The sequence below is a fragment of the Serratia sp. X3 genome, from assembly GCF_014982455.1.
Classification (GTDB): Bacteria; Pseudomonadota; Gammaproteobacteria; order Enterobacterales; family Enterobacteriaceae; genus Serratia; species Serratia ureilytica.
This window is the reverse complement of sequence record NZ_JADCNB010000010.1, coordinates 1-114,599: the sequence shown is the minus strand read 5'-3', so window position 1 is coordinate 114,599 and position 114,599 is coordinate 1. Positions and strand designations below refer to the sequence as shown.

The 114,599-nt window shown below is 58.5% G+C and carries 105 protein-coding genes, 1 tRNA gene and 1 pseudogene; 69 read left to right on the top strand and 38 right to left on the bottom strand.

The window, feature by feature from the left end; genetic code table 11:
- Positions 1–2,779 precede the first annotated feature (2,779 nt).
- From IMX17_RS23710 to IMX17_RS23690, 5 genes are all read left to right on the top strand, one after another.
- Positions 2,780–3,184 (top strand): TIGR03757 family integrating conjugative element protein, encoded by a 405-nt coding sequence (locus tag IMX17_RS23710; protein WP_182265390.1) that lies wholly within the window; start codon positions 2,780–2,782, stop codon positions 3,182–3,184.
- A gap of 73 nt (positions 3,185–3,257) precedes the next feature.
- Positions 3,258–4,193, top strand: a complete 936-nt coding sequence (locus IMX17_RS23705) for a TIGR03756 family integrating conjugative element protein (protein ID WP_227414688.1) — start codon at positions 3,258–3,260, stop codon at positions 4,191–4,193.
- A gap of 10 nt (positions 4,194–4,203) precedes the next feature.
- Positions 4,204–5,685, top strand: coding sequence for an integrating conjugative element protein (locus tag IMX17_RS23700; protein WP_193550286.1), 1,482 nt, complete (start codon positions 4,204–4,206; stop codon positions 5,683–5,685).
- A gap of 16 nt (positions 5,686–5,701) precedes the next feature.
- A complete protein-coding gene (locus IMX17_RS23695) occupies positions 5,702–6,073 on the top strand; it encodes a hypothetical protein (RefSeq protein WP_182265388.1) in 372 nt (123 codons plus the stop codon).
- Complete coding sequence (locus IMX17_RS23690; protein ID WP_182265387.1) at positions 6,070–7,608, top strand: conjugal transfer protein TraG N-terminal domain-containing protein; 1,539 nt, start codon at positions 6,070–6,072, stop codon at positions 7,606–7,608. The genes IMX17_RS23695 and IMX17_RS23690 overlap by 4 nt, the downstream gene beginning before the upstream one ends.
- Before the next feature lie 29 nt (positions 7,609–7,637).
- Here IMX17_RS23690 and IMX17_RS23685 read toward each other — a convergent pair whose 3' ends face one another.
- On the bottom strand, positions 7,638–8,030 hold the full coding sequence (locus tag IMX17_RS23685; RefSeq protein WP_182265386.1) for a hypothetical protein: 393 nt from the start codon (positions 8,028–8,030) through the stop codon (positions 7,638–7,640).
- 474 nt (positions 8,031–8,504) lie between these two features.
- Complete coding sequence (locus IMX17_RS23680) at positions 8,505–9,119, bottom strand: hypothetical protein (RefSeq protein ID WP_193550281.1); 615 nt, start codon at positions 9,117–9,119, stop codon at positions 8,505–8,507.
- 1,140 nt (positions 9,120–10,259) lie between these two features.
- On the opposite strand from IMX17_RS23680, the gene IMX17_RS23675 reads away from it, so the two are divergent.
- The 11 genes from IMX17_RS23675 to IMX17_RS23625 all read left to right on the top strand — a co-directional run bounded on the left by IMX17_RS23675 (position 10,260) and on the right by IMX17_RS23625 (position 17,931).
- Positions 10,260–11,159 carry an integrase domain-containing protein gene (locus tag IMX17_RS23675; RefSeq protein WP_182265384.1) on the top strand — a complete coding sequence of 300 codons (900 nt, stop codon included), beginning with the start codon at positions 10,260–10,262 and terminating at the stop codon, positions 11,157–11,159.
- A 646-nt stretch (positions 11,160–11,805) separates the two neighbouring features.
- Positions 11,806–12,078: a hypothetical protein gene (locus IMX17_RS23670; protein ID WP_227414682.1), complete on the top strand. Its 273-nt coding sequence runs from the start codon at positions 11,806–11,808 to the stop codon at positions 12,076–12,078.
- A gap of 66 nt (positions 12,079–12,144) precedes the next feature.
- The gene (locus tag IMX17_RS23665) at positions 12,145–12,519 is read left to right on the top strand and encodes a hypothetical protein (protein WP_182265383.1); all 375 of its coding nucleotides are present in this window, start codon (positions 12,145–12,147) and stop codon (positions 12,517–12,519) included.
- A 95-nt stretch (positions 12,520–12,614) separates the two neighbouring features.
- On the top strand, positions 12,615–13,193 hold the full coding sequence (locus IMX17_RS23660; protein ID WP_182265382.1) for a hypothetical protein: 579 nt from the start codon (positions 12,615–12,617) through the stop codon (positions 13,191–13,193).
- Between the two features lie 60 nt (positions 13,194–13,253).
- A complete protein-coding gene (locus tag IMX17_RS23655) occupies positions 13,254–13,739 on the top strand; it encodes a hypothetical protein (protein ID WP_182265381.1) in 486 nt (161 codons plus the stop codon).
- An 86-nt stretch (positions 13,740–13,825) separates the two neighbouring features.
- On the top strand, positions 13,826–14,428 hold the full coding sequence (locus tag IMX17_RS23650; protein WP_182265380.1) for a DUF3085 domain-containing protein: 603 nt from the start codon (positions 13,826–13,828) through the stop codon (positions 14,426–14,428).
- Between the two features lie 75 nt (positions 14,429–14,503).
- Entirely contained in the window at positions 14,504–15,514 is a 1,011-nt protein-coding gene (locus IMX17_RS23645; protein WP_182265379.1) for an ArdC family protein, read from the top strand.
- Between the two features lie 11 nt (positions 15,515–15,525).
- On the top strand, positions 15,526–15,804 hold the full coding sequence (locus IMX17_RS23640; RefSeq protein WP_182265378.1) for a TA system toxin CbtA family protein: 279 nt from the start codon (positions 15,526–15,528) through the stop codon (positions 15,802–15,804).
- Positions 15,797–16,069 carry a hypothetical protein gene (locus tag IMX17_RS23635; RefSeq protein ID WP_182265377.1) on the top strand — a complete coding sequence of 91 codons (273 nt, stop codon included), beginning with the start codon at positions 15,797–15,799 and terminating at the stop codon, positions 16,067–16,069. Before IMX17_RS23640 ends, IMX17_RS23635 begins: the two co-directional genes overlap by 8 nt.
- 111 nt (positions 16,070–16,180) lie before the next feature.
- On the top strand, positions 16,181–17,104 hold the full coding sequence (locus IMX17_RS23630; protein WP_079451176.1) for a DUF1281 domain-containing protein: 924 nt from the start codon (positions 16,181–16,183) through the stop codon (positions 17,102–17,104).
- A gap of 188 nt (positions 17,105–17,292) precedes the next feature.
- Entirely contained in the window at positions 17,293–17,931 is a 639-nt protein-coding gene (locus tag IMX17_RS23625; protein WP_182265376.1) for an acyl-homoserine-lactone synthase, read from the top strand.
- Here IMX17_RS23625 and IMX17_RS23620 read toward each other — a convergent pair.
- Positions 17,903–18,652 (bottom strand): LuxR family transcriptional regulator, encoded by a 750-nt coding sequence (locus IMX17_RS23620; protein ID WP_182265375.1) that lies wholly within the window; start codon positions 18,650–18,652, stop codon positions 17,903–17,905. The two genes, IMX17_RS23625 and IMX17_RS23620, sit on opposite strands and share 29 nt — an antisense overlap.
- A 457-nt stretch (positions 18,653–19,109) precedes the next feature.
- Between IMX17_RS23620 and IMX17_RS23615 the strand changes: the two genes are divergently transcribed.
- The 3 genes from IMX17_RS23615 to IMX17_RS23605 all read left to right on the top strand — a co-directional run bounded on the left by IMX17_RS23615 (position 19,110) and on the right by IMX17_RS23605 (position 22,352).
- Positions 19,110–19,538 (top strand): hypothetical protein, encoded by a 429-nt coding sequence (locus tag IMX17_RS23615; protein WP_227414681.1) that lies wholly within the window; start codon positions 19,110–19,112, stop codon positions 19,536–19,538.
- The gene (locus tag IMX17_RS23610; protein ID WP_182265374.1) at positions 19,532–21,232 is read left to right on the top strand and encodes a TraI domain-containing protein; all 1,701 of its coding nucleotides are present in this window, start codon (positions 19,532–19,534) and stop codon (positions 21,230–21,232) included. The genes IMX17_RS23615 and IMX17_RS23610 overlap by 7 nt, the downstream gene beginning before the upstream one ends.
- Before the next feature lie 88 nt (positions 21,233–21,320).
- Positions 21,321–22,352 (top strand): site-specific integrase, encoded by a 1,032-nt coding sequence (locus IMX17_RS23605; RefSeq protein ID WP_182265373.1) that lies wholly within the window; start codon positions 21,321–21,323, stop codon positions 22,350–22,352.
- Positions 22,353–22,544: 192 nt separating this feature from the next.
- Here the strand turns inward: IMX17_RS23605 and IMX17_RS23600 are convergent.
- Positions 22,545–22,620: transfer RNA gene (locus tag IMX17_RS23600), tRNA-Phe, on the bottom strand.
- A 706-nt stretch (positions 22,621–23,326) separates the two neighbouring features.
- On the opposite strand from IMX17_RS23600, the gene speF reads away from it, so the two are divergent.
- On the top strand, positions 23,327–25,492 hold the full coding sequence (gene speF, locus IMX17_RS23595) for an ornithine decarboxylase SpeF (RefSeq protein WP_193550285.1): 2,166 nt from the start codon (positions 23,327–23,329) through the stop codon (positions 25,490–25,492).
- Between the two features lie 48 nt (positions 25,493–25,540).
- Here the strand turns inward: speF and mltC are convergent, their stop codons facing one another.
- From mltC to mutY, 3 genes are all read right to left on the bottom strand, one after another.
- Positions 25,541–26,617: a membrane-bound lytic murein transglycosylase MltC gene (gene mltC, locus IMX17_RS23590; protein ID WP_033644661.1), complete on the bottom strand. Its 1,077-nt coding sequence runs from the start codon at positions 26,615–26,617 to the stop codon at positions 25,541–25,543.
- A gap of 63 nt (positions 26,618–26,680) precedes the next feature.
- Positions 26,681–26,953: an oxidative damage protection protein gene (locus IMX17_RS23585; protein WP_004937404.1), complete on the bottom strand. Its 273-nt coding sequence runs from the start codon at positions 26,951–26,953 to the stop codon at positions 26,681–26,683.
- Positions 26,950–28,050, bottom strand: a complete 1,101-nt coding sequence (gene mutY, locus IMX17_RS23580; RefSeq protein ID WP_046897316.1) for an A/G-specific adenine glycosylase — start codon at positions 28,048–28,050, stop codon at positions 26,950–26,952. The genes IMX17_RS23585 and mutY overlap by 4 nt, the downstream gene beginning before the upstream one ends.
- Before the next feature lie 175 nt (positions 28,051–28,225).
- Here mutY and trmB point away from each other — a divergent pair, with 175 nt between their 5' ends.
- From trmB to IMX17_RS25300, 5 genes and pseudogenes are all read left to right on the top strand, one after another.
- Positions 28,226–28,945, top strand: a complete 720-nt coding sequence (gene trmB / locus IMX17_RS23575; RefSeq protein WP_004937410.1) for a tRNA (guanosine(46)-N7)-methyltransferase TrmB — start codon at positions 28,226–28,228, stop codon at positions 28,943–28,945.
- The gene (locus tag IMX17_RS23570) at positions 28,945–29,271 is read left to right on the top strand and encodes a YggL family protein (RefSeq protein ID WP_019456098.1); all 327 of its coding nucleotides are present in this window, start codon (positions 28,945–28,947) and stop codon (positions 29,269–29,271) included. Before trmB ends, IMX17_RS23570 begins: the two co-directional genes overlap by 1 nt.
- 95 nt (positions 29,272–29,366) lie before the next feature.
- Entirely contained in the window at positions 29,367–30,290 is a 924-nt protein-coding gene (gene glsB, locus IMX17_RS23565; protein ID WP_193550280.1) for a glutaminase B, read from the top strand.
- A 30-nt stretch (positions 30,291–30,320) separates the two neighbouring features.
- A complete protein-coding gene (locus IMX17_RS23560; protein WP_193550279.1) occupies positions 30,321–31,043 on the top strand; it encodes a DUF2884 domain-containing protein in 723 nt (240 codons plus the stop codon).
- Positions 31,044–31,161: 118 nt separating this feature from the next.
- Positions 31,162–31,245: pseudogene (locus IMX17_RS25300) on the top strand (DUF2442 domain-containing protein); the annotation flags it as partial.
- 37 nt (positions 31,246–31,282) lie between these two features.
- Here IMX17_RS25300 and hemW read toward each other — a convergent pair.
- From hemW to IMX17_RS23530, 6 genes are read right to left on the bottom strand one after another with little or no spacing between them, the layout of a single operon-like run.
- Positions 31,283–32,425: a radical SAM family heme chaperone HemW gene (hemW, locus tag IMX17_RS23555; protein WP_193550278.1), complete on the bottom strand. Its 1,143-nt coding sequence runs from the start codon at positions 32,423–32,425 to the stop codon at positions 31,283–31,285.
- Positions 32,418–33,011, bottom strand: a complete 594-nt coding sequence (locus IMX17_RS23550) for an XTP/dITP diphosphatase (RefSeq protein ID WP_193550277.1) — start codon at positions 33,009–33,011, stop codon at positions 32,418–32,420. The genes hemW and IMX17_RS23550 overlap by 8 nt, the downstream gene beginning before the upstream one ends.
- A gap of 17 nt (positions 33,012–33,028) precedes the next feature.
- Positions 33,029–33,319: a DUF167 family protein YggU gene (gene yggU, locus IMX17_RS23545; protein WP_004948014.1), complete on the bottom strand. Its 291-nt coding sequence runs from the start codon at positions 33,317–33,319 to the stop codon at positions 33,029–33,031.
- Positions 33,316–33,870 (bottom strand): YggT family protein, encoded by a 555-nt coding sequence (locus IMX17_RS23540; protein ID WP_042785370.1) that lies wholly within the window; start codon positions 33,868–33,870, stop codon positions 33,316–33,318. Before IMX17_RS23540 ends, yggU begins: the two co-directional genes overlap by 4 nt.
- A gap of 31 nt (positions 33,871–33,901) precedes the next feature.
- Entirely contained in the window at positions 33,902–34,723 is an 822-nt protein-coding gene (gene proC, locus IMX17_RS23535; RefSeq protein ID WP_046897320.1) for a pyrroline-5-carboxylate reductase, read from the bottom strand.
- Positions 34,724–34,742: 19 nt separating this feature from the next.
- A complete protein-coding gene (locus IMX17_RS23530; RefSeq protein WP_042785369.1) occupies positions 34,743–35,450 on the bottom strand; it encodes a YggS family pyridoxal phosphate-dependent enzyme in 708 nt (235 codons plus the stop codon).
- A 20-nt stretch (positions 35,451–35,470) separates the two neighbouring features.
- Here IMX17_RS23530 and IMX17_RS23525 point away from each other — a divergent pair, with 20 nt between their 5' ends.
- The gene (locus tag IMX17_RS23525) at positions 35,471–36,493 is read left to right on the top strand and encodes a type IV pilus twitching motility protein PilT (RefSeq protein WP_193550276.1); all 1,023 of its coding nucleotides are present in this window, start codon (positions 35,471–35,473) and stop codon (positions 36,491–36,493) included.
- Here IMX17_RS23525 and ruvX read toward each other — a convergent pair.
- From ruvX to IMX17_RS23495, 6 genes are all read right to left on the bottom strand, one after another.
- Entirely contained in the window at positions 36,490–36,912 is a 423-nt protein-coding gene (ruvX, locus tag IMX17_RS23520) for a Holliday junction resolvase RuvX (protein WP_015379046.1), read from the bottom strand. The genes IMX17_RS23525 and ruvX overlap by 4 nt on opposite strands.
- Positions 36,912–37,475 (bottom strand): YqgE/AlgH family protein, encoded by a 564-nt coding sequence (locus IMX17_RS23515; RefSeq protein ID WP_004937452.1) that lies wholly within the window; start codon positions 37,473–37,475, stop codon positions 36,912–36,914. The genes ruvX and IMX17_RS23515 overlap by 1 nt, the downstream gene beginning before the upstream one ends.
- Before the next feature lie 147 nt (positions 37,476–37,622).
- Entirely contained in the window at positions 37,623–38,573 is a 951-nt protein-coding gene (gshB, locus tag IMX17_RS23510; protein ID WP_046897322.1) for a glutathione synthase, read from the bottom strand.
- Positions 38,574–38,583: 10 nt separating this feature from the next.
- Positions 38,584–39,315, bottom strand: coding sequence for a 16S rRNA (uracil(1498)-N(3))-methyltransferase (gene rsmE / locus IMX17_RS23505; protein ID WP_025304244.1), 732 nt, complete (start codon positions 39,313–39,315; stop codon positions 38,584–38,586).
- A gap of 69 nt (positions 39,316–39,384) precedes the next feature.
- Positions 39,385–40,080 carry a deoxyribonuclease I gene (gene endA / locus IMX17_RS23500; protein WP_025304243.1) on the bottom strand — a complete coding sequence of 232 codons (696 nt, stop codon included), beginning with the start codon at positions 40,078–40,080 and terminating at the stop codon, positions 39,385–39,387.
- Between the two features lie 101 nt (positions 40,081–40,181).
- On the bottom strand, positions 40,182–40,694 hold the full coding sequence (locus IMX17_RS23495) for a SprT family zinc-dependent metalloprotease (RefSeq protein WP_094143168.1): 513 nt from the start codon (positions 40,692–40,694) through the stop codon (positions 40,182–40,184).
- A 349-nt stretch (positions 40,695–41,043) separates the two neighbouring features.
- Between IMX17_RS23495 and fumA the strand changes: the two genes are divergently transcribed.
- Together fumA and IMX17_RS23485 are read left to right on the top strand one after the other, a co-directional pair.
- On the top strand, positions 41,044–42,690 hold the full coding sequence (gene fumA / locus IMX17_RS23490; protein WP_094143170.1) for a class I fumarate hydratase FumA: 1,647 nt from the start codon (positions 41,044–41,046) through the stop codon (positions 42,688–42,690).
- A 151-nt stretch (positions 42,691–42,841) separates the two neighbouring features.
- Entirely contained in the window at positions 42,842–43,708 is an 867-nt protein-coding gene (locus IMX17_RS23485) for a helix-turn-helix domain-containing protein (RefSeq protein ID WP_046897324.1), read from the top strand.
- Here IMX17_RS23485 and IMX17_RS23480 read toward each other — a convergent pair.
- Positions 43,632–44,684 carry an XdhC family protein gene (locus IMX17_RS23480; protein WP_193550275.1) on the bottom strand — a complete coding sequence of 351 codons (1,053 nt, stop codon included), beginning with the start codon at positions 44,682–44,684 and terminating at the stop codon, positions 43,632–43,634. The genes IMX17_RS23485 and IMX17_RS23480 overlap by 77 nt on opposite strands.
- A gap of 8 nt (positions 44,685–44,692) precedes the next feature.
- Entirely contained in the window at positions 44,693–45,277 is a 585-nt protein-coding gene (locus IMX17_RS23475) for an NTP transferase domain-containing protein (protein ID WP_046687798.1), read from the bottom strand.
- Positions 45,278–45,485: 208 nt separating this feature from the next.
- Between IMX17_RS23475 and IMX17_RS23470 the strand changes: the two genes are divergently transcribed.
- The 3 genes from IMX17_RS23470 to IMX17_RS23460 are packed head-to-tail and all read left to right on the top strand — an operon-like array spanning position 45,486 to position 50,058.
- Entirely contained in the window at positions 45,486–48,275 is a 2,790-nt protein-coding gene (locus tag IMX17_RS23470; protein ID WP_046897326.1) for a xanthine dehydrogenase family protein molybdopterin-binding subunit, read from the top strand.
- Positions 48,272–48,826: a (2Fe-2S)-binding protein gene (locus IMX17_RS23465; protein WP_015379038.1), complete on the top strand. Its 555-nt coding sequence runs from the start codon at positions 48,272–48,274 to the stop codon at positions 48,824–48,826. Before IMX17_RS23470 ends, IMX17_RS23465 begins: the two co-directional genes overlap by 4 nt.
- Positions 48,823–50,058: a cytochrome c gene (locus IMX17_RS23460; RefSeq protein ID WP_193550274.1), complete on the top strand. Its 1,236-nt coding sequence runs from the start codon at positions 48,823–48,825 to the stop codon at positions 50,056–50,058. Before IMX17_RS23465 ends, IMX17_RS23460 begins: the two co-directional genes overlap by 4 nt.
- 63 nt (positions 50,059–50,121) lie before the next feature.
- Here the strand turns inward: IMX17_RS23460 and IMX17_RS23455 are convergent, their stop codons facing one another.
- The gene (locus tag IMX17_RS23455; RefSeq protein ID WP_004937488.1) at positions 50,122–51,498 is read right to left on the bottom strand and encodes an amino acid permease; all 1,377 of its coding nucleotides are present in this window, start codon (positions 51,496–51,498) and stop codon (positions 50,122–50,124) included.
- Positions 51,499–52,129: 631 nt separating this feature from the next.
- Between IMX17_RS23455 and pdhR the strand changes: the two genes are divergently transcribed.
- The 6 genes from pdhR (at position 52,130) to yacL (ending at position 62,892) form a co-directional block, all read left to right on the top strand.
- Complete coding sequence (gene pdhR / locus IMX17_RS23450) at positions 52,130–52,894, top strand: pyruvate dehydrogenase complex transcriptional repressor PdhR (protein ID WP_004937490.1); 765 nt, start codon at positions 52,130–52,132, stop codon at positions 52,892–52,894.
- 165 nt (positions 52,895–53,059) lie between these two features.
- Entirely contained in the window at positions 53,060–55,723 is a 2,664-nt protein-coding gene (aceE, locus tag IMX17_RS23445; RefSeq protein ID WP_046897328.1) for a pyruvate dehydrogenase (acetyl-transferring), homodimeric type, read from the top strand.
- Between the two features lie 13 nt (positions 55,724–55,736).
- On the top strand, positions 55,737–57,620 hold the full coding sequence (gene aceF, locus IMX17_RS23440) for a pyruvate dehydrogenase complex dihydrolipoyllysine-residue acetyltransferase (protein WP_033632105.1): 1,884 nt from the start codon (positions 55,737–55,739) through the stop codon (positions 57,618–57,620).
- 233 nt (positions 57,621–57,853) lie between these two features.
- A complete protein-coding gene (gene lpdA / locus IMX17_RS23435) occupies positions 57,854–59,278 on the top strand; it encodes a dihydrolipoyl dehydrogenase (protein WP_033644926.1) in 1,425 nt (474 codons plus the stop codon).
- 514 nt (positions 59,279–59,792) lie between these two features.
- A complete protein-coding gene (acnB, locus tag IMX17_RS23430) occupies positions 59,793–62,390 on the top strand; it encodes a bifunctional aconitate hydratase 2/2-methylisocitrate dehydratase (protein WP_182265361.1) in 2,598 nt (865 codons plus the stop codon).
- A 139-nt stretch (positions 62,391–62,529) separates the two neighbouring features.
- On the top strand, positions 62,530–62,892 hold the full coding sequence (gene yacL, locus IMX17_RS23425) for a protein YacL (protein WP_016930072.1): 363 nt from the start codon (positions 62,530–62,532) through the stop codon (positions 62,890–62,892).
- A gap of 32 nt (positions 62,893–62,924) precedes the next feature.
- Here the strand turns inward: yacL and speD are convergent, their stop codons facing one another.
- The 3 genes from speD to IMX17_RS23410 all read right to left on the bottom strand — a co-directional run bounded on the left by speD (position 62,925) and on the right by IMX17_RS23410 (position 65,081).
- On the bottom strand, positions 62,925–63,719 hold the full coding sequence (gene speD, locus IMX17_RS23420) for an adenosylmethionine decarboxylase (protein ID WP_004937510.1): 795 nt from the start codon (positions 63,717–63,719) through the stop codon (positions 62,925–62,927).
- A 27-nt stretch (positions 63,720–63,746) separates the two neighbouring features.
- A complete protein-coding gene (gene speE / locus IMX17_RS23415) occupies positions 63,747–64,610 on the bottom strand; it encodes a polyamine aminopropyltransferase (RefSeq protein ID WP_193550273.1) in 864 nt (287 codons plus the stop codon).
- Positions 64,611–64,733: 123 nt separating this feature from the next.
- Complete coding sequence (locus IMX17_RS23410; protein ID WP_004937515.1) at positions 64,734–65,081, bottom strand: YacC family pilotin-like protein; 348 nt, start codon at positions 65,079–65,081, stop codon at positions 64,734–64,736.
- A gap of 207 nt (positions 65,082–65,288) precedes the next feature.
- Here IMX17_RS23410 and cueO point away from each other — a divergent pair, with 207 nt between their 5' ends.
- A complete protein-coding gene (gene cueO / locus IMX17_RS23405) occupies positions 65,289–66,974 on the top strand; it encodes a multicopper oxidase CueO (RefSeq protein ID WP_193550272.1) in 1,686 nt (561 codons plus the stop codon).
- 98 nt (positions 66,975–67,072) lie between these two features.
- Positions 67,073–67,609, top strand: a complete 537-nt coding sequence (gene hpt, locus IMX17_RS23400) for a hypoxanthine phosphoribosyltransferase (protein ID WP_048234659.1) — start codon at positions 67,073–67,075, stop codon at positions 67,607–67,609.
- A 37-nt stretch (positions 67,610–67,646) separates the two neighbouring features.
- Here the strand turns inward: hpt and can are convergent, their stop codons facing one another.
- Positions 67,647–68,303, bottom strand: coding sequence for a carbonate dehydratase (can, locus tag IMX17_RS23395; RefSeq protein ID WP_015379031.1), 657 nt, complete (start codon positions 68,301–68,303; stop codon positions 67,647–67,649).
- A 211-nt stretch (positions 68,304–68,514) separates the two neighbouring features.
- Here can and IMX17_RS23390 point away from each other — a divergent pair, with 211 nt between their 5' ends.
- From IMX17_RS23390 to IMX17_RS23380, 3 genes are all read left to right on the top strand, one after another.
- Positions 68,515–69,438, top strand: a complete 924-nt coding sequence (locus IMX17_RS23390) for an ABC transporter ATP-binding protein (RefSeq protein ID WP_033644695.1) — start codon at positions 68,515–68,517, stop codon at positions 69,436–69,438.
- The gene (locus tag IMX17_RS23385; RefSeq protein WP_193550271.1) at positions 69,435–70,205 is read left to right on the top strand and encodes an ABC transporter permease; all 771 of its coding nucleotides are present in this window, start codon (positions 69,435–69,437) and stop codon (positions 70,203–70,205) included. Before IMX17_RS23390 ends, IMX17_RS23385 begins: the two co-directional genes overlap by 4 nt.
- 177 nt (positions 70,206–70,382) lie before the next feature.
- Positions 70,383–71,660 carry a polysaccharide deacetylase family protein gene (locus IMX17_RS23380; protein ID WP_193550270.1) on the top strand — a complete coding sequence of 426 codons (1,278 nt, stop codon included), beginning with the start codon at positions 70,383–70,385 and terminating at the stop codon, positions 71,658–71,660.
- A gap of 36 nt (positions 71,661–71,696) precedes the next feature.
- On the opposite strand, the gene panD is transcribed toward IMX17_RS23380, so the two are convergent.
- From panD to panB, 3 genes are all read right to left on the bottom strand, one after another.
- Entirely contained in the window at positions 71,697–72,077 is a 381-nt protein-coding gene (panD, locus tag IMX17_RS23375) for an aspartate 1-decarboxylase (RefSeq protein WP_004937544.1), read from the bottom strand.
- Positions 72,078–72,222: 145 nt separating this feature from the next.
- Entirely contained in the window at positions 72,223–73,077 is an 855-nt protein-coding gene (gene panC, locus IMX17_RS23370) for a pantoate--beta-alanine ligase (RefSeq protein ID WP_033644699.1), read from the bottom strand.
- Positions 73,078–73,100: 23 nt separating this feature from the next.
- Entirely contained in the window at positions 73,101–73,895 is a 795-nt protein-coding gene (panB, locus tag IMX17_RS23365; protein WP_046897332.1) for a 3-methyl-2-oxobutanoate hydroxymethyltransferase, read from the bottom strand.
- A gap of 166 nt (positions 73,896–74,061) precedes the next feature.
- Here panB and qseB point away from each other — a divergent pair, with 166 nt between their 5' ends.
- Positions 74,062–74,724, top strand: a complete 663-nt coding sequence (qseB, locus tag IMX17_RS23360) for a quorum sensing response regulator transcription factor QseB (RefSeq protein ID WP_033651337.1) — start codon at positions 74,062–74,064, stop codon at positions 74,722–74,724.
- Complete coding sequence (gene qseC, locus IMX17_RS23355) at positions 74,721–76,079, top strand: quorum sensing histidine kinase QseC (RefSeq protein WP_182265357.1); 1,359 nt, start codon at positions 74,721–74,723, stop codon at positions 76,077–76,079. Before qseB ends, qseC begins: the two co-directional genes overlap by 4 nt.
- Positions 76,080–76,084: 5 nt before the next feature.
- Here the strand turns inward: qseC and folK are convergent, their stop codons facing one another.
- From folK to thpR, 6 genes are all read right to left on the bottom strand, one after another.
- Positions 76,085–76,585: a 2-amino-4-hydroxy-6-hydroxymethyldihydropteridine diphosphokinase gene (folK, locus tag IMX17_RS23350; RefSeq protein ID WP_004937558.1), complete on the bottom strand. Its 501-nt coding sequence runs from the start codon at positions 76,583–76,585 to the stop codon at positions 76,085–76,087.
- Positions 76,585–78,132, bottom strand: a complete 1,548-nt coding sequence (pcnB, locus tag IMX17_RS23345) for a polynucleotide adenylyltransferase PcnB (RefSeq protein ID WP_071883579.1) — start codon at positions 78,130–78,132, stop codon at positions 76,585–76,587. Before pcnB ends, folK begins: the two co-directional genes overlap by 1 nt.
- A gap of 61 nt (positions 78,133–78,193) precedes the next feature.
- The gene (gluQRS, locus tag IMX17_RS23340; protein WP_004937564.1) at positions 78,194–79,105 is read right to left on the bottom strand and encodes a tRNA glutamyl-Q(34) synthetase GluQRS; all 912 of its coding nucleotides are present in this window, start codon (positions 79,103–79,105) and stop codon (positions 78,194–78,196) included.
- A 72-nt stretch (positions 79,106–79,177) separates the two neighbouring features.
- Entirely contained in the window at positions 79,178–79,633 is a 456-nt protein-coding gene (dksA, locus tag IMX17_RS23335) for an RNA polymerase-binding protein DksA (protein ID WP_004937569.1), read from the bottom strand.
- 183 nt (positions 79,634–79,816) lie between these two features.
- A complete protein-coding gene (gene sfsA, locus IMX17_RS23330; protein ID WP_004937572.1) occupies positions 79,817–80,524 on the bottom strand; it encodes a DNA/RNA nuclease SfsA in 708 nt (235 codons plus the stop codon).
- Positions 80,521–81,063: an RNA 2',3'-cyclic phosphodiesterase gene (gene thpR, locus IMX17_RS23325; protein ID WP_046897335.1), complete on the bottom strand. Its 543-nt coding sequence runs from the start codon at positions 81,061–81,063 to the stop codon at positions 80,521–80,523. Before thpR ends, sfsA begins: the two co-directional genes overlap by 4 nt.
- Positions 81,064–81,253: 190 nt before the next feature.
- Here thpR and hrpB point away from each other — a divergent pair, with 190 nt between their 5' ends.
- From hrpB to IMX17_RS23290, 7 genes are all read left to right on the top strand, one after another.
- Positions 81,254–83,692: an ATP-dependent helicase HrpB gene (gene hrpB, locus IMX17_RS23320; protein WP_193550269.1), complete on the top strand. Its 2,439-nt coding sequence runs from the start codon at positions 81,254–81,256 to the stop codon at positions 83,690–83,692.
- 118 nt (positions 83,693–83,810) lie between these two features.
- Complete coding sequence (gene mrcB / locus IMX17_RS23315) at positions 83,811–86,300, top strand: bifunctional glycosyl transferase/transpeptidase (RefSeq protein WP_193550268.1); 2,490 nt, start codon at positions 83,811–83,813, stop codon at positions 86,298–86,300.
- A gap of 251 nt (positions 86,301–86,551) precedes the next feature.
- Complete coding sequence (gene fhuA / locus IMX17_RS23310; RefSeq protein WP_193550267.1) at positions 86,552–88,744, top strand: ferrichrome porin FhuA; 2,193 nt, start codon at positions 86,552–86,554, stop codon at positions 88,742–88,744.
- Positions 88,745–88,791: 47 nt separating this feature from the next.
- The gene (fhuC, locus tag IMX17_RS23305) at positions 88,792–89,589 is read left to right on the top strand and encodes a Fe3+-hydroxamate ABC transporter ATP-binding protein FhuC (protein WP_046897338.1); all 798 of its coding nucleotides are present in this window, start codon (positions 88,792–88,794) and stop codon (positions 89,587–89,589) included.
- Positions 89,589–90,503, top strand: coding sequence for a Fe(3+)-hydroxamate ABC transporter substrate-binding protein FhuD (gene fhuD, locus IMX17_RS23300; protein ID WP_193550266.1), 915 nt, complete (start codon positions 89,589–89,591; stop codon positions 90,501–90,503). The genes fhuC and fhuD overlap by 1 nt, the downstream gene beginning before the upstream one ends.
- Entirely contained in the window at positions 90,500–92,488 is a 1,989-nt protein-coding gene (gene fhuB / locus IMX17_RS23295) for a Fe(3+)-hydroxamate ABC transporter permease FhuB (RefSeq protein ID WP_193550265.1), read from the top strand. The genes fhuD and fhuB overlap by 4 nt, the downstream gene beginning before the upstream one ends.
- A gap of 305 nt (positions 92,489–92,793) precedes the next feature.
- Positions 92,794–92,946 (top strand): Hok/Gef family protein, encoded by a 153-nt coding sequence (locus tag IMX17_RS23290; RefSeq protein WP_193550284.1) that lies wholly within the window; start codon positions 92,794–92,796, stop codon positions 92,944–92,946.
- Between the two features lie 124 nt (positions 92,947–93,070).
- Here the strand turns inward: IMX17_RS23290 and metK are convergent, their stop codons facing one another.
- Positions 93,071–94,225 carry a methionine adenosyltransferase gene (gene metK, locus IMX17_RS23285; RefSeq protein ID WP_046897341.1) on the bottom strand — a complete coding sequence of 385 codons (1,155 nt, stop codon included), beginning with the start codon at positions 94,223–94,225 and terminating at the stop codon, positions 93,071–93,073.
- A gap of 908 nt (positions 94,226–95,133) precedes the next feature.
- Between metK and speA the strand changes: the two genes are divergently transcribed.
- From speA to IMX17_RS23265, 3 genes are all read left to right on the top strand, one after another.
- A complete protein-coding gene (gene speA, locus IMX17_RS23275; RefSeq protein WP_004937600.1) occupies positions 95,134–97,110 on the top strand; it encodes a biosynthetic arginine decarboxylase in 1,977 nt (658 codons plus the stop codon).
- A gap of 194 nt (positions 97,111–97,304) precedes the next feature.
- Positions 97,305–98,225, top strand: coding sequence for an agmatinase (gene speB / locus IMX17_RS23270; RefSeq protein WP_004937606.1), 921 nt, complete (start codon positions 97,305–97,307; stop codon positions 98,223–98,225).
- A 336-nt stretch (positions 98,226–98,561) separates the two neighbouring features.
- Positions 98,562–98,714 carry a Hok/Gef family protein gene (locus tag IMX17_RS23265; RefSeq protein WP_004937610.1) on the top strand — a complete coding sequence of 51 codons (153 nt, stop codon included), beginning with the start codon at positions 98,562–98,564 and terminating at the stop codon, positions 98,712–98,714.
- Positions 98,715–98,824: 110 nt separating this feature from the next.
- Here IMX17_RS23265 and IMX17_RS23260 read toward each other — a convergent pair whose 3' ends face one another.
- Positions 98,825–100,066: an MFS transporter gene (locus IMX17_RS23260; RefSeq protein WP_193550264.1), complete on the bottom strand. Its 1,242-nt coding sequence runs from the start codon at positions 100,064–100,066 to the stop codon at positions 98,825–98,827.
- Positions 100,067–100,463: 397 nt separating this feature from the next.
- On the opposite strand from IMX17_RS23260, the gene IMX17_RS23255 reads away from it, so the two are divergent.
- The 14 genes from IMX17_RS23255 to IMX17_RS23190 all read left to right on the top strand — a co-directional run bounded on the left by IMX17_RS23255 (position 100,464) and on the right by IMX17_RS23190 (position 113,434).
- Positions 100,464–100,781: a non-heme iron oxygenase ferredoxin subunit gene (locus IMX17_RS23255; protein ID WP_004937614.1), complete on the top strand. Its 318-nt coding sequence runs from the start codon at positions 100,464–100,466 to the stop codon at positions 100,779–100,781.
- A 2-nt stretch (positions 100,782–100,783) separates the two neighbouring features.
- On the top strand, positions 100,784–101,092 hold the full coding sequence (locus IMX17_RS23250) for a recombinase-like helix-turn-helix domain-containing protein (RefSeq protein WP_019456046.1): 309 nt from the start codon (positions 100,784–100,786) through the stop codon (positions 101,090–101,092).
- 20 nt (positions 101,093–101,112) lie between these two features.
- Positions 101,113–102,156: an aromatic ring-hydroxylating dioxygenase subunit alpha gene (locus IMX17_RS23245; RefSeq protein ID WP_033652735.1), complete on the top strand. Its 1,044-nt coding sequence runs from the start codon at positions 101,113–101,115 to the stop codon at positions 102,154–102,156.
- On the top strand, positions 102,153–102,908 hold the full coding sequence (locus IMX17_RS23240; protein ID WP_193550263.1) for an SDR family oxidoreductase: 756 nt from the start codon (positions 102,153–102,155) through the stop codon (positions 102,906–102,908). Before IMX17_RS23245 ends, IMX17_RS23240 begins: the two co-directional genes overlap by 4 nt.
- 37 nt (positions 102,909–102,945) lie before the next feature.
- A complete protein-coding gene (locus IMX17_RS23235; RefSeq protein ID WP_004937625.1) occupies positions 102,946–103,740 on the top strand; it encodes an IclR family transcriptional regulator in 795 nt (264 codons plus the stop codon).
- 109 nt (positions 103,741–103,849) lie between these two features.
- Entirely contained in the window at positions 103,850–104,791 is a 942-nt protein-coding gene (locus IMX17_RS23230) for a VOC family protein (protein WP_193550262.1), read from the top strand.
- Positions 104,788–105,999, top strand: a complete 1,212-nt coding sequence (locus tag IMX17_RS23225) for an NAD(P)/FAD-dependent oxidoreductase (RefSeq protein WP_193550261.1) — start codon at positions 104,788–104,790, stop codon at positions 105,997–105,999. Before IMX17_RS23230 ends, IMX17_RS23225 begins: the two co-directional genes overlap by 4 nt.
- 23 nt (positions 106,000–106,022) lie before the next feature.
- Complete coding sequence (locus IMX17_RS23220) at positions 106,023–107,279, top strand: MFS transporter (protein WP_033652738.1); 1,257 nt, start codon at positions 106,023–106,025, stop codon at positions 107,277–107,279.
- Between the two features lie 32 nt (positions 107,280–107,311).
- Positions 107,312–107,836, top strand: coding sequence for a cupin domain-containing protein (locus tag IMX17_RS23215; RefSeq protein WP_004937634.1), 525 nt, complete (start codon positions 107,312–107,314; stop codon positions 107,834–107,836).
- Entirely contained in the window at positions 107,836–108,654 is an 819-nt protein-coding gene (locus tag IMX17_RS23210; RefSeq protein WP_193550260.1) for an alpha/beta fold hydrolase, read from the top strand. Before IMX17_RS23215 ends, IMX17_RS23210 begins: the two co-directional genes overlap by 1 nt.
- The gene (locus IMX17_RS23205; RefSeq protein WP_046897350.1) at positions 108,651–109,445 is read left to right on the top strand and encodes an SDR family oxidoreductase; all 795 of its coding nucleotides are present in this window, start codon (positions 108,651–108,653) and stop codon (positions 109,443–109,445) included. The genes IMX17_RS23210 and IMX17_RS23205 overlap by 4 nt, the downstream gene beginning before the upstream one ends.
- Before the next feature lie 15 nt (positions 109,446–109,460).
- Complete coding sequence (locus IMX17_RS23200) at positions 109,461–110,255, top strand: aspartate dehydrogenase (RefSeq protein ID WP_046897351.1); 795 nt, start codon at positions 109,461–109,463, stop codon at positions 110,253–110,255.
- Positions 110,256–110,271: 16 nt separating this feature from the next.
- Positions 110,272–111,741 (top strand): aldehyde dehydrogenase, encoded by a 1,470-nt coding sequence (locus IMX17_RS23195; RefSeq protein WP_033644724.1) that lies wholly within the window; start codon positions 110,272–110,274, stop codon positions 111,739–111,741.
- Positions 111,742–111,793: 52 nt separating this feature from the next.
- On the top strand, positions 111,794–113,434 hold the full coding sequence (locus IMX17_RS23190) for a thiamine pyrophosphate-binding protein (protein WP_033652742.1): 1,641 nt from the start codon (positions 111,794–111,796) through the stop codon (positions 113,432–113,434).
- 41 nt (positions 113,435–113,475) lie between these two features.
- Here IMX17_RS23190 and IMX17_RS23185 read toward each other — a convergent pair whose 3' ends face one another.
- Positions 113,476–114,228, bottom strand: a complete 753-nt coding sequence (locus IMX17_RS23185; protein ID WP_004937650.1) for a M48 family metallopeptidase — start codon at positions 114,226–114,228, stop codon at positions 113,476–113,478.
- Between the two features lie 238 nt (positions 114,229–114,466).
- On the opposite strand from IMX17_RS23185, the gene IMX17_RS23180 reads away from it, so the two are divergent.
- Positions 114,467–114,599 (top strand): hypothetical protein (locus tag IMX17_RS23180; protein ID WP_139159286.1); only part of this gene is annotated, 133 nt, incomplete at its 3' end.

Here is a 114,599-nt window from a genome sequence, read left to right as displayed (position 1 = left end):
AAAGTGATTATAAGGGCTGTAAGCTGCCTAGTCCTACGAGGGGTTCAAAAGGTGGTATGAAATTTAAATTTAATGAAGTTATAAACTTTTGCGATAAAGTCAACAATAAAACACTAGGGAGTTGATGTGATATATACATATATAAGCATATAAAAGTGTGATGACTAATTATGTTTTGTCATAATTGTATATGGTAGAGCGTAGTGGGTGTGGGATTTGATTTTTTGTCTGTGATATTCAAGTCGTTGTACGAATGGAAATATATAATAGCAGTTTTTTAGCATACGTTTATTTAGGCCTGCACGCATTTCTCTATTTCCCCTCCAACGTAATATACTTACTCTGACTATTTAGATGTTATGTATCGTTATGAGAATACATTTCTAATCGAGAGTGTTACTATTGCCCGTAAAATTAACTTTTAAAAAAATCATGTATGTTTCTTTAGAGAGTGTGTCAGCTATTGCTGATTGGATTTCTAAGAGGATACTCGAGAATTAGGATTGTAGAGTAATGCAGTAAAGATAAATTCATTTTAAAATTTCGAAAATCCTGGGTGTTTACTATTATAATAACCAAATCGATGTAATTCTATTGGAGAGATTAGTTAATGATGTGGCTAGATAAAGTGAAATTTCCAATAATTAAGTGATTTTTAAAATTAAAAATTAGATTTTTATTTAAATATAACTGGAGTAAATGAATTTGGTTTTTTTTATTAATTAAAGATAATAATTGGAGTGTCTTATTATCACTAAGTAATATGGTTTTATAAAATGCTTCATGCGACAAGTTGAGAGTTCCGAAAGAGACATCTGAGCCTATTAAAGAGAGCTTTTTTGATTTTGGAACTTGAAATGCTGTTTGATGTATGTCTGGAAAGGTTATTATATTTAGAGAGTGCTTAAATAATTAGATGGGTTATATTTGATTGTTGTAAATGGCATGCTGCATGTTAATTTTAGATGAAACTCAAACCCTCTTTAACTATGCTAGTAATAAAGTGCGTTTATAATATTAGCAAATCTAATTTACCTAATTAAAGGTACGTTGGTTTTTTTATCTTGATGGCACTGCATTTTCGAAATTTGATGCTGAATAATGAGTGCTGCCTGCCAATTAAATACGTGGCTGTGTTTTTTTTGGTATTATGTTTTTTTTGTCTATCTATTATCTATTTAATTTAAATAAATTTGCTGGCCGCATTAGAATTGTTTATTGATTCTTAATAGGGTTCTTGTATGGTCACCTTCTTAATATTGAATGTTTTCATCTGTTACGTTTCCTTTGCGTTTCACGTTAGTCTATTAAAATCTCGAAAAATATATAGAAGGAAAATATTCATATCAAGAAAGATGAAAGTCAAGAATAAATTTATTAAAACTAAGCGTTTTTTTATTAAAGTATGCAACGCATTGTTTTTCAGGCAAAGTTAACATTTATACTGAAAGCTATGATAAGTTTAAATGCAAAAAAAATTTTCAAATCCAGTTTTTATTTCTTAATGGTAATATATTGATTTTTTGTGTTGCGTTTTTATTGATTTGTTGGAGTAGCTATTTTTTAATGCGGTTTTTATCATTGCATATAAATTATAGTGATGGGTTGTTTATTGTTTTGTAATTTGGTTGTGATCTAAAAGCTATCGTTGATATTATTGGGTGTTGTCTCTATGTAAGCCATTTGAAGTCCTTGATGGGATAAAAATCTAAGCACATTCACATTGTTATAAAAGTTAACTCTATTATGGGGATGGTTATTTTTGACCTTCATCTATTCATTGGTTGAAGTAATAACTGAATATCATTACTGATTTTTTTTCGGTATAGGCTGTTATCCGAAACCACCACCAGATGTTAACACATTATTTACAAAACCATGATGAATATGAACTGCAGCCATGCTTCGTGCTATTGATATCTACGCTCTGAGTTGTGGGGCACGGTATCCTTCTTATCCTGCTGCTATCATCTAAGTGTGAACCTCAGCGTTATGCATTGGCGGCCTGACTGTTTATCACAAAAAAATCATAGGATTGAAAACCATGCTGTATACCTTATCGCTCCAGAGACAATAATACCGCAAGACGGCAAATATCCTTATAAGGCTTAAGATACAGTGAAACATAGTAACTTGGGTTTGCATGAATGGGGTTGTAAGTAAAACATTGTTAATTAAGTATGGTTTATGTACGAAACTCTAATTTTGACAGATGGAAATTCTAACAGGCACATAGTGTTGTGGTGAGAAATATGTTGATGTCAAGCTGATTGTAATTAATTATTCTTTATCAGATTTATCTCTATGGAGATGGGTATCATAGATATGTGTATGTTTCCTTGTCTCGTTTTTCGTTTGATGGGAGTGTCCTAGATGAGTTGGTGGATTTTTTACGAAAGTTCAAATGTTGCTAATTTTTACGTGGATTAAAAGAAAGAATTTTTGGGGTGCTGCCCCACGATTATTTTGTCGGGATGTTTTTACTGGAGGAACTCATTGTTTGGTGAGTTATTACGTTAAGTTTCTCATCCGGAAATCGGTTCCTTAATGCCGATAAGTTCACTGATACCTTTTCTCTATAGGGGAGGATATCAGTCTTGCGAGAGTTCATACGAAGAGAGAAAGGTTCTGGGCTGCTATTTTTTTTGATTTTTTAATAGAGATTATAAAGAGCTGGCTTTCGAAGAAAATTATCGCAATCCAATAAAGACTTCTTTGCTGTATTTCTGAGCACGTTATAGCACCTTGTGTGGATTCTATCCACGTAGGAGTGTACGCCATGAAAATCAGCACGTTGCTGACGTTGTTTCCTCTGTTGATACCGGCATCAGTGCTTGCCGGCACGGTGCTGTATACCGATTCCCTCCATCCCCCGACCAATAATGATGCCTCCGTGACCGTGATTTATCTTGACGGTCCTGAGCAGTTGCAGACGCAGCTCTTTGGTGCACTGTCGTCGAACCCGGATGAAGCGCAGCGCCAGGCGAAAGCCGTACTGCAGTCACCGCAGTGGCAGGCGCATGAACAGGAGCTGGCCACGGTTTACCGCGCGGTGGTGCGCGCCTGGGAACTGGGCGTCAAAAAAGTCCCCGCGGTCGTGTTTGATGAGCGGGATGTGGTGTATGGCACCGCTGATATCGCCCGGGCCACCGCGTTGCGCGCGAAGTCACTGGAGGGCCAGTGATATGCAACGATCTCCCTTGCAGTTGGCGTCTCCCGGACAACTCCGGCTGACCCTTAAATCCTCCGGTGTGGCCATGATGCTGTCTGCGGCCGGCGTGCCGGCGACGAATGCCACACTTAACAGCGCGCAGATTGTTGCCAGTGCGGTGTCGCAGTCCTGCACCAGCTGGCGCGTCAGCGGTATTTGCTACTGGTTGTTCTGCAGTTGGGGCGGCTGCACTGTCCGAACTTCGGTCAAAGTTAGCCATTTCATCCCGGAGGCGGTAGTGTCGGCGTATAACACCCCGGGAGGCAATCCGTGGCGTGAGATGTCGATGGTCAGTCAGGCCGCCGGCGGACTCGAGAGCAATATCACCAGCGCGCTGGGCGGCGTTGCAGCCGGCGGTGGCAACAATGAGCTGAAAACCCCCGGGCAGCGTAAAACCAACCTTCACTTCAAGTATGCCGATGCCATTGGTCATCCGGCGACGACTCTGATTGGCGGCAGCATTGCCGGCTATTCGTGCCGCAGTGCGGCGACCCCCTTCGTGCCGTATTTCCTCAGCACGCTGGACAGCCTGGCATGGCGTACTGATATGCCGGAATCCCTCTATCCCGAAGCATTGGTGCCTGGTCAGCGCGAGGTCGGCAGTCAGGCGGCCACGAATATGTGGGGCAATGTCTATCCCCGTTCGGGATTTGTGACTCAGGTCGATGACGACAAGGCGGGTGCTCTGGTGGCACAGCGGGTGGCGGACATCATCACTCGGTCTGGTCAGCCGCACGTCTACCAGCCCCTGAAGGGCCAGCGCTCGGAAGGGTACTGGCCACCAAGTGCGGTTCAGGAAAATACCGGAACCAGCAACCACAAATGGCAACGTCTGGCACCTCAACTGAGCCAGTCCTGTGCCGTGTTCCCGGACGGTGAGCATCCGCCGGCCGCGGATGCGAACGCTGCCTTCGCCTTGTGGCAACCATACAGCTGCTGCCAGCGCCGCGGGCAGCGTTTCCTCTACAGCACGGATTTTTGAGGCATAAATGATGAAAAAACCAATGAATAAATCTCTCTGGGGACGGCGCAGTCTGCTGTCTCTGTTGGTTGTCAGCAGTATGGCATTGGCCGGCGTAAATGCGTACGCTGACGACAATGACGATAACGGTACCCTGTTTGGTATTTCGTTGCCCCAGGTGAATGACAGCAATATCGGTTACGGAAAGAACGCCAGCGGCGCCATCTCGGACAAGCTGTTCTATTCCCTGGGCGGAGGCTCGGTGATATCGCAGCCGGCGACGCGTGGCAATATGCAGCGACTGGGGATGAACCTGGGCTGGAGCTCGGATTTGATGTGCGGCAACTACGACCTGAAGAGTACCATCGGTAACCAGCTCAATGGCGTGACGGACGGGTTCAAGAGCCTGATGGGTAACGTTATTCAGGGCGCTACCGGTGCGGTAGCCAGTCTGCCTGCGATGGCTATCCAGCGTGCTAACCCGGGCTTGTATGAAATGTTGACCAACGGGGTATTGCAGGCCAATGTGGCATTCGACAAAGCCCAGCTCAATTGCCAGAACCTCTCCAAACGGATGATGGATATGGCGGACTCCGGCGGATGGAGCCAGGCGGCGGTGATGGAGGAGGCCAAAAGCCTGATCAATAACGGGGATGCCGATGCAGTGCGGTCGATGAATGCCACCGAGAAAGTAACCGGGCAATCCGGCCAGACCTGGATCGGTGGACAGAAGCGCGGCGGCGCCGGTCAGCCGGCTATCAAGCCAACGCACGATCTGGCTGCAGCTGGCTACAACATGATGAATGCGCTGCCGGTCACCAGCACCTCCAGCGTATCCGGCAGCAGCTGTACCGGTGGTGCCTGTACCAAATATGCCAGCAGTGAAGAAGCGGCAGCAGCTGTAGTGAAGGTGTTGGGCGACACCTCGCTGCGCACCTGCAAGGACGCAGCGCAATGCACCAGTGGCGAAGGGACCGAACAGCCAGGCAGCACCGTAGCCGGTACGGGGTTTGCGCCGATGCTGGAAGAGGCGACGAAAACGAATAACGAGCAGTTGGCCAGGCTGGTCAATGGGGCAGCAAAACCCACCGCGGGCAACCTGGCCAAACTCAAGACGGGTAGCCTGGCGGTGACCGCCGGCGTTATCAAGGCACTGCAGCGCGATCCGGATAATGCCGCCCTGGTTGGGCGCCTGGCCAGTGAACTGGCGATGGCGGATACCATCGAAACGGCCTTTATCATGCGGCGCATGATCACCACTGGGATGTCTGAGCCGAACGCCTCTGCGCAAAAAGTCGCGATGGAAGAAGGCGATTGGCGTATCGAGGCGCTGGATCGTGAGATCACGGCGCTCAAGAACGAGATGGAGATGAAGCGTGAAATTGCGCGTAACGCGGTACTGACCATCATCGACAGGGAGAACAATCGGGCGGATACCAACCCGCAGCGTCAGTCGGTTGACAGTCCGGATACCAAGTTCAACCAGCTGGCCGTGCCGGAAAGCGACCAGTAATCGTGAGGATGAATCAATGACCGAAACAGAGAAAAAAGCGGTGACGCCCGCCAGGAGGCGCCGATTGGGTCTGCGGGCTAAGCGTGTTCTGCAGATGTTGGGCATGTTGGTGATAGCGATGATTGTCGCGCTGGGCATGGCTCACTGGGGTGTCAATCACCCGGGAGAGAGTGCCGCGCTGCGTGACTGGGTACACAGCACCCGTTATGGCTGGCTGAGCTGGCGCCTGGCGCTATACGCCGCGCTGGCCTGGGGATTCTGGAAAATCTGGCACGCGCCGGGTTGCAAACCGGAATACCAGCAGCCGCTCAAACGTATGGCCATCGCCTGCGCGGTATTTGCCCTGGCCTGTGAATACAGCCTCTTTGATGGAGGGCTGTCGTTATGATGACCAACAGCTATCTGGAGTATTTTCTGACGCTGCTCGGCTGGCTGATTAACAATGGCCTGTGGGAGTTGCTGGTCAGTACGGGGCTGTTTGTGCTGCCGCTGCTGTTCAAGGTGCCAGCCATCTGGCTGAAGGTACGCGAGGAAGGGGAGGATGAGGGCAACAAAGGGATGCTGTCTCTGCCACGCATCGAAAACCTGCTCTACGGGGCATTCTTTGTGATGCTGGCCTGCTGTCTGCCGCTGATGAATGTCAGCCTCGACACCATCAAGTACGACAGCAGCCGGGCGGCGACCTGTGGTACATGGGCACCGAAGAAGCCGGATGAAACGGGCTACGCCAACATCATGTCGAGTATGAACGGCCAGACGGCGAAGGTGCCGGTGTGGTGGTTGGTGGTGCATAAACTCTCAAAAGGCATCACGTCGGCGGCCGTTGCAACCATTCCGTGTCGGCCGGATCTGCGGCAGGTGCGTTTTGAGGTTCAGCACAGCCGGGTCAATAATCCTGCATTGGCGAAGGAGCTGCAGGACTTCACCAACGACTGCTACGCACTGGCGTTGTATACCTGGCAGAACCGTGACCAGGGGCAAACGACCGACAAGGCCACGCTACGTGATATCGAGTGGCTGGGGTCGAAAACCTTCCTGAACGGCGGCTACTACAACAACCTTCAGTCCAAAACGCCGCGCGCCAGCTTCCCGTGGAATGAGGCGAGGGACAGCGGCCGGCCAAACACCGGACGAGGCGGGTACCCGACCTGCAGCGAGTGGTGGTCAGCCGGCGAGACGGGGCTGGAGGCTCGCGTGGTGAAACAGGTCGATCCAGGCGTGATGTTGCGGATGTCTGCCGCGCTGAAGATGATGGGGCAACCGGATGCAGATTATAAGGAAGCCGTGGTACGGCGCCTGGTCAGCCCGGATAACCTGACGGTCTCCCAGAGCGGACGCGCTTATGCCGGCTACGGCGGCAATGCAGACTTTACCCTGGACAACTCGGTTAACCGTATTGCCTCTATGGGTGGCACTACACTGGGGAGCCTGGCGGCCTATCCGGCATTTGATGCCATGCGTCAGGCCTTGCCGATGGTGCAGGCGGTACTGCTGATGGCGGTCTATATCATGGTGCCGCTCATCTTGGCCTTTGCGGCCTACGCGTACAAGACGGTGATTACCGTGACGTTCGTGGTATTTGCGCTGAACTTCCTGACGTTCTGGTGGGAACTGGCGCGCTGGCTGGATAGCTGGTTACTGGAGGCATTGTACAGTTCTGACTCGCACAGCCGCTGGAATGTGGCAGGGTTCCAGAATAGTGCCGATGACCTGATTATGAACTTGGTGATGGGCTGTACGTTTATCGTGTTGCCGGCTGTGTGGTTGGGAGCATTGTCCTGGGCCGGTGTTAGTGTTGGGCATTCTATCGGTGCGGCAGTTAAAAGCGGTACTGACACGGCTCATAATACCGGGGGTAAATTGGGAGGCGCAGTTGAAGGGGCAATTGGGCAAAAAGCCGGGAAAAATTTGACTGGAGGGTAAACTATTTATGGCTGGGGGACATCCCCAGCCTAGTCATCATCTTTCCATTCATTATAACGATGAGGATGGTATTCTCTACCATTGAAACGGTCACGATTCCAATCGTGATAGATTTGCTTGTCATTATCATCGGATTGTCGAAAACTTGAGAGCTGCGTTTTTGACGGGAAAACTAAGAGAATAATCGCTCCCACCAATACTGCTGAAGCTGCAATAAACATCCCTCCGAATGCCAAAATTGCCAGCATGCTAATGGTGAACATGACGATTGGAATGTGTCCTATCCAACCCGGAAGCCTGTGCTTTCGTGCCTTAGCCACGCAGTGTCGATCCCATCTCATGATCGTGTCTTTCAGGCGTGTCCACTTGCGGGCTGCCCAAATGCCTCTTTGATAGGCCTGCTGATCTCTGGCTTGGCTCATAATGCCTCCATATGCCTGCTTAGCCGTTTGAGTACTATAGCTTAAATAACAATCAATGGCTATTTACTTGGCTCTTCGGCAAATGGGTGGGCACAGAAGCATTCGTCGTTCGTTTTTGATACGCTGGCAACCGCTTAATAGAAACAAGGCATAATCTGAAAATCTTTCATTTCCAGTCTGAAACTTCGGCCACCCTCAACAAAACTTGAAATATCGTCTGGCTTAATAGTATTAAAATCAACCATTACCTGTCTTTGCTCTGGTCCCAGGAAGATAACACTGGCATTTTTGTTCCTTAGGTTTAAACACAAGTTATTGTCATTGAAATCAAGCTGGTGAGCAAGGATGTATATTTTCTCACTCAGAGTGTCTTTATTAAAGTTATTACTTACCCAGCCCCAGGAAAAGTAGGTGAACACGAGTGTTAGCAAAATAAAGGTAATTGCCCCCCATGGAATCTCTCTATCAGTGTCATCATCCCATAATTTTTTTTAGATAATAGCATATTGGTAAAAGGTTAAATGCAGCTGCAGTCAACAGAACATAGACAAGCTGTGATGCGTGGGTGAAAAAGATATATGCAGTCATAAAACTCCTGGTGAATGGGAAGTGAGATGAGTCAATTCCGAAAATACCATTTATGGCAGATGATGCTGTTGCTGTAGAAAAAACAAGTAATGCAGTAAATGATAATGACACCATAAGTTTTGTTATGCCAAATTTCCAGAGTTCTCTGACTAAAAACAGTCTTTCAATGTTAACGCCTATCCAAATTGCCGTAAGGGAGACTGAAAAAAGATACGCATAAAATTTCCATTTACCAAGGTATTCAGAGTCGCTATCTCGGTTGATGGAGAATATCAGTATTAATATGGCTAAAATAGCCAGGCCGTTAAGGGCGTTTATGATTCCCCACTCTTTTCTCTTCCCTTCGTACTCTTTTTCATGTTTTAGATATGTTGCTGCATTTGCTATATCTTGTATCAGTTGTTTTGTCGATTTTATTTTGTTAAAGCGTGAGTGTTCATCAGTTTTAAACTCTGATGCCAGATATTTTATTGATTCATCTTTATTTCTATTATTGTTCATTAGCCCCTCAGCATGTTTTATCGAAATGTTCTTATTTGGGAGGTTCTGACTAGTAATACTGACGCTATGCCAAACCTAAAAACACAACCTCTTTTAGATAAGAAATATCGATCACTTTAACGGTACTTACTTTCTGAGAGAAAAGTTATCAAATAACTGAAAAATGTCTATTCCTTTGTTTGACGTGGTTTGTTAGGATTGCGACGTTGTACTGTCGTCCTCGGACGACCACCAATGCTCAGTGGGTCTGTGATGAGCGCCTTCGGGTGACCCTGCTGTCGATAGGCAGCCACCAATGATCTGGCCATCTGCGAGGATCGCCTTCGGGTGATGGCAAAAGAAAGCTTCCGTAGCCTGAGAGGGAGCACGCCATATATGGTGTGGTACATCTGCCCGCCTTTGGGAGCAGATATCGCCTGTATAACGTAGTATTCGGGGCGGTTAAGGCTGCTGAAAAGTCATCACAATGCCATGGCGCTATTAGCCTGGCACACATCTACATATGGCAATCCTTGCCTGAAGAATTCAGTCGCAACAGACTGATATCACTTACTTCTTTAAAGCTGTTAAGGCTTTTATGACGTGTTGCTGACGATGCGACTTTTGAACGCACGTATAAGGCCATTTGGTACATTTGGCCGCTTACGTGAGTCTCATTAGGAGCAGAGGAGCGCGCGTCACTTGTGAAGTGGCGAAGACACTACCAAGTGACGCGCGTAGCGCATAACGTCTCAATCCACGTACGACGTGGCTTTCAACGTTTAACTACCATCTGACCAACATGTAGTCTGTGTCAGTACGGTTTAGATACTCATTCACTTCAACGTAATTACGACGGAAAACACCGTTTTGAACGTTTCACTATCTAAAAGGAGGAAATCGACTCGGTATCGATGGCGACACTACGAACAGTAGTGTTGGAGGCAGCTTGACGAAAGTCAGCTCTGCATTAGCAGCAAACGGATCAGAGATCTGGGGTGCCTCGCAAGAACTCAACATTTCGCCGCCCCGATGCACAGATACCAGTCGAGACGCAGGAAGCGCAAAAGCAACCGTGTCGTCGGGGTTGAAATTACTGAGGTACAGATCCGTCTGCTTCTTTTAAAGCAGAAGGACGTGTATCCCATTGGAGATGTTAAGATGTCCAGATTCGGTAAACAGCTGGGAAAACAACTTGTCACGCTTGCTCGTCAGGGAAGAGGGAGTTTTAAAACCGTTGTTGACCGTTCCAGAATTGCAGACCGTTTTTCTGAACGTCTGGCAAAGTTAAATATTCAAATTCGGGATGTAAAACACATCAAGACCACCCATATCGAAAAATACATTCATAGCCGGCAGGCTGAAAATATATCGCTTCGCACATTGCAAAACGAGATGGCAGCTGTGCGCTCAATCATGTCAGCTGCGGGTCGGAATAAACTGGCTGATCCCAACCATGAGAAATTGAGTAACCAGGCTTTAGGGATTTCAGGTGCTAACCGTGATGGAAAAAAAGCCCCTATTTCGGATGAAAAGTTAACTGCTGTCATCAATCACGTCATAAAAAAAGATGCAGGGGTAGCATTGGGTGTTCAGTTGTCTCGCTATGTAGGTTTGCGAACGGAAGAAACGGTTCAGTCAGCAAAGTCATTAAAAACATGGCGACAGGCTTTAATTAATGGAGACGAGCGTGTTCGGGTTGTGTTTGGCACGAAAGGAGGTCGTCCTCGTGATACGACCATTTTTAATCGTGAGAAGGTTTTATCTATTTTAGAGGCGGCAATAAAACATTGTGATGAACACAATGGGAAACTGATTGATAAGCCTTCATTGCATACAGCAATAGAACGGTACAGAAATATTGTTCGTGAAGCTGGAATGACAGGGAAAGATGCTCCCCATAGTTTGCGATACGCGTATTCACGTGATGTGGTGACTTATCATGTTAAAAATGGAATGAGTCGCGTAGAAGCAGAGGCATTGGTATCGATGGATTTGGGCCATGGTGATGGCAGGGGGCGTTATATTAAGCAAGTCTATTTCAAAGGTGATGTAGAGTAACGGATTAATTGCATTTAGTATGCGGGGTTTTATTAATTTAAAATTTTATTAACTGTATGCGTGAATATGATGGTTCGTACATAACGGTCGCAGCTCTCACAGGGCTGCAACCTCAAAATCATAATGGGAGACGTTACGTTATTAGGATAATAGGACCTATTATTCCAAAACCAGGGGCTCATAGTCTCTTGACAGATCAGCGATTTGCTCGGAAAATAAACATGCTTACTCGTTGTCTTCGGACAACCACCAATGCTCAATGGGTCTGTGATGAGCGCCTTCGGGTGACCTGGCTGTCAGTCTACAGCCACCAATGATCTTGCCACTTGTGAGGATCGCCTTTCGGGTAGTGGCAAAAAACGCTTCCGTAGCTTGAAAGGAAGCACGCCGTTTACGGTGTAGTACATCTGCCCGCCTTTGAGAGTAGATGTCATCGTAGTTTTGATGAACAAGGCTTAACTTTCTTACCTATGATGATTGCGCGTGACGCAGTCAAATCCCAAGGGAAATACCTTTCCCTTGGGAGCGGTGTTTCCCTTTTTTACAGGAGAAACACCATGTCTGTTTTTACTTCTTCAGTTGTTCCTGATTTCTTCTCAACCCTGTGCACCGTGTCAAATCGGCTGTACAGCGAATACCTTTTCGCATGGCGCCGCCGCGTTTTACTGACTGGCACGTCAATGCAGCAGGTAATTTTGCCGTTCGCGCGCATGTTATCTGCAGTGATGATGGTTCGGTCAGCGCGTTACTGACGCTGCGCAAAGGTTGGTACAAAGGCGAATATACCTACGCAAGCACCCATGTTGTGCTGTCTTGCAAGCATACCGAGGCAGAAAAGCTTACCGACTCGCCAGTCAACATGCTGAGCATTTGGCCAGACTGCGTTACCGCTTTTAGAGCGGTCGGTTTACTCACTTAATACCCTGACGGGGATTTAAACCCGTTATGGGGATAAATCCCTCGGCATTTTATGGAGGATTTATCGATGCATACCCCGTTACCCAACGTACTTGACTTAAAAACCGCGCTTGATGCGTTTCATTTCCTTTGCCTGGTTGAAGGCAAGTTCATGAGTATCCGGGCTTGCCAGCGTCTGGGACTGGCTCTTGAACGTGAAGATCCCACTGAGCTGAATGATGTGGAAAATGCCGTTATCAATGCGGGAGAGGCCTTTGGTGGTTTCCTGCTGGTCATGCAGTACGGCTATATATCGACACTTTCCGCTAACGGGCAAGCGCTTATGGCTCGCCTGGATACACTGAGCAAAGATATTCACGCGTCTTATTGTGCGCAGGCCGTGGAGCAAGGCAAGCGCGATGTCGAAGCCGACATTGCGATTGGCGAGCTCGAGGTTTGGTGATCGGCACGGCAGCCTGACAGACACACGCCCTGACGGGGATTTATTCCCGTCCGGGGGATAAATCCCCCCAATTTTTTGTTACCGGAGGATTTATCGTGAGTATGAACGTTTATTTTGTCGCAACACCGTCCCAGGACGCATGGATTGATTTCACCCTGGCGGTGACCGAGGTGTTCTGGCTGTTGCCGGAAGAGGCCCGGCCAGAAGGTATCACGAAAGCCGGCCAGCTGTTTGATGGCATGATCTTCGAAACGGCCGGTTTACGTGTATCACCGGGAGCAGAGGAAAATATCCCGATGCAACCGGTGCCTTACGTCAAAGAACGTGTGGGGTTCTTTCAGCGCCCTGATTTTTTTCACCGACTGGTTCTGATACTGATTCATAACCTGTGCCCTGGCTCTGTACGGATAGAGCGGAACGACTCCAAACTTTCCAAAAATCCAGGATGGGAGTTGCCACTGCTCTGGTTGCGCCACCACCTTAAACGCCCGGAACTTCTTGCTCCGGGTGAAGTGGATGAGGCGGCACTGGCTGATGATTCCATTCTTTACCATTTGGAAGGGTATAGCAGTCATAACGATGATCCCGATGAATTGCTTTGTCGCTGGCGCGTTATTGTCGGCATGGATGAAGTGCTGGCGGTGCGTCTGAATCAGGCGCATTCGGCGGCATAGTCGCGATTTTTAATTCACCCGGCAGGGGAGCTCCTGTCCGTATACCGAGAGGAGTGACCCATGGGGCTTGATATCAACTTTTTCCGTCAGCGTAAGGCTGACTATCCGATGTTGCCGGTAAACGGCGACTGGACACCCGTCGGCGACTGGGTGCCGTGTTCACCAGCGTGGCTGGAGGACGGTGGTGATTGTGCGCAGGCGCCGCGAATATACAACCACAAAATGTGTAACCACTACCATCCGCCGCTGCTGGTTCACACCTGTCATTTTCGCGGGTTTACTGCGTTGATGCATTGGGTGGACAACAGTGTGGGGGACGTCACAAGCGGTGAGCTGATGGCGTTCGACCGTAACGACGTCCAGATGCTGGATTTGTGTCTGTCTCGGTTGAATGAAACGAACTGCTATGAGGAGTTTCCTTCGGAATCTCGTGACTACGGCAGTATTTACTGGACGCAGGTCGATTTACTGAAGGCGTACGTTAACAACGTTCTTGCCGGTTTTGATTTCAGTCGGGACCACCTTTACTTCCGGGCTTCGTGGTAACACCGTCCACTGGCCATAACGTTTCATTCCCCAGGAGGGGCTTTCCCTCCCGGGGAAGTCCGTCTCCGCAACTCAGGAGACTTATCATGTTGCATTTTAACCCTGCAGAACTGCGCGCCGTGGTGGCTGAAGTCCGCGCCAATCAGTGTGCGCTGGTGTTGGCCAAGGATAATGGCGTCTATCTGATGCCGGCCGTGGGCGAGCGAAACGCCACCGGCCGTATCAAACCCCTGGCGTATGCCGACGGGTGTCATCCTGACAAGGATGAGGCCTGGTATGAAACGTCCCGGCAGCTTGCCGGCGGCGACGACTTTGGCGAGGAGCTGGTGCTGAACGACAGTTGTATCGAGCGAATACTGTCGCAAGGCCATGAGCTCTGGATCCACCTGTTACCCGAAACGGTCTATATGCACGTAGCCACGGTTAACTGGGTGTGCGTCGCCGATTATCGCCGGGTGACCGCGCGCATGCTGCAGCTGGCCGAAGTGCATTACTCGGTTTGCGTCAGCCAGGATGAGTTTAAACACTGGCGTGAGCGGGCCATCAACCTGCTGGCCACGGCCTGTCATACCGATTGCAAACGGGCAAAGCCCGTCGATCGGGCTGATTACCTGGCCCTGTTCGAACGGCTGAAACAGCGTGTTGACACAGTGAATCCGAAAGGGGCGCTGCGTTACCTCGCTCTCTAATCACTTTTCCTGTCCCCTGGGGCGTATTCTTCGCCGCCAGGGGAGGAATGCGCCTTTTTCATTGAGGAGCATTCCATGAAGAAAACATCACCATCACGTCGGCCGGCAAAAGCCCGTCGCGAACGACCAGACCTGTACCAACAGGTCACGGACAACATCATCGGTGCCATTGAGCGTGGCACCTTACCCTGGCTCAAGCCCTGGCGGACTGACCGGAACCGGATTTATACCGGGTCTGTCATGCCGCAGAACGGCACGACGGGGTACCACTACAGCGGCGTGAATGTGCTGCTGTTGTGGATAGCCGCGGAAGAACGCGGTTTTCACTCCAATCGCTGGCTGACTTATAAGCAGGCGGAAGCCGTTGGTGGCCATGTACGTGCCGGCGAAACGGCAACCCTGGCTGTGGTATTCAAACCCTGGGATAAGCAAGTGGAGGATGCTGATGGCCGGCAGCTGTTTGATGAAGAGGGGAAACCGCTGAAAACGCGAATACCCATGCTGAAGCCGATGTACCTGTTTAACGTTGCCCAATGCGACAGCCTCCCCGAGGTCGTTGTCGGCGTTATGCCGGCAACCGAGACGGATGAGGGTGATGCGTCGGTTGATGCGAAAATGCAGGCTCAGGTTAACACCCTCGTTGAGGCCTGCGGTGTTCGGGTTGAACAGGCCTATCAGGACAGGGCGTTTTACTCCCCGCTCCGGGACCAGATTGTCCTGCCACAGGCTCAGCAATTTCGGACTGAGGCAGATTACTGGTCAACGTTATTGCATGAACTGGTGCACAGCACCGGCCATGCTAAACGGCTTAACCGGGAAGGGATCACGTCTTCTTCCCGGCGGTTCGGCGACTCAGTATACGCGTTTGAGGAACTGGTGGCCGAGCTGGGCAGTGCTTTTATGTGCGCGCAGCTTGGCGTCTTTGGTGACATCCAGCACGACAGCTACCTTGAGCACTGGCTCAAGGTATTGCGTGAAGATAAGCGCGCGCTGTTTCGTGCGGCCAAACAGGCCCGTGAGGCGTCAGAATTTTTGCTGAAGCCCCTGGCTAACCCGGTGACAACCGATCCAGCCGTTGCGGCATGAGGATTCTGGTGATGACGATTGAACAACGTTACTGGCAGACCATTGCCGGCAGGTTACTGGCCAAATATTTTGGCCTGGCGTTAAACGATACCGATCTGTGTGAAGCGGAGTGCGTGATGGCTTTACAGGAAGCGGGAGTACGGCCGTTTGAGGCGATCAACAACCTGGTGGATAAATACCACCTGGTACGCCTTGGCGCCAATCCCTTTACCTCATCATCACCGTATCTGTGCCAGGTGGAAGAGCTGGGTGTGATCGGTGAAACAAAACAGGAGATAACCGATGACTAAAGCCACCAACAAGGGGCTACAGATAACCGTTGACCCTGAGATTGCCAGCGAGCTGGCCTACATGCTGAAGCTTCAGCAGACCTGTTGCGCCGCTGTTGAGCTTGAGAATGTCGAGGGCCTGATCCATTACATTCTGGCGAGTATCGCCGATGGTAGCCGACGTCCGGACTCGTGGGCGTGCGGAATATTGGTACAGCTGGGATTGGTCGCTAATGGCAACGAACATCAGGTATACCGGGCTCACTATGGCAAGCAAGCCCACTAAGGACAGGAGCAGCGTCCTGGCCATCATGAGGTAACACCTAACCCAACGGGGGAGACTTTCCCCCGCTGTGGAAAGCTCCCTCTTTTTTCTTGTAAGAAGAGGAGAACGACCATGTCGAACTGGTGCAGTAACCGTTTAGTGATCACTGGCCAATCCGTTTTTGTTGATGAACTGCAGCAATGGGTCAATGGCCATGTTGTTCCTGACTACCGTCATGCTGTTCAACAAAGCTGCCGGTTGTTCCTGGCCGGGTGTGCCGGCATACTGAAGCCGGCGACGACAAAACCCGGTGTTTATGTGCCTTACCCGGCACTGTTAACGCAGCCGGGAATTGCATCGCCTCAGAATCTGGCCTTTGAACACTGGTTCGGGTTGCTGAAGGCAGATGTAACGTTAACGGGTGAGAACATTCGCCTGATAGAGCGACTCTACCGCCAGTCGGGTATCGATGCGGTGAAATGGGAGAACATCCCCAACGTCGCGAAGGCGCATATGGCGGATGTACTGTCGCGCCAGTATGCGGACTGGTTCGGACTGGTGGGGGTGAGCCCTGACATCGATGCCGGCATTTGCTGGGAACGTTTGGGCGTGATGCCTGAGTATACCGCGCCATGCGATATGCTGATGTTGCTCCCGACGCGACTGGCAACTGAACTGAATGGCTCAGGCGGGCTGCTGCGTGATGTGCCGACCACCACTGATCTCTATGGTCGGCAATACGGCGTCGAGTGGCCGGCCGGCCATAATGTCGGTTGCGTACGTGATGGCATCAATACGTTGACGGTACACTTCGATTCTCCGTGGTACCCGCCGGCCGGTGAGGTTATCGGGAGAGTGTCTGAGTTGTTTAGCTGCCAGGTGGAACATACCTGGTATATGCCTGATGCGGAACGCAGCGGCTACGATCGCTACGACCGCGGCGAGCATGTCGACGGTGGACGAATAGCGGCTAAGGTTGAGGAAGGTGAGGTGATCCACCTGACCTACGCCGACAAGGATTCTATTCCCTTGTCACCGAATGCAGCAGCCGGCTAATCACCGTTTTTTTGCTGAAGCACTAACCTATGGCCACCGGTGTTCTGGTGGCCTTTTTTATTTTAAAACAATTGTTTATAGCAATTAAATGGGTGGCGGTCGTTATCGATACGTTGAAACACTAGTGCTGTTAAATAATGTATACTCGCAGGCATTAGCTAAGGAAGATGTGTCTGAATGGGAAAAATATGTTCGAATTATTTGATGTTGGTTACAATGAGCTAAATGAAGTGCAATCTGATGAGCTTTATCGATTAAGGAAAACAACCTTCAGTGATCGGTTAAGATGGAATGTTGTGTGTAATCACGATATGGAGTTTGATGAATTTGATAATGCAAATACCCGCTATATTCTTGGCCTTTACCATGGACAATTGATCTGTAGTGTTCGTTTCATTTCTCTGAAGTACCCAAATATGATTACGCATACTTTTCGCTCCTGTTTTAAGGATGTAAACCTCCCTCCAATTGGCGTAGAGTCTAGTCGTTTTTTTGTTGATAAAAATCGAGCTAGATTATTGCTTGGAGAGCGTTACCCCATTAGTCAGATTTTATTTTTGTCCATGGTGAACTGGGCTATAAATCACCAGAAAAAAGGCATTCATACAATTGTAAGTCGGGCAATGTTGACCATTCTTAAACGCTCTGGTTGGCAGATAAAGGTTTTGAAAGAAGCACTCCTTAGCGAGCAAGAGCGAATCTACCTTGTTTGGTTACCGGTAGGGCAAGATGAACAAAGCAGAATCGCATCCAAACTTTATATAAGACTTGAACGCTCTCAAATGACATCGTCCCTTGTCACTTGGCCACTTTCGTTGCCGGTATGATTAACCCTAGCTCCGCGCCTAAACGGATGGCTTGCTTGGCATTACTAACACCAAATTTTAAGACGACATTACTCATATGAAATTTAACTGTACTTAACGAAACTCCAATGATAGTAGCCGTCTCGCCATAAGTTTTACCCATACTGGCCCAATAAAGGATCTCGTTTTCTCTAGGTGTCAGTAAAGTTTTTTCCGTTTCAGAAGGACGCAATGCTTTTCCTGCTGCATGAGAGTTAAGGAGTCGGTACATTTGCTCGTTTATATCTATTAATAACATCTGCATGCTGCCGCGTTCAGAAATAAGACGTGCTTCTAAATCGCTTTGTTTATTATCACCAATAAGAATCGACAATAAAGCAAGGTTGTTCATCGGGTCATGTAATACGAAGGTAAAACCATTGACTATATTATAACGCTTTGAAAAAGTGAAAATACGAGTAATCTTAAGATCGGACATCAATGTGATGTTTTCATCCCAAGAGAAGGGGGAGGCTCGTTTGAATGCTGTTAAGATCACTGGGTCCGTAAGTTGTAGGTTGTTGGCTCGATAGAATGAGACCCACTCGTTGGGATAGCTGGAAATGATAAGCACTTTGGAAGGATCTTTTTTCCTAACGACAGTGTATGCGTACTCTAACTCACTGAATGATGAAAGTTTTCTATTGATATAGTCTCTGAGTGTTTCCGTAAGAGGAGACTCCTCGTTGAAGATGGAAAACATAAAAGCTCCATGTGCTGCAGTCACTCCTTAAAGAGCCTGACTGTACTAAAGTATAGTGTTGCTGATACTTTAATACAACTTATGTTGGGATATGGCAAGACTTATAATGATTTCCGTTGGTCGAGAGAAAACTTGTTGTCGGATAATCGAATTATTCAGCCAGCACTTGGGAAAACATTCGCCCCAGATAATATGATGCAAGAAAAATAATATTGCAGGCCGAAGCTCTTAATATATAACGTCAGAATTTTAATTATATTCCAAACATATTGACTACAAGCAATTACTTGGCAGTAGCATGCTGTTGCTCACTGAAATAGGCAGCTAAAACAAAAAAATTGAACGTTGCCCATTTTCAGACATGAATCTTTTCTTTTTGAGAAAAGGTTTTCTTGTGGTGTATGTCGTCCAAACCTGCGCAGGATCGCGTTGGTAATGTGATTATGGAGTGTTGCTGATGTTTTATTGTGATTCGCCCGAACAGGCTCCCATCATTGATTGGGCCAGCCATCGCCTGGTGGACAGGGCGTTTGCCGACACCGGCAAAACGCCTACATTAATCCGTTTTACTCAGGCAAACCCGTACTGCGGGATGCTCTACCTGGCCCATAACTATGCAGCCAGAGATGAGGCCGAGCAAAAATCCCCCGTGTATATCGAATGTAAGGCGTCGCATGAGCTGGCCTGGCCTAACTTCGGGCGCCATTATCAACATCGGTTGACAGGTAATTTGTGGATCACTGACGCAACCCGTCAACTTAACACGCGCCACTGGCCGCTGGCTCGAGTAGCTATCACGACCCTCAGTGCCTTTCTCAGCAGTGGTGCTATTGAATTTGACCCACAGCATCTGCCCGTTGATATCGCTGGGGGCCTGGCATGTTGAAGGCTATCAAAGAACTGCTGGTTGGAACCCGGGCTATGTCGGCAAATCCCACGGCAAGTATTTCAGCCTCTCAATGTCCTTTTGGCTATTTTATGCCGGCATCCGCAGAGCAGCTTTTAAGCACGGTATCTCGTCAGCAGTGCCTCCAACAGCTGTGGGAGAACAGCGCGTTGCCCAAAGATCTCTATGAACATTTCTATCTGCAACCACTGAAGCAACTCGTCACTCTAATGCAGGTGCTGCCAGCCACGTCTCAGGGGGAATATGCCAGGGAAGGAGGGCTGGTTGATGTTACCCTGCAGACGGCAACGTATGCCGTCCGACTGGCTAAAGGGCACATGTTGCCTCCAGGGGCAGCGCCCGAAGAGCAATCGGCTCAGAATGTTCAGTGGAATGTCGTGGTATTTTATGCCGCACTTTGGCACTTCCTGCCGCTGTTGACTCAGCTCCAGGGTGAGCTTCGAAGTGGCCTGGCCTGGTTACCTGGTTTGACGGTGCCGGGTGAACCTTATCGTTTCCGCTTCAGAGCCACCCCGTTGGCCCCGACCCTAACCCGCAGTCAGAGCGCAATAATTGCGGCACGACTACTGCCTGAAGAGCTTATTGAATGGCTGTCAACACTACCGGCGGCGATACATTCGTTGATGATGATAGCGTCCAGGCAACCGAGCACATTACCCGCAATTGACGATATTACTCTGGAGGCGGTCAAACTGGCTCGTGGTGATGGTTTGGCCGTATCGCTTTTACCGATATCTAACCCCGACACATTGGCAATAGCCATAGCATCAGTGGCGCCGGCGACAGAAGATATCACCTTTTCAGTACCCGAGATTGATTTGCAAAGCGCAGTCAACAGTACCCATTTTCCTCTCGCTCAGGAGCAACTGCCGGTAGAGAAATTAGATCAGTCCAACGGAAATGCACCGTTAGTCAAGGAAGTGTTACTTAGCTCGGCTCTGGATGTGTCGGCCAAGGATAAGCCTTTGGCTGAGATGGTTTTGGCGCCAGAAACGATGGCTGGTGTGGAAGAAGATCTGCAGGCGCTGTTGTCATTAATGGCGGCAGAGGTGTCAGTACCGACTTGCCTGGATAACCAAGAAGAGGGAAACGCCCCTCAGAAAGAGAGCCTCCTTCCTGAAGAAAATCAGGGGTCGGTACATGACATAACTAGTGTAATTGATGATGACTGTGTTTTACCAGGCGTAATCGATCCTGAACTATTCAAGAGCACGGTCACAACAACTATTTTAGAAACTCAACATTTATCAAAGGATCCACGGTTAGAAGAGAATAACGTGGAAGATATTTTGGATTCGGAAAATCATGTTGGGAACGTCTTTCTACAGTGGTTGAGTCTTGGGATAAGAAAAGGGGACATATCCGTCAATACCGTAGGTTCCAGAGCGCATATCGTCAGTGGTTTCGTGTTTCTCTGTGTTCCAGACATTTTTCATCTGTATATCAAGGAAAATAAATTGGAGCGTACTGATAGGAGCTCAATCCAAAAGGCATTTGAAAAAATGGGAAGACATCGGATCCGAAAAGGACAGCGATTCTTTATTGGATATATTTATAAAAGGCCTGAGAGAGAGGGCACATATCGTCGTATCAATGGTTACCTGATTAAGGCAAATAGTTTATATGGCGGGGCACGCATACCAGAAGATAGTCAGCTACTCGTGATCCCGTAGTGTTTTGATACAGGGAGAATCTCATAAATAATGTTGGGTAAATCTGACGGATTGTGAGTGGATAAACTAACTCATTCGAGGTTGTGAAATGAAAAGTGAAGAAAAGATGCATGACGAGTGGGAGTTGTTACTCGAGGAATATTTTTTTACCAAACAACTCCGTTCAGCAACGGAATGGAGTTATAGGAAAGTAGCACTAACATTTACTCGTTTTATTGGCGAAGCTATAACACCAGGAATGGTGACGCAAAGGGATGTGTTGCTTTGGCGTAGGCATCTGTTAAAAGAGAAAAACCTTTCGGTACATACCTGGAACAATAAGGTAGCCCATCTGCGGGCAATATTTAATTTGGGGATTAAAAAAGCGTTGGTTCAGCACGGTGAGAACCCTTTTAATGGAACGGTAGTCCGATCTGATACTAAGAAAAAGCGAATATTGACGAAGTCTCAATTGACCCGTCTTTACCTCGTGATGCAACAGTATGAACAGCGGGAGAAGGAGAGAAAATCAGTAAAGGGTAGAAAGTGCGCACTCTATCCTACCTGGTTCTGGATGACGGTATTAGACTCATTTCGATATACCGGTATGCGTAACAATCAGATGATCCACATCCGCCTGAGAGATGTGAACATTGAGCAAGGCTGGATCGAGCTTAGGCTTGAAGGTAGCAAAACACATCGAGAGTGGAAAGTACCGGTGGTTCGTCAATTAAGGGAGCGAATAAAGCTACTCATAATGCGCGCCATCGAGCGAGGTGCTGGCCAGCATGACCTGCTTTTTGACGTCAAAAGGTTCATAAATCCACGAAATACTCATTACATCTATGACGAGAAGAACGTTCTGCAGTCATTTCGTAGCTTCTATCGTCGGTTGTCCAGGGAGAGTGGCTTCGATATTTCTTCCCACCGTTTCCGTCACACACTTGCCACGGAGTTGATGAAATCCCCGGACAGAAATCTAAAACTGGTGAAGGATCTGCTGGGTCACCGTAACGTCAGTACCACAATGGAGTATATCGAATTGGATATGGAAGTGGCGGGGAAAGCACTCGAACAGGAGCTTGTTTTACATACGGATATCACAGCTACGAGTAACTTACAAAGCTTGACACAGGTGTGATTTGCTGTGAATATCACCAGTGATCGAGAAAGGGACGCCTGTGGGCAAACACAGGCATGCTTCTTGAGGAATTCAACTTGCAACGTCGCGGTAGTAAACAGTTATTCTGTTATCTCTTTGACAAGTCGATTCCGTATTAATTACCCGTTAAAGTTCTCATTCTTTAACCAGTGTGCATTGATGCAGAATTAGTGGTGCCCGGACTCGGAATCGAACCAAGGACACGGGGATTTTCAATCCCCTGCTCTACCGACTGAGCTATCCGGGCAACGGGGCGCATTAAACCGTATTGGCCGGATGGCGTCAATCGCTTTCTGTCACAAAGCCGATCGGTTGCTCTATTTTCAGGCAGCGAACCCGAGGCGCTACAGCGTGTGGCGATATCGTCATCCAATAAATATGCATAAAAAACGTGTATTTATACCACTGTGTCAATATTATTTTTCATGTTTGTTGTTAAGTAACAACAAGTTACTATTGCATTAACGCAAGCTCAACCCAGATGATTCTCGCTTGAACCCTGCAACGAATCATGCAATCATTGCGCAAATTTTAGCACTCTCCGTTCCCTGACGGTGTTTCCGCTTCTTATAAGTCAGAGGGTTATTGGCATGACTGGTTTTGTCGCTCGAGCGCTGTCGCGCACCAGACCTTTGACGCCGCCACCGTTCCGTCTTTGCTTGCTCCGAACGCCATCCGTCCGAATACGCCTGCCGATCATGCGGTAAGGCCGCCTGATGCTCGCTGTTAGGCATGCGTAAAGCCAGCGCTGCGGCCCTGATTTTACTGATGCCTGTCGGACGCTGCCAAGACCAGTTCCCCCCGATAGCTGCCTGATGGTCCCCGATCATGAGGCGGTCACGCACGCCGCTTATGCTGCCGTGCCCGGGTATCGCTTTTACCGGGATAACCGCGTTATCTCATTACCGTGCCGGTGGCACACCCTCATCCTTCACCGTTTGAGAGTCAGCATGATGAAAGAATTGAAAATCGCAACCAGCGCCAGCCTGGTCGCCACCATTGAGACGCTGCGCCAGATCGTGCGCGTAGAGCAGACGGACTACACCGACGTGGCGGCGGTGGTGGTGTCGGTCGCCGACGTGGACGCCGGCATTCTGGCGCGCTTGCAGGCGACGGGGTTCGATATTCCGACCTTCGTGGCGGTGGAAGGGGACGAGCATCTTTCCCCGGATTATCTGCCGTTTGTCAGCGGGGTCTTTGCGCTGCTGGCCGGCGCCAGCAAGCCATTCTACATGGCGCAGCTGGAGGCCGCCGCCGACGCCTACGAGCAGGCGCTGCTGCCGCCGTTCTTCAAAACGCTGAAGACCTACGTCGAGATGGAGAATTCGACCTTTGCGTGTCCAGGACATCAGGGCGGCGAGTTTTTCCGCAAGCACCCGGCCGGCCGGCAGTTTTTCGATTTCTACGGTGAAACTCTTTTCCGTTCCGACATGTGCAACGCCGACGTTAAGTTGGGCGATCTGCTGATCCACGAAGGCTCGGCCAAGGATGCGCAAAAGCATGCGGCGCGGGTGTTCAACGCCGATAAAACCTACTTCGTGCTCAACGGCACCTCGGCGGCCAACAAGGTGGTAACCAACGCGCTGCTGACCCGTGGCGATCTGGTGCTGTTCGATCGCAACAACCACAAATCCAATCACCACGGGGCGCTGATCCAGGCCGGCGCCACGCCGGTGTATCTGGAAACCGCCCGCAACCCGTTCGGCTTTATCGGCGGCATCGATGCGCGCTGCTTCGACGAGCGCTACCTGCGCGAGCAAATCCGCGAGGTGGCGCCGGAGAAGGCCGCGGCGGCACGGCCGTTCAGGCTGGCGATCATTCAGCTCGGCACCTACGACGGCACGATTTACAACGCACGCCAGGTGATCGACACCATCGGCCACCTGTGCGATTACATCCTGTTCGACTCCGCCTGGGTGGGCTACGAAGGTTTTATCCCGATGCTGAAAGAGTGTTCGCCGCTGCTGCTGGAGCTGGACGAACACGATCCGGGCATTTTCGTCACCCAGTCGGTGCATAAACAGCAGGCGGGGTTCTCGCAGACCTCCCAGATCCATAAGAAAGACGACCATATCAAAGGGCAAAAGCGCCACTGCAACCATAAGCATCTGAACAATGCGTTCATGCTGCATGCGTCGACCAGCCCGTTCTATCCGCTGTTCGCCGCGCTGGACGTCAACGCCAAGATGCACGCCGGCCCCGCCGGGCGCCGCATGTGGATGGACTGCGTCAAGCTGGGCATCGAGACGCGCAAACAGCTGCTCACGCGCTGCTCGCAGCTGAAGCCGTTTATTCCGCTGCAGGTAGCGGGCAAGGACTGGCAGGATTACGATACCGATCTGATCGCCAACGACGCGCGCTTCTTCACCTTCGTGCCGGGGGAGACGTGGCACGGCTTCGAAGGTTACGCCCAGGATCAGTATTTGGTCGATCCGTGCAAGCTGCTGCTGACCACGCCGGGGATTGACGCCGCGACCGGCCAATACACCGAGTTCGGCGTGCCGGCCACCATTCTGGCCAACTTCCTGCGCGAGAACGGCATCGTGCCGGAGAAGTGCGATCTCAACTCGATCCTGTTCCTGCTGACCCCGGCGGAGAACCCGACCAAGATGGAACAGCTGGTGGAGATGCTGGCGCAGTTCGAACGCTATGTCGAAGAGGATGCGCCGCTGAGCGTGGTGCTGCCGACGGTGTACCGCAAGAACGAGCAGCGTTACCGCGGCTACAGCATTCGCCGGCTGTGCCAGGAGATGCACGATCTGTACGTCAGCTTTGACGTTAAGCAGCTGCAAAAGGAGATGTTCCGTCAGGATCATTTCCCGCCGGTGGTGATGAACCCGCAGGACGCCAACGTGGAGTTTATCCGCGACAACGTCGAGCTGGTGCCGATCGGCCAGGCGGAAGGGCGCATCGCGGCGGAAGGGGCTCTGCCGTATCCGCCGGGCGTGTTGTGCGTGGTGCCGGGCGAAGTGTGGGGCGGCGCGGTGCAGCGCTACTTCCTGGCGCTCGAGGAGGGCATCAACCGCCTGCCGGGCTTCTCGCCGGAGCTGCAGGGGGTCTACATCGAGAAAAAAGATCACGGCTGGAAGCGCATCTTCGGCTATATGATCAAGCCATGAAAAAAGGGCCGGTTCGCACCGGCCCTTCTTCTATCCACGCGGGAAGGGCTACTTTCTGCGGTAGCTCTTCTGCGCGGTATTCACTTTCACCAGATAGCGGCGCGACTCGGCGGCCGGGTGCTTGGTGGTCAGCGTTTGGTACACGTCGCCCGGCTGCATGCCGTTGATGATGCCCACCGCGCGCGTTCTGTCGCTGGAGAACACCCGCAGCACGCTGCCGGCGCCGCCGTTGTAGGCGGTGATCACCGCATAGCGGCGCGAGGTCGGGTTCTGAATGCCGCCCAGGTAGTTGTTCTGCAAGATGGCCAGGTAGGCGGTGCCGGTATCGATGTTGTTCTCCGGATCGAACAGGTAGCTGCGGCTCGGGGTACCCCATTTGCCGCGCATCTGGAACACATCCTTACCGGCGGTGTGCTGCACCACCTGCATCAGGCCCAGCGCGTCCGAACCGCTCACCGCATACGGGTTGAAGCTCGATTCGGTCTGCATGATTGCCAGGATCAGCGATTCGTCCACGCCGTATTTTTCCGACGCCTTGCGCACCATCGGCAGGTATTTATGCGCACGTTTGTCCAGGTGGTTCGGCACCAGTTGGATGGTGACCGAGTAGATGACGTGCAGGCCGGAGGTGCGTTTTTGCAGCTTGGTTTGCAGCAGGTAATCGGCGAAGTGCGCCGCGCGCCATTCCCAGCGGATCGGCGCCCCTTTGTTATCCAGCACCTGGCCGTACAGGAACGGCTCTTTGCTGATCTGGATATCGTTGGCGTCGGAATAGAGGTCGATCGAACCCGGATCGTCACCCATCAGCAGCGTGCTGATGATCGCCTGGCGCAGGTGCGCGGCCGGATCGGTGGTGGCGATGGTCTCGACGGTGATGGCGCCGGTGTCGAAGTTGATGTGGCTGCGGGTTTGGTATTGGTCGGTGTACTTGACGTAGTCTTTCGGCCCGGCGATCAGAACTTCGTTCAGACCCCAGATGTTCTCGATGTTGTGGGCGAATTGGCCCATCAGAATGTCGAAGCCGTTGGTGTCTTTGATCCAGGCTTCGTTGATTTCTTCACTTTTTTTGCCGGAACAGGAGATCAGCAAAGGCGCTATTACGAGCAAAGCTAAAATTTTCTTCATCTTAAAGCCGTTTGGAAGAAGTATAAAAGGATTGAAGCGGGCCAGCGCCTGGCCCCAACAGCGTTATTCGCTCGGCGGCGTATAGCCTTCGATGTGCACGTCGTGCCCTTCGAACAGGAATTTGATCATTTCCTCTTCCAGCAGTTTGCGGTCATCAACGTTCATCATGTTCAGCTTCTTCTCGTTGATCAGCATGGTCTGCTTCTTCATCCACTCGCCCCAGGCTTCCTTGGAGATCTCGTTGTAGATGCGCTTGCCGACGTCGCCGGGATAAAGCTGGAAGTCCTGGCCTTCGGCGTCGCGTTGAAGGAAAGTACAAAAAATGGTGCGGCTCATGCTAATTCCTCGTCGATGGCGCTATCGCCATATAAGTTTTGTTGGATCGGGGGCTGCTTCGCCAGCTGTTGCAACAGGCGGTCCACCGGCGCTGCCAGCCCGACCGACGGCGGCTGCGCTAAGTTATACCAGAGACCCGCGCCCTCATCCATGCCGCTGCCCGCCGCGTCGAGCGACAGCCACATCGGCACGATATCGAGATGGAAATGGCTGAACGTGTGGCGAAACGCGGTCAGCTGCTCCAGGCGCTTGCCTTTCAGACCGCGCTGCTGCAGCCAGAGTTCCAAATCCACGCGCGCGCTGAACTGCGGGAAGCAGAACAGGCCGCCCCACAGGCCCACCGCCGGGCGCTGCTCCAGCCACACGCGGTCGCCGTGCTGCAGCAATAAGAAGTAGGCGGTTTTTTCCGGCAGGGTCTGCTTGGGCTTCTTGCCGGGGTAGTTGGCCCAGCTGTGGTTGGCGTAAGACAGGCAGCCGACGTTGAGCGGGCAGAGTTCACACTTGGGCTTGGAGCGGGTGCAGACCATGGCGCCCAGATCCATCATCGCCTGGTTGAACTGGCCGACGCCCTGGGCTGGGGTGACTTCTTCGCTGATTTTCCACAGCCGGTTTTCGACCTCTTTTTTGCCCGGCCAGCCTTCCACCGCGTAGCAGCGAGCCAGCACGCGCTTCACGTTGCCGTCGAGGATCGGATAATGTTGGCCCAGCGCCAACGACAGCACCGCGCCGGCGGTGGAGCGGCCGACGCCCGGTAAATCGACGATTTCTGCGAAGGTTGTCGGGAACTCGCCGCCGTGCTGTGCGACAATGGTCTGCGCCGCTTTGTGCAGGTTACGGGCGCGGGCGTAATAGCCGAGGCCGGTCCACAGATGCAGCACTTCGTCCAGCGGGGCCTCCGCCAGCGCGCGCACGTTGGGAAAACGGGCCATAAAGCGCTGAAAATAAGGAATGACGGTGGCAACCTGAGTCTGTTGCAACATCACTTCGGAGAGCCATACTTGATAGGCGGTTTTCTCCAGCTGCCATGGCAGGGTTTTGCGGCCGTAGCGCTGGTACCAGTCAAGCACCACCTGTGCGAATTGTTGTGCTTGCATCATGAAGAGTCGTTATCCGGCAGAAAATGAAGCGAGATTGCAGCATAGAGTCATGATGCTGTAAACCGGAACTTTCCGACGCCGCACGGCGGGTACAGAAGATGAACACTTGCTAAACCAATGTATCTTTGCATAATGCGCGTTTCCCTAATTGGCAGCCAAACAGACAGAAAGCACTATGATTAATGACGTCATCTCCCCGGAATTTGATGAGAACGGCCGCGCGATGCGCCGTATCCGCAGTTTTGTCCGCCGCCAGGGGCGGCTGACCAAAGGCCAGCAGCACGCGCTGGAGAACTATTGGCCGGTGATGGGCGTGGAGTATCAGGCTGACGCTGTCGATCTCGCCGCGCTGTTCGGCCGCGAAGCGCCGACGGTGCTGGAGATTGGTTTTGGCATGGGCGCCTCGCTGGTGACCATGGCGGGCAACAACCCGCAGCAGAACTTTTTAGGGATCGAAGTACACTCGCCGGGCGTGGGCGCCTGCCTGGCCGACGCCCACGAGGCGAAGCTGAGCAACCTGCGCGTAATGTGCCACGATGCGGTTGAAGTGCTGGAAAACATGATCCCGGACGGCTCGCTGGACATGGTGCAGCTGTTCTTCCCCGATCCGTGGCACAAGGCGCGCCACAACAAGCGCCGCATCGTGCAAACGCCGTTTGTCGAACTGGTGCTGCGCAAGCTGAAGACCGGCGGGGTCTTCCACATGGCCACCGATTGGCAACCTTATGCGGAACATATGTTAGAGGTTATGAACGGGGTCGCAGGCTATCGTAATCTTTCCAGCGATAATGATTATGTGCCGCGTCCGGATTCGCGCCCACTGACGAAATTTGAATTACGCGGCCAGCGCCTGGGACATGGCGTTTGGGACTTGATGTTTGAGAGGAAAGAATAATGGCTAAGAACCGCAGTCGTCGTTTACGTAAAAAGTTGCACATTGAAGAATTTCAGGAGTTGGGTTTCTCCGTAGCCTGGCGCTTCGCCGAAGGCACGTCGGTGGAAGATATCGACAGTACGCTGGATACCTTCATCGATGAAGTGATCGAGCCGAACGGTCTGGCGTTTGACGGCAGCGGCTACCTGCAGTGGGAAGGTCTGATCTGCCTGCAGAAGATCGGCCACTGTACCGACGAGCAGCGCGAACTGGTGAAAAACTGGCTGGAAGCGCGCAAACTGACCGACGTTAAGGTCAGCGATCTGTTTGATATCTGGTGGGATTGATCGCGCTTGCCCGATGAGCGCGGCTTCGCGCCGCGCCGTTTTATTGATCTAAGGTGCCTTAACGGCGCCTTTGTTTTGCCCGGAGTGTGACCGAGGTGGTAACAACATTGGATAACGCGTTGCTGGAGGAGATCCTGCAACAGGTGCGCCCGCTGATTGGGCAGGGAAAAGTGGCCGACTACATCCCGGCGTTGGCGGAAGTGCCCGCCGATCGGCTGGCGATCGCCGTGTGTACGGTGGATGGCGAACTGTTCCAGGCCGGCGACGCCGCGGAGCGTTTCTCCATCCAGTCGATCTCCAAAGTGCTGAGCCTGACGCTGGCGCTGACGCGCTATCAGGAGCATGAGATCTGGCGGCGCGTCGGCAAAGAGCCTTCCGGCCTGCCGTTCAATTCGCTGCTGCAGCTGGAGATGGAGCAGGGCAAACCGCGCAATCCGTTTATCAACCCCGGCGCGCTGGTGGTGTGCGACATGCTGCAAACCCGACTCAGCGCCCCCAAACAGCGGATGCTGGAGGTGGTGCGTCAGTTGGCCGGTGAAGACGACCTGGCCTATGACCTGCGGGTGGCGCGCTCCGAGTTCGAACACTCCGATCGCAATGCCGCCATCGCCTATCTGATGAAATCGTTCGGCAACTTCGAAAACGACGTCATCACCGTGCTGCAAACCTATTTCCACTATTGCGCGCTGCGCATGAGCTGCGTGGAGCTGGCGCGCAGCTTCGTCTATCTGGCCAATCACGGCCGCGATCTCAACGGCGAGGCGGTGATCAGCCCGCTGCAGGCGCGGCAGATCAACGCCCTGATGATGACCAGCGGTATGTACGACGGCGCCGGCGAATTCGCCTATCGGGTGGGGATGCCGGGCAAGTCCGGCGTGGGCGGCGGCATCGTGGCCATCGTGCCGGGCGAACTGTCGATCGTCGTCTGGTCGCCGGAACTGGATGCTTCCGGCAACTCGCTGGCGGGAACTGCGGCGCTGGAACTGTTGTCTCAACGTATCGGCCGTTCGATTTTTTAATCCCAGTCTGGATGGGAGTCAGGAGAAGCTATGTTGAAGAAAACCGGGTTAGCCTTACTGCTGCTGGCGGCGACTGCCGCGCAGGCGCATGCCGAGTACCAGTGCAGCGTTAAACCCCAGGACGATGTGATCATCAGCCCGCAGAGCGTGCAGGTGAAAGGCGCCAGCGGCGATCTGCAAATCTCGCCGGATGGCGACGTGATCCGCAACGGCCAGGCGCTGAGCCTGAATGACAGCCAGCGGCAGAAAGCCTTCAGTTACCAGAGCGCCTTGCGCAAGCAGCTGCCGTGGATCGACGATGGCGCGCAGAAACACCTGGAGAAAGCCCGCGCAGCGCTGGATAAGGTGATCGTTAAAGAGCTGGGCAGCAACAGCAACGTGCGCAACCGGCTGACTACCCTGAACGGCCAACTGAAACAGCAGATGAACCGCATCATCGAGCACCGCAGCGACGGCCTGACCTTCCACCACAAGGCGATCGACCAGGTGGAGCAGGACGGCCGCAACATCGTGCAGCAGAGCATGGGCGGCGTGCTGCAGGACAGCCTGAACGAGATGGGCGTCAAACAGGCCGCCAACAGCGGCGGCAACCCGCTGCAGGCGATCATGGGCAACCTGGGCGGCTTGCAGAAGGCTATCCAGAATGAATGGAACAACCAGGAGCAGGACTTCCAGAACTTCGGCCGCGATGTGTGCAATCGCGTCACCGCACTGGAAACCCAGCGCAAGGATCTGCTGAAGGCGTTGAAGTAACGGATAGATATCGCATATCCATATCAGAGACGCTGAGGCGAAGCGAAATCCTGGTTGATACCTATCAGGCATTGTTTTGGAGGCTTGGCATCAGTACGGCTAAACGCGTCAGCTTTGAGACGCGTGGGACGAGGATGTTTCCGTTGAGGGATTGCTGAAGGGGCGTGGCGACGTGACGCATCGCCCTCATAATGCCGCCTGAACATGAAAAAAAGCGCTGATCATTCAGCGCTTTTTTTTTACTCGTCGTCCGCCAGGAACAGTTCCAGCAGCGAGTTGAGGAACAGTTTGCCCTTCTCGGTGATCTGCCAGTGCTCCGAGGTTTCTTCCAGATAGCCTTTGGCCAGCGCTTCGTCCAGCTGCGGGCGAATGATGCTTTCCGCCAGCCCGGTGTAGTTGGCGAAGTCGGCGCGCGGCGCGGCTTCCAGCAAACGGAAGCGGTTCATGAAGAACTCGAACGGCCGATCCGCCGCCGCCACCTCATGCTGCTTGTCCATGTAGTCGCCGCGCATGAAGCCGCGCGGGTGTTTGGTCTTGGCGGTGCGCAGAATGCGGCCGTCGCTGAAGGTCACCTTGCCGTGTGCGCCGCAGCCGATCCCCAGATAGTCGCCGAAGCGCCAGTAGTTGAGATTGTGCTGGCATTGGTAGCCCGGCTTGGCGTAGGCCGAGGTTTCATACTGCTGATAGCCGGCGGCGCTCAGCAACTGGTGGCCGCGCTCGAAGATGTCCCACAGCGCATCGTCGTCCGGCAAAACCGGCGGGCGCGAGCTGAACAGGGTGTTCGGCTCGATGGTCAGCTGATACCACGACAGGTGCGGCGGATTGAGGGCGATAGCCTGGCGCAGATCGTCCAGCGCCTCTTCCAGCGACTGATCCGGCAGGCCGTGCATCAGATCGAGGTTGAAGCTGCGCAGGCCAAGATCGGTCGCCAGCGTCGCCGCGCGTTTGGCTTCTTCCGGGCCGTGGATGCGCCCCAGACGGTTCAGCTTCTCGGCGCTGAAGCTTTGCACCCCGATGGAGATGCGGTTGACGCCGGCGCGCTGGTAGCCGCTGAAGCGATCGGCCTCCACGGTGCCGGGGTTGGCCTCCATGGTGATTTCGGCGTCGTCGGCGACGCGAATGCGCGCCCGCACGCCGTCCAGCAAGGCTTGCATCGCCTCGGCGCTCAGCAGGCTGGGGGTGCCGCCGCCGATAAAGATAGTGCTGATTTCCCGGCCGCCGGCCAGCGGCAGGTCGGCATCAAGATCCGCCAACAGATGATCGACATACTCCTGATGCGGCACGTCACCCTTCAGCGCATGGGAGTTGAAGTCGCAGTACGGGCATTTCTGCACGCACCACGGGATATGGATGTAGAGACTCAGCGGGGGCAGCTTAAGCATTGCGCATGGCTTCCAACATCAGCTTCAGCGCCTTGCCGCGGTGCGAAATCGCCCGCTTCTCGTCGCGGCTCAGCTCGGCGGCGGTGCGGCCCAGCTCCGGCACGTAGAAGACCGGATCGTAACCGAAGCCGCCTTCACCGGCGGCCTGCTCGGTGATTTCGCCGGCCCAACTGCCGTGGAACACCAGCGGCGTCGGGTCTGCCGCATGGCGCAGATAGACCAGCACGCAATGGAATTGCGCGCCGCGCCGGCCCGGCGCCACGTCTTTCATCGCCGCCAGCAGCTTGTTGAGGTTCTGCCGATCGTCGGCGTCTTCACCGGCGTAGCGCGCGGAGTAGATGCCCGGCGCGCCGCCCAGCGCATCTACCGCCAGGCCGGAGTCGTCGGCGATCGCCGGCAGGCCGGTGACCTGTGCCGCATGGCGCGCTTTCAGAATGGCGTTTTCGATAAACGTCAGGCCGGTCTCTTCGGCGGATTCCACGCCCAGATCGGTTTGCGCGACCACGTCCAGGCCGAAATCGGCCAACAGGTCGGCGAGTTCGCGCACTTTGCCCGGGTTACCGGTGGCAAGAACGACTTTTTGCATAATGACTACCTTGAAAATTATTCGATGAGCGCCGCGACCACGGCGGGGATCTGTTGCGGATTCACGATGCGTAACTGTTTATGCCGCCCCAGTTCGCCTTTCTCGATGGTGACGTTGCTTTTCGCCACTTTGAACTGCTTGGCGATAAACTTGATCAAATGGGCGTTGGCTTGGCCGTCGACCGGCGGGGCGGTAATGGCGACTTTCAGTTCGTCGCCATGCAAGCCGATAATTTGGTCGCGGCTGGCTTTCGGCTGAATATATAGCCTGATCGCCAGCCCGTCCAGCACGGGAGTGACTGCACTCACAGCAGGAACCAGATCTCGCCGAACACATCCATGCCCAGGTAGTTGATCAGATAGAGGATCAGGATCACGACCATGGCGGAAAAATCGATGCCGCCCATCGCCGGGATGATGCGACGGATCGGCGCCATCAAGGGTTCGGTCAGTTGGTACATGACGTAGTCGATCGGGCTGCGGCCCTGGCTTACCCAGCTCATCAGCGCACGAATGATCATCACCCAGAAGATCAGGTAGCCGGCGGACTTGACCAGCGAGATCAGGCCGAACAGCAGGTTATACGGACTAAGCGACAGCGCGTGGCTTTGTATCAGCAGCAGCAGTGGGTACTTGATGGTCATCAGCAGAAACGCCAGCAGCAGCGAAGCGCTGTCGATAGGCCCAAGCGATGGGATGATGCGGCGCAGCGGACCGACCACCGGTTGGGTGATCTTCACCACAAACTGCGAGAACGGGTTGTAAAAATCGGTGCGCGTCCATTGCATCCAAATGCGCAGCAACAGCACCATCACGTACAGATCAATAACGGTCTTGACCAGGAAAGTCAGCGTTAGCATGAAGTGGTCCTTCTCCTTAACTCGGGGTTATTTAAAATAATTTTTCCATTTCTTGCGCACGGGAAACGGCGGCCTGCATCGCTTGCGCCACGGTTTCCGGCAGTTGGCGTTCGTTGAACACCCGCAGCGCTTCGGCGGTGGTGCCGCCTTTGGAGGTCACCTGCTCGCGCAGTGTGCCCAGCGGCGTATCCGGGTTGGCTTCAACCAGCGCGGCGGCGCCGGAAGCGGCCTGCTGCACCAGATCGCGCGCGGTCTGGCTGTCGAAGCCCATGCGTTCGGCCTCTTTTTGCATCGCTTCCATAAACAGGAAGAAATAAGCCGGGGCGCTGCCCGCCGCGGCGATCACGCCGTTGATGCCATTTTCGTCATCTACCCAGCAAACTTTACCGACCGACGCCATTAAATCGGCGGTGTAGTCGCGATCCTGTTGGCTGACCTGCGCCGGCGCGTACAGCCCGCTCATGCCCTTGCCGACCAGCGACGGGGTGTTGGGCATGATGCGCACGATGTCCAGTTGGTCGCCGAGCAACTGATAGAAACGGCTGACCTGAATACCGGCGGCGATCGACAGCACCAGTTTGCCGCCGAAATCGACCTGTTCGCGCAGCGGCTGACACACGTCGGCCATCATCTGCGGTTTGACCGCCAGCACCACGACGTCGGCTTCACGCGCGCAGGCGACGTTGTCGCCGCTGCTGACGATGCCGTAGTCCGCCGCCAGCGCGTCACGGTTTTTCGGCGAAGGGGCGCAGACGCTGATGGATTTGGCCGGATAGCCGCCCGCGACCAGGCCGGCGATGATTGCACGCGCCATGTTGCCGGCGCCGATAAAGGTAATCTTGCGATGTTGCATCAAATCCCTCGTCTGTTTGTCAGGCCTGCGAGTAGTCGCGGGCGCCAAAAATTGCGGTGCCGATGCGCACCAGGGTGCTGCCTGCGGCGATCGCTGCCGCCATATCGTCCGTCATGCCCATCGACAGCGTATCGGCCTGCGGATAACGCTGACGCAGGGCGAGAAATGCGTCGTTCATCCGGCTGAATACCGCCAACTGCCGCTGATAATCCGTTTCCGGCGCCGGGATGGCCATCAGGCCGCGCAGCGCCAGATTCGGCAGCGCAGCGATTGCGTCGGCCAACGCCGGCAGTTCGTTCAACGCGATGCCGGATTTGCTCTGCTCATCGCTGATGTTGATTTGAATCAGCACGTTGAGCGGCGGCATGTCGGCCGGGCGCTGATCGCTCAGGCGCTGGGCGATGCGAAGTCGATCCACGGTATGACACCAGGCGAAGTGTTCCGCCACCAGCCGACTCTTATTGGATTGCAGCGGGCCGATAAAGTGCCACACCAACTCGCCGCCCTGCGGCGACTCGGCGAAATGCCGGATCTTGTCTACCCCTTCCTGCACGTAGTTCTCGCCGAAGGCGCGCTGGCCGGCGGCGATGGCTTCTTCGATCGCCGCCACAGGTTTGGTTTTGCTGACTGCAAGCAGAGCAACGTCTTCCGGCGCCCGCGCGCAGTTTTGCGCGGCGGCCGCGATGCGGTTTCTGACATCCTGCAGGTTCTGTTGGATAGTGCTCATTATTGACCCGGGAGAGTGATATGGATATCGATGAATTCGTGGCCCTTAGTGTAAAGCATAATGCTTCCGATCTGCACCTTTGTGCCGGTCATCCGCCGATGTTGCGCATCGACGGTGAACTGCAGCCGCTGGCGGCGGTGCCAACGCTGACGGCGCAAGGCGCGCAGGCCCTCTGTGACGGATTGCTGAATGCGCAGCAGCGCGAGAGCCTGCGGCGGCTGGGGCAGGTCGATCTGGCGTTGCACAGGCCGAGCGGGGAGCGGTTGCGCGCCAACGTTTTTCAACAAAGCGCGGGGATTTCTCTCGCGTTGCGGCGTATCGCCGGGCAATCGCCTTCGCTTGCCGAGCTGGCGGCGCCGGCCATCGTCCCGGCGCTGCTGCGGCGCGCCGACGGATTGATCCTGGTCACTGGCGCCACCGGCAGCGGCAAGTCCACCACGCTGGCGGCGATGATCGACGAGATCAACCGGCACCAGCCGCGGCATATTTTGACGCTGGAAGATCCGATCGAGTTTCTGCACCGCAGCCGGCGATCGCTGATCCAGCAGCGGGAGATCGGCCGCGACAGCCACAGCTTCGATGCGGCGTTGCGCGCCGCGCTGCGCGAAGATCCGGATGTGATCCTGCTGGGCGAGCTGCGCGATACCGCCACCATCCGGCTGGCGCTCACTGCGGCGGAGACTGGCCACCTGGTGCTGGCGACGCTGCACACCCGCAGCGCGCCGCAGGCGGTGGAACGGCTGGTGGACGTGTTTCCGGCGGAAGAGAAACCCTATGTGCGCGCCCAGCTGGCGGGCAGCCTGCAAGCGGTGATCGCGCAAAAGCTGATGAGACGCCTCGGCGGCGGACGAGTGGCGATCTTTGAAGTGCTGACGGCGACGGCGGCGGTCAGCAACCTGATCCGTGAAGGGAAAACGCATCAGTTGGCGAGCGTGTTGCAAACCGGCGCGCAGTCCGGCATGCAAACCTTTGAGCAAGGTTTGCAGCAGCGGATCGACGCCGGTGTGTTGGGGGACTGCGCGGGGGAGGGAACGGGCGTTTAGCCCAGCTGCCGTTCGAACCAGCTTTCGAGGATAACCACCGCAGAGGCGGAATCCACGCTGCCTTTATCAAGCGCGCGGAAGCCGCCGCGATCGAACAGGTTGGCGCGCGCCTCTACGGTGCTCAGACGCTCGTCATGCAGATCGATCTGGATGCCGAAGCGGCCGTGCAGGCGGTTGGCGAACTTGCGCGCCTGGGCGGTAACGGGCTGTTCGGTGCCGTCCATGTTCAGCGGCAGGCCGACCACCACCAAATCCGGCTGCCACTCCTTCAGCAGTTTTTCGATTTTCAGCCAGTCCGGCGAACCGTCCTGCGCTTTGAAAGCCGGCAGGGCGCGGGCGCTGCCGGTCAACTCCTGGCCGACGGCCGCGCCGATGCTTTTGGTGCCAAAGTCGAAGGCGATAATGGTGCGGTTACTCATCAGGCGTGTCCTGCGTGGTTGGCGATGCTGCGAATGTCGATACCCAAAAGGTTCCCCGCCTCGCGCCAGCGGCTGGCGATCGGCGTGCGGAACAGAATGTCGGTGTTGGCTTCGATGGTCAGCCAGGCGTTTTCCAATACTTCCTGCTCCAACTGGCCCTTTTCCCAGCCTGCATAGCCCAGCGCTACCAGCACGTCGTCCGGTTGTTCCGGGGTGCCGAGCGTCTCCAGCACGTCTTTCGAGGTGGTGATCATGGTGTTGGGAGAAATTTGAATGCTGGCGCCAAAGCCGTGGCGCGGCGTATGCAGGATAAACCCGCGATCGTCCGCCAGGGGGCCGCCGGCGAACACCGGTTTGTCCAGGCTGATGGCCGGATCGCGCGCAGGCGGCATGATCTTCAGCTTGCTCAGCACCGTGGCTACCGTGAACTGCTCCACCGGTTTATTGATCACCAAACCCATGGCGCCTTCTTCATTGTGCTCGCAAATGTAAATCACCGAGCGCTTGAAGCGAGGATCCTGCAGCGTTGGCATGGCGATCAGAAAATGGTGCTGTAAATTCATGGCGTTAGTATAAGGTAATCAATGGGTGAGAAAATAAACAGCCGCCAGTATGCGGCTATACCCGCCGCCTTTCAAGCCGCTGCCGGAAAGGCGGGCTTTGGCGGGCGCGATACAGGATAGCGGGCGGCATGCCGCCCGCATGACGCATTACTTCGCCGCCAGGCGCTTTTCAATGGCGTCCATCAGCATGCCGGTAATCGAAATCGGGAATGCCGCCTCGATCTCGCGCGCACAGGTTGGGCTGGTGACGTTGATTTCGGTCAGGCGATCGCCGATCACGTCCAGACCGACGAAGATCAGCCCTTTCTCTTTCAGCGTCGGGGCGACGGCGCGGGCGATTTTCCAGTCGCTTTCGCTCAGCGGGCGCGCTTCGCCGCGGCCGCCGGCCGCCAGGTTGCCGCGGGTCTCACCCTGCGCCGGAATGCGCGCCAGGCAGTAAGGCACCGGCTCGCCGTCCACCACCAGGATGCGCTTGTCGCCGTCCTTGATCGCCGGCAGGAAGTTCTGCGCCATGCAGAAACGGCTGCCGTGTTCGGTCAGGGTTTCGATGATCACCGACAGGTTAGGATCGTCCTGCTTCACGCGGAAGATAGACGCGCCGCCCATGCCGTCCAGCGGTTTCAGGATGATGTCGCCGTGCTGCTGGTGGAATTTGCGGATGTGCGCGGTGCTGCGGCTGACCAGCGTATCCGGCGTCAGTTCCGAAAACCAGGCGGTGAACAGCTTCTCGTTGCAGTCGCGCAGGCTTTGCGGCTTGTTGACCACCAGCGTGCCTTTGACTTCGGCGCGTTCCAGAATGTAGGTCGCGTAGATGTATTCGGTATCGAACGGCGGATCCTTGCGCATCAGGATCACGTCCAGCTCGTGCAGCGCCAGATCCTGCTCGGCGCCGAAGCTGAACCAGCTCTCCTTGTCTTCCTTCACGCTCAGCAGGCGGGTGCGGGCGCGCCCGTCGCCGGCATGCAGATAGAGATCGTTCATCTCCATGTAGTGCAATTCGTAACCGCGGCGCTGCGCTTCGAGCAGCATGGCGAAGCTGGTGTCTTTCTTGATGTTGATGGAATCGATAGGGTCCATCACGATGCCGAGCTTAATCATCTTTTCTCCTTTAACCCAGGTCGCCGAAGCGGACCTGCAGAGCGGTAATGGCGGTGAGCGCTGTGGTTTCGGTACGCAGAACGCGTGGTCCCAGCAGAATATCAGTAAATCCGTGGTCGGTGGTCATGGCGATTTCGTCAGCGGACAAACCGCCTTCCGGGCCGATCAGCAGGCGAACGCGATCCACCGGCTGCGGCAACGTGTTGATGCTGTGGCTGGCGCGCGGGTGCAGGTTGAGTTTCAGGCTGCCGTCCTGCTCGGCGCACCAGGCCTCCAGCGACATCGCCTCGCGGATTTCGGGAATGCGGTTGCGGCCGCACTGTTCGCAGGCGGCGATGGCGATCTTCTGCCATTGTTGGATTTTCTTCGCCAGACGCTCGCCGTCCAACTTGACGCCGCAGCGCTCGGAAAACAGCGGGGTGATGACGTTGACGCCCAGCTCGATGGATTTCTGGATGGTGAACTCCATCTTCTCGCCGCGCGAGATCACCTGGCCCAGATGCAGGTTGAGCGGCGATTCGATGTCCTCCACGCGGCCGTCGCCGAGGCGCACCAGCACGCTCTTTTTGTCCACCCGGACTATCTCGGCGTCGAACACCTGGTTGCTGCCGTCGAACAGCTGCAGCGCCTGGCCGGCGCTCATGCGCAGCACGCGCCCGACGTGGTTGGCGGCGTCCTCACTGAGGGCGATCTCCGCCCGGTCGGTCAACGGCTGCGGATGGTAAATGCGGGGTATGCGCATGGGTAGTCTGATCCTGACGAAACGGCGCCGCGGGTTGGCGGCGCCATGAAAGATAAAGGCTATAGTAGGTTAGCTTTTCCGCTGCTGACAAGCCTGTTGAATATAGGGGTTGTGGTTGCCCTGCACCTTGGCGATACGTGCTTCACGCTGACATTCCCATTGGCTCACCGGATATTGCCGGTTCCACACCTCGAACAGCTGGGTTTGCTGGCGTGACAGCCGCAGCTGGTAGCGATCGCGCATGTAGAAGTAGGTGCGGGCAATGGCGCCGCGGGCGCGGGCGGGCGGCTCTGCCTGTTTATTCTTGAAGTCCACCTTCATTGGGCACTGCCCGTATTGGCCTGCGCCGCCGTTCCATTGGCTGTACATGAAGTTGTTGCGGTCGCCGTTCACTTCGCCGATCGCCGGCTGCAGGTTGTGCAGATCGGTTTCTATCTGGCGATAGGTGGCGTCCTTATTGCAGTTTTTGCGTCCGCCGTCTTGCCAGCACTGCAGTTGGTGGCCGAACTGCCAGGCCGGCACCACGTGTTCCCACTCGATGCGCTGCGCGCGCTGGGCGTTTTTACGCACCTGATAGCCGCAGCCGGCGAGATCCGGAATGCCCTTCTTGCCTTGCCAGTCGATGCGGCAGCCGCAGTAAAAGCTGCCCGGCGCATCCTGGTTAATCTTGGCCGCCGCCGCTTTGGCCTGAGAGAAGTTATTGATGCCGTGCGCCTGTACGGCGCCTGCGGCGAAAACCGCCATAAACAAAATTCTGCGAAGCATATTCCAAAACAGCTCAAAATTGGAAAAGCAGGCAGGGTAACGGAACTTGCCGGTAGTGGCAAATGGCGATATTTGCTTGTTTTAACGTATAAATCGTTTAACTAAAGGTTCTCGCTAGCAAGAAATTTCAGTTTTTCGCCGCACCGGCGGCAGCGGTATTCGCTTTCGCCGCGCAGCACGCGGTTATGGCGGCGAATGGTGAGCTGGTGCTGCCCACAGGCGCAGCGGTAGGGGAAGGTCTTGCTTTGCACCGAGGCGGTTTCGAAACGGTGAGTGCGGCTGGCGGGCGTCAGCAGCACGCTTTCCATCATCCAGCGCCATTCGCGGCCGTGCGGCGCCACCCGGCCGAATTGGCGAAACACCAGCAGGTGCGCCAGTTCGTGCGGCACCACTTCATCGATAAACGGCTGTTGGTTTTCCAGCAGCAGCACCGGGTTCAGGCGGATTTCCCAGCTTTGCAGCCAGGCGGTGCCCGCGCTGGTGCCGCGTTGCTGATAGACGATGCTGGGTTCGGGGAACTCGACGGCAAAATGCTGGCGGGCCAACTGCAGCTTTTCTCGCAGGCAGCGCATCACCGCTTGTTGCAGCGCGATGGGGATTCTCGGTTTGTTCATTGCGGCTAGCTTAAGCAATGGCGCGGCGGCTGACAATACGCACCGGCGCAAATCGCATCCGGCGCTTTTTCGCCACATTGATAAAGCGATCGCCACCGATGGATTGTAATCAATGTGTTAACTGCGGGATAATAAAGCGTGCATGATGAGCCTGTACCCGCAGTTCTCACCGAGCAGGGTTGAAACACCGCCTGTGGCAATCCCTTACGCAAAGAGCGGTTATTTTGCGATTTGGCGCAATAACTGACTGATTAAAAATACGTAAGGTGAAGGCAGTTTTTTGACAAGGCGCCGCCTCGCGCGCCGCAAGTGTGAATTTAACGCAGCTGATGTTGCAAGTGAGAGATCAATGTCGAATAAACCGTTCCACTATCAAGATCCGTTCCCACTGAAGAAAGACGATACCGACTATTACCTGCTGAGCCGCGACCACGTTTCCGTGAGCGAGTTTGAAGGCCAGGAAATACTGAAAGTTGCCCCTGAAGCGTTAACCCTGCTTGCCCAGCATGCGTTCCACGACGCGTCGTTCATGCTGCGCCCGGCGCACCAACAGCAGGTGGCCGATATCCTCAAAGATCCGGACGCCAGCGAAAACGACAAGTACGTTGCGCTGCAATTTCTGCGTAACTCAGAAATCGCCGCCAAGGGTATTTTACCGACCTGCCAGGACACCGGCACGGCGATCATCGTCGGCAAAAAGGGCCAGCGCGTCTGGACCGGCGGCGGCGATGAAGAAGCGTTGTCGCGCGGGGTCTACAACACCTACATCGAAGAGAACCTGCGCTATTCGCAGAACGCCGCGCTGGATATGTACAAAGAGGTCAATACCGGCAGCAACCTGCCGGCGCAGATCGATCTCTACAGCGTGGACGGCGAAGAGTACAAGTTCCTGTGCATCGCCAAGGGCGGCGGCTCCGCCAACAAAACCTATCTGTATCAGGAAACCAAGGCGCTGCTGTCGCCGGGCAAGCTGAAAAACTACCTGGTCGACAAGATGCGCACGCTGGGCACTGCGGCCTGCCCGCCGTATCACGTGGCGTTCGTCATCGGCGGCACCTCGGCGGAAGCGACGCTGAAAACCGTCAAACTGGCCTCGACCAAGTATTACGATGGCCTGCCGACCGAAGGCAACGAGCATGGTCAGGCGTTCCGCGATCTGGAACTCGAAGCGGAACTGCTGCAAGAAGCGCAGAACCTGGGGCTGGGCGCACAGTTCGGCGGCAAGTACTTCGCACATGATATCCGCGTAGTGCGCCTGCCGCGCCACGGCGCCTCCTGCCCGGTTGGCATGGGCGTCTCCTGCTCGGCGGACCGCAACATCAAAGGCAAGATCAACCGCGACGGCATCTGGCTGGAAAAACTGGAGCACAATCCGGGTAAATTCATTCCTCAGGAGCTGCGCCAGGCCGGGGAAGGCGAGGCGATCAAGGTCGATCTCAACCGCCCGATGGCCGAGATCCTCAAACAGCTGTCGCAGTATCCGGTTTCCACCCGCCTGTCGCTGAGCGGCACCATCATCGTTGGCCGCGATATCGCGCACGCCAAGCTGAAAGAGCGCCTGGATCGCGGTGAAGGCTTGCCGCAGTACGTCAAGGATCACCCGATCTACTACGCCGGCCCGGCTAAAACGCCGGAAGGCTATGCGTCCGGTTCCTTGGGGCCGACCACCGCCGGGCGTATGGATTCCTACGTCGATCTGCTGCAATCTCACGGCGGCAGCATGATCATGCTGGCGAAAGGCAACCGCAGCCAGCAGGTGACGGATGCCTGCCACAAGCACGGCGGCTTCTACCTCGGCAGCATCGGCGGCCCGGCGGCGGTGCTGGCGCAGCAGAGCATCAAGAGCCTGGAGTGCGTGGAGTACCCTGAATTGGGCATGGAAGCGATCTGGAAAATCGAAGTGGAAGATTTCCCGGCGTTTATCCTGGTGGATGACAAAGGCAATGACTTCTTCCAGAAGATCCAGGCCGGCCAATGCGCCAGCTGCCTGAAATAAGCGTTGCCCCCTTCGCCGCCCGCGGGCGGTGAAGGGGGACTGTGTAAAGTCCTGTAGCTTGCTGGACGGCGAGTTTTAACCTGTATACCCTACGCGGATAGCACTAAAATTCGACTAATGGAATATCGGCAACATAAGGTTCGGCAAGCACATGGGTACGCAGGAAAGTCACATCAGGGAATTGCTGGTCTGGATTGAAGACAACCTGACCAATCCGCTGTCGTTGGATATCGTTTCCGCCAAGTCAGGCTATACGAAATGGTACCTGCAGCGCATGTTCAAGAAGCAGACCGGATTATCGTTAGCTTCCTACATTCGCGCTCGCCGCCTCTACCTCGCCGCCTTCGCCTTGCGTTTCACGCAGAAGAGCATTCTGGACATTTCGGTTGAATATCAATTCGATAATCAGCAGACGTTCTCGCGCTGTTTCAAGAAACACTTCGCCGAGTCGCCCAGCGTTTATCGTCATGCCCGCAAACAGGACTTCAGCAATCTGGTGCGTTCACTCGCGGCCAGCCAGCCCGGCGATATTGAGGTCGAACGCGTCAGCATCGCCAGAGGGCAGTACGCTTTTCACGGCAAGCAATATGCGTACCATCTGGATATCGAGAATCTGGATAAGTCGCACCTGCCGCTGCGCAGCGCGCTACGGGCGCAGTTTTACACCTTGTTGGGCGAGCGCCCGACGCAAACCTATTCGTTTACCCAACTGGTGCCGGACGGCGAGCGGGTCAGGGTCGACTATACCCTGGGCGTGACGACGGACTATCCGCTGCGTGAAGGCGTGGCGCTGGAGCCGCTGCCGGAGATCCACGGTGAGTTTTGCCGTTTTCGCTATTCCGGCAAGCCGGTGGCGCTCAATGATCACATCATTAAAATTTACACGCAGGTGCTGCCCGAAATGGGGCTGGCCCGCGGTGACGGGCCGGACATGACGGTGTTCAGCTATTCGCTGAGCGGGAAAGAGGAGCTGCATCTGGAGCTGCAGCATCTGGTGCCGGTGGTGCCGTTGCACTGATCCCGTCGGCGGCCGGTCGCTGGTTTTTCTGCTGCACGATCGCCGCCATCACCGCCAGGGCGATCTCCGCCGGCGTTTTGCTGCCCAGCGGCAGGCCGATCGGCGCATGAATGCGTTCCAACTCCTGCGGCGTGAATTCGGCAATCTGCTGCAACCGCTGGCGCCGCCGCGCGCTGTTTCTCAGCGATCCCATGGCGCCGATGTAAAACGCCGGAGTGTGGATCGCTTCCATCAGCGTCAGATCGTCCATACGCGGATCGTGGGTCAGCGCCACGACGGCGGTATTGGCGTGGCAACCGCCGTCCTCAATGAACTTGGCCGGAAACTGGCGCAGCAGCGTCACGCCCGGTTTTAACTCGGCGGCGAAGTTATCCAGCGCCTCCGGGCGATTCTCGCAAACCAGCACCTCAAACCCCAGCGCCACGGCGAAATCGGCGCAGTACAGCGCTACGCTGGACAGCCCGGCGATCAGCAGGCGCGGCGCGGCCGCGATATGCAGCGTGATCTGCTCGAGCCGGCGTTCCACCTGGGTGGCGCTGGTGAAATGACTCTGCTCGAGGCTGTGGCAGGCGTTGGGCAGCGTAAGGCGTTTGAGCAACGCGTGATGCCCTTCCAGCGCGCCGGCGATGCGTTGCAGGTAAGCGACGCTGGCTTCTCCCGCCGGCAGATACTCGATCAGCACGTCCAGCACGCCGCCGCACGGCAGCGCCACGTTGGGTGTCATACCGCCTTCGCCGTAACGGATCACCTGGCTGGCCGCCTGATACTCCCCGGCGGCCACGCGGCGCAGGAAGTCCTCCTCCACGCACCCGCCCGACAATGAGCCGCTGTAGCGGCCGTCGCGGGTCGCCGCCATCAGCGCGCCCGGCGAGCGCGGCGAAGAACCATAGGTGCTGAGGACGGTGCATAACCAGACCGGCTGGTGTTGCAGCCAGCTTATCGCCTGGCTGACCACGGTGACATCAAGATGTTGCATAGGTGAATTTACTCGCTGGCCGGAAGTTGCGATGGAAGATCAATATCCTGCACGACGCCGGGGTGCTCAAGCGGCAACAGGTGCACCGCTGCGCCTTGCAGCAGCCCACGGGCGCCATTATCGCCGCGCAGTTGGCAAAGTTGTTTGCGCAATAGGGCGGAAAAGCCGACCGGGTGACCGGGCTGTTGCGCATAGCTGGGGCGTACGATTGCGTGTTGCCGTAAGGCGCTCGCCACCTGCCGGAAGACATCGGCGCTGACGAACGGCATATCGGCCAGATGGATCAGCCAGCCTTGCCAGTGCGGCGTGGCCGCAACGCCTGCGGCGATCGAGTCGCCGAGGCCCGCGCTGGCGAGCAGGGTAACCGGCACTTGGTTGGCGGCGCAGGCTGCCAGCACCGGCAGATTATCCGGACGGGTCACCACCTGCACCGGCAGCTCGGAAGCCAGCGCCTGGCGCAGGGTGTGTTCGAACAGCGAACGCCGCTCGCCCGCCGCATCGGCAAACCCGGCGTTCAGTTTGTTGCCCTGGCCGCCGGCCCGAATAAAGCGCTCCCCGCGTCCGGCGGCGGTAATAATGATGCCCGTGATCATGGTTCAAGCCCGCGTTTGCGCAAATTATTTATTAGCGTACAAACCTTATGTGTTTTGCAAATGTTTTTTTGTTGAAAACAGCCTGTTAATCATCACATAATTTTAGTTATAAGCATATGCTTATGACGTCTACGGCAAGGTCGTCAGCGTTTGCGCAACAACACCGCGAACAAAAACCAATTACAAGAAAGACGTGAAGGACTTATTTATGAGCAATTTCAACCCGTCGCGGCGTCGCTTTATCAAAAGCGCCGTGATTGCGGGGGTATCCGTGTACCTCGCGCCCCTGTACAGCCGCGCCTACGCCGCGCTGTTCGAGCAAAAAATCCTCCAGTCGCCCAATTGGGATCCGCAGGCCAAGCGCGTGCGTTTCCGTATCGACGGCCGCGCCAAGGTCATGGGGCAGAAGGTGTTCGCACGCGACATCCGCGCGGTGGACATGCCGCACTGGCCGCAGAAACAGGCGCACGCCTTCATTCTGCGCGTGACCAAGGCCGACCGGTTGTTCGAAGGGGTCGATCTGTCGCTGTTGGGGGACGATCTGCAACCGGATCGCCTGGTGACGGCGGAAGATCTGGCGCGCGACGGCCTGGCCTTTCCGGCGTTCTACGGTGACGACATGCTGCTGCCGAGCGGCAAAACCCCGGCCTACCTCGGCCAGGCGGTGGCGATCCTGATCTATCACGACTTCGCCCGTTTCCGCTTCGCCAAGGACAAGCTGAAATTCCGCGAAGAAACCATCAAATACGGCGCGGTGACCGGCCCGCTCGAGCGCGATCCCTGGGGCAGCTTCCGCTATGTGCGGGTGGGGGGAGAGCAACCGTTCGACGACGATCGCTTCTCCAGTCTGAAGGACACGCCGATCTTCCCGGTATCGATGAAAAAACACCTGCCGGTGTGGCCGGAAGGGCGCGAGGGCGGCAAGCTGGATCAGGAAGGCATGCGCTATGCAGGGATGATCGCCGACGAGTTGGCGAATCCGCCGGCCGACTGGCTGGTAATGTCGCGCCGCTACACCACGCAGTCGATCGACACTTCGGCGCTGGAGCCGGACAACGCCAACGGCTGGTTCGATGCGCAGACGCAAACCCTGCATCTGGTGGTGCCGACGCAGTCGCCGCAGGAAGTGGCCGACGAGATGCCGCGCATGCTGGCCAAGCGCAATCCGCCGGTGAAACAGCTGATCCTGCACCCGTGCTACACCGTGGGCTACGGCTCGAAAGACCACTATAACTTCCCGTATTACGGCGCGGTGGCAGCGATGTACGGCGACGGCCACCCGGTGCGTCTGGCCAACGATCGCTTCGAGCAGTTCCAGACGGCGCTGAAGCGCCATGCGTTCGACATGAACTACCGCATCGCGGTGAATAAGCAAACCGGCGTCATGCAGTCGTTCCTCGGTGACATGACCGCGGACGGCGGCGGCCGCAGCAACTTTACCCCTTCGGTGGTGATGGTCGGCGCAACCGCCGCCCAGTCGATTTACTACTTCCCGAAAAGCGATCTGTCGTCGGTCGGGCTGGCCTCACGCGCCATCGATGCCGGCTCGGCGCGCGGTTACGGCACGCTACAGAGCATGGCCGCCACCGAGATGATGGTGGATGAGCTGGCCGCCGAGCTGAAGATCGACCCGATCGAGTTTCGCCTGCGCAACGTGCTGAAATCCGGCATGAAAAACACCCAGGGGGCGATCCCGGCCGGTGCGATCCGCGCTGATGAAGTGCTGGAGAAGGCGGCGAAGCACGAGATGTGGCTCAAGCGCGCCGAACGCAAGGCCGAGTTTGAGAGCCGCCATCCCGGCAAGCGCTATGGCGTCGGCTTCGGCTGCGTGCAGAAAGACTTCGGCACCGGGGCGGAAACCTCGTTCGCCCGGGTGGAGCTGAGCGAAGACGGCCGCATCACCCTGCATCACAGCGGCGCGGAGATGGGCACCGGCATGTCGACCTCGCAGTCGGTATTGTGCGCGCAGTGGCTGGGCAAACCGGCCGACGAAGCGCACTTCTCGGTCACCGACTGGTCGGTATTGCCGATGGTCACCAGCGGCGATCCTTACCTGATGTCGCAGGAAGAGCAGGATAAGCTGCAAACCAACCCCAACTGGACGCCGAGCTACTGTTCGCCGTCGAGCGCCAGCAACTCGGCCTATTACTTCTCGCACAGCACCCGCGAAGCGGCGCGCCTGATCTTCGATCACGGCCTGTGGCCGGCGGCGATGGCGCTGTGGCAGGCCGGTATCGGCGGCGGCCAGGCGGCGCCGCTGGTGGTGCGGCGCGAAGATGCGCGTTGGGTCGAAGGCGGCCTGACGGCGGCGGGCATGTCGGTGCTGAGCCTCGAGCTGCTGGCCAAGACGGCTTATCAGATGGGCGGCGTCACCGGCGCGGCGGTGCATGTGTTCAACCGCTGGCAGTGGGCGGAGGCCGATTTCACGTTGAACGGCAAAAGCGAACGCCTGCCGGTCGACGGCATGGCGCTGCGCAACGCCGGCGGCGAATTCAAACCGCTGGCGCGCGGGCAGGTCTATTATCCGCCGACCCAGCGCAACAATGCGGCGGTGACCTACTACAGCGCCGTCGGCACGCTGGCGGAAGTGGCGGTGGATATCGCCACCGGCCAGGTGGAGTTGCTGAATCACCACTCGATCATGGAGTGTGGCAACCTGATCGTGCCGGAACTGGTTTCCGGCCAGCTGCAGGGCGGGCTGGCGATGGGCATCGGCCATGCGCTGCACGAATATTTACCGCTGTACGAAGACGGCCCGGGCAACGGCACCTGGAACTTCAACCGTTACCACCTGCCGCGCGCCAGCGACGTGGCGGTATGGAAACAGAGCGGCGACATCCTGCCGGCGCTGTCGGAAACCGATCCGCCGAAAGGCATGGCGGAAGTGGTGATGATCCCGATCGTGGCCGCGCTGGTCAACGCCATTGCCGACGCCACCGGCCACCGTTTCCGTGATTTGCCCGTTCGTGCAGAAAATATTCGTGAGGTATTACAATGAGCATTAAAACCCAGCCGATTTCCCTGACCATCAACGAGAAACAGTACGGCCCGATCGAGGTGCCGGAAGGCTTGATGATGATCGATTTCCTGCACGAGTATCTCGATTTGACCGGTTCGCGCCTCGGCTGCGGGCAGGGCATTTGCCACGCCTGCGTGGCTATTGTCGATCACCCGAGCGGCACCAGCGAAGAGGTGCGCACCTGCATCACCGGCGCGCATTTTTTCAACGGCAAGAAAGTGCGCACCGTCGAAGGCCACGCCAGGGTGGACGAACAGGGGGAGGTGGTTGAGCTGTCGCCGATCCAGCAGGCCTTTCTGGAGCACTACAGCTTCCAGTGCGGCTACTGCACGCCGGGCTTCGTCAACGCCGCCACCATCTTCGTGGAAAAGCTCAAGCGTGAGCCGATCGCCCGCGATCAGCTGGAGAACGCCATCGAGCAGGCGCTGGACAGCCACATCTGCCGCTGTACCGGCTACGTGCGCTACTACGAAGCGGTGCGTGACGTGGTGCTGAAAACGCCGGGCCTGCTGAAGGAGACGGCGCAATGAAAAAACGTCTCGCAGTGTTGATTGTGCTGGTGGCGATCGTGGTGATTGCGCTGTTGTGGTGGCGGGAAAACCGCCGTTACGATGGCCCGGCGCAGCAGGTGACCGCCAGCGCCGAACAGATCGCGCGCGGCCGCTATCTGGCGCAGGCCGCCGACTGCGCCGCCTGCCATACCGCCAGCGGCGGGGCGCCGTTGGCCGGCGGCTATCCGCTGGACACGCCGTTCGGCACGATTTACGGCAGCAACCTGACGCCGTCGGCCGATCACGGCATCGGGCGCTGGAGCAAGGACGACTTCTTCCTGGCGCTGACGCAGGGCGTGGCGCCGGGCGGGCGCCACCTGTATCCGGCGATGCCTTACACCTCGTACAAGGGCATTTCGCGTCAGGACGCCGATGATATCTATGCTTACCTGATGACGCGTCCGGCGGTAGACGTGGCCATTCCGGCCAACGAGATGCCGTTCCCGTTCAACCAGCGCATGGCGCTGATCGGCTGGAATCTGCTGTTCCGTAGCCAGGATCCGCTGCCGGCCAGTTCGCAGGGCAGCTCGCCGCAATGGCAGCGCGGCCGCTATCTGGCCGACGTGCTGGGCCACTGTGGCGAATGTCACACGCCGCGCGGCGCGCTGGGGCAGATGGATCTCGGCAAACCGATGCAGGGCGGCGATCTCGGCCGCTTTATGGCGCCGGACATTACGCCGCATGGCCTGGCGCAGCGCGGCTGGACGCCGCAGGACGTCAGCCGCTTCCTCAGCACCGGCCTTGCGCCGCAGGGTTCGGCCTTCAGTGAGATGCATATGGTGGTGGATCTCAGCACCCGTCATTTGACGCCGGAAGACCATCAGGCGCTGGCGCTGTATCTGATGGGCGAGCAGCCGCCGGCGGCGGTGCCGGTGAAAATGGGGCAGGGCAGCGATGCCGGGCGCATGACCTATCTGGATCAGTGCGCCGGCTGCCATGCGCGCGAAGGCGAGGGCAAACCGCACGTCGCACCGGCGATGCGCGATAACGCCACGCTGCGCCAGGCGGACGGCAAGAACCTGATCGTGTCGGTGCTGGACGGCCTGCCGGCCCAGCAGTTCCCGAACGGTGAAAGCATGCAGAGCATGCCGGGCTTCGGCGAGCGTCTAAGCGATGCCGACGTGGCGGAACTGGTAAATTACCTGCGGGTGACCTGGGGCGGTTTGCCGGCGGACGTCACCGCCGAGCAGGTGAAAGCGCTGCGCAAGTAAGCGGCGTTCAGGCGAAAAAAATGGCCCGCATCTGCGGGCCATTTTATTGCGCGGTCACGGGATTCAACGGCTGGTGACGCCGTCGACACGCTGGCTGCGCTGTTTGATGGCGTAACCGACGGCCAGGATCGCCACCCATACCGGGATCAGCAGCACCGAGATTTGAATGCCCGGCGTCAGGTACATGATCACCAGGATGCCGGCCATGAACAGCAGGCACAGGTAGTTGCTGAACGGGTACCAGAACGCTTTGAACTTCGGCACCACGCCTTCACGGTTTTTGGCGGCGCGGAATTTCAGGTGCGCCAGGCTGATCATCGCCCAGTTGATCACCAGCGCCGACACCACCAACGCCATCAGCAGTTCGAAGGCGCGGCCCGGGATCAGGTAGTTAATCAGCACGCACAGCGCGGTGGCGAGGGCGGAAATGCCTATGGCCACCACCGGCACGCCGCGGCCGTCAACCTTCAGCAGGCTTTTCGGGCCGTTGCCCTGCTGCGCCAGGCCGTACAGCATGCGGCTGTTACAGTAGACGCAGCTGTTGTAGACCGACAGCGCGGCGGTGAGCACCACGATGTTCAGCACGGTCGCCACCAGGTTGCTGTTCAGCGCGTGGAAGATCAGCACGAACGGGCTGCCGCCTTCGACCACTTTGCCCCACGGGTACAGCGACAGCAGAATGGCCAGTGAACCGATATAGAAGATCAGGATGCGGTAGATCACCTGATTGGTGGCTTTCGGAATGCTTTTTTGCGGGTTGTCGGCTTCGGCGGCGGTGATGCCGACCAGCTCGAGGCCGCCGAAGGAGAACATGATCACCGCCATCGCCATCACCAGGCCCATGACGCCGTTCGGGAAGAACCCGCCCTGCGCCCACAGGTTGGTGACGGTGGCTTCCGGGCCGCCCATGCCGCTGAACAGCAGGTAGGCGCCGAACACGATCATGCCGATAATCGCCACCACTTTGATGATGGCGAACCAGAACTCCATCTCGCCGTAAACTTTCACGTTGGCCAGGTTGATGGCGTTGATCGCCAGGAAGAATACCGCGGCGGAAACCCAGGTGGGGATCTCCGGCCACCAGTACTGCACGTAGATGCCGACCGCGGTCAGCTCCGCCATCGCCACCAGAACATACAGCACCCAATAGTTCCAGCCGGAGGCGAAGCCGGCGAAGTTGCCCCAGTATTTATAGGCGAAGTGGCTGAAGGAACCGGCGACCGGCTCTTCCACCACCATTTCCCCCAGTTGGCGCATGATCAGAAACGCGATGAAGCCGCCGATGGCGTAGCCGAGAAGCACTGACGGGCCGGCCATTTTTATTGTTTGAGCGATACCGAGAAATAACCCGGTGCCGATTGCGCCACCTAAGGCGATGAGCTGAATATGGCGGTTTTTCAGGCCGCGCTTCAGCTGGTCACCATGCTGTTGACCATCCATCAATCTAACCCTCTGTCGTTGTGAATGCCCATCTGCCTGTAAAGCAGTGGTTACGATGTGTGTTTTGTTTTATTTACGGCGTTATAGCTATTAATTCCACGGCGCCGCTACCGTTTGGCAGAGAATAATGTTATGCGCGTCGGTTTGCACCTGCTTTGTCGTGTGAGTGATTAAGATTGCAGCAGTTTAGGAAACAAAATGCGGGTTGTGTGACGGCAGGGGGGATTCAGTGCATGAAATAAGCAACAAATCACATAATGCGCAAAAATAACGTAGATCTGAACGGTGGGCCGCGTTCAAATAATGAACGAACCGCCGTTGCGCTGCTCGCCAAATAGCCATTCATTAAAGCGTAATAACCATGCAATAAAACTCGGGCAAAAAGTTTGCACTCTGCCTTGCGTAAGGTTTGGTAAAAGTTAAATCCCCAACCCGCCGCGTAAATGGTAATACCATCACGGCGTTACCGGTTTGCAGCGGGGTTTTCAGCGAGGTGTTAAAATGTGCGGGTAACCTGATTTCGATCAAGGCCCGTATGGACAGGAGGTGAATACTTTGTTACTTTACCGTCACGTTTTTGAAATTGGTATTACCAATTGACTCCGCGCCATTCGCAGAGAAGAATTCACTCATGGCCTACAGCAAAATCCGCCAACCCAAGTTGTCAGATGTTATCGAGCAACAGCTCGAATACCTGATCCTCGAGGGGACACTGCGCCCAGGCGAAAAACTGCCTCCGGAGCGCGAGCTGGCGAAACAATTTGATGTCTCCCGTCCTTCTCTGAGAGAGGCCATTCAGCGCCTTGAAGCGAAAGGGCTGCTCCTGCGCCGTCAGGGCGGCGGCACCTTCGTGCAAACTAATCTGTGGCAGAGCTTCAGCGATCCGCTGGCCGAGCTGCTGGCCGACCATCCCGAATCACAGTTCGATCTGCTGGAAACCCGTCACGCGCTGGAAGGCATTGCCGCCTATTACGCGGCGCTGCGCGGCACCGATGAAGATCTGGCGCGCATCCGCGATTGCCACATCGTGATTCAACAGGCTCAAGACAGCGGCGATCTCGACGCCGAAGCCGATGCGGTCATGCAGTATCAAATCGCCGTGACTGAAGCCGCTCACAACGTTGTGTTACTTCACCTGCTACGCTGCATGGGGCCGATGCTGGAACAGAACGTGCGTCAGAACTTTGAATTGCTCTACTCGCGCCGTGAGATGTTGGCAAAAGTGAGCAGCCACCGCGCCGGAATTTTTGAGGCGATTGTGGCACGCGAGCCGGAAAAGGCCCGTGAAGCCTCGCATCGCCACTTGGCGTTTATCGAGGAAATCTTGCTGGATCTCAGCCGGGAGCATACTCGGCGCGAGAGATCGCTGCGGCGTCTCCAGCAACGCAAGGATTAAGAGCTGTCCTCTTCAGGGTACACCAGCCTGCGGGGGTTAAGTTCGAGGTACTTAGTTAAGTACTTAAGCGGCAACTAAACTGATGGGCCTGTCTTCGTGTGTTTTTTCACAGAGCACAGGAAGACAGGCTCCAAACAAACCATTAGACAGATAAGGAATACCACCATGTCAGAACGTTTAAACAATGACGTGGATCCGATCGAAACCCGCGACTGGCTGCAGGCGATCGAATCGGTCATCCGTGAAGAGGGTGTTGAGCGAGCTCAGTTTCTGATTGATCAGGTATTGGGAGAAGCCCGCAAAGGCGGCGTTAACGTTGCGGCCGGTGCTGCAGCGCACAACTATGTCAACACCATCGCGGTAGAAGACGAACCGGCTTACCCAGGCAACCTGGATCTGGAACGCCGCATTCGCTCTGCGATTCGTTGGAATGCGATCATGACCGTTCTGCGCGCATCCAAGAAAGACCTGGAACTGGGCGGCCACATGGCTTCCTTCCAGTCTTCCGCGACCTTCTATGAAGTCTGCTTTAACCACTTCTTCCGCGCACGCAACGAGAAAGACGGCGGCGACCTGGTCTACTTCCAGGGCCACATCTCTCCGGGCGTTTACGCGCGCGCCTTCCTTGAAGGCCGCCTGACCGAAGAACAGATGAACAACTTCCGTCAGGAAGTGCACGGCAACGGCCTGTCCTCTTATCCGCATCCTAAGCTGATGCCGGAATTCTGGCAGTTCCCGACCGTATCCATGGGCCTGGGCCCAATCAGCGCCATCTATCAGGCGAAGTTCCTGAAATACCTGGAACACCGCGGCCTGAAAGACACCTCTGAGCAGACCGTTTACGCCTTCCTGGGCGACGGCGAGATGGATGAGCCGGAATCCAAAGGCGCCATCACCATCGCCACCCGCGAGAAGCTGGACAACCTGGTGTTCGTCATCAACTGCAACCTGCAGCGCCTGGACGGCCCGGTCACCGGTAACGGCAAGATCATCAACGAACTGGAAGGCATCTTCTCCGGCGCAGGCTGGCAGGTGCTGAAAGTGATCTGGGGCGGCCGTTGGGACGAGCTGCTGCGCAAAGACACCAGCGGTAAACTGGTTCAGCTGATGAACGAGACCCTGGACGGCGACTACCAGACCTTCAAATCCAAAGACGGCGCTTACGTGCGCGAGCACTTCTTCGGCCGTTACCCGGAAACCGCGGCGCTGGTCAAAGACATGACCGACGACGAAATCTGGGCGCTGAACCGTGGTGGTCACGATCCGAAGAAAATCTTCGCTGCACTGAAAAAAGCGCAGGACACCAAAGGCAAACCGACCGTTATCCTGGCCCACACCATCAAAGGTTACGGCATGGGTGAAACCGCGGAAGGTAAAAACATCGCTCACCAGGTGAAGAAAATGAACATGGAAGGGGTTCACCACTTCCGCGATCGTTTCAACGTGCCGGTTGCCGATGCTGACATCGAAAAACTGCCGTACATCACCTTCGAGAAAGATTCCGAAGAGTACAAATACCTGCACGAACGTCGCCAGGCGCTGAAAGGCTACGTGCCTACCCGTCTGCCGGAGTTCACCCAGAAGCTGGAAATGCCGGCGCTGGAAGATTTCAGCTCGCTGCTGGAAGAGCAGAACAAAGAGATTTCCACCACTATCGCCTTCGTGCGTGCCCTGAACGTGATGCTGAAGAACAAGTCGATCAAAGATCGCCTGGTGCCAATCATCGCCGACGAAGCGCGTACCTTCGGTATGGAAGGTCTGTTCCGTCAGATCGGTATCTACAGCCCGAACGGCCAGCAGTACACCCCGCAGGACCGTGAGCAGGTTGCTTACTACAAAGAAGACGAGAAAGGCCAAATCCTGCAGGAAGGCATCAACGAACTGGGCGCAGCCTCTTCCTGGCTGGCCGCAGCGACGTCCTACAGCACCAACGATCTGCCGATGATTCCGTTCTACATCTACTACTCGATGTTCGGTTTCCAACGCATCGGCGACCTGTGCTGGGCAGCGGGCGACCAACAGGCGCGCGGCTTCCTGATCGGCGGGACCTCGGGCCGTACTACCCTGAACGGCGAAGGTCTGCAGCACGAAGATGGCCACAGCCACATTCAGTCTCTGACCATCCCTAACTGCATCTCTTACGATCCGGCTTACGCGTACGAAGTGGCGGTCATCATGCACGACGGTCTGGTGCGCATGTATGGCGACAACCCGGAAAACGTGTACTACTACCTGACCACGCTGAACGAAAACTACCACATGCCTGCGATGCCGCAGGGTGCGGAAGAAGGTATCCGCAAGGGTATCTACAAGCTGGAAACGCTGGAAGGCAGCAAAGGCAAGGTGCAGCTGCTGGGCTCCGGCGCCATCCTGCGCCACGTGCGCGAAGCTGCGCAGATCCTGGCGAAGGACTACGGCGTGGGTTCCGACACCTACAGCGTGACCTCGTTCACCGAACTGGCGCGCGACGGCCAGGATTGCGAGCGTTGGAACATGCTGCACCCAACCGAAGCGCCACGCGTGCCTTACATCGCTCAGGTGATGAACGATGCGCCGGCGGTAGCCTCTACCGACTACATGAAACTGTTCGCCGAACAGGTTCGTACTTATGTGCCGGCCAGCGATTATCGCGTACTGGGCACCGACGGCTTCGGCCGTTCGGACAGCCGCGAAAACCTGCGTCACCACTTCGAAGTCGATGCGTCCTACGTGGTGGTTGCTGCTCTGGGTGAACTGGCTAAACGCGGTGAGATCGAAGCTTCTGTGGTTGCTGATGCAATCAAGAAATTCAACATCAACCCAGAAAAAGTTAACCCGCGTCTGGCCTAAGAGGTACTGAATAATGTCTATCGAAATCAACGTACCGGATATCGGTGCAGATGAAGTCGAAATCACCGAGATTCTGGTGAAGGTCGGCGATAAAGTTGAAGCGGAACAATCGCTGATCACCGTGGAGGGCGACAAGGCCTCCATGGAAGTGCCCTCCCCGCAGGCGGGCGTGGTGAAAGAGATCAAAGTGGCGGTCGGCGATAAAACCGAAACCGGCAAACTGATCATGATCTTCGAAGCGGCAGGCGCAGCGGAAGCGGCACCGGCGGCGAAAGCGGAAGAAAAACCGGCGGCGGCAGCAGCTGCCCCGGCTGCCGCTGCGGCCAAAGACGTTGCCGTGCCGGATATCGGCGCCGACGAAGTCGAAGTGACCGAGATCCTGGTGAAAGTGGGCGACAAGGTGGAAGCCGAGCAGTCCCTGATCACCGTGGAAGGCGACAAGGCTTCCATGGAAGTCCCTGCGCCGTTCGCGGGCACCGTGAAAGAGATCAAGATCGCGACCGGCGACAAAGTGAAAACCGGCTCCCTGATCATGGTGTTCGAAGTGGCCGGCGCCGCTTCCGCTGCGGCCCCGGCTGCGGCGCAAGCACCGGCTGCCGCTGCAGCACCTGCGGCCTCTGCGGCTAAAGACGTCGCCGTGCCGGATATCGGCGGTGACGAAGTCGAAGTGACCGAGGTGATGGTCAAGGTGGGCGACAAGGTTGCCGCCGAGCAGTCTCTGATCACCGTGGAAGGCGACAAGGCCTCCATGGAAGTGCCAGCGCCGTTCGCGGGCACCGTGAAAGAGATCAAGATCGCGACCGGCGACAAAGTGAAAACCGGCTCCCTGATCATGGTGTTCGAAGTGGAAGGCGCTGCGCCTGCCGCTGCCGCCGCTCCAGCTGCTAAAGCGGACGCTGCGCCGGCGCCGGCCGCCGCGAAAGCCGCCGCTCCGGCCGCGAAAGCTGAAGACAAAGGCGAGTTCGCCGAGAACGCGGCATATGTGCACGCGACTCCGGTCATTCGTCGTCTGGCGCGTGAATTCGGCGTTAACCTGGCGAAAGTGAAAGGCACCGGTCGTAAAGGCCGCATCCTGCGCGAAGACGTTCAGGCTTACGTGAAAGACGCGGTGAAACGCGCTGAAGCGGCCCCGGCTGCTGCCGGCGGCGGTCTGCCAGGCATGCTGCCATGGCCGAAAGTGGACTTCAGCAAGTTCGGCGAGATCGAAGAAGTCGAAATGGGCCGCATCCAGAAGATCTCTGGCGCGAACCTGAGCCGCAACTGGGTGATGATCCCGCACGTGACTCACTTCGACAAAACCGACATCACCGATCTGGAAGCGTTCCGCAAGCAGCAGAACGAAGAAGCGGCCAAGCGCAAGCTGGACGTGAAGTTCACGCCTGTCGTGTTCATCATGAAAGCCGTCGCTGCCGCTCTGGAGCAGATGCCGCGCTTCAACAGCTCGCTGTCCGAAGACGGTCAGAAGCTGACGCTGAAGAAATACATCAACATCGGCGTGGCGGTAGATACCCCGAACGGCCTGGTGGTTCCAGTGTTCAAGGACGTGAACAAGAAGAGCATCACCGAGCTGTCTCGCGAGCTGATGACCATCTCCAAGAAAGCGCGCGACGGCAAGCTGACCGCGGGCGAGATGCAGGGCGGCTGCTTCACCATCTCCAGCCTGGGCGGCATCGGGACGACTCACTTCGCGCCGATCGTCAACGCGCCGGAAGTGGCTATCCTGGGCGTCTCCAAGTCTGCGATGGAGCCGGTCTGGAACGGTAAAGAGTTCATGCCGCGCCTGATGATGCCGATGTCGCTGTCCTTCGACCACCGCGTTATCGACGGTGCCGATGGTGCGCGCTTCATCACCATCATCAACAACATGTTGTCCGACATTCGCCGTCTGGTGATGTAATGCAAAAGGGGCGCAGCATGCTGCGCCCCTGACGATTCTGTAGCAGTTTTGTCGGATTTTGCATAACTCGACAAAATTGTTGAGACACGGGTCACTCGAACACGCTTTGCAGATTATTAACAATTCTGTAAACTGCTCGCGGTGTAAGCGTCCCGGTGGATGAAGGGCGTTATGAGATCGATTAGCAATAAAAATGACGTCTGACCCGCCGGACAATCAATTAAGAGGTCATGATGAGTACTGAAATTAAAACTCAGGTCGTGGTACTTGGGGCGGGCCCGGCAGGTTACTCTGCAGCCTTTCGTTGCGCTGACTTAGGTCTTGAAACCGTTCTGGTTGAACGTTATTCCACTCTGGGCGGGGTTTGCCTGAACGTGGGATGTATCCCTTCCAAAGCACTGCTGCACGTTGCCAAAGTGATCGAAGAAGCCAAAGCGCTGGCCGAACACGGCATCGTTTTTGGCGAGCCGAAAACCGACATCGACAAAGTGCGCGTCTGGAAAGAAAAAGTCATCACTCAGCTGACCGGCGGTCTGGCTGGCATGGCGAAAGGTCGTAAAGTGAAAGTGGTCAACGGCCTGGGCAAGTTCACCGGCGCTAACACCCTGGTTGTTGAAGGCGAAAACGGCCCAACCACCATCAACTTCGACAACGCCATCATCGCTGCAGGTTCTCGTCCGATCCAACTGCCATTCATTCCTCATGAAGATCCACGCGTGTGGGATTCTACCGATGCGCTGGCGCTGAAAACCGTCCCAGAGCGTCTGCTGGTTATGGGCGGCGGCATCATCGGCCTGGAAATGGGCACCGTATACCATGCGCTGGGTTCACAGATCGACGTCGTTGAAATGTTCGATCAGGTTATCCCGGCGGCAGATAAAGACGTGGTGAAAGTCTTCACCAAACGTATCAGCAAGCAGTTCAACCTGATGCTGGAAACCAAAGTGACCGCGGTAGAAGCCAAAGAAGACGGCATTTACGTCACGATGGAAGGTAAAAAAGCGCCGGCAGAGCCACAGCGTTACGACGCGGTGCTGGTGGCGATCGGCCGCGTGCCGAACGGCAAACTGCTGGATGCCGGCAAAGCCGGTGTTGAAGTTGACGAGCGTGGCTTCATCAACGTCGACAAACAGCTGCGCACCAACGTGCCGCACATCTTCGCCATCGGCGACATCGTCGGCCAGCCGATGCTGGCGCACAAAGGCGTGCACGAAGGCCACGTCGCCGCAGAAGTTATCGCCGGCATGAAGCACTACTTCGATCCGAAAGTGATCCCATCCATCGCATACACCGAGCCGGAAGTGGCGTGGGTGGGTCTGACCGAGAAAGAAGCGAAAGAGAAAGGCATCAGCTACGAAACCTCCACCTTCCCGTGGGCGGCTTCCGGCCGTGCGATCGCTTCCGACTGTGCAGACGGCATGACCAAACTGATCTTCGACAAAGAAACTCACCGCATCATCGGTGGCGCGATTGTCGGCACCAACGGCGGCGAGCTGCTGGGTGAAATCGGTCTGGCTATCGAGATGGGCTGCGACGCGGAAGACATCGCGCTGACCATCCACGCTCACCCGACCCTGCACGAATCCGTGGGCCTGGCGGCGGAAATCTACGAAGGCAGCATCACCGACCTGCCTAACCCGAAAGCCAAGAAGAAGTAATTCTGCTGGTTTGACCGGTTAACAAGCGGCTCCTGAGAAGGGGCCGTTTTTTTTTGCTCAGATGCAGAACGCGGTTTTTTGTGGCCGCTGCGCCAAATTCCGATCCTCATGCTTATATCCATTTTAATTATGTGGATATAATGCCCTGTTTGTCCGGCAGCCGATTACGCTGCGCTCAACGATTCAGCAAAGATTTAATGTTGCTTTTATGTGAACGAATTAACAACCGTTTCAAATCCTGATATGCTGGCTGAGCGGAACCGGGCACTGTACCTTACAGTCCAGGACATCGACAGCAGTGCCCCGTCAGGATAGATGGCATCAATATCGCCGTGCGCTCTACCCATCAGTCTTTCATGCTGTAACGCTGTTTGACCGTGCTTGTTTGCCCCAATCACCGTTTCGGGGCCTTTACGGGCCGATCGCCTAGCCACAGAGTGAAACCCAAAGGGTATAAACCCGGTTTGCATATACGCCAGGCACAATAAATGACAATGAGAGCGAGGAGAACGTCGTGCTAGAAGAATACCGTAAGCACGTAGCCGAGCGTGCTGCTGAGGGCATCGCCCCTAAGCCGCTAGACGCCACCCAAATGGCCGCGCTGGTCGAACTACTGAAGAATCCGCCAAAAGGCGAAGAAGAATTCCTGTTAGACCTGCTGATTAACCGTGTTCCACCGGGCGTCGACGAAGCCGCCTACGTCAAAGCAGGTTTCCTGGCGGCCATCGCCAAAGGTGAAGCGACATCCCCCCTGGTTACCCCCGAGAAAGCCATTGAACTGTTAGGCACCATGCAGGGCGGCTATAACATTCATCCGCTGATCGAAGCCCTGGACAACGAAAAGCTGGCGCCGATCGCCGCTAAAGCGCTGTCCCACACGCTGCTGATGTTCGACAACTTCTACGATGTGGAAGAGAAGGCGAAAGCCGGCAACGCGCACGCCAAGCAGATCATGCAGTCCTGGGCCGATGCCGAATGGTACCTGTCGCGCCCTGAGCTGGCGGAAAAGATCACCGTCACCGTGTTCAAAGTGACCGGCGAAACCAACACCGACGACCTGTCCCCGGCGCCGGACGCCTGGTCGCGTCCGGATATCCCGCTGCACGCGCTGGCGATGCTGAAAAACGAACGTGAAGGCATCGTGCCGGATCAGCCGGGCAGCGTCGGCCCGATCAAACAGATCGAGCTGCTGAACAAGAAAGGCTTCCCGCTGGCCTACGTCGGCGACGTGGTCGGCACCGGCTCCTCCCGTAAATCCGCCACCAACTCGGTGCTGTGGTTCATGGGCGACGACATCCCGTACGTGCCGAACAAGCGCGGCGGCGGCGTGGTGCTGGGCGGCAAGATTGCGCCTATCTTCTTCAACACCATGGAAGATGCCGGCGCCTTGCCGATCGAAGTGGACGTGTCCGAGCTGAACATGGGCGACGTGATCGACGTTTACCCGTACAAAGGTGAAGTGCGCAACCACGAAACCGGCGCGCTGATCGCCAACTTCGAGCTGAAAACCGACGTGCTGCTGGATGAAGTGCGCGCCGGCGGCCGTATCCCGCTGATCATCGGCCGCGGTCTGACCACCAAGGCGCGCGAAGCGCTGGGTCTGCCGCACAGCGACGTGTTCCGCATCGCCAAACCGGTAGCCGCCAGCAACAAAGGCTTCTCGCTGGCGCAGAAAATGGTCGGCCGCGCCTGCGGCGTCGCCGGCATTCGCCCTGGCGAATACTGCGAGCCGAAGATGACCTCCGTCGGCTCTCAGGACACCACCGGCCCGATGACCCGCGATGAGCTGAAAGACCTGGCCTGCCTCGGCTTCTCCGCCGATCTCGTCATGCAGTCGTTCTGCCACACCGCCGCGTACCCGAAACCGGTCGACGTGACCACGCACCACACGCTGCCTGACTTCATCATGAACCGCGGCGGCGTATCGCTGCGCCCGGGCGACGGCGTGATCCACTCCTGGCTGAACCGCATGCTGCTGCCTGACACCGTCGGCACCGGCGGCGATTCCCACACCCGCTTCCCGATCGGCATCTCCTTCCCGGCCGGTTCCGGCCTGGTGGCGTTTGCCGCCGCGACCGGCGTGATGCCGCTGGATATGCCTGAGTCGGTGCTGGTGCGCTTCAAAGGCAAAATGCAGCCGGGCATCACCCTGCGCGATCTGGTGCACGCCATCCCTTACTACGCGATCCAGCAGGGTCTGCTGACCGTCGAGAAGAAGGGCAAGAAAAACATCTTCTCCGGCCGCATTCTGGAGATCGAAGGCCTGCCGGATCTGAAGGTCGAGCAGGCGTTTGAGCTGACCGATGCGTCCGCCGAACGTTCCGCCGCCGGTTGTACCATCAAGCTGGACAAGGCGCCGATCGAAGAGTACCTGAACTCCAACATCGTGCTGCTGAAGTGGATGATCTCCGAAGGCTACGGCGATCGCCGTACGCTGGAGCGCCGTATTCAGGGCATGGAAAAATGGCTGGCGGATCCGCAACTGCTGGAAGGCGATGCGGATGCGGAATATGCGGCGGTGATCGACATCGATCTGAACGAGATCAAAGAGCCGATCCTGTGCGCGCCGAACGATCCTGACGATGCGCGCCTGCTGTCCGACGTGGCCAACAGCAAAATCGATGAAGTGTTCATCGGTTCTTGCATGACCAACATCGGCCACTTCCGCGCGGCGGGCAAGCTGCTGGATCAGCACAAGGGCCAGCTGCCGACCCGTCTGTGGGTGGCGCCACCAACCAAGATGGATGCGGCTCAGTTGACCGAAGAAGGCTACTACAGCGTCTTCGGCAAGAGCGGCGCGCGTATCGAGATCCCGGGCTGCTCGCTGTGCATGGGCAACCAGGCGCGCGTGGCGGACGGCGCGACGGTGGTTTCCACCTCAACCCGTAACTTCCCGAACCGTCTGGGCACCGGCGCCAACGTCTATCTGGCGTCTGCCGAACTGGCCGCGGTAGCGTCCCTGCTGGGCCGCCTGCCGACGCCGGACGAGTACCAGACCTATATGGCGCAGGTCGACAAGACGGCGGCGGATACCTACCGCTACCTGAACTTTGACCAGCTGGGCCAGTACACCGAAAAAGCCGACGGCGTGATCTTCCAAACCGCCGTGTAAGCCGCTATATTGCGCAACTGTTTAACGGGAGGCCTTGGCCTCCCGTTTTATTTTGCTCAGTTGCCAACTTTGCGAGCGCTCACTGAGTTAGTCCGCCATTTATGTTTACACTAAGAAAAAGGGCTCAGGAGGGCATGCTATGGATTACGAATTTCTGCGTGACGTCACCGGTCAGGTGATCGTCAGATTTTCGATGGGGCATGAAGCGATTGGCCACTGGATCAACGAAGAAGTCAAAGGCGATTTCAACCTGCTGGACCGCATTGAAGCCGGCGCGGCCGAGGTCAAAGGCAGCGAGCGCCAATGGCAGCTGGAAGGCCATGAATATACGCTGCTGATGGATGGTGAAGAAGTGATGATCCGCGCCAATCAGCTGGAGTTCGAGGGCGACGAAATGGAAGAGGGGATGAACTACTACGACGAAGAAAGCCTCTCATTCTGCGGCGTTGAGGATTTCCTGCGGGTGTTGAAGGCCTATCGTTCTTTCATGCTGAAGTACTAAGCATCAGGGCGCGGCGCGCCGCGCCCTTTCCATCACAGATGCGGAATATTGCGGCCGTAATAGATTTCCTGCATCTCTTTCCATAACAGATCGGTGATCTGCTTGCGTTCGGCGGCGCTCAACGCCTCCGGCTCCGCGTTAAACAGGTAGTGCTTCAGATCGAAATCCTTCAGCAACATCTTGGTATGGAAGATATTTTCCTGATAAACGTTCACGTCCATCATGTGGTACAGCGCCTTGATGTCTTCCGACATAAAGTTCTGGATCGAATTGATCTCATGATCGATGTAATGTTTCACGCCGTTCACGTCGCGGGTAAAACCGCGCACGCGATAGTCCATGGTGACGATGTCGGATTCCAGCTGGTGAATTAAGTAGTTCAGCGCCTTGAGGGGCGAAATGACGCCGCAGGTCGAGACCTCGATATCGGCGCGGAAGGTGCACAGCCCGCCTTCCGGATGGCTTTCCGGGTAGGTGTGCACGCAGATATGGCTCTTGTCCAGGTGCGCGACGACCGTATTCGGCAGTGGACCGGGGTGTTCCGACGTATCGACGTCTTTCGGATCGATCGGCTCTTCGCTGACCAGGATGGTGACGCTGGCGCCCTGTGGCTCGTAGTCCTGACGCGCGATGTTCAGAATATTGGCGCCGATGATCGAGCAGGTTTCGCTCAGGATCTCGGTCAGCCGGTTGGCGTTATATTGTTCGTCTATGTAGGCGATATAGCCGTCGCGATCGTCCGCGGTTTTGGCGTAACAAATATCGTAAATACAAAAACTCAGGCTCTTGGTCAGGTTGTTGAAGCCGTGCAGTTTTAGCTTATGCAATTTGGGCCACCTCCTTTATCTTCTCGCTTAACGTGTTACGTTCAGGGCATCGAGCAAATATTGCGGCAGGGCAAAGCTGCCGACGTGAATTGCCGGGTTGTAATAACGGCAGTGTAGGCCGCTTTGGTTAAAGCGCTGTTGCAGGGCAGGCAGATCGCGCTGGCGCAGCGCCGGGTCCTGGCTCGCCCAGGCAAAGGTCATGATGCCGCCGTAATAGGTCGGGATCGCCGCCTGATAGAAGCTGACGTCGCTAAAGTAGCGGCTCAGTTTGGCGTGGCTGTTGACCGCCTCGTCCTGCTGCAGGAAACAGACGCCGTTTTGCGCGACGAAAATGCCGCCCTCATTCAGGCAGCGGGCGCAGCCTTCATAAAACGCCGAGGTGAACAGGCTTTCGCCGGGGCCGATCGGATCGGTGCAGTCGGAGATGATCACATCGAACGTTTCGCCGGTTTGATTCACGAAGTTGACGCCGTCGTCGATCACCAGCTTGAAGCGCGGATCGTCATAGGCGCCGGCGCTGTGGTTGGGCAGGTACTGGCGGCAGAACTCGACGACGCCGGCGTCGATCTCGACCATGGTGATCTGCTCCACGCCAGGGTGCCGGCTGACTTCGCGCAGCATGCCGCCGTCGCCGCCGCCGATGATCAGCACTTTCTTCGCCCGGCCATGCGCCAGCAGCGGCACGTGGGTCAGCATTTCGTGATAGATGAACTCGTCACGCTCGGTGGTTTGCACCACGCCGTCGAGCGCCATCACGCGCCCCAGCGCCGGGTTCTCGAAGATCACCAGATCCTGATGATCGGTCTTCTCGCGGTACAGCACCTTCTCTACCGAGAAGTACTGGCCGAAGCCCGTATGCAGCGTTTCGTACCAAATTTCTTTCTGGGTCATGTGCGGGAAACTCCGTAATAACAGCCATGAAAAATCGGCGCAACATCATAGCTAACTCTGCCTGGCGATGCACGGTTGAATTTCAGACAGAGAGAGCGGAGGGGGGACGGGCGAGGGGGAAGATTAATTGGCGTAGGCCAGCAGGCTCAGGGAGTCGCGCGCCAGCGATTTGCACTTCTTGGGCGTTGGAATGGCGATGCCGCTCAGATCGCGATAGCTGTCTTCGCCCAGCGCCTTCATGTTAAAGCTGTTGTAGTTGCTCAAATCCCAGCGGTTTTGTTGCGCGAAATAGACGATGGCGCGTTTGATTTGCGCATTTGGCAAATCGTTGTAGCCGCAATCATTTTTCAAATAAATAAATACCGCCGTCAGATCGGCCAGATCTTCCGCCTCGGATTCATTCAGCGCCAGACTGGCGTTGGAGAAGCCCAGCATCGCCAGCAACAGCATCGATAACGTTGTTTTTTTCATCATGAAATAGGCCTGTTTGTCGTCTGCAGACGTTACCACACTTGCCTGTAAAGGCACCAAATTTTATTGCTGACGGCCTTCCATGGCGTTCACTCACGGATTGTGAGGCATAGCTTAAAATACCGCCAGGAAAGGCTTGACCTTCCGCCTGGGGGAAGGTTTAGGCTGGCTGCGTTGAGTTATGTCACTGAGAAAAGGGAGTCAGCGATGTTACGCCGTGATTTTATTAAATTGACCGCTGCATTGGGCGCCGCGAGCGCATTGCCGTTATGGAGCCGGGCCGCCTTAGCGGCCGAGCGGCCGACCCTGCCGGTGCCCCCGCTGTTAACGCCCGACGCGCAGGGAAAGATTGCGCTGGCGCTGCAGGCGGGGGAAACCCGCTGGTTGCCCGGCGCCGCCACCAAAACCTGGGGATTCAACGGCGCGCTGCTCGGGCCGGCGGTGAAGCTGCAGCGGGGTCAGCCGGTGATGGTCGATATCAAAAACAGCCTGGCGGAAGCCAGTACCGTCCACTGGCACGGCCTGGAAATCCCCGGCGACGTCGATGGCGGCCCGCAGGCGTTGATCCATCCCGGCGCAACGCGCACGGTGAATTTCACCGTCGATCAACCGGCGGCCACCTGCTGGTTCCACCCGCATACCCACGGTAAAACCGGCAGCCAGGTGATGATGGGGCTGGCGGGGCTGGTGCTGCTGGAAGACGATGAAAGCGCCAAACTACCGCTGCCGAAAACCTGGGGGCAGGATGACATTCCGGTGATCCTGCAGGATAAGCGCTTGGGCAAAGATGCCCAGATCGAATATCGCCTGGACGTGATGAGCGCGGCTGTGGGTTGGTTTGGCGATCGCATGTTTACCAACGGCGCTCAGTACCCGCAACATCTGGCGCCGCGCGGTTGGCTGCGTTTGCGTTTCCTCAACGGTTGCAACGCCCGCTCGCTGAATCTGGCGGCCAGTGACAACCGCCCGCTGTACGTCATCGCCAGCGACGGCGGTTTTCTGGCGGAGCCGGTGAAGCTGACCGAGCTGCCGATGCTGATGGGCGAGCGCTTTGAAGTGCTGGTCGATGCCTCCGACGGGAAAGCGTTCGACATCGTGACGTTGCCGGTGAAACAGATGGGTATGACGCTGGCGCCATTCGATCGGCCGCTGCCGGTGTTGCGCATTCAGCCGTCGTTGGCGCAGGGCATCAAAACCATGCCGGACAGCCTGGTGAAGCTGCCGACATTGCCTGCCACCGCCGGCATCCAGGAGCGTTGGCTGCAGCTGATGATGGATCCGCAGCTGGATATGCTCGGCATGCAGGCGCTGATGGATCGTTATGGTCATCAGGCGATGGCCGGCATGAGCATGAATCATGGCGCGACGGGCGCTGGAGACATGAAAGGCATGGACCACGGTAACATGAAGGGCATGGAGAAGGGCGGCATGCAGGGCATGGACCACGGCGACATGAGCAGCATGAAAGGCATGAAAGGCATGGATCATGGCAAGATGGCCGGGATGGATCATGGCGGCGCGCAGGGCAACGCCAAACCGTTCGACTTCAGCCACGGCAACATGATCAACGGCAAGGCCTTCGATATGACCAAACCGATGTTTGCCGCCAAACGGGGCCAGTATGAAAAGTGGACCATTTCCGGCGAGGGCGACATGATGCTGCACCCGTTCCACATTCACGGCACCCAGTTCCGTATTCTGTCGGAAAACGGCAAACCACCGGCGGCGCATCGCAGCGGCTGGAAGGACACGGTGCGCGTCGAAGGTTGGCGCAGCGAAGTGCTGGTGCGCTTCGACCATTCGGCAAGCAGCGAACATGCGTATATGGCCCACTGCCACCTGCTGGAGCATGAAGATACCGGCATGATGATGGGCTTTACCGTCGCCGATTGATGGCGGCCTATCGCTCAGGTGGCGGTGCGCTCGCGTCGCCACCGGCGAAAGGCTATGCTAAACTCTGCGCCTTTCTTCCGGCAACTGACCTGAATACTATGAAACACACTGTAGACGTAATGATTTCCGAGCAGGAAGTTAAGACCCGTATCGCCGAACTTGGCCGCCAGATCACCGAACATTACCGCGACAGCGGCAGTGACATGGTGCTGGTTGGGCTGCTGCGCGGCTCCTTCATGTTCATGGCCGATCTGTGCCGCGCGATTGACGTGCCGCACGAAGTCGACTTCATGACGGCTTCCAGCTACGGCAGCGGCATGTCCACCACTCGCGACGTGAAGATCCTCAAGGATCTGGACGAAGACATTCGCGGCAAAGACGTGCTGATCGTGGAAGACATCATCGATTCTGGCAACACGCTGAACAAAGTGCGCGAGATTTTGGCGCTGCGTGGGCCGAAATCGCTGGCGATTTGCACCTTGCTGGACAAGCCTGAGCGCCGTGAAGTGCAGGTGCCGGTCGAATACGTCGGCTTCTCGATCCCGGATGAGTTCGTGGTGGGGTATGGCATCGACTACGCCCAGCGCTACCGTCACCTGCCGTACGTCGGCAAAGTGGTGCTGCTGGACGAGTAATTGATGTGGGGCGCGGCCTGCCGCGCCCGCGGCGGGATTATACGCCTTTATCCTGCTTCAGTTTGGCTATCGCTTTGCGGTAGCCCATCTCCAGGCTCTCGCGGCTGGTCGCCAGCACTTCCATATCGCGCAGACGGCCGTCCTGAATGCCGTACACCCAGCCGTGGATCATCACCTTTTGGCCGCGTTTCCAGGCCGATTGCATGATGGTGGAGTGGCCCAGGTTGTATACCTGCTCAATGACGTTGATCTCGCACAGCATGTCGAAACGCTGTTCCGGCGGCAGCTCGCCCAGCAGCGAACTGTGCTTGTACCACAGATCGCGAATGTGCAGCAGCCAGTTGTCGATCAAACCCAGCTCCGGGTTTTCCACCGCGGCCTGCACGCCACCGCAGCCCAGGTGGCCGCAGATGATGATGTGTTCGACCTCCAGCACATCTACCGCATACTGCACCACCGACAGGCAGTTAAGATCGGTGTGGATAACGAGGTTTGCCACGTTGCGATGGACGAACAGTTCACCCGGCTCGAGGCCGGTCAGGCGTTCTGCGGGAACGCGGCTGTCAGAGCAACCAATCCATAAGAAGCGGGGCTTTTGCGCCTGGGCTAAACGTTCAAAAAAATCCGGGTCTTCCTGACTGATATTGGCCGACCAGGCCTGGTTGTTGGCGATAAGCTCTTCGATTTCTTTCATGGAGGTGATTGACCCGTAACGAACAGATTGCGTTGGGGTAATATAGGGTAAGCGTCACAATTTGGAAATCGGAACAGTGGTGCAACCTCATTTACCGCACGGATTCGACTCAGTGAAAACGCCGTCGATGCTAGGATTATTGTTATTGTTTCAAGCCTCGCAAACAGGGGGCGCGGCGGCATACTCATCGTTATAAGGTACTATTTTACATATGAATTATGCACTGGAATTAGCGCAGCTGACCAAGACTTACGCCGGTGGCGTCAAGGCGCTGCGCGGCATCGACCTGAGCGTCGAGGCGGGGGATTTTTATGCCCTGCTAGGGCCAAACGGCGCTGGAAAGTCCACCACCATCGGCATCATCAGCTCGCTGGTGAACAAAACCGCCGGCAGCGTGCGGGTGTTCGGTTACGACATCGATAAAGACATCGTCAACGCCAAGCGCCAGCTTGGCCTGGTGCCGCAGGAGTTCAACTTCAACCCGTTTGAGACCGTATTGCAGATCGTGGTGAACCAGGCGGGTTACTATGGCGTCACGCGGCGTGAAGCGATGGCGCGCGCCGAAAAGTACCTCAATCAGCTGGACCTGTGGGGCAAGCGCAACGAGCGTGCTCGCATGCTGTCCGGCGGCATGAAGCGCCGTCTGATGATCGCCCGCGCGTTGATGCACCAACCAAAGCTGCTGATCCTCGATGAACCGACCGCCGGGGTGGATATCGAGCTGCGCCGCTCGATGTGGGGCTTCCTGAAAGAGCTGAACGCCCAGGGCACCACCATCATCCTCACCACCCACTATTTGGAAGAGGCGGAGATGCTGTGCCGCAACATCGGCATCATCCAGAACGGGGAGCTGGTGGAAAACACCTCGATGAAGGGGCTGCTGGCCAAGCTCAAGTCGGAAACCTTTATCCTCGATCTGGCGGCGAAAAGCCCGCTGCCGAAGCTGGACGGTTACCGCAGCCGCCTGACGGATACCTCGACGCTGGAAGTGGAGGTGATGCGTGAACAGGGGCTGAACGGCCTGTTCGCCCAGCTGAGCGCGCAGGGCGTGCAGGTGCTGAGCATGCGCAACAAGGCGAACCGCCTGGAAGAGCTGTTTGTCACCCTGGTTAACGGCAATGGAGAGAAAGCATGACGCGTTTGTATTGGGTGGCCTTACAGAGCATCTGGGCCAAAGAGGTGAACCGCTTCGCGCGCATCTGGATCCAGACCCTGGTGCCGCCGGTGATCACCATGACGCTGTACTTCATCATCTTCGGCAACCTGATCGGTTCGCGCATCGGCGATATGCACGGCTTCAGCTACATGCAGTTCATCGTGCCCGGCCTTATCATGATGGCGGTGATCACCAACTCCTACGCCAACGTCGCGTCGTCGTTCTTCAGCGCCAAATTCCAGCGCAACATTGAGGAACTGCTGGTGGCGCCGGTGCCGACCCACGTGGTGATCGCCGGCTATGTCGGCGGCGGCGTGGCGCGCGGCATCTGCGTCGGCGTGCTGGTGACCATCATCTCGCTGTTCTTCGTGCCGCTGCAGGTGCACGCCTGGTGGGTGATTGCGCTGACGCTGCTGCTGACGGCGATCCTGTTCTCGCTGGCGGGGCTCATCAACGCGGTGTTCGCCACCACTTTCGACGACATCAGCCTGATCCCGACCTTCGTGCTGACGCCGCTGACCTACCTGGGCGGGGTGTTCTACTCGCTGTCGCTGCTGCCGCCGTTCTGGCAGGCGGTGTCGAAGCTGAACCCGATCGTCTATATGATCAGCGGTTTCCGCTACGGTTTCCTCGGCATCAATGACGTGCCGCTGGCGTTCACCCTGGCGGTGCTGGTGGCGTTTATCACGGTGTTCTACCTGCTGTCCTGGTACCTGATCGAACGCGGCCGCGGCCTGCGCAGCTGATCCTGATGCGCCCTCGTTTTCCCGGCGGGGGCGCTTTTCCCGATTTGGCGCAGGCGGCGCGTAAATCAATAGAATCGCTCAAATAACCGCTAGTTCCCCGCTGTTCAAATCGTGCTATGCTGGCGCTCCACATTTCCTTCATTTTTGTCATTACGCACTCGTAAGCAGAACATCATCATGCGGCCTCAATACAAGTTGGCGACTGGGTTACTCGGCATTCTGATGTCGTTGGTTTCCCCTGTGAGCCTGGCGAATCTGCTGTCGGAAGACGGCGCGGTTAAATCTGAATACATGGAAGCGCAGCGCGACAGCGAAGTCTATTCGCTGGTGGGCGAGCATGTGATCCCGGTAGGGGAAGTGAAGCGCGGGCAACTGATCCAGGTGTTCCCGGCGGATGCGGAATACTACGAATTCAGATTCGGGCACGGCACCGGCTTTATCGATAAAGACGACGTGCGCGAGCTGAAGAAGTCGCGCAAGGTGCAAGACGATCTGGGCGAGCTGAACAAGCCGCTGACCAACCAGAATCTGATCACCCAAAAGGCGATCGACGTATACACCGCGGCGGACAAGGACAGCGAGGTCTTCGGCACGCTGGAAGGCAACCTGCGTTATCCGATCATCGGCAAGCTGAAGGATCGGCTGAACAATACCTGGTACGAGGTCAACATCGGCGATCGGCTGGGGTTCGTCAGTGAGCTGGACTGCGAGATCGATAACGGCATCCCGGTGCTGACTTACCATCACCTGCTGAAAAACGAAGAGAACAAGCGCTTCCGCCATACCTCGACCACCACCTCAGACGTGGCGTTCAGCAACCAGATGACCTACCTCAAGCAGGCGGGCTACGACACCATTTCGCTGTATCAGCTGGAAGCCTACCTGAAAAATCAGATCAACCTGCCGGGCAAGGCGATCGTGCTGACCTTCGACGACGGGCTGAAATCGGTTTATCGCTACGCTTACCCGGTATTGAAGGATTACGGTTTCCGCGCGACGGCGTTCATCATCTCTTCGCGCATCAAGCGTCATCCGCAGAAATGGAACCCGGACTCGCTGCAGTTTATGAGCGTCTCGGAGCTCAAGCAGATTCAGGACGTGTTCGACGTGCAGTCGCACACCCATTTCCTGCATCGCACCGACGGCAATCGCCAGCCGATTTTGCTGAGCCGTTCGCTGCACAATATCGAGTTCGATTTTGAGCGCTCGCGCCGCGCGCTGTCGCAGTTCAACCCGCACGTGCTGTATCTGTCCTACCCGTTCGGCGGCTATAACCAGCGGGCTATTCAGGCGGCGCAGGACGCCGGTTTCCATCTGGCGGTGACCACGGTGCAGGGCAAGGTGAAGCCGGGGGATAATCCTTATACGTTGAAGCGGCTGTATATTCTGCGCACCGACTCGATCCAGACCATGGCGGACCGGATAGCCAACAAGCCGGGCACGGTGGTGCAGTAAGGAAAAGAACGGGCGCGCGAGGCGCCCGTTTTACCGTCAGGCGACCTGAACCGGCACGGCTTTCGCCTTGCGCTGCAGGTTGTTGTCACCCTCGAAATAGGCGACTTTTGGGTGATGTTGGCGGGCGTCGGCGTCGGTCATTTGCACATAGGAGCAGATGATCAGTTTGTCGCCCACGCAGGCGCAGCGCGCGGCGGCGCCGTTGACCGAAATAATGCGCGAACCGCGCTCGGCGGCGATGGCGTAAGTGGAGAAGCGCTGGCCGTTATCCACGTTGTAGATATCGATCGCTTCATATTCCAGAATGCCGGCCGCTTCCAGGAAATCCTGATCGATGGCACAGGATCCTTCATAGTGCAAGTCAGCCTGAGTGACTTTGACGCGATGCAGCTTGCCTTGCAGCATAGTACGTATCATAGCTTTACCTAACTGAATATCGGCCTTCACAGGCGTTGGGGTTGAACATCTCTCCTGCATCCCTGCAATCTCTATCGTCACCGATTGCCCCGCCATTGTCTACCTATGGCCAGGGCTGCAGGGTGACGACAGTATAAAAAATGACTTACAGCGTCAGGTCAACCTGCTGGTTGTCGATAAGCCGCGCCTTGCCCAGCCAGGCGGCCATCAGCACCACCGCCCGTTGGCTGTCCACCGTCAGTGGCTGCAGGCTGTCGGCATCGCGAATAAACAGCTCATCCGGCGTAAAGCCGGCGGCGCGCAGTTGCTCGGCTGTTTGTTCCAACAGCGTTTCGACATGGCGCTCGCCATTGGCCAACTGCTGCGCCAGCGCGTTCATGATTTTGCTCAGCTGCGGCGCAACCTTGCGTTCCTCGGCGGTCAGGTAACCGTTGCGTGAACTGAGGGCCAGGCCGTCTTTGGCGCGCACGGTCGGCACGCCGACGATATCGATGTCGTAACCCATGTCCGCCACCATTTTGCGGATCAGCGCCAATTGTTGGTAGTCCTTCTCGCCGAAACAGGCCAAATCAGGCTGCACCAGGTTGAACAGCTTGCTGACGATGGTGGAAACGCCGCGGAAGTGGCCCGGCCGGCTTGCGCCTTCCAGAATGGTGGAGATGCCCGGCACGTCGACATAGGTTTGCTGCTCCAGCCCCTGCGGATAGACCGCGGCCGGGGCCGGCGCGAACACCAGATCGACGCCGCGGCGGGTCAGTTTCTCGCTGTCTTCCTGCAGCGTGCGCGGGTAGCGCGCCAGATCGTCCGGGCGATCGAACTGCATCGGGTTGACGAAGACGCTCACCACCACCACGTCGGCGCGGGCGCGCGCTTCATCGACCAGCGTCATATGGCCGTCGTGCAGGTTGCCCATGGTCGGCACCAGTGCGATGCGCTTGCCTTCCTGGCGCCAGCGGCGGATCTGCTGACGCAGCAGCGGCAGGGTTTCGATAATAATCATTGGGTGACTCCTGGAACCATCGCTTAGTTAAAAGAGTGTTCAGCCGCCGGATAGAGGCCTTGCTCCACTTCCTGAATGTAGTGTTGCACCGCCGTGCGGATATCGCCGCTTTGCGCCAGGAAGTTCTTGGCGAATTTCGGCGTGTGACCGCCGGTGATGCCGAAGGCGTCGTGCATCACCAGGATTTGGCCGTCGGTGCCGTTGCCGGCGCCGATGCCGATGACCGGAATGGAGAGCGCTTCGGTGATCTGGCGCGCCAGCTCGGTCGGCACGCACTCCAGCACTAGCAGCTGAATGCCGGCCAGCTCCAGATTTTGCGCGTCCTGCAGCAGCTGTTTGGCCGCCAGTTCGTCACGCCCTTGCACCTTATAACCGCCGAACACGTTGACCGACTGCGGCGTCAGCCCCAGGTGGCCGCATACCGGCACCGCGCGTTCGGCGAGCATTTTCACCGTGTCGCACAGCCAGCTGCCGCCTTCCAGTTTCACCATGTTGGCGCCGGCGCGCATCAGCTCGGCGGCGTTATTGAAGGTCTGTTCCGGGGTGGCGTAACTCATGAACGGCAAATCGGCCAGCAACAGGCAGGCCGGCGCGCCGCGGCGCACGGCGCGCGTGTGGTAGGCGACGTCGGCGACGGTGACCGGCAGCGTGGAGTCGTGGCCCTGCAGCGTCATGCCCAGCGAATCGCCCACCAACAGGACTTTAATGCCTTGCTCTTCAAACAGCTTGGCAAAGCTGGCATCGTAGGCGGTAAGGGTAGCAAACTTGCGTTGCTCCTGTTTCCACTGGCGCAAATGGGTCACGGTGGTGGGTTTCATCACAACGTCTCCTGAAACGGGCCGTGCGGCTTACGCAGGCCCAGGCTGCAAAAAAGTGCAGCCATTCTACTGTAACCCGATCGGGGTGGGTAGCGCGGATCGCCATGCTTAAGCGGTTCTTAAGAACCTTGTGGTGCAATGGCGTCATGACTCAAAAGGGATACTCATGCGAATTCTGCTGATCGAAGATGACAAACTGATCGGGGACGGCATCAAGGCCGGGCTGACCAAACTCGGCTTTAATCTGGACTGGTTCACCGACGGCGCGGTTGGTAAAAACGCCCTGGGCAGCGCGCCGTATGACGCGGTGATCCTCGATCTCAGCCTGCCGGGCCTCGATGGACTGGATCTTCTGCGCCAGTGGCGTCAGGCCGGGCAGGATGTGCCGGTGCTGATCCTCACCGCCCGCGATGCGTTGGAGCAACGGGTCAGCGGGTTGCAAAGCGGCGCCGACGACTACCTGTGCAAACCGTTCGCGCTGGCCGAAGTGGCGGCGCGCCTGCAGGCGCTGATCCGCCGTCGTCACGGCCAACTGATGCCGCAGCTGACGCACGGCAACGTGGTGTTCGACAGCGCTACCCGCAGCGTGAGTTGCAACGGCGAACCGGTGACGCTGACGCCGCGCGAATTGGCGGTGCTGGAGCTGTTTCTGCACAACAAAGGGCGCGTGCTGGCGCGGCCGTTGATCCAGGAGAAGCTGTACAACTGGGACGACGAGGTGAGCAGCAACGCGGTGGAGGTGCATATTCACCACCTGCGGCGCAAGCTGGGCAACGGCTTCATCCGCACCATCCACGGCGTGGGCTATACGCTGGGGGATGCGCCGTGAAGCGTCTCAGCCTGCGGCTGCGTCTGATCCTGATTTTCAGCCTGCTGGCGCTGCTGACCTGGTGCACTGCCAGCGTGGTGGCCTGGGTGATGTCGCGCAACACCATCAACGAAGTGTTCGACACCCAGCAGATGCTGTTCGCCAAGCGGCTGGCGACCGCCAACCTCGGCGATCTGCTGGCCGATGAAAGCGCGCGCAGCCTGCCGAAAACCAAGAAGCTGGTGCATCATGGCAAACGGGGCGAGCAAGATGATGACGCGCTGGCGTTCGCCATCTTCGATCGCCAGGGCAAGATGCTGCTCAACGACGGCGAGAACGGTGCCGACTTCCTGTTTGACGGGGAGCGTGAAGGTTTTACCGACGGCGAACGCAAAGGCGATGACGACAGTTGGCGCCTGGTATGGTTGACCAGCCCGGACGGGCGCTACCGCATCGTGGTCGGCCAGGAGTGGGATTACCGGCGCGATATGGCGCTGGGCATGGTGACCGGCCAATTGGTGCCCTGGCTGGCGACGCTGCCGGTGCTGATGCTGCTGATTGCGTTGATGGTTGGGCGCGAGCTGCGGCCGCTGCGTGCGGTGGCCGCCGGTTTGCGCCGGCGCGCGCCCGATGACGCCACGCCGCTGGATGCGCGCCAGGTACCAACCGAGGTGCGCCCGCTGGTGGATGCGCTCAACGCGCTGTTCGCCCGCATCAATGCGTTGCTGGTGCGGGAGCGGCGTTTCACCTCCGATGCCGCGCACGAATTGCGCAGCCCGTTGGCGGCATTGCGGGTGCAGACCGAAGTGGTGCAGTTGGCGGGGGACGATGCGCCGATGCGCGAGCATGCGCTGGACAATCTGACGGTCGGCATCGATCGCGCCACCCGGCTGGTGGATCAGCTGCTCACGCTGTCGCGGCTGGATTCGCTGTCGGATCTGGCCGAACTGGCGCCCATTGACTGGAACGAACTGGTGATGATGACCCTGGCGGAACAGGATCGGCTGGCTCATGCGGCGGGCGTGACGCTGCGTTATGAACAGCAGGGAACGCCGCCGGTGCGTCAGGGGCAGACCTTGCTGCTGTCACTGTTATTGCGCAACTTGCTGGACAACGCGGTGCGTTACACCCCGCAGGGCGGCGCGGTCACCGTGACGTTGAGCGAACGTTCGCTGACGGTGGAGGACGACGGTCCGGGTGTCACCATGGAGCATCTGGCGCGGCTCGGAGAGCGCTTCTATCGCCCGCCGGGGCAGGAACAGACCGGCAGCGGGCTGGGGCTCTCGATCGTACAGCGTATTGCCGGCTTGCATGGTTTACAGATCAGTTTCGCCAATCGCCCGGCGGGGGGATTTGTCGCGCGGCTGGCGCTGTAGGCGGGTCAGGATTTCGGTTTTGGCGAGTGCCATAGCGCCATGCCGTTTTCCGGCACGCGCTTGAGGCAGCTGGCGAGCGGTTCGCCATCGGGGAAAATCAGATCGGGGGCGATTTCCGCCAGCGGGTAGAGCATGAATTCGCGCTCTTTCAGGCCGTAATGCGGTACGGTCAGGCGATCGGTATGGATCACCTTGTCGCCATACAGCATGATGTCCAGATCGAGCGTGCGCGGCCCCCAGCGTTCATCCTTGCGCACGCGCCCCTGATTGCGTTCTATCGCCTGGGTATGGTCGAGCAGCTGTTCGGGCGGCAACAGGGTATCCAGCGCCACCACCGCGTTGAGAAAGTCCGGCTGGTTTTGCGGCCCCAGCGGCTTGGTGCGGTAAAACGAAGAACAGGTGACCAGCCGGGTGCGCGGGAGATGCTCCAGCGCCTCCAGCGCGGCGTTAACCTGTTGCAGCGGCTGCGCCAGGTTGCTGCCCAGCGCGATATAAACGCGGATCATTATGCCCCTTCTTTACGCGGTGCCCGGCGGCGAGGACGGCGTTGACGCGCGCGGCGCGGCGCCGGATCGTCACCCAGGGTGCTCAACATGGCTTTCTGCCGCGCCGGCGTGGCGTCCTGGAACTCACCCCACCACTCGGCCAGACGCAGCATCTCCTGATTGTCTTCCACTTCCGCACGCAGCGCCAGCAAATCATAGGCGGCGCGGAATTTCGGATGTTCCATCAGTTTGTGCGCGCGTTTGCCCTGACGACGAGACAGGCGCAGCTGCAGCTGCCAGATATCGCGCACCAGCGTGGTAATGCGTTTCGGGATCGCCAGCGAGCGGCACTGCTCGTCGAGCACATCGTTCATCGCCAGCGCGAAGGCGTCGTAGTACGCCAGGCCGCTTTCCTGCGCCAGTTTCTGCGCGTGCTCCAGCAGCGGGTACCACAGCATGGCGGCAAACAGGAAGGCCGGATTGACGCGCATGTCGTTCTGCAGGCGATGATCGGTGTTCTTCAGCACCTGCACCAGAATGCGCTCCATCGGCGTATCGTGGTTCGGCGTGAAGTTGCGGGCGATCAGCGGGAACAGCGGTTGGAACAGCTGATATTCGCACAGCTTCAGGTAGGTCTGGAAACCGTAACCCGCCTGCAGCAGCTTGAGGGATTCTTCGAACAGACGCGCCGGTGGGATCTCATGCAGCAGCGAAGCCAGACGCGGGATCGGCTCGGCGGTCTCTTCACTGATGCGCATATCCAGCTTGGCGGCGAAGCGCACCGCGCGCAGCATGCGCACCGGATCTTCGCGGTAACGGGTTTCCGGATCGCCGATCAGGCGGATCACGCCTTGTTTCAGGTCATTCAGGCCGCCGACGTAATCGCGCAGGGTGAAATCCGCCACGCCGTAGTACAGGCTGTTGATGGTGAAATCACGGCGCTGGGCGTCTTCTTCGATCGAACCGAAGATGTTGTCGCGCAGCAGCATGCCGTTTTGCGCCTGCTGGGAGGAATTCTTGTCGGATTCCTGATTCTGTTCGTGGTGGCCGCGGAAGGTGGCCACTTCGATGATCTCCGGCCCGAACATCACGTGCGCCAGACGGAAACGGCGGCCGACCAGGCGGCAGTTGCGGAACAGCTTGCGCACTTGCTCCGGCGTGGCGTTGGTGGTGATGTCGAAGTCTTTCGGCTTTTTGCCGAGCAACAGATCGCGCACCCCGCCGCCGACCAGATAAGCCTCGTAGCCGGACTTGTTCAGGCGATAAAGCACTTTCAGCGCATTCTCGCTGATGTCTTTGCGCGAAATCGAGTGTTGTTCGCGCGGGATCACGGTCATCGAGTCGTTGCTCTCGGCGAGGGGGAAAGGCGGACGCTTGCGCGGCGTTGAGCGGCGGGCAGGGGCGTTGCTGCCGTTATCGGCGGCGCGCGGCTGCGGCGCAGGGCGGCTTGGCGCCGCGGCACGCTCTTCGCGGACTACGTTTTTATCGCCGGCCGCCGCGTCGTCGCGGGGCAGCTTGTCATCGCGGGTCAGTACCTTACGACAGAAGTTGGCTACTCGGGTAAAAATGGTACACCTCGATAGTGACTGATAAAAATGGAGCTAACAAAAAATAGCGGCTAATCATAGCTCACCAGGGCTCCTTTGAGAATGCCGGCGTGTTTTCATCCAGAGGGATAGCCTCCTGACGCGGCACGTTTTCCAACCGCCAGTGTTCGATCGCCCAGCTCAATAATAATGGCAGGTCAAGATCTTGCCAGCTTTCCGGCAGCGGTTGGCGCAGAAATTTCAGCGCGGCGATCAGCACCGGCCGCGGATCGCCGGCGGGCAATGCCGGCGCATGATTTTGCTTCGACAGCTTGATGCCGTTGGCGCCCAGCGCCAGCGGCAGATGCACATAGGCGGGCACCGGCGCCTGCAGCTGGCGGTAGAGGGCAATTTGGCGCACCGTCGGTTCGATCAGATCGGCGCCGCGGACAATCTCGGTCACGCCCTGAAAATGGTCGTCGATCACCACCGCCAGGTTGTAGGCGAACAGCCCATCGCGGCGGCGAATGATAAAGTCTTCCCCCGCCAGCGCCGGATCGGCGTGCAATTCTCCCTGCAGGCGATCGTGGAACCGGTAAACGGGGGCGGTCTGACGCAAGCGGATAGCGGCACCCTGCGGGCCGAGCTGCAAATCGCGGCAGTGGCCGTCGTACAATCCGCCGATGTGCTGGATGCGGCTGCGGGTGCAGGTGCAGTAATAGCTGAGCCCCTGGCGCTGCAACAGATCCAGCGCGGCACGATAGGCGTCGTGACGTTGGGATTGATAGATGACCTGGCCGTCCCAGTGGAGACCATAATGTTCCAGCGCGGACAGGATGCGAGCGGCGGCGCCGGGGACTTCGCGCGGCGGGTCGATATCTTCGATGCGAACCAGCCACTGCCCGCGTTGGGCGCGAGCCTGAAGGTAGCTTCCCAGAGCGGCAATCAGCGAGCCGAAATGCAGATCCCCGGAAGGCGATGGGGCAAAGCGCCCCACATAATGACTTTCTTGCATATCAGAGGGGAGGGGTTCCCTTTTCTCTGTGCGGCGCACGCGGATGCGCACGCCGCAGCGGTAACAACGGTATTAGCCGGCCATCTGCTTTTCGCGGATCTCAGCCAGCGTCTTGCAGTCGATGCACAGATCGGCGGTTGGACGCGCTTCGAGGCGACGAATACCGATCTCCACGCCACAAGATTCGCAGTAGCCGAAATCATCGTCTTCCACTTTCTTCAGCGTCTTCTCGATCTTTTTGATCAGTTTGCGTTCACGGTCACGGTTACGCAGTTCAAGGCTGAACTCTTCTTCCTGAGTGGCACGGTCGGCCGGATCAGGGAAGTTGGCTGCCTCTTCTTGCATATGCGATACAGTACGGTCCACTTCGTCCCTGAGCTGGTTGCGCCACGCTTCAAGAATGCGCTTGAAATGCGACAACTGGGCGTCGTTCATGTACTCTTCGCCCGGCTTCTCTTGGTACGGCTCCACCCCAGCGATGGCGAGAATGCTCAAGGACGAGGTTTTACGGTTTTGCCCTTCTTGCATGTTGCTTCTCCTACATACACACGCACTATCGAATCCCCAATGCGGGGGAAAAACAGGCCGCTATAAATAACAGAAGGAAGGTAGGTTGGCAATTATTCCTGTCGCCCGCTTGACAATCGTGTGAAGGCGGGCGTATTTGGCGATCGTGCTGGCCGGTTGTCTATTTATAGGGACCCGGCTGCGCTAATCGATAAAAAACGGCAGCTTATCGCAGAGATAAATACCGTCAGGTGATAATTTTGCCCCATAGCAAACCACTTCCACTCCCAACTGCCGGACCTGTGCCAACAGCGCCGCATAGCGCTCATCTATATGATGTGCCGGTGCGACCTGCTCAATACCGCTGTGTAACACGGCAAAGAACAATACCGCCCGTTGCCCGCTTTCAACCACGCTGAGCAACTCACGCAGGTGCTTTTGCCCTCTGAGCGTTACCGCATCAGGAAAGTAACCACGTTGTTGTTGCAGTAATGTGACTGACTTAACTTCAATATAGCAGTTAACCCGATTTTCTGCCTGTAATAACAAATCGATACGGCTGTTTTCACCGCCGTATTTCACTTCGCCGCTAATTTTACTGTAACCGGATAATTCATTGATTAAATTGTGTTCGATCGCCTCGCGCACCAGCGCGTTGGCGCGCAGGGTGTTGACGCAGATCCAGTGCCCCTGTTGGGTATGGGTCAGCTCCCAGCTGTGGGCGTATTTGCGTTTGGGGTTGTCCGAGGTGGAGTACCACACGGTGTCGCCGGGCGTGGCGCAGCCGGTCATGGCGCCGGTATTGGCGCAGTGCAGCGTAAAGGTTTCCCCTTCCGGGGTGATCACGTCAGCCAGAAAGCGTTTGTAACGTTTGATCAGCGTGGCGGAGCGCAGCGGTGGAGAAAAAATCATGGGGATGCCTGCTTGGCCAGCGGCCACTGTTCAAGGTGTTGGTAACGGGTGCGGCCGTTTTCGAACACCGACTCATACAAGGAAAAGGCGTCGGCGCTGAACGCCCAGCCCGGCGTCGCCGGCGGGATCGCCACCGGCTGGGTGGCGGCGCGCAGCAGCGTGATGTGCGGATGGAACGGCAGCGCGCTTTGATGGCAGCCGCTGCGTGCGGCCTGCGAACGCAGCAGCTCGGCCAACTGCAGCAGCCCGCGCGGCGCGCGGCGGGTGCCGAGCCAGACCACGCCGGGGCGCGGCCAATGGCCGAGATCGTCGAGCCGCATGCTGAAGCCGGGTTGAACGATGCGGCCGGCCAACTTACGCAGCGCCAGTTCTTTCTGTGCGCTGACTTCACCGAGAAACGCCAGCGTCAGATGCAAATTGGCCGCCGCTACCGGCCGACCGGCTTCCGGTGCAAACGCCTCGGCGCGCCAGCGGACCACCTGCTGTTGCAGGGCGTCAGGCAAGGACAGGGCGAAAAACAGGCGGCGCGAATTGGACATAAGGGCTCGGCAAATGCATGACAATACGGTCGGGAACAGCGGTAAACGTTACTGGCAGCGGCCCCGCGAGGGGCGCGGCGCACGAATGAGCTCCGTACTATAGCTAACGCCGCAACAGTTTGAAAGGTTACGGGGATAAAGCTAATGCTACACTGTACGCCGTTTAACGCTAACCACTACGGAGAATTCAGTGTCTTCATTGCCCGTCAGCGCAGTGCTCGATGAGTTGCTGGCTGCGCTGCAGTCTGCCCCGCAGGTGCTGTTGCACGCCCCGACCGGCGCCGGTAAATCCACCTGGCTGCCACTGCAGATCCTGGCTAAGGCCGGGTTGCCGGGGCGCATTATCATGCTGGAGCCGCGGCGGCTGGCGGCGAAGAACGTCGCCTATCGCCTGGCGCAGCAACTGGGGGAGGAGCCCGGCCAGACCGTGGGCTATCGCATGCGCGCCGAAAGTAAAAGCGGGCCGCAGACCCGGCTGGAAGTGGTGACGGAAGGTATTCTCACCCGCATGCTGCAGCAGGATGCCGAGCTGCAGGGCGTATCGCTGGTGATCCTCGATGAATTTCACGAACGCAGTCTGCAGGCCGATTTGGCGCTGGCGCTGCTGCTCGACGTGCAGCAAGGGCTGCGCGACGATCTGAAACTGCTGATCATGTCGGCTACGCTGGATAACGCCCGTATGACGCAGCTGCTGCCGCAGGCGCCGGTGGTGGTGTCCGAGGGGCGCAGTTTCCCGGTTGAACGCCTGTATCAGCCGTTGGCCAGCCATCTGCGGCTGGAAGACGGCGTTGCGGCGGCGGTGAAGCGCCTGCTGGCCGAGCAGGCGGGGTCGTTGCTGCTGTTCCTGCCGGGTGTGGCGGAGATCAATCGGGTGCTGGAGCGTTTGACCGGCGAGGTGGCGAGCGATACCGATCTTTGCCCGCTGTATGGCGCGTTACCGCTGGCGCAGCAGCAAAAAGCGATTCAGCCGGCGGCGCCGGGCCGCCGCAAAGTGGTGTTGGCGACCAACATCGCCGAGACCAGCCTGACGATCGAGGGCATTCGGCTGGTGGTGGACAGCGGCCTGGAGCGCGTAGCGCGCTACGACGTGCGCAACGGCCTGACGCGGCTGGCGACACAGCGTATCAGTCAGGCGTCGATGGTGCAGCGCGCCGGGCGCGCCGGGCGCCTGGAGGCGGGCATTTGCTGGCATCTGTTCGCCAAAGAGCAGGCGGAGCGCGCGGTGGAACACGCTGAGCCGGAAATTTTACAGAGCGATCTCACCGGCTTCTGGCTCGAGCTGCTGCAGTGGGGGTGTCATGATCCGGCGCAGCTGACCTGGCTTGACGCGCCTCCGGCAGCGGCATTGGCGGCGGCCAGGGCGTTGCTGCACCGGCTGGGGGCCACGGATGACGGCGACAAACTCACCGCGCCGGGGCGCCAAATGGCCGCTCTGGGATGTGAACCGCGTCTGGCGGCGATGCTGGTCGCCGGCGCGGCGCTGAGCGCCGACGGCCTGGCGACGGCCGCGTTGCTGGCGGCATTGCTGGAAGAACCGCCGCGCGGCGGGCAGATGGATATCGGTTATTGGCTGAGCCGCCCGCAGCCGAACTGGCGGCAGCGCGCCGCGCAGTTAGCCAAACGTCTGCCGCACCGTGCGGGGCAAGTTGACGCCGATTTGGCGCCGCGGCTGTTGGCGCTGGCATTTACCGATCGCATCGCCCAGCGTCGCGGTCAGGATGGCCGCTACCTGCTGGCCAACGGCCTGGGCGCGGCGATGAACCAGGACGAGGCGCTGTCGCGCGCGCTCTGGTTGATTGTCCCCAACCTGTTGCAGGGCCACAATAGCCCGGATGCGCGTATTTTGTTGGCGTTGCCGGTCGATATCGAGGCGTTGGCGGCGCAGCTGCCGGCGATGGTCATGCAACGCACGGCGGTGGAGTGGGATGAAGAGAAGGGGACGCTGCGCGCCTGGAAACGCCAGCAGATCGGCCGTCTGACGCTGCGCGCGCAGCCGCTGGCCAAGCCGGCGGACGAAGAGCTGCAGCAGGCGCTGCTCGACTGGGTGCGCGCGCAGGGACTGGCGGTGCTCAACTGGGAGGGCGCAGCTGAACAACTGCGGGTGCGCCTGCAGTGCGCGCAAGCCTGGTTGCCGGAGGCGGAGTGGCCGGCGATGGACGAAGAACCGCTGCTGGCGGCGCTGGAGCAGTGGCTGCTGCCGTCGCTGAACGGCGTGCGCGATCTGCGCGGATTGAAGCAGGTCAACCTCGCCGAGGCGTTGTCCCGGCTGTTGGACTGGCAGCAAAAACAGCGGCTGGATAATGCATTACCCACTCATTACACTGTGCCGACCGGCAGCCGCCTGCCGATCCGTTATGAGGCCGGCAAACCGCCGGCGCTGGCGGTGCGTTTGCAGGAAATGTTCGGCGAGCAGCGCAGCCCGATGTTGGCGGAGGGTCGCATCCCGGTAGTGCTTGAGTTACTCTCACCGGCGCACCGGCCGTTGCAAATCACCGGCGATCTGGCGGCCTTCTGGCAAGGCGCCTACCGCGAGGTGCAAAAAGAGATGAAGGGCCGCTACCCGAAACACGTGTGGCCGGACGATCCGGCCACGGCGGCCCCGACGCGCCGAACGAAGAAATATCAGTAGGCCGCGATCGTTTAAGGTTTGGAATTCAGATGTTTCTTCTGTTCAGCGCCACGGCGTCGGCACAGATTAAGCGACTCATTATGGCCGGCAGTGTCGGCAAGCTCGGAGAACAACAGCCATGGCTGGGGATGACCGCGAGCCCATCGGGCGCAAAGGAAAACAACCAAAAAGCACCGCGTCGCGCAAGCCGCCGCGCCGTCGCCGAGACGACGATTATGACGATTACGAAGAAGACGAGTATGACGATGACGAGTATGAAGAGGAGGAACGCATGCCGCGTAAGGTGAAAGCGACTCCGCCGCGTAAAAAACGCCGCTGGCTCGGCCTGTTTATCAAACTGATCCTGGTGCTCGCCGTCCTGTTGGCGATCTATGGCGTCTACCTGGACTCGCAGATCCGCAGCCGCATCGACGGCAAAGTCTGGCAGCTGCCGGCGGCGGTGTACGGCCGCATGGTCAACCTGGAACCGGGCATGCCGTACAGCAAGAAGGAGATGGTTAACCTGCTGGAAGGCATGCAGTACCGCCAGGTCAGCCGCATGACGCGTCCGGGCGAGTTTACCGTGCAGGCCAACAGCATCGAGATGCTGCGCCGCCCGTTCGACTTCCCGGATGGCAAAGAAGGGCAGATCCGCGCCCGCCTCGATTTCCAGAATAACCGCCTGGCGAAGATCGAAAACCTGGACAGCGGCCGCAGCTTCGGCTTCTTCCGCCTCGACCCGCGCCTGATCACCATGCTGCAGTCGCCGAACGGTGAACAGCGGCTGTTCGTGCCGCGTTCCGGTTTCCCGGATCTGTTGGTGGATACGTTGATCGCCACGGAAGACCGCCACTTCTATGAGCATGACGGCATTAGCCCGTACTCCATCGGCCGCGCGGTGCTGGCCAACCTGACCGCCGGCCGCGCGGTGCAGGGCGGCAGCACCCTGACGCAGCAGCTGGTGAAGAACCTGTTCCTGACCAACGAACGTTCGCTGTGGCGTAAGGCCAACGAAGCCTATATGGCGCTGTTGGTGGATTACCGTTACAGCAAAGACCGCATCCTGGAGCTGTATCTGAACGAGGTATACCTCGGCCAGAGCGGCAGCGACCAGATCCGCGGTTTCCCGCTGGCCAGCCTGTATTACTTCGGCCGCCCGGTGGATGAGCTGAGCCTCGATCAACAGGCGTTGCTGGTCGGCATGGTCAAGGGCGCGTCGCTGTATAACCCGTGGCGTAACCCAAAACTGGCGCTGGAACGCCGCAATCTGGTGCTCAAACTGCTGCAGAACCAGGGCGTGATCGACGGCGAGCTGTATGACATGCTGAGCGCGCGTCCGCTGGGCGTGCAGCCGAAAGGCGGCGTCATTACGCCGCAGCCGGCGTTTATGCAGATGGTGCGTCAGGAACTGCAGACCAAGCTGGGCGATAAGGTGAATGACCTGTCCGGCGTGAAGATCTTCACCACGCTGGATCCGGTGTCGCAAGACGCGGCGGAAAAAGCGGTCGAAGACGGCATCCCGGCGCTGCGCGCTGCGCGTCACCTGCAGGATCTGGAAGCGGCGATGGTGATCGTCGATCGCTTCAGCGGTGAAGTGCGCGCCATGGTCGGCGGCGCCAACCCGCAGTTCGCCGGTTTCAACCGCGCCATGCAGGCGCGACGCCTGGTCGGCTCGCTGGCCAAACCGCCGACGTACCTGACTGCGCTGTCCGAGCCGGACAAATACCGCCTCAACACCTGGCTGGCGGATGCGCCGCTGTCGCTGAAACAGCCGAACGGCGCCGTCTGGCAGCCGAACAACTATGATCGCAAATTCCGCGGTCAGGTGATGCTGGTGGATGCGTTGGCCAACTCGCTGAACGTGCCGACGGTGAACCTCGGCCTGTCGGTCGGGCTGGATCAGATCAGCGCCACGCTGCAACGCCTGGGGATCCCGAAAGCGGAGATCAACCCGGTGCCTTCGATGCTGCTGGGGGCGATCGGCCTGACGCCGATGGAAGTGGCGCAGGAATACCAGACCATCGCCAGCGGCGGTAACCGTGCGCCGCTGTCGGCGGTGCGTTCGGTGATCGCCGAAGACGGCACGGTGCTGTACCAGAGCTTCCCGCAGGCGGAGCGCATGGTGCCGGCGCAGGCCGCTTACCTGACGCTGTACGCGATGCAGCAGGGTGTGGCGCGCGGGACCTCCCGCTCACTGTCGGTGAAGTTCCCGAACTACAACCTGGCGGCGAAAACCGGTACCACCAACGATCTGCGCGACAGCTGGTTCGCCGGCATCGACGGCAAGGAAGTGGCGATCGCCTGGGTCGGGCGCGATAACAACGGCCCGGCCAAGCTGACCGGTGCCAACGGCGCGTTAACCCTGTATCGCCGCTATCTGGAAAACCAGACGCCGCTGCCGCTGATGCTGCAGCCGCCGGAAGGCATTAACCAGATGAGCATCGACTCCGCCGGCAACTTTATCTGCGGCGGCGGCAGCTGGCGCACCATCCCGGTCTGGACCGACAATCCGCAGGGACTGTGTCAGGCCAGCCAGGCGGCGGTGCAGCAACAGCAGCAACCGGCGGCGGGTGAGCAAAAAGATGGCGATGGCGTCGCCGGCTGGATCAAGGATATGTTCGGTCAGTAATCGCTGCCGGGGCGCCCGCCCCGGTGAAAATTTTTGCTTTGTTATTAAGCCCGTAACCTTGGTTGCGGGCTTTTTTATTTTTCCGCTCGTTTTATTTCCCTGTTAACCGCAAGGCTAAGCGCCTAATCCTTAACCTATTTGCCCTATGAATTCGGCTTGCAGTTTAATTTGGCTTCTGCATAAAATGCGGCGCTTATAATAATTATTATCGTTTACATTCGTCATTTAATAATTCATCAGAGAAATAAATCATGCTGACCAAGCGTCTTTCATCATCCGCGGCCAAGCAGGGCCGTCTCCCCGTCAGCGCGTTAGCGATCACCGTCGCTGCGGCGTTGGGTACGCTGGCGATGCCGGCTTTTTCCGCCGACGCCAAGCCGGCCGCCAAGGAAGACACGATTACCGTTGTGGGCAGCAGCAACACCGCCCAGCAGGAAAGCGCCTGGGGGCCGGTTGGCACCTATGTCGCCAAGCGCAGCGCCACCGGCACCAAAACCGATACGCCGATCGAGAAGAACCCGCAGTCCGTTTCCGTGGTAACGCGTGAAGAGATGGACATGCGCCAGCCGGATACGGTGAAAGGCGCGCTGGCCTATGCGCCGGGCGTATTCGCCAGCCGCGGCAGCTCCACGACCTATGACGCGGTGGCAATCCGCGGCTTCCCGGCCACCAACACCACTCAGTATCTGGATGGCCTGCGGCTGCTGGGCGATAACTACAGCGAAGCGTCCATCGATCCTTATTTCCTCGAGCGCGCCGAGCTGCTGCGCGGCCCGGTCTCGGTGCTGTACGGCAAAAGTAACCCCGGCGGCCTGGTCTCGATGGTCAGCAAGCGGCCAACCACCGAGCCGCTGCGCGAAATCCAGTTCAAGATGGGTACCGATAACCTGTTCCAGACCGGTTTCGATTTCAGCGACGCGCTGGACGATCAGGGCATCTATTCCTATCGCCTGACCGGCCTGGCGAAAGACAGCGATTCGCAGCAGACCATGAGCAAAGAGAAGCGCTATGCGATCGCGCCTTCCTTTAGCTGGCGCCCGGATGACAAGACCAACTTCACGCTGTTGGCCAACATTCAAAACGATCCCTATACCGGTTATTACGGCTGGTTGCCGAAGCAGGGCACGCTGATCCCGTTGCCGGACGGCAGCAAACTGCCGACCGATTTCAACGAAGGCGAAGCCAGCAACTATACCTCCCGCAAACAGCGGATGATCGGGTACAGTTTCGAACACGCCTTCAACGATACTTGGGCGGTGCGCCAGAACCTGCGTTATATGCAGGTGGACACCGACATGAAGAGCATCTACGGATTCGGCTTGTCATCACCGACGACGATCAATCGCGCTTATGTTCAGTCGAAAGAGCACCTGAACAATTTCTCGGTGGATACTCAGGCGCAGGCGAAGGTGAAAACCGGCGATATCGACCACACGCTGTTGTTCGGCGTGGACTACATGCGCATGCGTAACGATATCAATGCCGCATTTGGCACCGCGGACGGGCTGAGCATGACCCATCCGCAATACGGGAATGACGCAGTCAACATCAACTTCCCTTACAATTATCTGAACCGTCAGGAGCAAACCGGCCTGTATGTGCAGGAACAAGGGGAGTGGAACCAGTGGCTGTTGACGCTGGGCGGTCGCTATGACTGGGCGAAGACCTCCGCTTACAACCGTGATGCGAGTTCGACGAGCCAGCAGACCGACCGGCAGTTCACCTGGCGCGGCGGCCTGAACTACCTGTTCGACAACGGCGTGACACCGTATTTCAGCTACAGCGAGTCGTTTGAGCCGAATTTGGGCACGACGCAAGGGGGCAGTACCTTCAAACCTTCGATCGGCAAGCAGTATGAAGCCGGTGTGAAATACGTGCCGAAGGATCGCCCAATCGTGCTGACCGGCGCGCTGTATCAGCTGACCAAGAACAACAACCTGACGCCGGATCCGGATAACGCGCAGTTCAGCGTGCAGAGCGGCGAGATCCGCTCGCGCGGTGTGGAGCTGGAAGCCAAGGCGGCGTTGAATGCCAACGTCAACCTGATCGCCTCCTATACCTATACCGATGCGAAGTACACCAAGGACAACACCTATCAGGGCAAACCGACCGTCGAGGTGCCGAAACACATGGCGTCGCTGTGGGCGGATTATACCTTCCACGAAACGGCGGTGAGCGGTTTGACGCTGGGTTCCGGCGTGCGTTACGTTGGCTCCAGCTCGAGCTTCAACAGCGATAACACCACCTTCAAGGTGCCGGACTACACGCTGGTGGACGCCACCATTAAATACGATCTGGCGCGCTTTGGCCTGCCGGGCTCGTCCGTGGGCGTCAACATCAACAACCTGTTCGACAAGACTTACGTATCGAGCTGCTACCGCGACTATGCCTGCTACTGGGGCGCAGAACGCCAGGTGGTCGCCACCGCAACCTTCCGTTTCTAACCGGACAGCCGGGGCGGCGGCGCGTCGCCCCGGAAAAAGCAGGATCTATGCAGGACAAACTTCTTAATCCCGGCGCGACTTTCGCGCTGGATAACGCCAGCTTCGCCGTTCCCGGCCGGGTGCTGCTGCAACCGCTGTCGCTCCGTTTTCCTCAGGGCAAAGTCTGCGGCCTGATCGGCCATAACGGTTCCGGTAAATCCACCCTGTTGAAACTGCTCGGGCGGCACCATGCACCCAGCGACGGCCAGATCTTGCTCAATCGGCAGCCGTTGGCGCAGTGGGACAGCAAATCCTTCGCCCGCCAGGTGGCCTACCTGCCGCAGCAGTTGCCGGCGGCGGAAGGCATGACGGTGCGCGAGCTGGTGGCCGTCGGCCGCTATCCGTGGCATGGCGCGCTGGGGCGTTTTGGCGCCAACGATCGCCAACAGGTAGAAGAGGCCATCGCGCTGGTGGGGCTGAAGCCGTTCGCCCACCGGCTGGTGGACAGCCTGTCCGGCGGCGAGCGCCAACGCGCCTGGCTGGCGATGATGGTGGCGCAGGACAGCCGCTGCCTGCTGCTCGACGAGCCGACTTCGGCGCTGGACATCGCGCACCAGGTCGAGGTGCTGGCGCTGATCCAGCGCCTGAGCCGCGAACGCGATCTCACGGTGATCGCCGTACTGCACGACATCAATATGGCGGCGCGCTACTGCGACCATTTGGTGGCGCTGCGCGGCGGTGACATGATCGCCCAGGGCGGCCCGTTGGAACTGATGCAGGGGCCAGTGCTGGAGCAAATTTACGGTATTCCTATGGGCACGTTGCCGCACCCGAGCGGCGGCGCGCCGGTGAGTTTTGTCTACTGATGTCCTCTGCATTCACTTCTTCTCACGATCCGCTGCGCCGCCGCCTGTTGATGGCGCTGGCGCTGGCGCTGTCGCCGCTGTTGGGATCGTTGCCCGGGCGAGCGGCGGATGCGCCGCCGGATATCGCGCGCGTTGCGGCGCTGGAATGGCTGCCGATCGAGCTGCTGTTGGCATTGGGCGTGACGCCGCTGGCGGTGGCCGACGTCCATAACTACAACCTGTGGGTGGCGGAGCCGAAGCTGCCGGCGACGGTAGTCGACGTCGGCCAGCGCACCGAACCGAATCTCGAACTGCTGCAGCAGCTCGAACCTTCGCTGGTGTTGCTGTCGCAAGGCTATGGCCCGACGCCGCGAAAAATCCAACCCATCGCGCCAACCATGAGCTTCGGCTTCAACGACGGCAGCGGCAAACCGCTGACCGTCGCCCGCCAGTCGCTGCTGGCACTGGGGCAACGATTAGGCATAGAAAGCCGGGCGATAAACCACCTGGCGCAGTTCGACAGCTTTATGCAGGACGCGCGTCAGCGCCTGCAAAGCTACACCCGTCAACCGTTGCTGCTGTTTTCCCTGATAGACACCCGCCATGCGTTGATCATCGGCCAGAAAAGCCTGTTCCAGGAAGCGATGGATCAACTCGGCATCCGCAATGCCTGGCAGGAGCAAACCGACTTTTGGGGCACGGCGGTGGTGGGGATTGAACGGTTGGCCACGGTGCGTAACGCCCGGGTCATCTATCTCGATCACGGTAATCAGGCGATGATGGACAAGGTCAGCGCGACGCCGCTGTGGCAGTCATTGCCTTTTGTGCGGCAAAACCAGCTGCGGCAGGTGCCGGCGGTGTGGTTCTACGGCGCCACGCTGTCGACGATGCGTTTTTGCCGTTTACTGGCACAAGCTCAGGAGAGTGCGTCATGAATGCGGGCATCCGGAAATTGCCGCTGACGCTGATCCTGTTGTTGCTGGCGGCGGCAGGCGGTTTGACGATATACAACCTGATGCAGCAATTGCCGCCGGCGCAATGGGCGCAGGCGCTTAGCGCGCCGAACATCGACGATGTGCGGCAAATGCTGTTCCATTACAGTCTGCTGCCGCGGTTGACGGTGTCGCTGTTGGCCGGCGCCGGTCTGGGGCTGGTCGGCGTCCTGTTCCAGCAGGTGTTGCGCAACCCGTTGGCAGAGCCGTCGACGCTCGGCGTGGCCGCCGGCGCGCAGCTCGGCCTGACCATCGCCACGCTGTGGGTGCTGCCGGGGGGCGAGTTCACCCGGCAGCTGGCCGCTATGATGGGGGCGATTGTGGTGGGCGGGCTGGTGTTCGGCGTCGCCTGGGGCAAGCGTATGTCGCCGGTGACGCTGATTCTGGCCGGGCTGGTGCTGGGGCTTTACTGCGGCGCGGTCAACAGCCTGTTGGCGCTGTTTAATTACGATCGGCTGCAGGGCATGTTCCTGTGGGGCACCGGCGCGTTGAACCAACAGGACTGGAGCGCGGTACAGTTTATCCTGCCGCGCTTGCTGGTGGCCGGCGCGCTGGCGGCCCTGTTGCTGCGCCCGCTGACGCTGCTGGGGCTGGACGACGGCGTGGCGCGCAACCTGGGGCTGGGGCTGTCGATGGCGCGCTTCTGCGCTCTCGGGTTGGCCATTATCTTCAGCGCCATGTTGGTGAGCGCGGTGGGCGTTATCGGCTTTATCGGCCTGTTTGCGCCGCTGATGGCGAAGATGCTGGGCGCTCGCCGCCTGGCGCACCGCATGATGTTGGCGCCGTTGCTGGGGGCGTTGCTGCTGTGGTTGACCGATCAGGTGATGCTCGGGGTAACGCAGGTGTGGCGTGAGATCCCGACCGGGGCGGCCACCGCGCTGTTCGGCGCGCCGCTGCTGCTGTGGCTGCTGCCGCGTTTGCGCAGCGCCGCCACGCCGCCGCCGATGAACCTGGGCGACAAGGTGCCTGCCGAGCGCGGGAATCTGCCTGGCTGGGCAGCGCTGGCCGGCGTCGTGTTGCTGATTGGCCTGACCCTGGCGCTGATGCTGGGCAAAAACGCCGGCGGCTGGCACTGGAGCCTGGGCGCGGAGCTGGACGCCTTGCTGCCGTGGCGCTGGCCGCGGGTGCTGTCGGCGTTGGCGGCGGGCATGATGCTGGCGGTCGCCGGCACGCTGATCCAGAAGCTGACCGGCAACCCGATGGCCAGCCCGGAAGTGTTGGGCATCAGCTCCGGCGCCGCTTTTGGCGTCGTGATGATGCTGTTTATGGTGCCGGGCGACGCCTTCGTTTGGCTGTTGCCCGCCGGCAGTCTTGGGGCGGCCGTTACGCTGATGATCATCATGATTGCCGCCGGCCGCGGCGGTTTCTCGACCGAACGCATGTTGCTCGCCGGCATCGCGCTCAGCACCGCCTTTACCACCGTCATCTTCCTGCTGCTGGCCAGCGGCGATCCGCGTATGGGGGGCTTGCTGACCTGGCTTTCCGGTTCAACCTATTCGGTGGAGCCGGCGCAGGCGTTGCGCACCGCGCTGATTGCCGCCGGATTGATGATATTGGCGCCGCTGTGTCGTCGCTGGCTGACCATTCTGCCGCTCGGCGGGGCCACCGCCCGTTCGGTGGGGATTGCGTTGACGCCTGCGCGATTGACCATTCTGTTGCTGGCCGCCACGCTGACCGCCATGGCGACCCTGACCGTGGGGCCGCTGAGCTTTGTCGGGCTGATGGCGCCGCATATGGCGCGCATGCTGGGCTTCCGCCGCGCGCTGCCGCAGATGGTGATCGCCGCGCTGTTGGGCGGTTTGCTGATGGTATTTGCCGACTGGTGCGGGCGGATGCTGTTGTTCCCGTATCAGATCCCCGCCGGGTTACTGGCGACCTTTATCGGCGCGCCGTACTTCGTTTATCTGTTGCGCAAGCAGACGTCGTAAGCTTCACCCCTACTTTGCCTTCTCCTCCATCAAGGGCCCAGCGTTGCTGGGCCTTTTTTCAACGCCTTGCAAGGCGTTGCGTGTCGCTGCGCAAGAAAGACATTTAACGTGAAAAGGAACGCGGGAAGAGAGGGGGAGGTGAATATACTGCGGGCGGGTGCTCTGGATCTTTGTCTCTGGAGCCCGTGCGAAAGATACAAAGAGAAAAGCCCCGAGTCGATATCCATCAACCCGAGGCCTACTCTAACGCGTGACAACGTTAAGTTAGCCTCTTACCCGCCGCGAGGCAAGGAGAAGAAGGCATGATGCCGAACAAACGGAGCCTGTTAAAACTGGTGGTTATTTGTGCCACGGTAATATCACTGGCATGGATAACCCGCAGCACGCTGTGTGAGCTGCGTATCCGATCGGGCACTACGGAGGTTGCGGCCATTTTGGCTTACGAAACCGAACGGTAAGGCAACCCAGCGGCGGGGGCTTGGCCTCCGCTAGCCGGCAGTCGATGCGTTGATCCATGAGCACCCATCCGTTCAAAAAAAACGGCGAGCCTTGGCTCGCCGTTTTTCATGTTGATGTCGGGGCTTATTTCAGGCCGGCGGCATCGCGCAGCAGCTCAGCTTTGTCGGTCGCTTCCCATGGGAAGTGTTCGCGGCCGAAGTGGCCGTAGGCGGCGGTTTCGCGGTAGATCGGCTGCAGCAGATCCATCATCTGGATCAGGCCGTATGGGCGCAGATCGAAGAATTCGCGCACCAGCAGCGTCAGCTGTTCGGTTGGCACTTTCTCGGTACCGAAGGTTTCCACCATGATGGAGGTCGGTTCCGCTACGCCGATAGCGTAAGACACCTGGATCTCGCAGCGATCGGCCAGGCCGGCGGCGACGATGTTTTTCGCCACGTAGCGCGCCGCGTATGCCGCGGAACGGTCAACCTTGGACGGGTCCTTACCGGAGAAGGCACCGCCGCCGTGGCGAGCCATGCCGCCGTAGGTGTCGACGATGATCTTACGGCCGGTGAGGCCGCAGTCGCCCATCGGGCCGCCGATAACGAAACGGCCGGTCGGGTTGATGTGGTATTTGGTGCCCGCCGTCAGCCATTCCGCCGGCAGTACCGGCTTGATGATCTCTTCCATCACCGCTTCTTGCAGATCTTTCAGCGAGATGTCTTCTGAGTGCTGGGTGGACAGAACGACGGCGTCGATGCCGACGATTTTGCCGTCGTCGTATTGGAAGGTCACCTGGCTCTTCGCGTCCGGGCGCAGCCACGGCAGGGTGCCGTTCTTACGCACTTCGGATTGGCGCTGCACCAGACGGTGCGCGTAGGTGACAGGCGCAGGCATCAGCACGTCGGTTTCATTGGTGGCGTAGCCAAACATCAAGCCCTGATCGCCGGCGCCCTGCTCGAGAGGATCGGTACGGTCAACGCCCTGATTGATATCCGGGGATTGCTTGCCGATGGCGCTCAACACTGCGCAGGAGTTGGCGTCAAAGCCCATGTCCGAATGAACGTAGCCGATCTCGCGCACGGTCTTGCGGGTGATCTCTTCGATATCGACCCAGGCGCTGGTGGTGATTTCACCGCCGACCAGCACCATACCGGTTTTCACGTAGGTTTCGCAGGCGACGCGCGCTTTCGGATCTTGCTCCAGGATGGCGTCTAGGACGGCATCGGAGATCTGGTCGGCGATTTTATCTGGATGTCCTTCGGAGACGGATTCGGACGTGAAGAGGTGTTTAGCCATTGTGTTCTTTACCTTGCATAAGACGGGTTAGAAATTACTGCACAGCGCTGGAGATCCGGCATCGAAGCGAAGGGTCTTCCGCTGATGGCGCGAGATGCATCCTGCAACGCCCCTCAGGCAAAGCCGTTAAGCAGTTTATCAGTTAACCAGTATAGATGGATTAACATCTGGACGTCTATTTTAGGTCAGGGTTTAGCCAGATTGCCAGTAGTTTTTTGCGCTTTCGCTCTTTTGCGCAAACGAGGTGGCGCCATTTTCATCGCTTGAAACAGTTTTCGGCGAATTTTCATTTTGCTTTTTCACCTGCTTACCGGTATAAACTGCGCGCGCGGTTCATTTGCTGCACAGTACGGCGGTCTGGCGTGGGGGAAGGTACGATAAACTTCCGCTTTGCATTCGCCGGCATTGCGCTATTATCCGTCGCGGGCGTTCGCCGTGGCGCCGCCGCTTCATCGAACGGTCACGTTCTTACACTATTTTAGAGGCTGGGTCGTTCACTCCGAACGGCGCGCGTGGAGGTGGTTGGATTAATGATCCGTTGTCTACCGGTTGTTGGTTCTCAACAGCAGTGCCGTTCTGGCGCACATTCTTCTGCTATTTCCCGTCTTGTCTCTCTGTCACTTACCAGGTGCGATAAACACTTGGCCGCTACTCAGGATTCTCGGGCCGGCTAACGGTCGTCTGAAGAACTGAACAAGGGTAGCCTGCAGCCTTCCTGTGGGATGTTTCTTGGCCCGATTCACGAGGTTTGAACAGGGTGTCTTACAATTATATGAGTGATAAACCGATCGCTGACCGCGAACGGCAGTTCTCTTCGCTGCCGCCAGCGCGGCTTGTTGGGTTGTTCTCGCGGGTTGTAGCTGCGATAGTGGCTGACGGTTTCGTCAGTACGGAATGTGAGGCGAACCATGTCTGATGATCTGTTGATTCACCGTCCGCCGGTTGCGGGCGAGTCTTTATCTTTGCGCTCCATGCAGGAGGTTGCCATGAATGATCGTAATGCCAGCAAGATGCTGCGTACTTATAACGTCGCCTACTGGGGCAACAATTACTATGACGTCAACGAGCTGGGCCATATCAGCGTGTGCCCGGATCCGGATGTCCCGCAGGCGCGCGTCGATCTGGCAGAACTGGTGAAAACGCGCCAGCAAGACGGCCAACGTCTGCCGGCGCTGTTCTGCTTCCCGCAGATCCTTCAGCATCGCCTGCGCTCTATCAACGCCGCGTTTAAACGCGCGCGTGAGTCCTTCGGTTACCAGGGCGGCTATTTCCTGGTGTATCCGATCAAGGTGAACCAACATCGCCGCGTGATTGAATCGCTGGTGAACTCCGGCGAACCGCTGGGGCTGGAAGCCGGCTCCAAGGCCGAACTGATGGCGGTGCTGGCGCATGCCGGCATGACCCGCTCGGTGATCGTCTGTAATGGTTATAAAGATCGTGAATATATTCGTCTGGCGCTGATCGGGGAAAAGCTGGGGCACAAGGTGTACCTGGTGATCGAGAAGATGTCCGAGATCAATCTGGTGCTGGAAGAAGCCGAGCGGCTGAACGTCATACCGCGCCTGGGCGTGCGTGCGCGTCTGGCGTCGCAAGGCTCCGGCAAATGGCAGTCGAGCGGCGGCGAAAAATCCAAGTTCGGTCTGGCGGCGGTGCAGGTGCTGAAGCTGGTGGAAACCCTGCGTGAAGCGGGCCGCCTCGACAGCCTGCAGCTGCTGCACTTCCATTTGGGCTCGCAGCTGGCCAATATTCGCGACATCGCCACCGGCGTGCGCGAATCGGCGCGCTTCTACGTTGAGCTGCACAAGCTGGGCGTCAACATTCAGTGCTTCGACGTGGGCGGCGGCTTGGGCGTCGACTACGAAGGCACCCGTTCGCAGTCCGATTGCTCGGTCAACTACGGCCTGAACGAATACGCCAACAACGTGATTTGGGGCATCGGCGATGCCTGTAACGAACACGGCCTGCCGCACCCGACGGTGATAACCGAGTCCGGTCGCGCCGTGACCGCGCACCACACGGTGCTGGTCTCCAACGTGATCGGCGTAGAGCGCAACGAGTTCAGCGAACCGCAGCCGCCGGAAGCCGACGCGCCGCGCGCGCTGGAAAGCATGTGGGAAACCTGGCTGGAAATGAACGAGCCGGAAAACCGCCGCTCGCTGCGCGAATGGCTGCACGACAGCCAGATGGATCTGCACGACGTGCATACCCAATACGCGCACGGCATGCTGGACCTGACCAAGCGCGCCTGGGCCGAACAGCTGTATCTGAACATCTGCAACAAGATCCAGCAGCAGCTCGATCCGAGCAACCGCGCGCACCGTCCTATCATCGACGAACTGCAAGAGCGCATGGCGGACAAGTTCTACGTCAACTTCTCGCTGTTCCAGTCGATGCCGGATGCCTGGGGTATCGATCAACTGTTCCCGGTGCTGCCGCTGGAAGGGTTGGATAAGCCGCCGGAAGGTCGTGCGGTGCTGCTCGACATCACCTGCGATTCCGACGGCACCATCGACCATTACGTCGACGGCGACGGCGTGGCGACCACCATGCCGATGCCGCCATACGATCCGGAGAACCCGCCGGCGCTGGGCTTCTTCATGGTTGGCGCGTACCAGGAGATCCTCGGCAACATGCACAACCTGTTCGGCGACACCGCCTCGGTTGACGTGTACGTGTTCCCGGACGGCAGCGTCGAGACCGAGCTGTCCGACGAGGGCGATACCGTAGCGGATATGCTGGAGTACGTGCAGCTCGATCCGAGCGCGCTGCTGTCCAAGTTCCGCGATCAGGTCAAAGAAACCGATCTGGACAGCGAGCTGCAGGCGCAGTTCCTGGAAGAGTTTGAAGCTGGGCTGTACGGCTACACGTATCTGGAAGACGAGTAACCGCCTTCTTCAGGGGGGCGATATCGGCCCCCTTGAAGCATGAACAAAATGCGGCCATAATCTGCCGTATCGGTAGCACCGAAACACACATCGAATAAATCCCTTTCTCGTCGGGCTAACGACGCGGGAGGGATTTTTTTTTGTCACGGCCCGGCGTCTGCGCCCGGCAACTTGTTGAACTACGAGGGTTTACTATGAGCACCTTAGGCCATCAGTCCGATAATTCATTAGTGTCCAACGCCTTTGGTTTCCTGCGCTTTCCGCTGAACTTCATGCCTTACGACAGCGATGCAGAGTGGGTCATCACCGGCATTCCGTTTGACATGGCGACCTCCGGTCGCGCCGGTGGCCGTCACGGCCCGGCGGCCATCCGCCAGGTGTCCACCAACCTGGCCTGGGAAGGCAATCGTTGGCCGTGGAGCTTCGATCTGCGCGATCGTCTGAACGTGGTTGATTGCGGCGACATCGTGTTCAACTTCGGCGATGCGCAGGATATGAGCGACAAGCTGCAGGCGCACGCGGAGAAACTGCTGAAGGCCGGTAAGCGCATGCTCTCGTTCGGTGGCGACCACTTCGTCACCCTGCCGCTGCTGCGCGCGCACGCCAAGCATTTCGGCAAGCTGGCGCTGGTGCACTTTGACGCCCATACCGATACCTACGCCAACGGCAGCAAGTTCGACCACGGCACCATGTTCTACCATGCGCCGAACGAAGGCCTGATCGACCCGCATCACTCGGTGCAGATCGGCATTCGCACCGAGTTCGATCACGACAATGGCTTTACCGTACTGGACGCCGCGCAGGTGAACGATCGCAGCGTGGACGACCTGCTGACCCAGATCAAAGGCATCGTCGGCGATATGCCGGTGTACCTGACCTTCGACATCGACTGCCTGGATCCGGCGTTCGCACCGGGCACCGGCACGCCGGTGATCGGCGGTCTGACTTCCGATCGCGCGCTGAAACTGGTGCGCGGCATGCAGTCGCTGAACATCGTCGGCATGGACGTAGTGGAAGTGGCGCCGGCTTATGACCAGTCCGAGATCACCGCGCTGGCCGCGGCGACGTTGGGTCTGGAGATGCTGTACCTACAGGCGGCCAAGAAACACGCCTGACGCCAGGCCACGACTCGCTGAAAAAGCGGCTCCCATCGTATGGGGGCCGCTTTTTTTATTTCATTTTTCGCCATCCGCGCGGCGATTTTCAGTCTGTTGCAACGCCTTTGCGCAATTTTGCGCAGAAATGAAACGGAGTCAGTAAAAAGGAACCGGGATAACGGGGAGGATGAATATACTGCGCGCGGGTGCTCTGGATCTTTGTATCTAGAGCCTGCGTGAAAGGTACAAAGAGAAAAGCCCCGAGTCGATATTCATCAACCCGAGGCCAACTCTAACGCCAGACAACGTTAAGTTAGCCTCTTACCCGCCGCGAGGCAAGGAGAAGAAGGCATGATGCCGAACAAACGGAGCCTGTTAAAACTGGTGGTTATTTGTGCCACGGTAATATCACTGGCATGGATAACCCGTAGCACGCTGTGTGAGCTGCGTATCCGATCGGGCACTACGGAGGTTGCGGCCATTTTGGCTTACGAATCCGAACGGTAAGGCAACCCGGCGACGGGGGATGTCCCCCGTCTGCTGATTGTTGGCGTCCAGATCCATGAGCACCCTCTCAAGGCCATTGGCTTTCTCTGCCGCAACGGTGCGGGAACAGACTATGCCCGCTTCACCTGCCGCGCCAGCAACATGCGGCCAAACAGTGCGCCGCCCGCCAGCAGCGTCAGCAGCTGTGAGGCAATCAGTACTGCAAAGCCCGAGGACACCTTGCCCTGGCTGGCCATCACCATGCCCATCGCCATCGGCACAAACGCCGAGAACAGATTGCCGATGCCGTTGATCAGCCCATAGGCGCTGCCGACCGCCTCCGGCCGCGCATAATGCTGGAGCAGCGTGGGGATCGCCGCGCCTTGCGCGCCCCAACAGGCGTTGGCCGCCAGCAGGAAGAAGGCGATCCAGCCAAGCTGATGGCTGTTCATTACGCCATAGATGCACAGCGCGGTCGCCGCGCCGCCAAAGACGAAGATCAGCGGCGCCTGATAGGGGCGGATACGATCGAGCAGCACGCCGCCGAGGTATTTTGAGGCGATGCTGACGATGAAAGGCAGTGCGGCCATCCACCCCATCTGCTTGATGGAGAATCCTTTTTCATCGGTCAGGTAGGCCGGCAGCCAGGCGCTGGACCCCCACAGATAGCTGAGCGTGGCGATCTCGATCAGCAGGATCCAACCGAGCATCGGCGTGCGCCAGGCCAGCGCGAAGGTGTGCCAGACGCGGCTCAACACCGGCTGAGGATCGGCGGGGCGTGAAGATGAGGGTAAGGCGAGCGGATGAACGAACAGCCGCACCAGCGCCAGGCCCAACAGCAGGTTGAGCAGCGCCAGCAGGTGAAACGACATCGTCCACCCGAAGTGCGCCATCAGAAAACTCACCAGCGGAAAGCCGATCACCAGCCCCAACGAGACGCCCAGCGCGCTGACCGCGTTGGGTTTGCCGCGCTCGTCGGCGGCGAAATGATCGCTGATGTACATGGTCTTGAGCGAGAACAGCGGTCCTTCGCTGACGCCAAGCAGCGCGCGCACCGCGCACAGCAGCAGCAGCGATCCCGCCAGCGGCGATGCGGCGGTGAGCAGCGCCCACAGCACGACGCTCAGCGTCAGCGCGCGGCGGTAACCCATCAGCGTTTCCAGAAACGGCGTCAGCAACATGGCGGACAGGCCGTAACCGAGTAAAAACACCGTCATCAGCGTGCCCTGATGGGCGCGGTCGCCGCCGAGTTGAAAGTGTTGCAGGAAGTCGGGATTGACCAACATCACGGCGATATTAACCCGATCCGCATAGGCGATAACGATCAGAAACAGCAGGGCGATCACCCCAAACCAGCGTTGACGTTGTTGCACGGCGCGTTCCTCAGTGCGAGCGGTTGACGAATTCAGGCAGCAGTAAACTCACCTGCGGATGCCATTACGCGCAAACGCGGGGATGAGGCTGATTTATGTAAATTTATTGTTATAAAGCTGGATGTAAAAGACAGCGAGAGCACTCTTTTACGTGCAATGCGTTGCCAGGATCAACGCAATTTTTGCCATAAATTAGCTGAAGAGCGCACAACTGACATAGGTTTTTCATATCGGTGCATTATTTCGTGATCCTTCCCGCATTTGTCATTTTTAAACAACCTTTCATTAACATTTGCCGCGCTGCTCGCTTGACGAAAGTTTCGCCAGACTTATAGTGACTGTATTAAATAAGAAACTGAGTTTCATATATGAAACAATCAGATAGAGGATAAAAGCAATGAGCTGGAAGAATGTGTGCGAAGTGTCTCAGGTGAAAGAAGATTTTCCTTTCTCCGGCAAAGTGGAAGGCAAAGAGATCGGGGTTTACCTGCTCGACGGTAACTACTATGCGCTGGAAGACGTCTGTCCGCATGCTTACGCCTTGCTCAGCCAGGGGTTTGTAGACGACGGCAAGGTTGAGTGCCCGCTGCACGAAGCGCTGTTTGACGTGCGCACCGGCCAGTGCCTGCGCGAGCCGGGCGGCCGCGATCTGCAAACCTATCCCACCCGGGTGGTCGACAACCAAATCCAGATCACCTTTATCGCGGAGGAGTAATCATGCAGCACATCACCGATTTCAATCCCTGGCTGCCGGACACCCAACAGGTGACGCCGGCCCGCGAAGGCGGCAACGGTCAAATCCATCAGCCGGGCCAGTTCCGCAACGTTGTGTGGCAAAACCGCGCCCGGGTGCCGGACGGTTTCGAAACCGCGCTGGTGGCGGCGCTGGAAACGATTTTCGATCAGGGCGCGGAAGAGCTGGAACAGATCGTCAGCGCGTTGAATCAGCGCCGCCTGTTCGATCGCAGCGGCCAGCCGTGGAATGAGGCGACGTTCCGCGAATTCCTTCACGTTAACGGTTTCTGATCGACACCCGGGAGAAGACAATGACAGCAAACACAACATCCTCCGAACAGAGCTTGCAGGACTATCTTGACCAGGGGCTGCGCGGCATGTGGTATCCGGTGCTGGCCAGCTGGGAAGTGGGCAACAATCCGGTCGGCATCACCCGTCTCGAGCAGCAAATCGTGGTGTGGCGCGACGGTGAAGGCCAGATCCACGCGTTGGAAGATCGCTGCCCGCACCGCGGCGCGCGGCTTTCCATGGGGTGGAACCTCGGCGATCGCATCGCCTGTTGGTATCACGGGGTGGAAGTCGGCGGCGACGGGACGGTGAAAGACGTGCCGGCGGTGGATCGCTGCCCGCTGGTGGGGCAAAAATGCCTGCGCGCTTACCCGGCCAAAGAAGCCTACGGCGCGGTGTTCCTCTATTTCGGCGTGACGGCGGATGAAGCGCCGGCGGAGCTGACTTTCCCGCAAGAGCTGGCGGACGAAGCGTCGTACAGCCACTTCTTGTGTACCGCCAGCTGGAACTGCAACTACCAATACGCCCTGGAAAACGTGATGGATCCGATGCACGGCACCTACCTGCACTCTTCCTCGCACTCGATGGCGGAAGGGGATCGCAAGGCGGATATGGGGCTGGAGCCGACCGACAGCGGGTTTATCTTCAAGAAAAACGGCCAGATCGGCGTCAACTTCGACTGGGTGGAATTCGGCAACAGCGGCGCGTATTGGATGCGCCTGTCGATCCCGTACAAGAAGCGCTTCGGGCCGGGCGGTCACTTCTGGATCATCGGCATGGTGGTGCCGGAAGACAAGGATCACTGCCGGGTATTCTTCTGGCGCATCCGTAAGGTCAAAGACTGGCAGCGCGACATGTGGCGCTTCATGTATCGCAATCGCCTGGAATCATTGCATTGGGACGTCCTCGAGCAGGATCGCATCGTGCTTGAAAACATGGCGCCTAACGCCCGTGGCCGCGAATACCTGTACCAGCACGACGTCGGTCTGTCGCGCCTGCGCCGCCTGATGCAGAAAGAGGCGCAAAAACAGCTGGCGACGCTGCGCGAGCGGGAGGCGGCGCAGTGAACGGCCTGCTGAACGGCAAGCGCATCGTGGTCACCGGCGCGGCGCGCGGTCTGGGCTACAGCTTCGCCGCCGCCATTGCCGCTGCCGGCGCGCAGGTGGTGATGTGCGACATTTTGGCGGATGAGCTGGCGGCGAGCGGCGCTGCGCTGCGTGAGCAGGGCGCTCAGGTGGAAACGCAAATCATCGATCTGGCCTCACCGGATTCGATCCGTTCGGCGTTCGAGAAGATCGCCACAGGCGGCGGGATCGACGGGCTGGTGAACAACGCGGCGCTGGCGACCGGCGTCGGCGGTAAAACCATGATGGAATACGACATCGATCTGTGGGATCGGGTAATGCAGGTCAACGTGCGCGGCACCTGGTTGGTGAGCCAGGCAGCGGCGCCGCTGCTGGCGCGCAACCCGCACGCCAAGATCGTCAACGTGGCGTCGGACACCGCGCTGTGGGGCGCACCGCGTCTGATGGCCTATGTCGCCAGCAAAGGCGCGGTGATCGCGATGACGAGATCGATGGCGCGCGAGCTGGGCCCGCAGGGCATCTGCGTCAACGCTATTGCGCCGGGCCTGACGCGGGTGGAAGCCACCGAGTATGTGCCCGCCGAGCGCCATCAGCTGTATGAGCAGGGGCGCGCGCTGGCCGGGGCGCAGCATCCGGACGATGTGAACGGCACGGTGCTTTATCTGCTGTCGCCGCTGGCGGATTTCGTCACCGGCCAACTGCTGCCGGTCAACGGCGGCTTCGTATTCAACTGACGGCCCGCAGGGCAGGCGCACAGCGCAGGAGCGAGAGATGGCGGACGAGCAAGCATGTAAGTATCTGATCCCGGGACTGGATCGCGGGTTGCAGTTGCTACTGGCGTTTGGCGAGCAGCATAAGGAAATGACCTTTGCCGAGTTGCATCGCCTGGTTGATATGCCGAAGGCCACCGCCTACCGCGTGGTGCAGACGCTCGAGCACCTGGGCTTTCTGGAGCGCAATCCGCGCACCAATACCTTCGCGCTGGGCATCAAGGTGCTGCGTCTCGGCTTCGAATACATCGCGTCGCTGGACGTCGCGCAGGCCGGCCAGCCGGTGATCGAACAGCTGCGCGATCGCAGCCAGTGCAGCAGCCATCTGGCGATCCGCGACGGGCGCGACGTGATCTATATCGCCCGCGTCAGCGCCGCCGGTTCTCAGATCAATCAGGTCAGCGTCGGCACCCGTTTGCCGGTGCACCAAACCTCGCTCGGCCGCATGTTGTTGACCAGCGCCACCCGCAGCGAGTTCGAACAACTCTATCCGGACGCGCAGCTGCCGGGCAACGCGCCGGGCACCCCGGCGGATCGCGAAACGCTGTGGCAGATGGTGCAGCAAGACAAGGCGCGCGGCTATGTGATCGGCGAATCATTCTTCCGCCACGGCATCTCCTCGATCGTCTACCCGATCTTCAACCGTGAGCAGCGGGTCGAGGCGGTGGTCAGCATCATGGTGCCGTCCGATGAGATCCCGAAAGCGGATCGCGAGCGGCTGCGCATGGAAGTGCGCGATGCGGCGGAGAAAATTTCCGGCTTCCTCGGCGCGCCGCCGCAGGCCAACGTCGGCTAACCGACAGGACCGACTCTTTCACTCAGGCAGGGATAAGGCCCACAGCAAACAGGGGCCGGGGTTCAGTCATGCCTGAAAACCGTATACAGCGAGAACGTGAGGCTGAGCAATGAGCGTAATCGGAATCGAAAAACTGGAGTTTGGCGTCGAAGATCTGCCAACCTGCGAAAAATTCATGCAAGACTTTGGCCTGCAGCCCGCCACGCAACATTGGGGCGAACCGCAGCGCGAATTCACTACCCTGAGCGGGGCGCGGGTCGTTCTGCATCCGATACAAAGCGCGGCGCTGCCAGCGGCGTTTGAGGGCGGATCTACCCTGCGCCGCATGACCTGGGGCGTGGCATCGCCCGCGGATCTGGCGCGCCTGCAGCCGCGTTTGGCGTTGATGCCCGGCTTTCGTCAGGTGGGGGAAGAGCTGGAATGCCTCGATCCCAACGGCATGACGCTACGCTTCGTCGTCAGCCGCCAGCAGGCGGTCGAAGTGCCGGTCACGCCGATCAACCAATGGGGCGACGTGCGCCGCATCGATCAACCCAGCCCGGTTTACTCGCAGGCGCAGCCGATCAATATCGGCCACGTGGTGTTCTTCGTTGACGATCTGGCGGCGACCGAGCGTTTCTACCGCGAGCTGTTGGATTTCCAGGTTTCCGATCGCTATATCGATCGCGCCGTCTTCCTGCGCACCCAGGCGCGCGGCGGCCACCATAATCTGTTCCTGCTGAAGCTGCCCAACCGCCCACGCGGCCTGAACCATGTGGCGTTCACCGTGCGCGATATCCATGAAGTGATCGGTGGCGGCATCGCCATGAACAAAGAGCAGTGGAGCACCTTCATCGGCCCTGGCCGCCACCCGATTTCCTCGGCGTATTTCTGGTACGTCAACAGCCCGACCGGCGGCGCGTTCGAGTACTACACCAACGACGATTATCTGACGGAAAACTGGCAGCCGCGCGAGCTGGAACATTCGCTGGTCTCCTTCACCGAATGGGCGGTAGAAGGCGGCATCGATCACGATACGCGCCGCCAGCATAAAAAGGCGGAGGCGTTATGAACCGGCCGGAACACGCGGGCATTGTCATCGTCGGCGGCGGCCAGGCCGGCGGTTGGGCGGCCAAGACGCTGCGTGACCGGGGTTACAGCGGCCGGCTGACGGTGATAAGCGACGAACCCTACGATTTTTACGAGCGGCCGCCGCTGTCGAAAGCGGCGCTGCTGGATGCCGCGGCTCCCCTGAGCCGGCTGTTCAGCGAACAGGCGGTGGCGGAGCTGAACATCGACTGGCGTCGCCCGCTGCGCGCCGAGTCTATCGACGCCGAACAGCAAATTGTCACGCTCAGCGACGGGCAACGGCTGCAGTTCGAGCAGTTGCTGATCGCCACCGGCGGGCGGCCGCGTTTGCCGGGCGCCGCCTGGGCGCAGCACCCGCGCGTGATGACGCTGCGCTCCTGGGACGATGCGGCCCGGTTGCGGCAGGGCCTGCAGAGTTGCCGTCGCCTGGCGATCGTCGGCGGCGGTTGGATCGGGCTGGAGATCGCCGCTTCCGCGCGCCGTCTCGGCGCCGAGGTGACGGTGTTTGAGCGCCAGCCTGCGCTGTGCATGCGCAGCGTCGGCGCCGACGTCTCACAGGCGTTGCTCGAACTGCATCGCCGGCAGGGCGTGACGGTGTTGTGCGGCTGCGGCGAGATCTCGTTGGAAGATCGCGACGGCGCCGCCTGGATCGGCAGCGAAGTCAGCGATCCGCAGGTCTTCGATCTGGTGGTGGTGGGGATCGGCGTCGAGCTGAATCTCGAACTGGCGCGCAGCGCCGGGCTGGCTATCGAGTCCGGCATCGTGGTCGACGGCCAGGGGCGCACCAGCCATCCGGCGATCTTCGCCGCGGGCGATGTGGCGCGCCACCCGACGCTCGGCCTGTGCCTGCAGTCCTGGGCCTACGCGCAAAATCAGGCCATCAGCACCGCCTGCGCGATGCTCGACGCCTTCGCCGCTCCGTATAACGACGTGGCCTGGCTGTGGTCGGATCAATACGACGTCAATATCCAGATCCTCGGCGTGCCGAGCGGCGGCGTGCACCATGTGGTGCGCCGCACGCCGCAGTCGCAGGTGTTCTTCACGCTGAACGCCGATCGGCAGCTGGTGCAGATGGTGGCGTTCAACGACGCGCGCACCATCAAGCTCGGCAAGCGTTGGCTGGCGAGTGGCCGGGTGCTGGATCCGCAGCAGCTGGCGGATGCGGAGTTTTCTTTGATGGCGTTGAAATAACGCCCGAACCTCGGGAGCGTTTTATGACTACGCAAGACATTGACGCCCGCGCTGGACGGGCGGGGGAAACCGTTGCCGAAAATCCGCAGCAGCGGGTGCGCTGGTCGGTGCCGATCGCGCTGTTCGCCTGCGTGCTGCTGGCGTTTTTCGACAAAATCAGCATCGCGGCGCTGTTTTCCGACGCCGAGTTTCAGCAGGCGCTGGGCATCGGTTTTGACCCGGCGCGGCTGGGGTTGCTGATGAGCGCGTTTCTGTTCTCCTATGGCATCTCCTCGATGCTGCTCAGCGGCATCGGCGATCGGCTTAATCCGGTCAAAGTATTGATTGGCATGATGGTGGTGTGGGGCGTGCTGATGGTGTTGATGGGGCTGGTGCGCTCCTATCACGCCATGATGACGCTGCGCATTCTGCTCGGTATCGCCGAAGGGCCGCTGCTGCCGATGGCCTACGCCATTATTCGTCAGGCTTTCCCGCCGCAGCTACAGGCGCGCGCCACCATGCTGTGGCTGCTCGGCACGCCGCTCGGGGCCGCGCTCGGCTTCCCGGTCACCCTGTACATCCTCAATACCTTCGACTGGCAGGCCACCTTCTTCTTTATGGCGTTTCTGACGCTGCCAGTGATGTTGCTGGTGTTGTTCGGCATGCGCCACCTGAACGTGTCGCGTCCGGCGGCGGCGGCCAAGCCGGCGGTGTCCGAACGCCAACAGCATCGCCGCGAGCTGCTGCGCAGCCCGCATTTCTGGATGATTTGCCTGTTCAATATCGCCTTCCTGACCTACCTGTGGGGCATGAACGGCTGGTTGCCGAGCTATCTGATCAAGGGCAAAGGCATTCATCTGGAGCATGCCGGTTACCTCTCTTCGCTGCCGTTCATCGCCATGCTGCTCGGTGAAGTGCTGGGCGCCTGGCTGTCGGACAAGCTGGATCGGCGTGCGCTGGCCTGCTTCCTGTCGCTGTGCGGCGCCGGCCTTGGCCTGGCGGTGGTGCTGCACCTGCAGGGTACCTACAGCGTGATCGCCGCCATGGCTTTCAGCACCTTTATGTGGGGCGCCGGCGCGCCGAATATTTTCGCGCTGTTGGCGAAGGCCACCAGCAGCAAGGTCAGCGCCACCGCCGGCGGCATTTTCAACGGACTGGGCAATTTTGCCGGCGCGCTGGCGCCGGTGCTGATGGGGGCGTTGATCGCCGCCACCGGCAATATGGATAACGGCCTGCTGTTCCTGGTGGTGATGGCGTTCGTCGGCTGCCTCATTCTGCTGCCGTTGCTGAGAAAATACTGATTAATCAATCGTTTCAACAGAGGAGTGACAACATGTCTCAGGTTGAGAACAAAGCCGGCGTCAAGCCGCAGGATCTGTCGATGGAAAACTGGGTAGAGTCGCGCATCGCCCGTTTCGAAGGCCGCAAATACGACTGGAACGCGCTGAAATTCCAGGCGGATTTCGATCCGAAATATCGCCGCGCGCAGATGCGCTACATCGGTACCGGCGCTACCGGCGTGGCCAGCGACGCCAACACCATTCCGGCGGGCAATTTCACCTTCTCCACCATGGTGTTGCCGTCGAAGTGCGAGGGCCCGTTGCACCTGCACGACGACGTGGAAGAAGTGTTCTTCATGCTGAAAGGCAGCATCACGCTGATGATTCAGGATGGCGAAGAATATTACGAAACCAGGCTGAAAGAGCGCGATCTGATCTCGGTGCCGGCGGGCGTGTATCGCGGCCTGTTCAACCACGGCGAGGAAGAGGCGCTGATGTGCGTGATGCTCGGCACCGCCAAGCCGGAGATCCCGACCTATCCGGCGGATCACCCGCTGTCCAAAGTGAAGCGCAACTGATGAACGGCCTGGCGCAACGCCAACGGGCGCGCTGCGGGGCGTATACCCTGAGCTGGCGCGAGGCCGGGCAGGGGCGGCCGGTGGTGTTGCTGCACGGCATCAGCTCCGGATCCGCCTCGTGGATCAAGCAGTTTAACGACAGCGGCCTGACGGACGGTCATCGTCTGTTGGCGTGGGACGCGCCGGGCTACGGCGGCAGCCTGCCGTTGGCGGATCCTCAGGCTGGCGCCGCCGGTTATGCGGCGGCGTTGGCGGCGCTGATTGATGAGCTGCAGCTGGGGCAGCCGCTGATCGTTGGCCATTCGCTGGGAGCGCTGATCGGCAGCGCCTACGCCGCCGGCTATCCGGACGGGCTATGTGGGCTGGTGTTGGCGGATCCGGCGCAGGGCTATGCCGCGGCGCCGGAGGAAAAACGCCGGCAGGTATACGGCCAGCGCCAACAGATGATGGAGACGCTGGGGCCGGTGGGCTACGGCGAGCAGCGGGCGGCGGCCTTGCTGCGCGAAGGGGCGGATCCGCAGGACATCGCCTGGGTGCGCAACGGCATGCAGCAGCTCGATCCCGACGGTTTTCTGAGTGCCGCCTGGATGCTGGCCAACGATGATATTGGCCGCTATCTGGCGCGCTATCGCGGCCCGCTGGAGGTGTGGTGCGGTGAACAGGATCGCATTACGCCACCGGAGAAGGCGGCCGAGCTGGCGCGTGAACAGGATGCGACGCTGCGCCTGATCGCCGCCGCCGGTCACGCCAGCTACCTCGATGCGTCGGTGTGTTTCAACCGCTATCTGCGGGATTTTACGGGAGCAATCCAACGATGAATTTTCAGCTTGAGGATCGGGTGGCGGTGGTGACCGGCGGCTCATCGGGCATCGGTTTCGAAACCCTGAAACTGCTGCTGGCCGAAGGGGCGAAAGTGGCGTTCTGCGGCCGCGATCCGGACAAACTGGCCGGCGCGGAGGCCAGCCTGCGCGCGGACTTCCCGCAGGCGGAGATCCTGGCGCTGCGCTGCGACGTGCTGGATGCGCAGCAGGTGGCGCAGTTCGCCGCTCAGGTGACGGCGCGTTTCGGCGGCGTGGATCTGCTGATCAACAACGCCGGTCAGGGCTTCGTCGCCCACTTTGACCAGACGCCGCGCGCAGCCTGGCTGCATGAGGCCGAGCTGAAGCTGTTCGGCGTGATCAACCCAGTGCAGGCGTTTTTACCGGCGCTGGAACGATCGGATATCGCGTCTATAACCTGCGTGAACTCGCTGCTGGCGCTGCAGCCGGAAGAACACATGATCGCCACCTCGGCGGCGCGCGCCGCGCTGCTCAACATGACGTTGACGCTGTCGAAAGAGCTGGTGGGCAAAGGCATTCGCGTTAACTCGATCTTGCTGGGGATGGTGGAGTCGGGCCAATGGCGCCGCCGTTTCGAAGAGCGCAGCGATAAAGATCAAAGCTGGGAGCAGTGGACGGCGGCGATCGCCGAACGCCGCGGCATCCCGATGAAGCGCCTCGGCAAGCCGCAGGAACCGGCGCAGGCGCTGCTGTTCCTCGCTTCACCGCTGGCTTCCTTTACCACCGGCGCGGCGCTGGACGTTTCCGGCGGCTTTAACCGTCATGTGTAACAGGGGCCGAAAAAGATGAAGAAGATCATGATGATTGGCTATGGCGCGATGGCGAAGGAAGTGATCGCCCGTTTGCCTGAAGGCGTGGAGGTCGGCTGGATCCTGGCGCGCGCAGCTCATCATGCGGCGATCGCCGAGGCTTTTGCTGGGCGGGTGCAGGCGCTGACCCATCCGGAGCAGTGTTCGCAGCGGCCGGATCTGGTACTGGAGTGCGCCAGCCAGCAGGCGGTGGCGGAGTTTGGCGAAGCGGTGCTGCAGCGCGGTTGGCCGCTGGCGATGATCTCGACCGGCGCGCTGGCGGATGCCGCATTGCAACAGCGGTTGCAGCAGGCCTGCCGCAGCCATCACGGGCAACTGATCGTGCTGTCCGGCGCGGTGGCGGGCATGGACGGGCTGGCGTCGGCGCGCGAAGGCGGGCTGGAAAGCGTGACCTATCAGGCCAGCAAGAGCCCGGCCAGCTGGCGGGGCAGCCCGGCGGAGCAGCTGATCGATCTCGATGCGGTGCGCGAGGCGCAGGTATTTTTTGAGGGTTCGGCGCGTGAAGCGGCGCGTTTGTTCCCGGCCAACGCCAACGTGGCGGCCACCATTGCGCTCAACGGCCTGGGGATGGACGCCACCCGGGTGCGCCTGCAGGTCGATCCCGCCACCCGGCGCAATACCCATCGTCTGCAGGTGTGCGGCGACTTTGGCGAGTTTCACATCGAGCTGAGCGGCACCCCGCTGGCGAGCAATCCCAAAACATCAACCCTGGCGGCGCTGAGCGCGGTACAAGCCTGCCGCCGTCTGGTGGACGGCGGTTTTATTGCCTGAACGGCAGGAGCGGAGCATGGAACGATTGAATATTTTTGTCGCCGGGCGCTGGCGTGAAGGGCGCGGCGAAGAGATGGCTTCGGTATTCCCGGCCGACGGCAGCGTCAACGCGCGGCTGCGCGCCGCTAACGTCGAGGATGTCAACGAGGCGGTTGAGGCGGCGGAAAAGGCCTGGCGCGCGCCGGAATGGCGTGGGCTAGTGCCGCACCAACGCGCCTCAATTCTCTACCGCGTGAGCAACCTGATCCTGGCGCAGCAGGAACAGCTGGCCGAGCTGCAGACGCGCGACAACGGCAAACCGCTGGCGGAAACCCGCGGCCTGGTGGCCAGCGCGGCAGCGACCGCGCGTTACTTCGCCGCCGCTTGCGAAGTGCTGGAGGGAGAGCTGCCGACCCCGCGCAGCGCCGAGGTGATGACCCTCAGCCAATATCAACCGATGGGGGTGATCGCCGCCATTACGCCGTGGAACTCGCCGATCGCCAGTGAAATGCAGAAGGTGGCGCCAGCGCTGGCGGCGGGCAACGCGGTGGTGCTCAAACCGGCCGAAGCCACGCCGCTGATGGCGCTGAAGCTGGCCGAGCTGTTCGAACAGGCGGGGCTTCCTGCCGGGCTGCTCAGCGTGCTGCCGGGCAAAGGTTCGGTGATCGGCGAGGCGTTGGCGCGCCATCCGCTGGTGAAAAAGATCGCCTTTACTGGCGGGACCAGCACCGGGCGCCATTTGGCGCACATCGCCGCCGACAAGCTGATCCCCACCTCGCTGGAGCTGGGCGGTAAATCGCCGACCATCGTGCTGGAGGACGCCGATCTGGAGCAGGCGGCGCGCGGCATCTGCTACGGCATTTTCAGCTCCGCCGGCCAGGCGTGCATCGCCGGTTCGCGGCTGTTCGTGCATCGTTCGCTGTATCAGCCGCTGCTGGCGCGCTTGACCGAACTGACGGCGGGGCTGCGCATCGGCAACCCGCTGGTGCCGGGCGTGCATCTCGGCCCGCTGATCAGCGCCAAACATCGGCAAAGCGTGGCGGACTACGTGGCGCTGGCGCGCCAGGAGGGCGGGCGGGTGGTCATCGGCGGTGAAGCGCCGGCCGATCCGCAACTGGCGAGCGGCAGCTATTACCTGCCGACCATTATTGAAGGTTTGAACAACGACGCCCGCGTCTGCCAGGAAGAGATCTTCGGGCCGGTGCTGGTGGCGCTGCCGTTCGACGACGAGCGACAGCTGATCGAACAGGCCAACGACTCGGTGTACGGCCTGGCGGCCGGCATCTGGAGCCGCGATTTCCCGCGGGCGATGGCGCTGGCGGAGCGGCTGGAAACCGGCACCGTCTGGGTCAACACCTACAAAACGTTCTCGATTTCCACGCCGTTCGGCGGTTTCAAGGAAAGCGGGCTGGGCCGCGAAAAGGGCCTGAACGGCATCAAGGCCTACATGCAGCAGAAAAGCGTGTATCTGGCGCTGAGCCATCAGGTGAACCGCTGGAGCGACTAGGCCGACACCTCTACGCATAACCCTAATAACGACTACCCTAAGAAGGCAGATGATGAGCGATAAAATCACGGTTGGCGAGGCGATAGCCCGGACTCTGGAACAGTACGCGGTGTCGGCGATGTACGGCATCATTTCGATTCATAATCTGCCGATCGCCGATGCGGTGGGGCAGCGCGATAAAATTCGCTTCGTGCCGGCGCGCGGCGAAGCGGGCGCGGTCACCATGGCCGATGCGCATGGGCGCTTCTCCGGCCTGGGCGTGGCGTTGACCAGCACCGGCGCCGGCGCGGGCAACGCGGTGGGGGCGATGATTGAAGCGCTTAACGCCAACACGCCGCTGTTGCATATCACCGGCCAGGTAGAAAAAGCCTATCTGGACGCTGACGCCGGGTTTATTCATGAAACCCGCGATCAGCTCGGTTTTCTGCGCGCCTGCTCCAAGCGCGCCTACCGGGTCAATTCGCCGGAACAGGCGGTGGCGGTGATCCAGCGAGCGATCCTGGATGCGCAAACCGCGCCCTGCGGCCCGGTGGCGGTAGAGATCCCGATCGATATCCAAAGCAGCCTGGTTTCCCGCTCGGTGCTGACCGAAGCGTTGGCGCCGGCGCCGCTGCCGAAGGCGGACGATGCGGCGGTGGAGCGGCTGCATCAGCGGCTGAAACAGGCCAAGCGCCCGTTGCTGTGGCTGGGCGGCGGCGCGTTGGCCTGCGGTGATGCGGTGCGCAAGCTGGCGGACGCCGGCGTGGCGGTGATCTCCAGCACCCACGGGCGTGGCATTCTGCCGGACAGCCATCCGCGCAGCCTGCGGGCGTTCCACAACTCGCCGAGCATCGAGGCTATCCTGACGCAGTGCGACCTGACGCTGGTGGCCGGTTCACGGCTGCGCAGTAATGAAACCCGCACCTGGACGCTGCCGCTGCCGCGCCCGCTGGTGCAGATTGACATCGATCCGGCGGCGGCCAACCGCAACTACCTGGCCGATGAGCAGATCAATGGCGACTGTGCGGCGCTGCTGGCCGCGCTGGCGGCGCGGCTGAGCCCCGGCGAGAAGGTCAACGCCGAGTGGGATGCCGAGATCGCGGGGGCGGTGCAGCAGGCGGAGAGCGCGTTGCGTCAGCAGTCCGGTGAATACGCCAAACTCAACGACGCCATCGACGCCGCGCTGCCGCAGGACGGATTGCTGGTGCGCGATATCACCGTTTCCGGCAGCGTCTGGGGCAGCCGTTTGTTCCGCGCGATCTCGCCGCTGTGCAACATTCACTCGCTGGCCGGTGCTATCGGCATGGGGCTGCCGATGGCGATCGGCACCGCGATCGCCAACCCGCAGCGCAAGGTGGTGGGGCTGGTGGGCGATGGCGGTTTGGCGCTGGGCCTGGGGGAACTGGCGACCATGGCGCAGGAACAGGTGAACATCACCCTGCTGATCATGAACGACGGCGGTTATGGCGTGATGCGCGGCATTCAGGACAAGTATTTCGCCGGGCGCCAGTATTACAACGAGCTGCATACGCCGGCCTTTACTCAAATAGCCGAAGCGATGGGGCTGAAAGCCTGGAAGGTCGAGGCGGCGGCGCAGTTCAACGGCGTGCTGGCCGAAGCGATCAACTACCCGGGGCCGTCGGTGGTCGAGGTGGACATGAAGCAGGTCGGGCCGCTGACCTTCGCCGGGCCGCCGCAGAAAACCCTGTATTGAGACGATAAAAAACGCCCGGCGGTTGCCGGGCGTTCTCGTGGCTATTTCTCTGCCGCGATGCGATCGCGAATGTGCTGTGCGCGCGCTTGGGAAGACGGGTGATCGTCGAACATGCTGCTCTGACGGCCGGCTTCCATTTGGGCCAGTTTTTCGAAGCTGGTGGCCAGGCCGTTCGGATCGATGCCGCGCTTTTTCAGCAGATCGAACGAGTAATCATCCGCTTCGCTTTCCTGCTTCTGCGAGAACTGCGCGCTGACCAGCTTCTCGCCGATGTCCGCCAGCTGCGACTGCGACAGTGAGCCGATAACGCCGCCGGCGGAGGACGCCGCGGTGCGCAGCGCCACGGTGCCGTAAGCCACCTGCATCGCTTTACGGGTGTGGCCCAGCGCCACGTGGCCCATTTCGTGACCCAGCACGCCTTCCACTTCGTTGTCGTTCATGATGTCCATCAGGCCGCTGTAAACGCGGATACAGCCGTTGGCCATCGCCCAGGCGTTGACGTCTTTGGTCACGTAGACCTTGTAGTTGGCCGGGGTGCCGTTGATGTTGTCGCCCAGCGCCGCAGCGATTTTGTTGAGACGCTTGGCATAGGTGCTGTCGGCCGGCGCGATTTGTGCCTTGCTGTCCATCTCGGCGCAGGATTTATCACTCAGGGCCTTAACGTCGTTGTTGCTCAGGGTCGCCGCCTGGAACGCCTGCGCGCCGGACTGCATCAGGGTTTCGGTATTCAGGTTTTGACAGCCGGTTGCCAAGGTGGCAATGCCCAACGCAATCAAAGAGGTACGGATCTTCATAACGCCATCTTCCTGTGAAGGTAACAAGGTAAAAGAGTCATTTTGCTTTGAGGCTATCTTGCCGCAAGAGCCTAGTGTACGCCAGACGGGGCGAGAATAGTGTTATTCCGAAAAAGCGTCCAATCGTGCTAATAAGTGGTGAACTCGCTCTCATTTGGCATTAGGGATTGCCGTTGTGATGTGGAGTCTGAGAAAATAGGGAACTTGACTGCTTTTTTTATCCGACCTGGAGTAAAACATGTCCTCTCGTAAAGAGCTTGCCAACGCCATCCGCGCACTCAGCATGGACGCCGTACAAAAAGCAAATTCCGGCCACCCGGGGGCCCCTATGGGCATGGCGGACATCGCCGAAGTCCTGTGGCGCGACTACC

Coding starts and splice junctions, on each gene's coding strand:
- IMX17_RS23710 (WP_182265390.1), top strand. CDS start 2,780: ATGAAAATCAGCACGTTGCTGACGTTGTTTCCTCTGTTGATACCGGCA.
- IMX17_RS23705 (WP_227414688.1), top strand. CDS start 3,258: ATGATGCTGTCTGCGGCCGGCGTGCCGGCGACGAATGCCACACTTAAC.
- IMX17_RS23700 (WP_193550286.1), top strand. CDS start 4,204: ATGAAAAAACCAATGAATAAATCTCTCTGGGGACGGCGCAGTCTGCTG.
- IMX17_RS23695 (WP_182265388.1), top strand. CDS start 5,702: ATGACCGAAACAGAGAAAAAAGCGGTGACGCCCGCCAGGAGGCGCCGA.
- IMX17_RS23690 (WP_182265387.1), top strand. CDS start 6,070: ATGATGACCAACAGCTATCTGGAGTATTTTCTGACGCTGCTCGGCTGG.
- IMX17_RS23685 (WP_182265386.1), bottom strand. CDS start 8,030: ATGAGCCAAGCCAGAGATCAGCAGGCCTATCAAAGAGGCATTTGGGCA.
- IMX17_RS23680 (WP_193550281.1), bottom strand. CDS start 9,119: ATGAACAATAATAGAAATAAAGATGAATCAATAAAATATCTGGCATCA.
- IMX17_RS23675 (WP_182265384.1), top strand. CDS start 10,260: ATGTCCAGATTCGGTAAACAGCTGGGAAAACAACTTGTCACGCTTGCT.
- IMX17_RS23670 (WP_227414682.1), top strand. CDS start 11,806: ATGGCGCCGCCGCGTTTTACTGACTGGCACGTCAATGCAGCAGGTAAT.
- IMX17_RS23665 (WP_182265383.1), top strand. CDS start 12,145: ATGCATACCCCGTTACCCAACGTACTTGACTTAAAAACCGCGCTTGAT.
- IMX17_RS23655 (WP_182265381.1), top strand. CDS start 13,254: ATGGGGCTTGATATCAACTTTTTCCGTCAGCGTAAGGCTGACTATCCG.
- IMX17_RS23650 (WP_182265380.1), top strand. CDS start 13,826: ATGTTGCATTTTAACCCTGCAGAACTGCGCGCCGTGGTGGCTGAAGTC.
- IMX17_RS23645 (WP_182265379.1), top strand. CDS start 14,504: ATGAAGAAAACATCACCATCACGTCGGCCGGCAAAAGCCCGTCGCGAA.
- IMX17_RS23640 (WP_182265378.1), top strand. CDS start 15,526: ATGACGATTGAACAACGTTACTGGCAGACCATTGCCGGCAGGTTACTG.
- IMX17_RS23635 (WP_182265377.1), top strand. CDS start 15,797: ATGACTAAAGCCACCAACAAGGGGCTACAGATAACCGTTGACCCTGAG.
- IMX17_RS23630 (WP_079451176.1), top strand. CDS start 16,181: ATGTCGAACTGGTGCAGTAACCGTTTAGTGATCACTGGCCAATCCGTT.
- IMX17_RS23625 (WP_182265376.1), top strand. CDS start 17,293: ATGTTCGAATTATTTGATGTTGGTTACAATGAGCTAAATGAAGTGCAA.
- IMX17_RS23620 (WP_182265375.1), bottom strand. CDS start 18,652: ATGTTTTCCATCTTCAACGAGGAGTCTCCTCTTACGGAAACACTCAGA.
- IMX17_RS23615 (WP_227414681.1), top strand. CDS start 19,110: ATGTTTTATTGTGATTCGCCCGAACAGGCTCCCATCATTGATTGGGCC.
- IMX17_RS23610 (WP_182265374.1), top strand. CDS start 19,532: ATGTTGAAGGCTATCAAAGAACTGCTGGTTGGAACCCGGGCTATGTCG.
- IMX17_RS23605 (WP_182265373.1), top strand. CDS start 21,321: ATGAAAAGTGAAGAAAAGATGCATGACGAGTGGGAGTTGTTACTCGAG.
- speF (WP_193550285.1), top strand. CDS start 23,327: ATGAAAGAATTGAAAATCGCAACCAGCGCCAGCCTGGTCGCCACCATT.
- mltC (WP_033644661.1), bottom strand. CDS start 26,617: ATGAAGAAAATTTTAGCTTTGCTCGTAATAGCGCCTTTGCTGATCTCC.
- IMX17_RS23585 (WP_004937404.1), bottom strand. CDS start 26,953: ATGAGCCGCACCATTTTTTGTACTTTCCTTCAACGCGACGCCGAAGGC.
- mutY (WP_046897316.1), bottom strand. CDS start 28,050: ATGATGCAAGCACAACAATTCGCACAGGTGGTGCTTGACTGGTACCAG.
- trmB (WP_004937410.1), top strand. CDS start 28,226: ATGATTAATGACGTCATCTCCCCGGAATTTGATGAGAACGGCCGCGCG.
- IMX17_RS23570 (WP_019456098.1), top strand. CDS start 28,945: ATGGCTAAGAACCGCAGTCGTCGTTTACGTAAAAAGTTGCACATTGAA.
- IMX17_RS23560 (WP_193550279.1), top strand. CDS start 30,321: ATGTTGAAGAAAACCGGGTTAGCCTTACTGCTGCTGGCGGCGACTGCC.
- hemW (WP_193550278.1), bottom strand. CDS start 32,425: ATGCTTAAGCTGCCCCCGCTGAGTCTCTACATCCATATCCCGTGGTGC.
- IMX17_RS23550 (WP_193550277.1), bottom strand. CDS start 33,011: ATGCAAAAAGTCGTTCTTGCCACCGGTAACCCGGGCAAAGTGCGCGAA.
- IMX17_RS23540 (WP_042785370.1), bottom strand. CDS start 33,870: ATGCTAACGCTGACTTTCCTGGTCAAGACCGTTATTGATCTGTACGTG.
- proC (WP_046897320.1), bottom strand. CDS start 34,723: ATGCAACATCGCAAGATTACCTTTATCGGCGCCGGCAACATGGCGCGT.
- IMX17_RS23530 (WP_042785369.1), bottom strand. CDS start 35,450: ATGAGCACTATCCAACAGAACCTGCAGGATGTCAGAAACCGCATCGCG.
- IMX17_RS23525 (WP_193550276.1), top strand. CDS start 35,471: ATGGATATCGATGAATTCGTGGCCCTTAGTGTAAAGCATAATGCTTCC.
- ruvX (WP_015379046.1), bottom strand. CDS start 36,912: ATGAGTAACCGCACCATTATCGCCTTCGACTTTGGCACCAAAAGCATC.
- IMX17_RS23515 (WP_004937452.1), bottom strand. CDS start 37,475: ATGAATTTACAGCACCATTTTCTGATCGCCATGCCAACGCTGCAGGAT.
- gshB (WP_046897322.1), bottom strand. CDS start 38,573: ATGATTAAGCTCGGCATCGTGATGGACCCTATCGATTCCATCAACATC.
- rsmE (WP_025304244.1), bottom strand. CDS start 39,315: ATGCGCATACCCCGCATTTACCATCCGCAGCCGTTGACCGACCGGGCG.
- endA (WP_025304243.1), bottom strand. CDS start 40,080: ATGCTTCGCAGAATTTTGTTTATGGCGGTTTTCGCCGCAGGCGCCGTA.
- IMX17_RS23495 (WP_094143168.1), bottom strand. CDS start 40,694: ATGAACAAACCGAGAATCCCCATCGCGCTGCAACAAGCGGTGATGCGC.
- fumA (WP_094143170.1), top strand. CDS start 41,044: ATGTCGAATAAACCGTTCCACTATCAAGATCCGTTCCCACTGAAGAAA.
- IMX17_RS23485 (WP_046897324.1), top strand. CDS start 42,842: ATGGGTACGCAGGAAAGTCACATCAGGGAATTGCTGGTCTGGATTGAA.
- IMX17_RS23480 (WP_193550275.1), bottom strand. CDS start 44,684: ATGCAACATCTTGATGTCACCGTGGTCAGCCAGGCGATAAGCTGGCTG.
- IMX17_RS23475 (WP_046687798.1), bottom strand. CDS start 45,277: ATGATCACGGGCATCATTATTACCGCCGCCGGACGCGGGGAGCGCTTT.
- IMX17_RS23470 (WP_046897326.1), top strand. CDS start 45,486: ATGAGCAATTTCAACCCGTCGCGGCGTCGCTTTATCAAAAGCGCCGTG.
- IMX17_RS23465 (WP_015379038.1), top strand. CDS start 48,272: ATGAGCATTAAAACCCAGCCGATTTCCCTGACCATCAACGAGAAACAG.
- IMX17_RS23460 (WP_193550274.1), top strand. CDS start 48,823: ATGAAAAAACGTCTCGCAGTGTTGATTGTGCTGGTGGCGATCGTGGTG.
- IMX17_RS23455 (WP_004937488.1), bottom strand. CDS start 51,498: ATGGATGGTCAACAGCATGGTGACCAGCTGAAGCGCGGCCTGAAAAAC.
- pdhR (WP_004937490.1), top strand. CDS start 52,130: ATGGCCTACAGCAAAATCCGCCAACCCAAGTTGTCAGATGTTATCGAG.
- aceE (WP_046897328.1), top strand. CDS start 53,060: ATGTCAGAACGTTTAAACAATGACGTGGATCCGATCGAAACCCGCGAC.
- aceF (WP_033632105.1), top strand. CDS start 55,737: ATGTCTATCGAAATCAACGTACCGGATATCGGTGCAGATGAAGTCGAA.
- lpdA (WP_033644926.1), top strand. CDS start 57,854: ATGAGTACTGAAATTAAAACTCAGGTCGTGGTACTTGGGGCGGGCCCG.
- yacL (WP_016930072.1), top strand. CDS start 62,530: ATGGATTACGAATTTCTGCGTGACGTCACCGGTCAGGTGATCGTCAGA.
- speE (WP_193550273.1), bottom strand. CDS start 64,610: ATGACCCAGAAAGAAATTTGGTACGAAACGCTGCATACGGGCTTCGGC.
- IMX17_RS23410 (WP_004937515.1), bottom strand. CDS start 65,081: ATGAAAAAAACAACGTTATCGATGCTGTTGCTGGCGATGCTGGGCTTC.
- cueO (WP_193550272.1), top strand. CDS start 65,289: ATGTTACGCCGTGATTTTATTAAATTGACCGCTGCATTGGGCGCCGCG.
- hpt (WP_048234659.1), top strand. CDS start 67,073: ATGAAACACACTGTAGACGTAATGATTTCCGAGCAGGAAGTTAAGACC.
- can (WP_015379031.1), bottom strand. CDS start 68,303: ATGAAAGAAATCGAAGAGCTTATCGCCAACAACCAGGCCTGGTCGGCC.
- IMX17_RS23390 (WP_033644695.1), top strand. CDS start 68,515: ATGAATTATGCACTGGAATTAGCGCAGCTGACCAAGACTTACGCCGGT.
- IMX17_RS23385 (WP_193550271.1), top strand. CDS start 69,435: ATGACGCGTTTGTATTGGGTGGCCTTACAGAGCATCTGGGCCAAAGAG.
- IMX17_RS23380 (WP_193550270.1), top strand. CDS start 70,383: ATGCGGCCTCAATACAAGTTGGCGACTGGGTTACTCGGCATTCTGATG.
- panD (WP_004937544.1), bottom strand. CDS start 72,077: ATGATACGTACTATGCTGCAAGGCAAGCTGCATCGCGTCAAAGTCACT.
- panC (WP_033644699.1), bottom strand. CDS start 73,077: ATGATTATTATCGAAACCCTGCCGCTGCTGCGTCAGCAGATCCGCCGC.
- panB (WP_046897332.1), bottom strand. CDS start 73,895: ATGAAACCCACCACCGTGACCCATTTGCGCCAGTGGAAACAGGAGCAA.
- qseB (WP_033651337.1), top strand. CDS start 74,062: ATGCGAATTCTGCTGATCGAAGATGACAAACTGATCGGGGACGGCATC.
- folK (WP_004937558.1), bottom strand. CDS start 76,585: ATGATCCGCGTTTATATCGCGCTGGGCAGCAACCTGGCGCAGCCGCTG.
- gluQRS (WP_004937564.1), bottom strand. CDS start 79,105: ATGCAAGAAAGTCATTATGTGGGGCGCTTTGCCCCATCGCCTTCCGGG.
- dksA (WP_004937569.1), bottom strand. CDS start 79,633: ATGCAAGAAGGGCAAAACCGTAAAACCTCGTCCTTGAGCATTCTCGCC.
- sfsA (WP_004937572.1), bottom strand. CDS start 80,524: ATGATTTTTTCTCCACCGCTGCGCTCCGCCACGCTGATCAAACGTTAC.
- thpR (WP_046897335.1), bottom strand. CDS start 81,063: ATGTCCAATTCGCGCCGCCTGTTTTTCGCCCTGTCCTTGCCTGACGCC.
- mrcB (WP_193550268.1), top strand. CDS start 83,811: ATGGCTGGGGATGACCGCGAGCCCATCGGGCGCAAAGGAAAACAACCA.
- fhuA (WP_193550267.1), top strand. CDS start 86,552: ATGCTGACCAAGCGTCTTTCATCATCCGCGGCCAAGCAGGGCCGTCTC.
- fhuC (WP_046897338.1), top strand. CDS start 88,792: ATGCAGGACAAACTTCTTAATCCCGGCGCGACTTTCGCGCTGGATAAC.
- fhuD (WP_193550266.1), top strand. CDS start 89,589: ATGTCCTCTGCATTCACTTCTTCTCACGATCCGCTGCGCCGCCGCCTG.
- fhuB (WP_193550265.1), top strand. CDS start 90,500: ATGAATGCGGGCATCCGGAAATTGCCGCTGACGCTGATCCTGTTGTTG.
- IMX17_RS23290 (WP_193550284.1), top strand. CDS start 92,794: ATGCCGAACAAACGGAGCCTGTTAAAACTGGTGGTTATTTGTGCCACG.
- metK (WP_046897341.1), bottom strand. CDS start 94,225: ATGGCTAAACACCTCTTCACGTCCGAATCCGTCTCCGAAGGACATCCA.
- speA (WP_004937600.1), top strand. CDS start 95,134: ATGTCTGATGATCTGTTGATTCACCGTCCGCCGGTTGCGGGCGAGTCT.
- speB (WP_004937606.1), top strand. CDS start 97,305: ATGAGCACCTTAGGCCATCAGTCCGATAATTCATTAGTGTCCAACGCC.
- IMX17_RS23265 (WP_004937610.1), top strand. CDS start 98,562: ATGCCGAACAAACGGAGCCTGTTAAAACTGGTGGTTATTTGTGCCACG.
- IMX17_RS23255 (WP_004937614.1), top strand. CDS start 100,464: ATGAGCTGGAAGAATGTGTGCGAAGTGTCTCAGGTGAAAGAAGATTTT.
- IMX17_RS23250 (WP_019456046.1), top strand. CDS start 100,784: ATGCAGCACATCACCGATTTCAATCCCTGGCTGCCGGACACCCAACAG.
- IMX17_RS23245 (WP_033652735.1), top strand. CDS start 101,113: ATGACAGCAAACACAACATCCTCCGAACAGAGCTTGCAGGACTATCTT.
- IMX17_RS23235 (WP_004937625.1), top strand. CDS start 102,946: ATGGCGGACGAGCAAGCATGTAAGTATCTGATCCCGGGACTGGATCGC.
- IMX17_RS23230 (WP_193550262.1), top strand. CDS start 103,850: ATGAGCGTAATCGGAATCGAAAAACTGGAGTTTGGCGTCGAAGATCTG.
- IMX17_RS23225 (WP_193550261.1), top strand. CDS start 104,788: ATGAACCGGCCGGAACACGCGGGCATTGTCATCGTCGGCGGCGGCCAG.
- IMX17_RS23220 (WP_033652738.1), top strand. CDS start 106,023: ATGACTACGCAAGACATTGACGCCCGCGCTGGACGGGCGGGGGAAACC.
- IMX17_RS23215 (WP_004937634.1), top strand. CDS start 107,312: ATGTCTCAGGTTGAGAACAAAGCCGGCGTCAAGCCGCAGGATCTGTCG.
- IMX17_RS23210 (WP_193550260.1), top strand. CDS start 107,836: ATGAACGGCCTGGCGCAACGCCAACGGGCGCGCTGCGGGGCGTATACC.
- IMX17_RS23205 (WP_046897350.1), top strand. CDS start 108,651: ATGAATTTTCAGCTTGAGGATCGGGTGGCGGTGGTGACCGGCGGCTCA.
- IMX17_RS23200 (WP_046897351.1), top strand. CDS start 109,461: ATGAAGAAGATCATGATGATTGGCTATGGCGCGATGGCGAAGGAAGTG.
- IMX17_RS23195 (WP_033644724.1), top strand. CDS start 110,272: ATGGAACGATTGAATATTTTTGTCGCCGGGCGCTGGCGTGAAGGGCGC.
- IMX17_RS23190 (WP_033652742.1), top strand. CDS start 111,794: ATGAGCGATAAAATCACGGTTGGCGAGGCGATAGCCCGGACTCTGGAA.
- IMX17_RS23185 (WP_004937650.1), bottom strand. CDS start 114,228: ATGAAGATCCGTACCTCTTTGATTGCGTTGGGCATTGCCACCTTGGCA.